The organism is Pseudomonas monteilii NBRC 103158 = DSM 14164, assembly GCF_000730605.1.
Taxonomy (GTDB): Bacteria; Pseudomonadota; Gammaproteobacteria; order Pseudomonadales; family Pseudomonadaceae; genus Aquipseudomonas; species Aquipseudomonas monteilii.
Window position 1 is genome coordinate 1 of the sequence record NZ_BBIS01000019.1, and the last position, 115343, is coordinate 115343.

Here is a 115343-nt window from a genome sequence, read left to right on the forward strand (position 1 = left end):
CGATCTCACTGGCGCCCCATTCCTTTCGCCAAGCCCATGGCAGCCCTCACACAATCCAAATGCATCACCAGCAAAACCCAGGATCAGGTCTATGCTTCAGGCAGCACAGCAGCAAGGACCGCCCATGCCTCGTCCAAGCCACCTGATCATTCTCGCCCTGGCCGCCGCCCTCTATATATATGCACTGTCCAGCGACAAGTCCCTGCTTGCCCTGCCGACCAAGCCCATCCCTGGGCCGACCCTGATCGTTTGGCTGCACAGCGCCGCGCCCTACCTGATCATCCTGACCTACTGGCTCGGTCAGTGGGCGATCGCTTCATCAGTCGGTCATCGCTCAATCGATAAAGTATTGACCCAGAGCGGTGCACGAAGCGCCGGAAGCTGCTAGAACAAGAGCCTTTCGCATTTGCAAGTAGGGAGAATCGCCAGATGAACTTTGCAAGGCGCAGAACAGCCAAATTAGAAGGCATCAGGTCAAATGATATTAATTATCATTTAGAAAATTATAATTCGTTACCACTCGCAAGAAACATAATTAACAAAACAGCACGCAATGCCCGAATCTCAAGGCTTTCAGCCAGTTACGCGCGTGTTTTGTTCTTAATCCTACGAATAAATTTGCGACAGAAATTTTACTTGCACCGGGTTTACCCATAAAATCAGCGCGATTGATTCAGCTGCGACATTTGGTCACTGCACCTGCGACACCACGTCGCCGCTTTACTTATTTCAGACTGCAGAGCTGGGTCTCTGTATAAGGATCTCTAGCATGTCCGATTCGGCAGGACTCATCGCCCACAACTGGGGCTTTGCCATCTTCCTCCTGGGTGTCGTCGGCCTGTGTGCCTTCATGCTCGGCCTGTCCAGCCTGCTCGGTAGCAAGGCCTGGGGCCGCGCCAAGAACGAACCCTTCGAATCCGGCATGCTGCCCGTCGGCAGCGCCCGCCTGCGCCTGTCCGCCAAATTCTATCTGGTCGCGATGCTGTTCGTGATCTTCGATATCGAAGCCCTCTTTCTCTTTGCATGGTCTGTGTCCGTCCGCGAAAGCGGCTGGACCGGGTTCGTCGAAGCTCTCGTTTTCATAGCAATTCTGTTGGCAGGTCTTGTCTACCTATGGCGCGTCGGTGCTCTTGATTGGGCTCCCGAAGGTCGCCGCAAGCGGCAAGCGAAGCTGAAACAATGAGGCTTTGGCAATGCAATACAATCTCACCAGAATCGATCCGGATGCGCCTAACGAGCAGTACCCGGTAGGTGAACGGGAAACCGTCACCGACCAGCTGCTAGAGGACCAGGTCCACAAGAACATCTTCATGGGCAAGCTTGAAGATGTGCTACGTGGCGCGGTCAACTGGGGTCGCAAGAACTCCCTCTGGCCGTACAACTTCGGCCTGTCCTGCTGCTACGTGGAAATGACCACGGCCTTCACGGCACCCCACGACATCGCCCGCTTCGGCGCCGAAGTCATCCGGGCATCGCCGCGTCAGGCCGACTTCATGGTCATCGCCGGTACCTGTTTCGTCAAAATGGCGCCGATCATCCAGCGCCTGTACGAGCAGATGCTCGAGCCCAAGTGGGTCATCTCCATGGGGTCGTGCGCCAACTCCGGTGGCATGTACGACATTTACTCGGTCGTTCAGGGGGTCGACAAGTTCCTCCCCGTGGACGTCTATGTGCCTGGCTGCCCGCCACGCCCTGAGGCTTTCCTGCAAGGCTTGATGCTGTTGCAGGAGTCGATCGGCCAAGAACGACGCCCGCTTTCCTGGGTTGTTGGTGATCAAGGTATTTACCGTGCCGAGATGCCAGCCCAGAAAGACCTGCGTCGTGAGCAGCGCATTGCAGTAACCAACCTGCGCAGCCCCGACGAAGTCTGATCCAGCGACCTGCCGCCCGCTCCCGAAGGAGCCGGCGGCCTGGCTTCATTCTTAACGTTGACCCAAAGCGACCGAGACCATGACAGCGGACAACGCTATTTTCATTCCGCCCTACAAGGCTGACGACCAGGATGTGGTCGTCGAACTGAACAACCGTTTTGGCGCCGAAGCATTCGTCGCCCAGGAAACCCGCACCGGCATGCCCGTGCTGTGGGTCAAGCGCGCCCAGCTCAAAGAGGTGCTCAGCTTCCTGCGTGGCGTGGCCAAGCCGTACAGCATGCTGTACGACCTGCACGGCGTCGACGAACGTCTGCGCACTCAGCGCCGTGGCCTGCCAGCTGCCGACTTCAGCGTGTTCTACCACCTGCTGTCGGTCGAGCGTAACAGCGACGTGATGATCAAGGTGTCGCTGAGCGAAGGCGACCTGAACCTGCCGACCGTGACCGGTATCTGGCCGAACGCCAACTGGTACGAGCGCGAAGTCTGGGACATGTTCGGCATCGACTTTGCCGGCCACCCGCATCTCAGCCGCATCATGATGCCGCCCACTTGGGAAGGCCACCCGCTGCGCAAGGACTACCCGGCCCGTGCCACCGAGTTCGACCCCTACAGCCTGACCCTCGCCAAGCAACAGCTTGAAGAGGAATCGGCGCGCTTCAACCCGGAAGCCTGGGGCATGAAGCGTCAGGGCGCCAACGAGGACTACATGTTCCTCAACCTCGGCCCCAACCACCCTTCGGCGCACGGTGCGTTCCGTATTGTCCTGCAGCTGGACGGTGAAGAGATCGTCGACTGCGTACCGGACATCGGCTACCACCACCGTGGTGCCGAAAAAATGGCCGAGCGCCAGTCCTGGCACAGCTTCATCCCCTACACCGACCGTATCGACTACCTCGGCGGGGTGATGAACAACCTGCCGTACGTGCTCGCGGTCGAGAAGCTGGCCGGTATCAAGGTGCCGCAGAAAGTCGACGTGATTCGCATCATGCTCGCAGAGTTCTTCCGCATCACCAGCCACCTGCTGTTCCTGGGCACCTACATCCAGGACGTCGGCGCCATGACCCCGGTGTTCTTCACCTTCACCGACCGCCAGCGCGCCTACACCGTGATCGAAGCGATCACCGGCTTCCGCCTGCACCCGGCCTGGTACCGCATCGGCGGCGTCGCCCACGACCTGCCACGCGGTTGGGACAAGCTGGTCAAGGACTTCGTCGAATGGCTGCCCAAGCGCCTCGACGAATACATCAAGGCTGCCCTGCAGAACAGCATCCTCAAGGGCCGTACCATCGGCGTTGCCGCGTACAACACCAAGGAAGCCCTGGCCTGGGGTACCACCGGTGCCGGCCTGCGTGCCACCGGTTGCGACTTCGACCTGCGTAAAGCCCGCCCTTACTCCGGCTACGAGAACTTCGAGTTCGAAGTACCGCTGGCCCACAACGGCGATGCCTACGATCGCTGCATGGTCCGTGTCGAGGAGATGCGCCAGAGTATCCGCATCATCGACCAGTGCCTGCGCAACATGCCGGAAGGCCCGTACAAGGCGGATCACCCGCTGACCACGCCGCCGCCGAAAGAGCGCACCCTGCAGCACATCGAAACCCTCATCACGCACTTCCTGCAAGTCTCGTGGGGCCCGGTCATGCCGGCCAACGAGTCGTTCCAGATGATCGAGGCGACCAAGGGCATCAACAGTTACTACCTGACGAGCGATGGCGGCACCATGAGCTACCGCACCCGGATCCGTACCCCGAGCTACCCGCACCTGCAGCAGATCCCTTCGGTGATCAAAGGCAGCATGGTCGCCGACCTCATTGCGTACCTGGGCAGTATCGACTTCGTTATGGCTGACGTGGACCGCTAAGCATGAACAGCACGCTTATCCAGACAGACCGTTTCGCCCTGAGCGAAACCGAGCGCTCGGCCATCGAGCACGAAATGCATCACTACGAGGACCCGCGCGCGGCGTCCATCGAAGCCCTGAAGATCGTCCAGAAGGAACGTGGCTGGGTGCCGGACGGCGCCATTCACGCCATCGGCGAAGTGCTGGGCATCCCGGCCAGCGACGTCGAGGGTGTCGCCACCTTCTACAGCCAGATCTTCCGTCAGCCGGTCGGCCGCCACATCATCCGCGTGTGCGACAGCATGGTCTGCTACATCGGCGGCCATGAGTCCGTGGTCAGCCAGATCCAGAGCGAGCTGGGCATTGGCCTTGGCCAGACCACCGCCGACGGCCGCTTCACCCTGCTGCCCGTATGCTGCCTGGGCAACTGCGACAAGGCCCCGGCGCTGATGATCGACGACGACACCTTTGGCGACGTACAGCCGGCTGGCGTTACCAAACTGCTGGAGGGTTACGTATGACCATTACTTCCTTCGGCCCGGCCAACCGCATTGCGCGTACCGCCGAAACCCACCCGCTGACCTGGCGCCTGCGTGACGACGGCGAACCGGTATGGCTGGCCGAGTACGAGTCCAAGAACGGCTATGCCGCAGCGCGCAAGGCGCTGGCGCAAATGTCGGCCGACGACATCGTGCAAAGCGTCAAGGACTCCGGCCTCAAAGGCCGTGGTGGTGCAGGCTTCCCCACTGGTGTGAAGTGGGGCCTGATGCCCAAAGACGAGTCCATGAACATCCGCTACCTGCTGTGCAACGCGGACGAAATGGAGCCGAACACCTGGAAGGACCGCATGCTGATGGAGCAACAGCCCCATCTGCTGGTCGAGGGCATGCTGATCAGCGCACGCGCCCTGAAGGCCTACCGCGGCTACATCTTCCTGCGTGGCGAATACACCACCGCAGCAAAAAACCTCAACCGCGCCATCGATGAAGCCAAGGCCGCAGGCCTGCTGGGCAAGAACATCCTGGGCAGCGGTTTCGATTTCGAGCTGTTCGTGCACACCGGTGCCGGCCGCTACATCTGCGGCGAAGAAACCGCCCTGATCAACTCGCTGGAAGGCCGCCGCGCCAACCCGCGCTCCAAGCCGCCCTTCCCTGCCGCCGTGGGCGTGTGGGGCAAACCGACGTGCGTGAACAACGTCGAAACCCTGTGCAACGTGCCGGCCATCGTCGCCAACGGTAACGACTGGTACAAGTCGCTGGCCCGTGAAGGCAGCGAAGACCACGGCACCAAGCTGATGGGCTTCTCCGGCAAGGTGAAAAACCCTGGCCTGTGGGAACTGCCGTTCGGCGTCACCGCCCGCGAGCTGTTCGAAGACTACGCCGGTGGCATGCGCGACGGCTTCAAGCTCAAGTGCTGGCAGCCAGGCGGCGCCGGTACCGGCTTCCTGCTGCCCGAGCACCTCGACGCGCAGATGTACGCCGGTGGCATTGCCAAGGTCGGCACCCGTATGGGTACCGGTCTGGCCATGGCGGTGGACGACAGCATCAACATGGTGTCGCTGCTGCGCAACATGGAAGAGTTCTTCGCCCGCGAGTCGTGCGGCTGGTGCACCCCCTGCCGTGACGGCCTGCCGTGGAGCGTGAAGATGCTGCGCGCACTGGAGAAAGGCCAGGGCCGCGCCGAGGACATCGAGACGCTGCTGGGCCTTGTCAACTTCCTCGGCCCTGGCCGCACCTTCTGTGCTCACGCACCCGGTGCCGTCGAGCCGCTGGGCAGTGCCATCAAATACTTCCGGTCCGAGTTCGAGGCCGGTGTCGCTCCAGCTGCGGCTGGCGATGCCCTGCGCCCCAACCTGGCCAAGCCAATCCAGGCCGGGCCGATCGTGGTCGGCGCATAACAAGATGATTGAGGCGGGTGGTCCGTGCCACTCGCCAGCTTGCCGGCAGGCCCGAGAAATCGTGGCGTGCCGCAAGCTCACCGATTTCCATTAGCCACGCCCGCTCACGCGGGCCAACGAAGAACTTTGAACAATGGCCACTATCCACGTAGACGGCAAAGCGCTCGAAGTCAACGGTGCAGACAACCTGTTACAGGCCTGTCTGTCGCTCGGCCTCGACATCCCTTATTTCTGCTGGCACCCGGCGCTTGGTAGCGTTGGCGCCTGCCGGCAGTGCGCGGTCAAGCAGTACACCGACGAGAACGACACCCGCGGTCGTATCGTCATGTCCTGCATGACCCCTGCCTCCGACGGCACCTGGATCTCCATCGACGATGAAGAGTCCAAGGCGTTTCGCGCCAGCGTCGTCGAATGGCTGATGACCAACCACCCGCACGACTGCCCGGTGTGCGAGGAAGGCGGTCACTGCCACCTGCAGGACATGACGGTAATGACCGGCCACAACGAGCGCCGCTACCGTTTCACCAAGCGTACCCACCAGAACCAGGACCTCGGCCCGTTCATCGCCCATGAGATGAACCGCTGCATCGCCTGCTACCGCTGCGTGCGCTACTACAAGGACTACGCCGGTGGTACCGACCTGGGCGTTTACGGCGCCCACGACAACGTGTACTTCGGCCGCGTCGAAGACGGCGTGCTGGAAAGCGAGTTCTCCGGCAACCTGACCGAGGTCTGCCCGACCGGCGTGTTCACCGACAAGACCCACTCCGAGCGCTACAACCGCAAGTGGGACATGCAGTTCGCCCCGAGCATCTGCCACGGCTGCTCCAGCGGCTGCAACATCAGCCCGGGTGAGCGTTACGGCGAACTGCGCCGCATCGAAAACCGCTTCAACGGTTCGGTCAACCAGTACTTCCTGTGCGACCGTGGCCGCTTCGGTTACGGCTACGTCAACCGCAAGGACCGCCCACGCCAGCCGCAACTGGCCGACGGCACCAAGCTGGGCCTTGACGCTGCCCTGGACAAAGCCGCCGACCTGCTGCGCGGCCGCACCATCGTCGGCATCGGCTCGCCACGCGCCAGCCTGGAAAGCAACTACGGCCTGCGTGAGCTGGTCGGCGCCGACTACTTCTACTCGGGTATGGAAGCCGGCGAGCTGGCCCGCGTGCGCCTGGCCCTGAACGTGCTGAACAACAGCCCGCTGCCAGTGCCGACCCTGCGCGACATCGAAGACCACGACGCGGTGTTCGTGCTCGGTGAAGACCTGACCCAGACCGCTGCCCGCGTTGCCCTGTCCGTGCGCCAGGCCACCAAAGGCAAGGCCGAGGCCATGGCCGAAGCCATGAAAGTGCAGCCGTGGCTCGACGCCGCCGTGAAGAACATTGGCCAGCACGCGCTGTACCCACTGTTCATCGCCTCCCTGGCTGAAACCAAGCTGGACGACGTTGCCGAAGAGTGCGTACACGCCGCCCCGGCCGACCTGGCCCGCATCGGCTTCGCCGTGGCCCACGCCATCGACCCGAGCGCACCTGCCGTTGCTGGCCTGGACGACGAAGCCAAGGCCCTGGCCCAGCGCATCGCCGACGCCCTGGTCGCTGCCAAGCGCCCACTGGTGGTCGCCGGTACGTCCCTGGCCGACCCGGCGCTGATCGAAGCTGCCGCCAACATCGCCAAGGCCCTGAAGCTGCGCGAGAAGAACGGCTCGCTGAGCCTGGTGGTGCCTGAAGCCAACAGCATCGGCCTGGCCATGCTCGGTGGCGAGTCCGTCGATGCTGCGCTGGACGCCGTCATCAGCGGCAAGGCCGACGCCATTGTCGTGCTGGAAAACGACCTGTACGCCCGCGTACCGGCCGCCAAGGTCGACGCAGCCCTGGCTGCGGCCAAGGTGGTGATCGTTGCCGACCACTCGAAAACCCCGACGGTCGACCGCGCCCACCTGGTGCTGCCGGCTGCCTCGTTCGCCGAAGGCGACGGCACCCTGGTCAGCCAGGAAGGCCGTGCCCAGCGCTTCTTCCAGGTGTTCGACCCGCAATACCTGGACAGCAGCATCCAGATCCACGAAGGCTGGCGCTGGATGCACGCCCTGCGTGCCACCCTGCTGAACAAGCCGGTCGACTGGACTCAGCTGGACCACGTCACCAGTGCCTGCGCCGAAGCCGCCCCGCAACTGGCCGGCATCGTCAACGCCGCCCCAAGCGCCGCGTTCCGCATCAAGGGCATGAAGCTGGCCCGTGAGCCGCTGCGCTACTCTGGCCGCACCGCCATGCGCGCCAACATCAGCGTGCACGAACCGCGCACCCCGCAAGACAAGGACACCGCGTTCGCCTTCTCCATGGAAGGCTACTCGGGCTCCGCCGAACCGCGCCAACAGGTGCCGTTCGCCTGGTCGCCGGGCTGGAACTCGCCGCAAGCCTGGAACAAGTTTCAGGATGAAGTCGGTGGCCACCTGCGTGCCGGTGACCCGGGCGTGCGCCTGATCGAGTCGCAAGGCGACCGCCTGAACTGGTTCACCGCCATTCCGGGGGCCTTCAACCCGGCCCGTGGCACCTGGACCGCTGTGCCGTTCTTCCACCTGTTCGGCAGCGAAGAAAGCTCCTCGCGCGCCGCCCCGGTGCAAGAGCGCATCCCGGCAGCCTACGTGGCCCTGGCCAAGTCCGAAGCCGACCGCCTGGGCGTCAACGACGGTGCCCTGCTGAGCCTGAACGTGGCCGGTGTGGCCCTGCGCCTGCCGCTGCGCATCAATGAAGAGCTGGGCGCAGGCCTGGTCGCGTTGCCGAAAGGCCTGGCCGGCATTCCGCCTGCCATCTTCGGTGCATCCGTCGAAGGTCTGCAGGAGGCAGCACAATGAGCTGGTTCACCCCCGAAGTAATCGACGTGATCCTCACCGTGCTGCGGGCCATCGTGGTCCTGCTGGCGGTAGTGGTCTGCGGCGCGCTGCTCAGCTTCGTCGAGCGCCGCCTGCTGGGCTGGTGGCAGGACCGTTACGGCCCGAACCGCGTAGGCCCGTTCGGTATGTTCCAGATCGCAGCCGACATGCTGAAGATGTTCTTCAAGGAAGACTGGAACCCACCTTTCGTCGACCGCGTCATCTTCACCCTGGCACCGGTCGTGGCCATGAGCGCCCTGCTCATTGCCTTCGTGGTCATCCCGATCACCCCGACCTGGGGCGTTGCCGACCTGAACATCGGCCTGCTGTTCTTCTTCGCCATGGCCGGCCTGTCGGTCTACGCGGTGCTGTTCGCCGGCTGGTCGTCGAACAACAAGTACGCCCTGCTGGGCAGCTTGCGTGCTTCGGCACAGACCGTGTCGTACGAAGTGTTCCTGGGCCTGGCGCTCATGGGCGTGGTGGTGCAGGTGGGCTCGTTCAACATGCGCGACATCGTTGAATACCAGGCCCAGAACCTGTGGTTCATCATTCCGCAGTTCTTCGGCTTCTGCACCTTCTTCATCGCTGGCGTCGCCGTGACCCACCGTCACCCGTTCGACCAGCCAGAAGCAGAACAGGAACTGGCCGACGGCTACCACATCGAGTATGCCGGCATGAAATGGGGCATGTTCTTCGTCGGTGAGTACATCGGCATCATCCTCATCTCGGCGCTGCTGGTAACCCTGTTCTTCGGCGGCTGGCACGGCCCGTTCGGCATCCTGCCGCAACTGTCGTTCCTGTGGTTCGCGCTGAAGACCGCGTTCTTCATCATGCTGTTCATCCTGCTGCGCGCCTCGATCCCGCGCCCACGCTATGACCAGGTGATGGACTTCAGCTGGAAGTTCTGCCTGCCGCTGACCCTGATCAATTTGCTGGTGACCGCTGCGATCGTGCTCTACAACACGCCAGCCGTCGCGGCCCAGTGAGGATTTGACCCATGTTCAAGTATATCGGCGACATCGTTAAGGGCACCGGCACACAGCTGCGCAGCCTGGCCATGGTGTTCTCCCACGGGTTCCGCAAGCGCGACACCCTGCAATACCCCGAAGAACCCGTGTACCTGCCGCCGCGCTACCGCGGCCGCATCGTCCTCACCCGCGACCCCGATGGCGAGGAGCGCTGCGTAGCGTGCAACCTCTGCGCGGTGGCCTGCCCGGTTGGCTGCATCTCGCTGCAGAAAGCCGAGACCGAGGACGGCCGTTGGTACCCGGAATTCTTCCGCATCAACTTCTCGCGTTGCATTTTCTGCGGCCTGTGTGAAGAAGCGTGCCCGACCACCGCGATCCAGCTGACGCCGGATTTCGAAATGGCCGAGTTCAAGCGTCAGGACCTGGTGTACGAGAAAGAAGATCTGCTGATCTCCGGCCCCGGCAAAAACCCTGACTACAACTTCTACCGTGTTGCGGGTATGGCCATCGCTGGCAAGCCGAAAGGCGCTGCGCAGAACGAAGCCGAGCCGATCAACGTGAAGAGCTTGCTCCCATAAGGACAGAAAGATGGAATTCGCTTTCTACTTCGCATCCGGGATCGCCGTGGTCTCCACCCTTCGGGTGGTGACCGGTACCAACCCCGTACACGCCTTGCTTTACCTGATCATTTCGCTGATTTCCGTGGCCATGATCTTCTTCTCCCTGGGTGCGCCGTTCGCCGGCGCCCTGGAAGTGATCGCCTACGCCGGCGCCATCATGGTGCTGTTCGTGTTCGTGGTGATGATGCTCAACCTGGGGCCGGCCTCGGTCGCCCAGGAACGGGGCTGGCTCAAGCCCGGCATCTGGGTCGGGCCAGTGATCCTCGGCGCCCTGCTGCTGGCAGAGCTGCTGTACGTGCTGTTCGTCACCCCGAGCGGCGCTGGCATCAGCGGTACCACCGTGGGCCCGAAAGCAGTGGGTATCAGCCTGTTCGGCCCTTACCTGCTGGTGGTCGAACTGGCTTCGATGCTGCTGCTGGCTGCAGCCGTCACCGCCTTCCACCTGGGCCGCAACGAGGCGAAGGAGTAAATCATGGGTGCTATCCCTCTCGAGCACGGTCTGGCAGTCGCCGGCATCCTGTTCTGCTTAGGTCTGGTTGGCCTGATGGTCCGCCGCAACATCCTCTTCGTGCTCATGAGCCTGGAAGTCATGATGAACGCCTCTGCCCTGGCGTTCGTCGTCGCCGGTGCCCGTTGGGTCCAGCCCGACGGCCAGGTGATGTTCATTCTGGTGATCAGCCTGGCAGCCGCCGAGGCCAGCATTGGCCTGGCCATCCTGCTGCAACTGTATCGCCGCTTCCACACTCTCGACATCGATGCTGCCAGTGAGATGCGCGGATGAACCTTCTCTTCCTGACTTTCGTCTTCCCCCTCGTCGGCTTCCTGCTGCTGTCGTTCTCGCGCGGTCGGTTCTCGGAGAACCTGTCCGCCCTGATCGGCGTCGGCTCGGTGGGCCTTTCGGCCGCCACCGCCGCCTATGTCATCTGGCAATTCAACGTCGCCCCGCCTGAAGGCGGCGCGTACAGCCAGCTGCTGTGGCAGTGGATGTCGGTGGACGGCTTTGCGCCGAACTTCACCCTGTACCTGGACGGCCTGTCGGTCACCATGCTGGGCGTGGTCACTGGCGTGGGCTTCCTGATCCACCTGTTCGCCTCTTGGTACATGCGTGGCGAAGCCGGCTACTCGCGCTTCTTCTCGTACACCAACCTGTTCATCGCCAGCATGCTGTTCCTGATCCTGGGCGATAACCTGCTGTTCATCTACTTCGGCTGGGAAGGCGTGGGCCTGTGCTCGTACCTGTTGATCGGTTTCTACTACAGCAACCGCAACAACGGTAACGCGGCACTCAAGGCCTTCATCGTCACCCGTATCGGCGACGTGTTCATGGCCATCGGCCTGTTCATCCTGTTCGCCCAGCTGGGTACCCTGAACGTGCAGGAACTGCTGGTGCTGGCACCGCAGAAGTTCCAGGCGGGCGACACCTGGATGGTATTGGCAACCCTGATGCTGCTAGGTGGTGCGGTCGGTAAATCGGCCCAGCTGCCACTGCAGACCTGGCTCGCCGACGCAATGGCAGGCCCGACCCCGGTTTCGGCACTGATCCACGCCGCGACCATGGTGACCGCAGGCGTCTACCTGATTGCCCGTACCAACGGCCTGTTCCTGCTGGCGCCGGACATCCTGCACCTGGTAGGCGTTGTCGGCGGTGTGACCCTGGTGCTGGCCGGCTTCGCCGCGCTGGTACAGACCGACATCAAGCGTATCCTCGCCTACTCGACCATGAGCCAGATCGGCTACATGTTCCTGGCCCTGGGCGTCGGTGCCTGGGACGCGGCGATCTTCCACCTGATGACCCACGCCTTCTTCAAGGCCCTGCTGTTCCTTGCCTCCGGCGCGGTGATCGTTGCCTGCCACCACGAGCAAAACATCTTCAAGATGGGCGGCCTGTGGAAGAAGCTGCCACTGGCTTACGCCAGCTTCGTGGTCGGTGGCGCTGCCCTGGCGGCACTGCCAATCGTGACCGTGGGCTTCTACTCCAAGGACGAGATCCTCTGGGAAGCCTTCGCCAGCGGTAACACCGGCCTGCTGTACGCCGGCCTGGTGGGTGCGTTCATGACCTCGCTGTACACCTTCCGCCTGATCTTCATCGCCTTCCACGGCGAAGCCAAGACCGAAGCCCACGCCGGCCACGGCATCAGCCACTGGCTGCCGCTGGGTGTGCTGATCGTGCTGTCGACCGCCGTCGGTGCCTGGATTCACCCGCCGCTGGCAGGCGTGCTGCCTGAAAGCGCCGGCCATGCCGGTGGCGAAGCCAAGCACGCGTTGGAGATCACCTCCGGTGCCATCGCCATCGCCGGTATCCTGCTGTCCGCCCTGCTGTTCCTGGGCAAGCGCACCTTCGTCAGCGCAGTTGCCAACAGCGGTATCGGCCGCGTCCTGTCGGCCTGGTGGTTCGCCGCCTGGGGCTTCGACTGGATCTACGACAAGCTCTTCGTCAAACCGTACCTGCTGATCAGCCACATCCTGCGCAAGGACCCGGTTGACCGCAGCATCGGCCTGATTCCTCGGATGGCACGTGGCGGCCACGTCGCCATGAGCAAGACCGAGACGGGCCAACTGCGCTGGTACACCGCCTCTATCGCCGTGGGTGCCGTGCTGGTGCTCGGCGCTGTGGTAGTGGCTGCGGTATGACTATGAATCTTGCGACTTTGCCAAAGGAAACCAACCCGTCATGATTTTGCCTTGGCTGATCCTGATCCCCTTCATCGGCGGCTTCCTGTGCTGGCTGGGTGAGCGCTTCGGCGCCACCCTGCCGCGCTGGATCGCGCTGCTGACCATGTCCCTGCTGCTCGGCATCGGCCTGTGGCTGTGGGGCACCGGCGACTACACCCTCGCCCCCGCTCCGGGCGCCGAGCCTGCCTGGGCCCTGGAATACAAAGTCCAGTGGATCCAGCGCTTCGGCATCAGCATCCACCTGGCCCTCGACGGCCTGTCGCTGCTGATGATCCTGCTCACCGGCCTGCTCGGTGTGCTGTCGGTACTGTGCTCCTGGAAAGAGATCCAGCGTCACGTCGGCTTCTTCCACCTCAACCTGATGTGGATTCTCGGCGGCGTGGTCGGTGTGTTCCTGGCCCTGGACCTGTTCCTGTTCTTCTTCTTCTGGGAAATGATGCTGGTGCCGATGTACTTCCTCATCGCGCTCTGGGGTCATAGCTCGGCAGACGGCAAGAAAACCCGGATCTACGCGGCGACCAAGTTCTTCATCTTCACCCAGGCCAGCGGCCTGATCATGCTGGTGGCGATCCTGGGCCTGGTGCTGGTCAACTACAACACCACCGGCGTGCTCACCTTCAACTACAGCGACCTGCTCAAGGCCGAGTTGCCAGCCGGTGTCGAGTACGTGCTGATGCTGGGCTTCTTCATCGCCTTCGCGGTGAAGCTGCCAGTGGTGCCGTTCCACTCCTGGCTGCCTGACGCTCACGCCCAGGCACCGACCGCAGGCTCCGTGGACCTGGCCGGTATCTTGCTGAAGACTGCGGCCTACGGCCTGCTGCGCTTTGCACTGCCGCTGTTCCCGAACGCCTCGGCAGAGTTCGCGCCCATCGCCATGACCCTGGGCCTGATCGGTATCTTCTACGGTGCCTTCCTGGCCTTTGCACAAACCGACATCAAGCGCCTGATCGCCTTCTCCAGCGTCTCGCACATGGGCTTCGTGCTGATCGGCATCTACTCCGGCAGCCAGCAGGCCCTGCAAGGCGCGGTGATCCAGATGCTGGCCCACGGCCTGTCGGCCGCCGCACTGTTCATCCTGTCCGGCCAACTGTACGAGCGCCTGCACACCCGTGACATGCGCCAGATGGGCGGCCTGTGGCATCGTATTGCCTACCTGCCGGCCATCAGCCTGTTCTTCGCGGCGGCATCGCTGGGCCTGCCAGGTACCGGCAACTTCGTCGGCGAGTTCCTGATCCTGATCGGCAGCTTCGTGCATGTACCGTGGATCACCGTCATCGCCACCACCGGCCTGGTCTTCGGTTCGGTGTACTCGCTGATCATGATCCACCGCGCCTACTTCGGCCCGGCCAAGAGCGATACCGTGCTGGCCGGCATGGACGGTCGCGAGCTGGTCATGGTGCTGGGCCTGGCGGTGTTGCTGATCCTGCTGGGCGTGTATCCGCAGCCGTTCCTCGACACCTCTGCAGCCACCATGAGTGGTGTGCAGCAGTGGCTCGGTTCCGCTTTCACTCAACTCGCTTCGGCCCGGTAAGAGCGCTATGGAATTCACCACTCAACACTTCATCGCATTGGCGCCGATGCTGATCACCACCATCACCACGGTGGTGGTGATGCTGGCGATCGCCTGGAAGCGCAACCACTCGCAGACCTTCCTGCTGTCCACCGTGGGCCTTAACCTGGCCCTGCTGTCGATCCTGCCGGCGCTGAAGGTTGCGCCACTGGCGGTCACCCCGCTGATCACCATCGACAAGTTCGCCTGCCTGTACATGGCGATCATCCTGGTGGCGACGCTGGCTTGCGTCACCCTGGCCCACGCCTACCTTGGCGAAGGGTCCAAGGGCTTCCCGGGCAACCGTGAAGAACTGTACCTGCTGCTGCTGATGTCGGCCCTGGGTGGCCTGGTGCTGGTCAGCGCCAACCACTTGGCCGGCCTGTTCATCGGCCTGGAGCTGCTGTCGGTACCGGTCTACGGCCTGGTGGCGTATGCCTTCTTCAACAAGCGGTCACTGGAAGCCGGCATCAAGTACATGGTGCTGTCGGCTGCCGGTTCCGCCTTCCTGCTGTTCGGCATGGCCCTGCTGTACGCCGATGCCGGTAGCCTGAGCTTCGACCAGATCGGCAAGGCACTGGCAACCACCAGCATGCCAAGCCTGGTGGCCCAACTGGGCCTGGGCATGATGCTGGTTGGCCTGGCCTTCAAGCTGTCGCTGGTGCCGTTCCACCTGTGGACCCCGGACGTGTACGAAGGCGCCCCGGCGCCGGTCGCCGCGTTCCTGGCCACCGCCAGCAAGGTGGCGGTATTCGCCGTGGTGGTGCGCCTGTTCATGCTCTCCCCTGCTGCCAGCAGCGGCGTGCTGAGCACCGTACTGGCAGTCATCGCCGTTGCTTCGATCCTGATCGGTAACCTGCTGGCGCTGACCCAGAGCAACCTCAAGCGCCTGCTGGGTTACTCGTCCATCGCCCACTTCGGTTACCTGGTGATTGCCCTCGTCGCCAGCAAGGGCCTGGCCCTGGAAGCCATGGGTGTGTACCTGGTCACCTACGTGATCACCAGCTTGGGCGCCTTCGGTGTCATCACCCTGATGTCCTCGCCATACGGCGGCCGTGACGCCGATGCGCTGTACGAGTACCGCGGCCTGTTCTGGCGTCGCCCGTACCTGACCGCAGTACTGACCGTGATGATGCTGTCGCTGGCGGGTATCCCGCTGACCGCTGGTTTCATCGGCAAGTTCTATATCATTGCCACCGGCGTCGAGTCGCACCTGTGGTGGTTGGTCGGTGCGCTGGTGATCGGTAGCGCCATCGGCGTGTACTACTACCTGCGCGTCATGGTCACCCTGTACCTGGTCGAGCCGAACCTGCGTCGCCACGACGCCCCGCTGAAGTGGGAGCAGCGCACCGGTGGCGTCATGCTGCTGGCCATTGCCATTCTCGCCTTCGTGCTGGGTGTGTACCCGCAGCCACTGCTGGAACTGGTTCAGCAAGCCGGCTTGCAACTGATCGGCTGATTGCCCCGGCAGTTTCGGCAAAACAAAACACCCCGCCTAGGCGGGGTGTTTTTTTATCTGCATGTTTTATTGCCTGTACCTGACGGCGCCTCACCCAAGCGGGCTTCCCTGCCCTGTACCCGGCAGGGCGGCCTTGCGCAAATCACCATTGGCTGAAGGCAGGTAGACTTCCGGGTTGGGCATACCGCTCGGGGAGAGTTCGTGGGTCATTTCGAATTCGGCCCGCACTGACCAGCCACACGCCTCGGTGGTGCATTGCAAATAAGCGATCCGCAGGAAAATATGGCGCCCTTCGCTAGTGCGTATGCGCATACGGCTGTGGCAATGCGGACAAACCAGCTTGTAAGTACTCACGGCAAGTACCTGCTAGCATTGACCGGGCAGGCCTGTGTGTAAGTATTGGCTGCAACTATGGGTGTATTCTTCAATTTGATGGTTCTCATTGCAGAAATGCTCCTTGAAACGCAGGGCTGTATTCATAACGAGTAGTTTAAGCCCATGGAATATCATTAAACCAGTCATGGATATTTGTTATGAGTACTAACGTACTTGCAGAGGTGCTCACGCGCCTCAAGCTTCTTACCTGCTCCCAGTCCGACGCCGACCTGTCCCGTGCACTTTCCATCAGCCCGCAAACACTCAGTAGCTGGAAGGTGCGCGACAGCATCCCGTACGCACTTTGCGTGGACATTGCCAGGCAGCATGCATGCTCCCTGGACTGGCTACTGCTGGGTGAAACGGCACAGCGCCCCGTGCACGAATGTGAAGCCGGCTGGGAGGGCGACGTGCTCGAACGCCTGCGCGCACTCTCAGCGGACGATCGCAACACCATCCTGTTGCTCATCAAGGACAAGCAACGTATCCAGCAGCTGGAACAACAATTGAGCGAACTGCGCAGCCAGCTACCTCAGACCACCGGCAGCTAACCCCGGCGGCGCCAGCGCTGTATGAGCTCACGTGGGTCGAGCGTATCCAGCCAGACCATGACCTTGAGGCTGATGGGAATGACCACCACGGCGGCCACGAATGCCGCCATGCCTCGGGTCAGCAAGGGTGCCAGCGATGAAACCAGCGGCTCGAACAGGTGCCCCACCCCCACGGTCACGAACACCAGCAGCAATTTCTTGCCCAGCGTCAGGCGTCTGGTTGCATTGGTGATCAACCGGTCACGCGCAGCACTCACCAACAAAGCCCCTAGCAAAGCAGCGAACAACACACTGCCATCAACGCCCAACAGTTCGATCAGCGCCGAGGCAAAGCGGTCGAGAAAGGACTCTTCAGGCATGGGCAGCACTCCGACGGGACTTCGGCAGGTACGCGCCCGAGCCAAGGCTGTACAGGACCGCAGCTTCGACAAAACGGATGTAGCACACCCGCAAAGCGCGCCCCTGGTCGTGCCCGGTCACATCTTCAAGGCGCTTGTAACCGCGCTCTCGCAGCACTGCGCGCCAACGCGCGAACTCCCGTGCCGCATCAATGGCGGCGCAACGTGCAGCCACTTCCAGCGCGGCCTCACTGACGGGCTGCTGCATGTTCAGGCGTTCGCGTAGCCTGCCCAGGTGTACGCGGGGCCAGAACGGGTCATGGCTATCGGCATAGCGTGGCAATCCAGGTTCGTTGCTCATGCCCTACCCCCTCACTGCTCGGCCAGCATGCCGTAGCGAATGGCCTTGATTACCGCAGCCACCCGGGTAGGCACGTCGAATTTGCGCAGGATGTTGGACACATGAAAGTTCACCGTCGATTCCTTGCACTCAAGGATACGGCCGATCTCCCACGAGCTCTTGCCATAGGCACACCACAACAGCACTTGCCGTTCACGTGGCGTCAGGCGAACCGGGGCGTCCACCGGGGGTTGCTGCGGGTGTCGTGCGTTGTCAGTCATGCTTGTACTCCACAGGTGATTAAGGGGGGCATCGCTGCCGATCTGCAGTCACCTTACGAAGCGCATGCCGCGCCGCTCCACTGCTGCGGCTTGTAAAGAACTTTCGTACAAAACCGTCTGACGAAGGCTGCGCAAGATTTGCTGACTTTCTTCGTGCTCCAGGCAGCATTTCGCTCGTCTCAACGCCGTTGTCCATTCGCCTTTCGCCTGGAGTCGTACAATGCGTTCCGATTTACCCCTCTCGTCCTGCCTCGGCCTGCTGGCTGCCTTGACTGCCGCCCAGCCCGCCTTGGGGGCATCCTCGGTCGAGCTGGGCCAGGTGCTGATCACCGATGAGGAGCAGAACGAACTGACGGCAGCCAGCGAACGCCTGCGCGAAGTACCCGGCGCCAGCAACCTGGTGGACATGCAGCGCGTGCGGCAAGGCCGGGTGGCCAGCAACCAGGACGTGCTCGCCTACCAGCCTGGGGTGTTCGCCCAATCTGCGGGCAACGACGGCATCAAGCTGTCGATCCGCGGTTCGGGCATCAACCGCGCACCTGGGGCCCACGGTTCGGGGGTTTACACGATGTTCGACGGCCTGCCACTGACGGGCCCGGGCGGCACGCCCTATGAGTTGTTCGAACCGCTGTGGCTCAGCCGCGCCGAAGTGCTGCGCGGCGCCAATGGCTTCGACCAAGGCGCCTTGGCGCTCGGCGGCGCCATCAACTACATCACCCACACCGGCTACGACGCCGCGCCGTTGCAAGTGCGCTATGAGGTCGGCAGCCGTGGCTATCAGCACCGGCATATCAGCTCCGGCCAGGTGCTGGGCAACCTCGACTACTACGTGGCCCTGACCGATTCCGAGTATGACGGCTACCAGGCACACAGCAGCGGCAGCGCCAAAGGCATTGCCGCCAACGTCGGCTACCGTTTCAACCCCAACCTGGAAACCCGCTTTTACCTGCGCTACCGGGAAACCGAAAACGAACTGGCCGGGCGCCTGACCAAGGATCAGGTCAAGCACCACCCACGCGCGGCCAACCCAGCCTACCTGGCCCGCGACGACAGCCGTCCGCAACCGGGCAGCACCTGGGTCGGCAACAAGACCACCTTCTACCTCGACGACGATGCGCGCCTGGAAGCCGGGCTGGTCTACCACGACTACCCGATGGACCTGCGTGAAGGCCCGATGCGCCTGAAGGTGGCCTACACCGATGTGAGCGGTACGCTGAACTACTCACGCCGCGACACTCTGTTCGGCCACGAGAGCAAGACCACTGTCGGCTGGCGTACTACCAAGCACCTGCCCAACAGTGGCGCGTCACAGTTCGCGCGCAGTGGTGATGTGTTCGGTCCACGTACCCGCGACTTCACCTATCAGGGCTCGGACACCGTGGTGCATGCCGGCAACGACCTGGAACTGATCCCCAACCTGTGGCTGACCACCGGCCTGGCACTGATCTACACCCGCCGCGAGAGTGACGTGACCTACCCTGCCGAAGGCGGCAAGGTGAGCATGCATGACTGGGACTACGCGCCACGCCTGGGGTTGCGCTACGACATCCGTCCAGACCTGCAGGTGTACGGCAACCTCAGCCGCTCGGTAGAACCGCCGCATCCCTGGGCCCTGATCTGGAGTGCACCCACAGCCAACCAACCGATCGAAATGCAAAACCAGACGGCCACCACACTGGAATTGGGCACACGCGGCGAATCGGCATTCGGGCATTGGGATTTGGCATGGTACTACTCACAGGTTCGCCATGAATTGTTGGCGGTGGAAATCGTGCAAGGCGCCCCTGCCAAGGAGTTCAATGCCAGCGCCACCGTGCACCAAGGCGTGGAGGCGGGCCTGGACAGCACCCTGTGGGAACGCAGCGGCACCGGCAGGCTCAGCCTGCGCCAGGCCTACACCTTCAGTGACTTCCACTACCGCGATGACGACACGTTCGGTGACAACCGCCTGCCGGGCATCCCCATGCACTACTACCAGGCCGAATTGCGCTATGACTGGCCGAGCGGGTTCTATGCAGGGGTGAATACCCAGATGGCGTCCAAGGTGCAGGTGGACTACGCCAACAGCTACCACGCCGATGAATATGCCTTGCTCGGCGCGCGCCTTGGCTGGGATTCACCCAAGCAGGACTGGCAGACCTGGCTGGACCTGCGCAACCTCACCAACAAACGCTATGCCGCCACGGTGACGCCGACCTACAACGATGCCGGCAAGGACAATGCCCGCTCTACGCCGGGTGAAGGGTTCGGTGTATACGCCGGGGTTTCCTACAGTTTCCGCTAAACAGTAGGGGCCGCTGTGCGGCCCCAATGAAACCACCCCCGAATGAGCAGGTATCAAACCGCCCTGTTCAACTTCACCCACGAAGCAAACTTGTCGACAAACGCCTGCAAGAACGGCCGGGTATTGTCGTTGAGCTTGCCCGAGTCCTCGAACAGGCTCGCCGCGCCGCCAATATAGGCCTCGGGCATCTGCATGCAAGGCATGTCGAGAAACACCAGTGACTGGCGCACAGCATGGTTGGCACCAAAGCCGCCAATGGCCCCCGGCGACACACTCACCACCGCCGTCGGCTTGCCGCTCCAGGCACTTTGCCCGTAGGGCCGCGAGCCCACATCGATGGCATTTTTCAGGCAACCCGGCACCGAGCGGTTGTATTCCGGCGTGACAAACAGCACGGCATCACTGTCGCGGATCTCTTTTCGAAAACGCTCCCACGCCTTGGGCACCGCTTCGGCCTCGACGTCCTCGTTGTACAACGGCAAATCACCAATCTCGATAATTTTCAGGGCTAGGCTGGACGGCGCCAGCTCCGAAAGTGCGCGGGCGACCTTGCGGTTGTAGGACTCCTTGCGCAAGCTGCCGACGACAACCGCTACCGAATACACCTGGCTCATGGCAATTTCCATCCTGTGCTGGGTAAAGGGAAGTTCTAGTTATAGATGACCGTTCCTCGGTACTTTGGTTTTTTTTCCTCATGGAGAAAACTTCCGAGGCTGTTGTACGGTCTATGCCTTCAGACATTTTCTACGCAATTCAGAGGTTTCCACCCAAATGGCAGCAGTAATGGTCGGCCAATTCCACGCCCGTGACGCCGAAGGCCGTATCTACCCCGTGCACGAGTTCCAGGAGTCCACCCTGCAACTGGACGGCAGCACGCTGGGCGCCCCCATCACCACTTACCGCCTAGCCATCGGCGACAAAGTCAACCACCTGGGTGAAAACCGTTTCGAACTGGCACGCTCCGGCGTCGAGATCATTCGCATTCCTTGATGCAGTCCACAGTGTAGCCACCACTCTCGTTCTGCAGGCCATGCACGTCGGCGATAAAACCGGGAAACCCTTGGTTGAACGCCCGGGCAAAGGCCAGGTAATCGAGTATCGAGCGGGTCGCCTCGGTGAACCGCTCCCCCGGCATGATCAACGGAATGCCGGGCGGGTACGGCACCAGCATCACTGCCGCCACACGCCCCAGCAGTACCTCGATCGGCACCGCCTCCACCTCGCCACGCACCATCTGGTCATAGGCCTGGGCCGGGCTCACGGCCACCTCCGGCAAGCGCGTGAACAGCCGTTTCAGTTGCTTGGCCGTGGCGTTGCTGCGGTAGCAGCCATGCAACTGGTCGCACAGGTCGCGCAGGCCCATCCCCCGGTAGCGTGAGGCATCGGCGGCCACCACGCTCGGCAAGCAGCTGCTCAGGGCAGTATTGCCATCGTAGTGGCGCTTGAACTCCAGCAACTCGGTCAGCAACGTGCTCCACTTGCCCTTGGTGATGCCCATGGAGAACAGCACCAGAAAGCTGTACAGGCCGGTTTTCTCCACCACCAGCCCCCGCTCCCAGAGAAACTTGCTGACCACCACCGCCGGGATACCGTGCTCGTCCAGTACACCACCCGCACTAAGGCCCGGCATCACCAGGGTTACCTTCAGCGGGTCGAGCAGCACGTACTCCTCCACCACCTCGCCAAAGCCATGCCACTCTGCGCCTGGTTGCAACAACCAGTCCTGCGCTTGCAGATGGTGAATACCTTCAGCGCTCGGCGGCTGCCAGATACTGAACCACCAATCGTCCGCAGCAATGTGTTCGCGCAGATTGGCCAGGGCCCGGCGAAAGCTCAGTGCCTCGTCGAACATTTCTTGCAGCAGCGAGCGCCCGGCCGGCCCCTCCATCATGGTCGAGGCCACGTCCAGCGAAGCGAGGATGCTGTACTGCGGCGAGGTCGAAATGTGCATCATGAACGCTTCGTTGAAGCGGTCGCGGTCCAGTTGGCGCCTGGCCCCGTCTTGCACATGAATCATGGAAGCCTGACTGAACGCCGCCAGCAGCTTGTGGGTGGAATGGGTACTGAACACCAGCGGGCTATCATCCGCGCAGGCAGTGCCCATGGCATAACGCCCGGTGAAGAATTCATGAAACGCCGCATAGGCAAACCAGGCCTCGTCGAAGTGCAGCACCTCGACACTGCTGCCCAAGGTCTGCTTGATCAGCCCTGCGTGGTAACACAAGCCGTCATAGGTGGAGTTGGTCACCACCGCCAGCTTGATGCGCGGCGCCCGACCACGGGCGAGCGGGTTGGCCTGGATCTTCGCCTGAATTGCCTCAGGGCTGAACTCGCTGAGCGGGATCGGGCCGATGATGCCCAGTTCGTTACGCTCCGGGCACAGGTACAACGGAATGGCGCCGGTCATGATGATCGCGTGGACCACCGACTTGTGGCAGTTGCGGTCCACCAGCACCAGGTCGTCACGGCCTACCATGGCGTGCCAGACGATCTTGTTGGCCGTAGAGGTGCCATTGATGACAAAGAAGGTATGGTCGGCGCCGAAGTTGCGGGCGGCCCTGGCCTCGGCTTCAGCCAAGGGGCCGGTGTGGTCGAGCAGCGACCCCAGCTCCGGCACCGAAACCGACAGATCGGAGCGCAGCGTGTTTTCCCCGAAAAACTGGTGAAAGGCCTGGCCTACCGGGCTTTTATGGTAGGCCACGCCACCACCATGGCCCGGGGTGTGCCAGGAATAGTTGGACTGCGCGGTGTGCTGCACCAACGCCTTGAAGAAAGGCGGCAACAGGCCATCGAGGTAGCTGTGTGCGGCACGCGCCACCTGGCGGGCAAGAAACGGTACGGTGTCTTCGAACAGGTACAGGATGCCGCGCAGCTGGTTGAGCTCGCTCATGGCTTCGGCAGGGGCGTTTTCCAGGGTGACCTGCTCACCCAGGGCGAAGATCGGCAGGTTGGGTGCACGCAGGCGAGCCAGGCGGATCAGCTCGGCCATGTTCTGCAACAGGTGGGTATTTTCGCCGGCGCCTTCTGCGGCAATCAGCATACAGGCCAGGCCGTGGTGGGTGGCGGCGACCAGCCGCGCTTCGGCGTGGTCGGCGGCGGCGAGGATGGCGAAGCCGTCCTGGCGCAGTTCCTCGGCAATGCCCCTCACGCGCTCGCCGGCAACACTGTCAGCCTTGATGGCGCGGTGGACGATGAGGATGGGGAACTTGAGGTCCTTGTACATCAGGTGGCTACCTCCGAAGGACAGGGCGTCCATTTCAGGGTAGTTGACGTGCCTGTCTTGAGTGTTGAGGTGGCGCGTAAATCGAGCGCCGCGCGGGCGGCGCTCGATCTCACTGGCACCACAAAACCCGCGACAAGCGCAGAAAATCAGCCAGCAGGTGTCTCGGTAAGAACCTGCCACATGGAAGGCCCACCCGCCGACTTGGCAATGGCCGCCAGGCGCTCGGCATGCGCCTCAAGCTCCTCGGCACTGGCCATGATCACCCGCCCAGGCGCACGCCCGGTAATCCGGCGGATCTCGCTGCCACCACTGCCCTGCCCATCACCCTCGGCATCTGCCCCATGCCCAGCCAGCGAAAGGCTGGTCTGGCCACCGGTCATCGCCAGATAGACATCTGCCAGCAGTTCCGAGTCGAGCAGTGCGCCGTGCAGTTCACGGCCCGAGTTGTCGATGTCGTAGCGTTTGCACAACGCATCAAGGCTGTTGCGCTGCCCCGGGTGACGCGAACGTGCCAACAGCAGGGTATCGAGGATGGTGCAATACTGCGAAACGTCCGCACGGTCGTGCTGACCGAGCAGGGCAAATTCGTTGTTGATGAAGCCAACGTCGAACGCCGCGTTATGGATAACCAGCGTGGCGCCCTGAATGAAATCGAAGAACTCTTCGGCCACATCACCAAAGCGCGGCTTGCCGACCAGGAAGGCATCGGTGATGCCGTGGACGTTGATCGCGCCCTCGTCACTCTCGCGGTCCGGCTGCAGGTAAACGTGGAAGTGCCGCCCGGTCAGGCGCCGGCCGATGACTTCGACACAGCCGATCTCGATGATCCGGTGGCCTTCGCTAACCGGCATACCCGTGGTTTCGGTATCGAGAATGACGAACCGCTTATCTTGCTGCTGCTCCACGCGGGGCGCTCCAACTTGCATCAGTTACAAAGGCGGCAATTGTACCCCAGCTCAACGCTGGGCGCGTACTTCGTCCACGCCCCGGTTGGCCAGCTGGTCGGCGCGTTCGTTGCCGGGGTGGCCGATGTGGCCGCGCACCCACTTCCAGGTCACTTTGTGGCGGTTGACCTGTTCATCCAGCTGCTGCCACAGGTCGGCATTCTTGACCGGCTCCTTGGCCGCCGTCTTCCAGCCGCGCTTCTTCCAGTTGACCATCCACTCGTTGATGCCCTTCATCACGTACTGCGAGTCTGTGGTCAATACCACTTCGCATTCACGCTTCAGCGCCATCAACCCCTGGATCGCGGCCATCAGCTCCATGCGGTTGTTGGTGGTTTCGCGTTCGCCGCCCCACAGTTCCTTCTCGACGCCCTTGTAGATCATCAGGACACCCCAGCCACCCGGGCCAGGGTTGCCCTTGCAGGCACCATCGGTAAACATCTCGACGCTTTCGCTCATGTACCACTCATGTTCAGTGCTTTTCAGTATCAGGGTTCACCGCCGTGCGGTTGACCTTGGCCAGCGGCAGCGGCAGCAACTTGCCCATTGGTTCGCGGCGCTCCGGCCGCAGCGGCCGCAGGCCGACCACCATCTTGCGCGCCACCAGCAGGTACACGCCGCCACCCGAGCTTTGCCAGCCACCTGCCAGCCGTTCCCAGCCCTCCAGGCGTTGCTGCCAGGCCGGTGAGGCAAGCGGCGGACGATAGCACCCGAAGCGGCGTTTCTCCAGCGCGAAGCCCAGCAGGTTGAGCCAGTCCCCCACCCGAGACGGCGAGATGCACCGGGCCTTGCGCAACGCCCCATGGCTGAAGAAATGGCGCATGCCCCAGCTGCTCCAGGGGTTGATCCCGACAATCAGCAGATGCCCGCCCGGGCGCACGGCGCTGGCGGCCTCGCGCAGCAGGCCATGGGGCGACAGGCTGAAATCAAGGCCATGTTGCAGCACCACCACGTCGGCAGCATGCTCGCTCAGCGGCCAGGCCTGTTCCTCGCACACAATCTCCACGCCCGGTAGCGGCGCGCCGAGGCGCACGTTGCGCTGCACCTGGGGCGCGCTCGGTGGCGGCTCGGCACAAGGCCCGTAATGCACAAGGTACCCGCCGAAGAAGCGCCCCAGCTCTTCTTCCAGCAGTTTTTCCTCCTCTTTGAGCATCAGCTGGCCGAGTGGGCCGTTGAACCACTCACGGGCCAGGCTGATCAGCTTGACCCAGTCCGGGTCGGCCTGGGCAAAGGCTTGGTCGGTCATTGCGCTCTCCCTCGAAGGTTCTCGCACCGCGCCATCGCGGCTAAGATGCCCTCATGTGCCACGCTAGGCGAATCGGATCCGCACCATGATACAGATCGATGCTCTCCCCGCTTTCTCCGACAACTACATCTGGTTGTTACAGGATACTGCCAAACGCCGCTGCGCGGTGGTCGACCCAGGTGACGCCGGTCCGGTGGAACGCTGGCTGGCGGCCAATCCCGAGTGGGTGCTCAGCGATATCCTGATTACCCACCACCACAACGACCATGTCGGCGGCGTGGAACGGCTCAAGCAACTGACCGATGCGCGTGTCTGCGGCCCGGCCCACGAACGCATTCCCTGCCGCGACCTGGCGCTGGACGAAGGCGATCAGGTGACTGTGCTGGGCGTGGCCTTCCAGGTGCTGGCCGTACCCGGCCACACCCTGGGGCATATCGCGTTCTTCAGCGACCAGCCGGCAACGCCCGTGCTGTTCAGCGGCGACACCCTGTTCGCCGCCGGATGCGGTCGCATGTTCGAGGGTACACCCGAACAGATGCAACCCGCCCTCGCCCGCCTGGCGGCGCTGCCGGCGCAAACAGAAGTGTACTGCGCCCACGAATACACCCTCAGCAATCTGCGTTTTGCCAAGGCGGTGGAACCCACCAACCCGCACGTTCTGAAGCGGTTCGAGGACGTTACCCGTTTGCGCGCCGACAATCGCATCACCTTGCCATCAACCATTGGCCTGGAACGCCTGACCAACCCCTTCCTGCGTACCTCTGAAACATTAGTTAAACAAAAAGCAGACGAATGGAAGGGACATCCAAACGACTCGCAGGTCACTGTTTTTGCTGCCTTGAGGTCTTGGAAGGACACCTTCTGATAACCGCAAGATATATCGCAAGTGATGGTCAAAGGTTGACCAGGCCCGGAGCGGTTTCTAGAATCGCCGAAATTTTTCGCCCGGATACCTGTGTCAGCCGATGTCTTCCCGTAGCCGCAGAACCTCTCATTCCGTCGCCCTGACGCGCCTGGCCCAAATCAGTGCGCTGGCCCTGGCCGCCACCTTGGTGGGTTGCCAGAGCACCCGTCAGCTCGACGAATCCGAAAGCGTTCGCGCGCACAACTACCAGGCGCGGATCAAGCACAAACCTTCACCGCTGCTGGTCAAACCGGCCGAGCAGGCACCGCAGGATGTCTGGGAGCGCATGCGCCAGGGCTTCGCCTTGCAGGATGGCATCGACGTCAACCCGCGTATCGAGCAACAGCGCCTGTGGTTCGCCAGCAACCCGAGCTTCATCGAAAGCGCCGGCGAGCGTGGCAGCCTCTACCTGCATTATATTGTCGAACGCCTTGAAGAGCGCGACATGCCGCTGGAACTGGCCCTGCTGCCGGCCATCGAAAGCGCCTACAACCCGATGGCCTACTCGCGTGCCCACGCGGCGGGGATGTGGCAGTTCATCCCGTCAACCGGCCGCCACTTCAACCTGCGCCAGACCAACTTCTACGACGGTCGTCGCGACGTCACCGCTTCGACCAACGCAGCGCTGGACTACCTGTCCCGCCTGCACGACATGTTCAACGGTGACTGGCTGCTGGCCCTGGCCGCCTACAACGCCGGTGAAGGCACCGTCAGCCGCGCCATCGAACGCAACGAACGGCTCGGCCTGCCAACCGACTACTGGAACCTGCCCCTGCCACAGGAAACCCGCGACTACGTGCCCAAGCTGCTGGCCCTGTCGCAGGTGGTGCTCACCCCTGAAGCCTACGGCGTGAACCTGAACCCGATCGCCAACGAACCCTACTTCGAGGCGGTGGCCATCAACGACCGCCTGGACCTTTCGCGGGTGGCAGCCTTTGCCAACATCGACGAAGACGAGCTGATCCAGCTAAACCCGGCGTTCAAAAAGCGCATGACCGTAGATGGCCCGCAGCAGTTGCTGGTGCCGACCGCCAAGGCACAACTGCTGAGCGACAGCCTGTCCAACCTCAAGCCCGAGCAATTGGTCAGCCTGCAGCCGAACAAAGCCGTATTCGCCCGTGCCGTGGCCGAAGCCAAGGCACCGGTTGCAGCGCGTAGCTACCGGGTCAAGCGCGGTGACAATCTGGTCGCCATCGCCAAGGCCAACCGTGTGTCGGTCAAGGACATCAAGCGCTGGAACCGCCTCTCCGGTAACAACCTGCGCGCAGGCCAGGTACTGGCCTTGCGCGGTGGCAACGCACCGAGCGCCGCTGGCAACCGGGTGGCGGCATCCGGGAAGCGCTCCACGCAATACAAGGTACGCAAGGGCGACTCGCTGTACCTGGTGGCCAAGCGCTTCAACGTGGAAATGCAGCACCTCAAGCGCTGGAACCCGCGCAGCGGCCATGCCCTCAAGCCAGGCCAGACTTTGACCGTCTACCTCTCGCACTGATTCAGGGCCAAGGGGCTGCCTTGCAGTCCCTTGCAATCCTCTGAACCGCACTCTTTTTCCAACCCTACCAAGCTGTTACTGTACCCCGATCAAAGCCCAACGCCTCTGGATCGGATGCCGACTTGATACGTCCCCTCCTGCTGTCACTCAGCCTGGCCTTGAGCTTTCCCGCAGCCGCGATGGTGAGCGAAAGCCACGGATACGCGCAGTTCGGCACGCTCAAGTACCCAGCCACCTTCACCCATTTCGACTGGGTCAACCCGCAAGCGCCCAAGGGCGGCACCTTGCGGGCCATGGCCTTTGGTACGTTCGATACCCTCAACCCCTACACCTTCAAGGGGTCGAGCCCGATTACCACGCCCAATTTCCAGCAATACGGCATCAGCGAGCTGAACGAGCCACTGATGGTCGGCACCGGCCAGTACGACCCGTCCGGCGACGAGCCGACCTCCAGCTACGGCCTGATCGCCCGCTCGGTGGAGTACAGCGAAGACCGCAGCTGGGTGGTGTTCAACCTGCGCCCGGAAGCCCGCTGGCATGACGGCCAGCCGATCACCTCGGCAGACGTGGCCTTTTCCTACCGCACCCTGCTCAAGGACGGCCACCCGATCTACCGCACCAACCTGCAGGAAGTGCAACGGGTGGACATCCTCGGCCCACTGCGTATCCGCTTCGTGTTCAAGCGCGCCGGCAACCCGCTGCTGATCCTGCGCCTGGGCGAAATGCCGGTGCTGCCCAAGCACTACTGGCAAAAGCGCGATTTCAAGGCCACCACCTTCGAGCCACCGCTGGGCAGCGGCCCCTACCGCATCACTGAAGTTCAGCCCGGCCGCCGGCTGGTGTTCGAACGGGTGAAGAACTACTGGGGCAAGGACCTGGCAGTCAACCGTGGCAAGTACAACTTCAAGCGCGTGGAGTACGAGTTCTACCGCGACGCCACCGTAGCCTTCGAAGCCTTCAAGGCCGGCGAATTCGACATCTATATCGAGCACCAGGCCAAGAACTGGGCCAACGGCTACAATTTCCCGGCCGTGCGCCGTGGCGAGGTCATCAAGGCCCAGATCCCGCACCAGATCCCCACGCAAACCCAGGGCCTGTTCATGAACAGCCGCCGCGCCACCTTCAGCGACCCGCGGGTACGCCAGGCGCTGGGGCTGATGCTCGACTTCGAGTGGACCAACCGCGCCCTGTTCAGCAGCGCCTACCGCCGCTCGACCAGCTATTACCCCAACAGCGAGTTCGCCGCCAGCGGCCTGCCCACCGGCAAGGAATGGCTGCTGCTGGCGCCGTTCCGCGACCAGTTGCCGGCAAAGCTGTTCAGCGAACCCTACAAGGTCAGCCAGACCGATGGCCGCGGCATCAGCCGCCAGACCCTGCGCCAGGCCCTGGGCCTGCTTGCCGAGGCCGGCTGGAAGCTCAATGGCCAGCGCCTGGTCGACAGCAAGGGCCAGCAGCTGCGTATGGAACTGCTGCTGGTAAACCCCAACCTTGAACGCATTCTGCAACCTTATGTCGAAAATCTGTCCAGCATCGGCATCGATGCGCGCTTGCGCACCGTGGACCGTGCCCAGTACAAACAACGCCTGGACCAGTTCGATTTCGACATGATTCTGATGACCCTGAACCAGACCCTTAGCCCCGGCCTCGAACAGTGGCTGTACTTCCATTCCAGCCAGGCCGCCACCAAGGGCAGCAAGAACTATGCTGGGGTCAGGGACCCGGTGGTCGACCACCTGCTCGACACCCTGCTGGCAGCGCGTACCCGCGACGACCAGATCGCCGCCGCCCGCGCCCTGGACCGCGTGCTTTCATGGCAGTACTACATGATCCCCAACTGGTACCTCGACAATCATCGCCTGGCCTACCGCAACCGGTTCGCCTTCGTCACCACGCCACCCTACACCCTGGGGCTGAACAGCTGGTGGATCAAGACTTCGGAGAAAGCCCAATGACGCCAACGCACCCACTGCGCCGGCTGGCAGGCAGCCTGTTGCTCGCCTGCCTGAGCCTTCCCGCCCTGGCCGCACCGCAACACGCACTCACCCTGTACGACGAGCCGCCCAAGTACCCCGCCGACTTCAAGCACTTCGACTACGTCAACCCGGATGCGCCCAAGGGCGGTACCTTCCGCCAGTCCAGCTTCGGCGGCTTCGACAGCCTCAACCCGTTCATCAACAAAGGCGTATCGGCCGAGAACATCAGCATCATCTACGACACCCTGATGCGCCAGAGCCAGGACGAGCCGTTCACCGAGTACGGCCTGGTGGCCGCCAGGATCGAGAAGGCACCTGACAACAGCTGGGTGCGCTTCTACTTGCGCCCGGAGGCGCGCTTCCACGACGGCCACCCGATGCGTGCCGAAGACGTGGTATTCACCTTCAACGCGTTGATAAAGGACGGTGCGCCGCTGTACCGCCAGTACTATGCCGACGTCGCCGAGGTGGTCGCCGAAGACCCGCTCAAGGTGCTGTTCACGTTCAAGCACAAGGGTAACCGCGAGCTGCCGCTGATTCTCGGCCAGCTGCCAGTGCTGCCCAAGCATTGGTACGAAAACCGCGACTTCAACCGCGGCAACCTGGAAATCCCGCTGGGCAGCGGCCCGTACAAGGTCGCCGAGGTGAAGGCCGGGCGCTCGGTGCGCTACGAGCGGGTCAAGGATTACTGGGGCAAGGACCTGCCGATCAACCGCGGGTTCTATAACTTCGATGCCATGACCTTCGACTCCTACCGCGACACCACCGTCGCGCTGGAAGCACTCAAGGCCGGCGCGTTCGATTACGCGCTGGAGGTCAGTGCAAAAAACTGGGCCACCGCCTACAACGTACCCGCCGTGCGCGACGGCCGCCTGATCAAGGAAGAGCTGCCCAACGGCAACCCCACCGGCATGCAAGGTTTCATTTTCAACATCCGCCGCCCGGTGTTCCAGGACATACGCGTGCGCCAGGCCCTGAGCCTGCTGCTGGACTACGAGTGGACCAACAAACAGCTGTTCAACGGCGCCTACACCCGCACCGGCAGCTACTTCGACAACTCGGAAATGGCCGCCCACGGCCTGCCCAGCGCCAGCGAGCTGAAAATCCTCGAACCGCTGCGTGGCAAAGTCCCCGAACAGGTCTTCACCGAGGCCTTCAAGAACCCGGTCAGCGATGGCAGCGGCATGATCCGCGAGCAACAGCGCCAGGCCTACAAGCTGTTGCAGGAAGCCGGCTGGAAGATTGTCGACGACAAGATGGTCGACGCTCAGGGTAAACCGGTCAGCATCGAGTTCCTGCTGGCACAAACCGAGTTCGAACGCATCCTGCTGCCGTTCAAGCGTAACCTTGCCGACCTCGGCATCGACCTGAACATCCGCCGGGTCGACGTTTCCCAGTACATCACGCGCCTGCGCTCGCGTGACTACGACATGATCGTCGGCGGCTACCCGCAGTCCAACTCGCCGGGCAACGAGCAGCGCGAGTTCTGGTCCAGCGCCGCCGCCGACAACCCCGGCAGCCGCAACTTCATCGGCCTGCGCGACCCGGCTATCGACCAACTGGTGGAAGCGCTGATCAACGCCGACTCGCGCCAGAGCCTGGTCGACCACTGCCGCGCCCTCGACCGGGTGCTGCTGTGGGGCTACTACGTGATCCCCAACTGGCACATCAAGACCTGGCGCGTGGCCTACTGGAACCACATCGGCCACCCGGATGTTTCGCCCAAGTACGACATCGGCATCGACACCTGGTGGATCAAGCCCGGGGTAACCCCGGCGGTCAGCGAAGCCCCTGCGGACGAGGCCAACTAAGATGCTGGCCTATATCCTGCGCCGCCTGCTGCTGATCATCCCGACCCTGTTCGGCATCCTGATCATCAACTTCATCATCGTCCAGGCCGCCCCCGGTGGCCCGGTCGAGCAGATGATCGCCAAGCTCGAAGGTTTCGAAGGCGCCACCAGCCGCATTGCCGGTGGCGGCGCCGAGGTCTCCGTGGCCGGCTCCAACTACCGTGGCGCCCAAGGCCTGGACCCGGCGCTGATCGCCGAAATCGAGCGCATGTACGGCTTCGACAAGTCGCCGCCCGAGCGCCTGTGGATCATGATCAAGAACTACGCCCGACTGGACTTCGGCGACAGCTTCTTCCGTGATGCCAAGGTCGTCGACCTGATTATCGAGAAAATGCCAGTGTCGATCTCGCTGGGGCTGTGGAGCACGCTGATCATGTACCTGATCTCGATCCCGCTGGGGATCGCCAAGGCGGTGCGCCACGGCAGCCACTTCGACGTGTGGACCAGCTCGGCAATCATCGTCGGCTACGCCATCCCGGCGTTCCTGTTCGCCATCCTGCTGATCGTGCTGTTCGCCGGCGGCAGCTATTTCGACTGGTTCCCGCTGCGCGGCCTCACCTCCAACAATTTCGACGAGCTGAGCACCACAGGTAAAGTGCTGGACTACTTCTGGCACCTGGTGCTGCCGATTACCGCGCTGGTCATCGGCAACTTCGCCACCATGACCCTGCTGACCAAGAACAGCTTCCTCGACGAGATCAACAAACAATACGTGGTCACCGCCAAGGCCAAAGGCCTGAGCCGGCCACGGGTGCTGTATGGCCACGTGTTCCGCAATGCCATGCTGTTGGTCATCGCCGGCTTCCCTTCGGCGTTCATCGGCATCTTCTTCACCGGCTCGTTGCTGATCGAGGTGATCTTCAGCCTCGACGGCCTGGGGCTTATGAGTTTCGAGGCGGCCATCAACCGCGACTACCCGGTGGTCTTCGGCACCCTGTTCATCTTCACCCTGCTGGGGCTGGTGGTGAAACTGATCGGCGACCTGACCTACACCCTGGTCGATCCACGCATCGACTTCGCCAGCCGGGAGCAATGACATGGCCTTGTCCCCCCTCAACCGTCGGCGCTTCGAGCGCTTCAAGGCCAACCGCCGTGGCTGGTGGTCGCTGTGGCTGTTCCTGATCCTGTTCGGCCTGAGCCTGGGCGCCGAGCTGATCGCCAACGACAAGCCAATTGCCGTGCGCTACGACGGCGAGTGGTACTTCCCGGCGTTCAAGCGCTACCCGGAAACCACGTTCGGCGGCGAGTTCCCGCTGGAAGCCAACTACAAGAGCCCGTACATCCGCGAACTGCTGGAAAAGAAAGACAGCTTCGTGCTGTGGGCGCCTATCCCGTTCAGCTACCAGAGCATCAACTACGACCTGCGCGTGCCCGCCCCTGCGCCGCCCTCGGCGGACAACTGGCTGGGCACCGACGACCAGGGCCGCGACGTACTGGCGCGGGTGATCTACGGCTTCCGCATTTCGGTGCTGTTTGCCCTCACCTTGACCGTGGCCAGCTCCATCGTCGGCGTCATTGCCGGCGCTTTGCAGGGCTTTTATGGCGGCTGGGTCGACCTGGCCGGGCAACGTTTTCTGGAGATCTGGTCCGGCCTGCCTGTGCTGTACCTGCTGATCATCCTGGCGAGCTTCGTGCAGCCCAACTTCTGGTGGTTGTTGGGCATCATGCTGCTGTTCTCGTGGATGAGCCTGGTGGACGTGGTACGCGCCGAGTTCCTGCGCGGGCGCAACCTGGAATACGTGCGCGCCGCCCGCGCGTTAGGCATGCGCAACGGCGCGATCATGTACCGGCACATCCTGCCCAACGCCATGATCTCGACCATGACCTTCATGCCGTTCATCCTCACCGGGGCCATCGGCACCCTCACCGCCCTGGACTTCCTCGGCTTCGGCCTGCCTGCCGGTTCACCATCGCTGGGCGAACTGGTGGCCCAGGGCAAGTCCAACCTGCAGGCGCCGTGGCTGGGCATCAGCGCCTTTGCCGTGCTGGCGCTGATGCTGAGCCTGCTGGTGTTCATCGGCGAATCCGCCCGCGATGCCTTCGACCCGAGGAAGTGACATGAGTGAACAGAACCTGATCGAAGTGCGCGACCTGGCCGTTGAGTTTGTGACCGGGGACCAGGTCAACCGCGTGGTCGACGGCATCAGCTTCGACATCCGCAAGGGCGAGACCTTGGCACTGGTAGGCGAAAGTGGCTCGGGCAAGTCCGTCACCGCGCACTCGATCCTGCGCCTGCTGCCCTACCCCCTGGCCCGCCACCCCAGCGGCAGCATCCGCTACGAAGGCAAAGACCTGCTGCAGCAGAACGAGAAGACCCTGCAACGCATTCGCGGCAACCGCATTGCGATGATCTTCCAGGAGCCGATGACCTCGCTCAACCCGCTGCACTGCATCGAAAAGCAGATCAACGAAATCCTGTTGCTGCACAAGGGCCTGACCGGCAAGGAAGCGACGGCACGCACGTTGGAGCTGCTGGACCTGGTCGGCATACCCGAACCGCAAAAGCGTTTGAAGGCCCTGCCCCACGAGTTGTCGGGCGGACAACGCCAGCGGGTGATGATTGCCATGGCGCTGGCCAACGAGCCGGAGTTGCTGATTGCCGACGAACCGACCACGGCGCTGGACGTGACCGTGCAGCTGAAGATCCTCGACCTGCTCAAGGAACTGCAGGCGCGCCTGGGCATGGCACTGCTGCTGATCAGCCACGACCTGAACCTGGTGCGCCGCATCGCCCACCGCGTGTGCGTGATGCAGCGCGGGCAGATTGTCGAACAAGCCGAATGCGCCACGCTGTTCAGTTCCCCGCAGCACCATTACACGCAGATGCTGATCAACGCCGAGCCCAGCGGGCTGCCGGCGGACAACCCGGTGGGCGCGCCGTTGCTTGAGGTGGATGACCTGAAGGTGTGGTTCCCGATCAAGAAGGGGCTACTGCGGCGCACCGTTGACCATGTGAAGGCGGTGGACGGCGTCAACTTCAGCCTGCCTCAAGGACAGACGCTAGGCATTGTTGGCGAGTCCGGGTCGGGCAAGTCGACGCTCGGCTTGGCGATCCTGCGGTTGATTTCCAGCCAGGGTGGCATTCACTTCCATGGGCAGAATTTGCAAGGGCTGAACCAGAAGGCCGTGCGGCCGCTGCGACGGGAAATGCAGGTGGTGTTTCAGGACCCGTTCGGCAGCCTGAGCCCGCGCATGTGCGTGGCGGACATTGTGGGCGAAGGGTTGCGCATTCACGGCATTGGTACGGCGCAGGAGCAAGAAGCGGCGATCATTGCAGCGCTGGAGGAAGTGGGGCTGGACCCGCGTACACGGCATCGCTATCCGCATGAGTTCTCGGGCGGGCAGCGCCAGCGTATTGCGATTGCACGGGCGCTGGTGTTGAAGCCTGCGTTGATCCTGCTGGATGAGCCCACCTCCGCGCTGGACCGCACCGTGCAGCGGCAGGTGGTGGAGTTGCTGCGTAATTTGCAGCAGAAGTACAACCTGACCTACCTGTTCATCAGCCATGACCTGGCGGTGGTGAAGGCGCTGAGTCACCAGTTGATGGTGATCAAGCATGGGCATGTGGTGGAGCAAGGGGATGCGCAGGCGATCTTCCATGCGCCGCAGCATCCGTATACGCGGCAGTTGCTGGAGGCGGCGTTTCTTGAGGTGGATGATGCCGAACCGGGCATGATGCGCTAAAGATCAAAGTATGGGCGGTTGCTGCAACTGCCCATACGCTGACCGCTGCAGGACCGTACAGCATTGGAGGCTTCCTCGTGACTATCTCACCGTCCCCCATCGGCCCGATGCTCAGGCACTGGCGCATGCTGAACCGGGTCAAGCAGCTGCACGCCGCGCAGATGTTCGGGGTGTGCCAGTCCCCATAGTTCAGCCATTCATCAGATTTTCTGACAACAATCGTCTTTCATCATCAGCCAGAACAGGCATAAATTCTCCACCGTCAACTCCCAGTAGCAACGGTAGAGCCTCATGTCCAGCCCACAGCACCCGTCCGCCTCCCCTGCCCTGACCACGCTGATCAGCCGTTCCGGCCTGCCCAGCCCTTCACTCAGTGAAACGCAGGCTCACGCCGTATTGCAGGCGCATTATGGTCTCGACGGTGACCTGGCGGCACTGGGCAGCCAACAGGACCTCAACTTCCGCGTGGACGCGCCGCAAGGGCGCTACGTGCTCAAGGCATGCCACGGCAGCTATGCCCAGTTGGAGCTCGAAGCACAACATGCCGCCCTGGCCTACTTGCGCGAACAGGGGTTGCCAGTACCCGCCGTGCGCCCTGCCAGCAACGGCGAAGGATTGCTGGCACTGGACATCGACGGGCAACCGCTGCGCCTGCGGCTGCTCGACTACATCGAAGGCCAACCGTTGACCCGCCTCAAACACCTGGAGCCACGCCTGATCGCTGAACTGGGCGGGCTCTGTGCGAAGCTGGACAGGGCGCTGGTCGACTTCGATCACCCCGGCCTGGTGCGCACCCTGCAATGGGACCCGCAACATGCCCAGGCGCTGATCGACCACCTGTTGCCGGTTCTGCAAGACAGCGGACAACGCACCCGCATCGAACACGCCACTCGCCAGGCCTGCGCGCGCCTGACGCCGCTGGTGGACCAACTGCCGATTCAGCCTGTGCACCTGGACATCACCGACGACAACACCGTGTGGGCGCGCAACAGTGAGCGCCAGTGGCAACTGCAAGGGGTGATCGACTTCGGCGACCTGATGCGCACCTGGCGTATCGCCGACTTGTCTGTGACATGCGCGTCGCTGCTGCACCACGCCGAGGGCGACCCGCTGCGCATCCTGCCGGCAATTGGCGCCTATCAGGTGCTCAACCCGCTGACCGAGGCCGAGCTACGCGCCCTGTGGCCACTGGTGATCAACCGCGCTGCGGTACTGGTGTTGAGCAGCGCGCAGCAACTGGCCGTGGACCCCAGCAACCAGTACACCCGCGACAACGTGGCCCATGAGTGGGAAATCTTCGACACCGCCACTGCCGTGCCTTTCGCGCTGATGGAGGCCGCCATCCTCCAGGCGGCAGGCGTGCAGATCGACGTTCCAGACTTGAACGGTTGCGCCCCCCTGCTCCCCGACCTGGCCGGGCAGGAAGTAACGCGGGTCGACCTGGGTGTGCTCAGCCGCCATTGTGAAGCGGGTAACTGGGAGCAACCCGGTTTCGACCAGCACCTGCTGAGCGCGCAAACGGCCCCGGCCTGCACCCTGCACGGGCAGTATCGCCTGTCGCAAACCCATATCGACCGGCCCGAAGAGCCTGCGACCTGCGCCCTCGGCGTTGAGTTGCATGTGCCCAACGGCAGCCAGGTGCAAGCACCCGAAGCCGGCACCTGGGTGCGCCATGGCGACGGCCGCGGTTGCCTGCAAACCGCGCACTGGGCCTTGTGGTTGCAGGGCCTGGAAGATGCACCCGCCGATGGGCAGGCGATGGAAAAAGGCCAGTCGCTGGGCCATAGCTGTGGTTTCCTCAGCGTACAGCTGTGCCTGGACCTTGCCCTACAGCCGCCCTTCTTCGCCACCCCGTCCCACGCCGACGCCTGGCTGGCCCTGTGCCCGTCGCCGGCCGCGCTGCTGGACCTGGACTGCGATGCCGAGTCGCTGCCCGACCCACAGGCCTTGCTGGCCCGCCGCGACGCCAGCTTTGCCCGCTCGCAGAAGCACTACTACGCGCAACCGCCACACATCGAACGCGGCTGGCGCAACTACCTGATCGACATGCAGGGCCGTTCGTACCTGGACATGCTCAACAACGTCGCGGTACTGGGCCACGGCCACCCGCGCATGGTCGCAGAGTCGGCGCGGCAGTGGTCGCTGCTGAACACCAACTCGCGCTTCCACTACGCGGCCATCACCGAGTTCTCCGAACGCCTGCTGGACCTGGCGCCCGAAGGCTTCGACCGGGTGTTCATGGTCAACAGCGGCACCGAGGCCAATGACCTGGCCATTCGACTGGCCTGGGCCTACAGCGGCGGGCGCGACTTGTTGAGCGTGCTGGAGGCCTACCACGGCTGGTCGGTGGCCACCGACGCCATCTCCACGTCCATTGCCGACAACCCGCAGGCCCTGGAAACCCGACCGGACTGGGTGCACCCGGTCGAGGCGCCGAACACCTTCCGTGGCCGATTCCGCGGTGCCGACAGCGCGGCTGACTACCTGCGTGACGTCGATGCCAAGCTGGCCGACCTCGATGCCCGTGGCCGCCAGCTGGCGGGCATCATCTGTGAACCGGTGTACGGCAACGCTGGCGGCATTTCGTTGCCGGCCGGTTATCTGCGCGACGCTTACGCCAAGGTCCGGGCCCGTGGCGGCGTGTGCATCGCCGACGAGGTGCAGGTGGGTTATGGCCGCTTGGGCGAATACTTCTGGGGCTTCGAGGAGCAAGGCGTGGTGCCCGACATCATCACCATGGCCAAGGGCATGGGCAACGGCCAGCCGCTGGGTGTGGTCATCACCCGCCGCGAAATCGCCGAAGCGCTGGAGGCCGAGGGTTACTTCTTCTCCTCGGCCGGTGGCAGCCCGGTCAGTTGCCGCATCGGCATGGCGGTACTGGATGTGATGCAGGAAGAAGGCCTGTGGGACAACGCCCGCGACACCGGGCGCTACTTCAAGGCCCGCCTGCAGGCGCTGGTCGACAAGCATCCGCTGGCCGGCGCAGCGCATGGGTCTGGCTTCTACCTGGGGCTTGAACTGGTGCGCAATCGCGAAACGCTGGAGCCGGCTACCGAAGAAACCATGGCCCTGTGCGACCGTCTGCGTGAGCTGGGCATCTTCATGCAACCCACCGGCGACTACCTGAACATTCTCAAGATCAAACCGCCGATGTGCACCACCCGGGCGAGCGTGGACTACTTTGTCGACAGCATTGACCGGGTGCTGGGCGAGGGGCTGTAAGGTTGGGGTGAAGGCCTAGAGGTGCCTGCCGTGGGTTTTGCGGTGGCGCACAAATCGAGCGCCGCACGGGCGGCGCTCGATCTCACAGGCGCTGAAAACACCCCGCCAAACACCCCAAAACCCCCAAGGCATGTTCAAATAAACACCCCATACTTGCCCCACCATGATCAGGTTTACTGACAATGGCCTTTTCCAGCGACTCCCTGGCAATCTTCCTCGCCGTGCTCGACGCCGGGTCGTTCTCGGCCGCCGCCCGCAAGCTGGGCCGTGTGCCTTCAGCCGTCAGCATGGCGGTCGCCCAGCTGGAAGCAGAACTGGACCTGGTGCTGTTCGATCGGGCCACGCGCAAGGCCTTGCCCACCAGCGCCGCCCTGGCGCTGGAGCCGCAAGCCAGGCAGGTGATCTGCCAGCTCAACCTGCTCGACGCCCAGGCCCTGCAACTGCACAAGGGCCTGGAAAAGCGCCTGACCATCGCCATGGCCCCCGAACTGCAAACCGGCCGCTGGAGCCAGCCACTGGAAGTTTTGGCCCAGGAGTTTCCCAGCCTGGAAATCGAAGTGCGCTCGGCCACGCAGACCGAAGCCGTTCGCTTGCTGCACGAAGGCAGCGTGCAACTGGCGCTGGTGTTCGAGCGGCCCGGTATCGACGAACGGGAGTCGTTCCTTGAAGCCGGCAGCCAGCTGCTGGTAGCGGTCGCTTCGCCCCGCCACCCTGCCGGCCAGAACAGCGGCACGCCATTGCCTGAAGAAGCCTTTGCAGAACAGCGGCAGATCATCGTGGCCTCGGGCAAGGCCACCGGGTCGGATCCGCGGATGGTGCTGTCGCGGCGCATCTGGCTGACCGACAGCTACCTGGCCACGCTGGACTTGGTGCAGTCTGGCCTCGGCTGGGCCTACCTGCCGCAGCCGCTGGTCGAACCGCTGATTGCCTCAGGCGCACTGGCAGAGGTGCGCTTTGACAACATGGCCAGCCGCTTGCGCTTGTGGGTGGATATCATCTGGGTCAAGCCGCGCCCCTTGGGCTTGGGAGCGCGGCGCTATCTGGAAATCATGCGCCAGCTGTTCGACAGGGAGCCGGCCAGAACCTGATGCCCTTTCACCCACCGGGGTAGATGCCCGGATCAAGCGACCGGCGCTACCAACCTGTACCCTACCCCCGCCTCGGTAATGATGAACCGTGGCGCCGTGGGGTCATCACCCAGCTTCTGGCGCAGATGCCCGACCACGATCCGCAAGTAATGGGTGTCTTCCACATGGGTAGGCCCCCAGATGTCCTTGAGCAACTGCTGCTGGGTAATCACCCGCCCCGGATGCCCGGCCAACAGCGCCAGCAAGGCATACTCCTTGCGCGTCAGCGCCACCTCGACGCCCTCCAGCGTCACCCGGCGGAAGGCAAAATCCACGGTCAACGGCCCGAAGCTGGCCGCCACCTCCGAACCACCGGTCTGCGGCACCTGGCGCAGCAGGGCACGCACCCGCGCCAAGAACTCCTGGATGCCGAAGGGCTTGGTCACATAGTCGTTCGCCCCGCCATCCAGCGCATCCACCTTCTGGACCTCACCGGCGCGCACCGACAACACCATTACCGGCACCGCACTCCACTCGCGCAGCTCACGCAGCACCTGCTGGCCGTCCATGTCCGGCAGGCCCAGGTCCAGCACCACCAGGTCCGGCTTGCCCAATGCTGCCTGAGTGAGCCCTTCCTCACCGGTTGCGGCTTCGATCACCTTGTAACCCTGGGAGGCCAGGCTGATGCGCAGGAACTTGCGGATCTGCGGTTCATCGTCGATGACCAACAGGGTGGCGGACTGGCTCATGGGGTTTCGCTTTCGGCTTCAGGTTGAGGAGGCAGTGGCAAGCATAGAGTGATGCCGGTGCCCTGGCCATCGATGCCTTCGCCTACCAGAATCTGCCCGCCATGGGCGCCGATCATGCCCTGGCAGATGGCCAGGCCCAGGCCGGTACCCTGCCCGCCACGGTCACCACGGGCGGCGGTATAGAACATGTCGAAGATCTTCTCGCGGTCGGCCACCGGAATGCCGGGGCCTTGGTCAAGGACGGCAAAACGCAACTGCATGTCCTGCACCGATACGTGGAGTTCAAGCCGACCATTGGCCGGCGAGAACCGTGCCGCGTTTTCCAGCACATTGACCAGCGCCTGCTCGATCAGCGCTGCATGCACGAACAGCAGCGGCAGCTCGGCCGGCACGTCAGTGTGCACACGCAACGGGGCAAGCACTACGCGCAGGCGGTTGAGCGCACTGCCAGCGATGTCGCCCGGCGCCACCCAGTCGCGTGCCAGCTTGAGGCCGCCGTGGCCCAGGCGGGTCATGTCCAACAGGTTCTGGATGTAGCGGTCGAGGCGCTCGGCCTCGTTGCGGGTGCCTTCCAACAGCTCACGGCGGTCTTCAGGCGGGATGGCCTCGCCCAACGCCAGCAGGCTGTCGATGCTGCCACGCATGGCGGTCAACGGCGTGCGCAAGTCGTGGGAAACGGACGCCAGCAAGGCACTGCGCAACTGCTCGGTTTCGCCATGCAGGCGTGCGGCCTCCAGCTGCTCGGCCAGGCGGGCGCGGGCCAACGCCTGCGCCAGCGGCTGGCCAAGGGCGGTGAGCAGGCGCCGGCGCGGGTCGCTGAGCGGCTGGCCGGAACGCGGGCGTACACCGAGCAGGGCCAGGGGTTGTTCGTCTACCGCCAGCGGCCACCACCACCAGCGGCCATTGGGTAGGGTGTCACTGCCATGGCCGGCGGCCTGGCCATGCTGCCAGGCCCATTGCGCGGCGGCGCGTTCGTTTTCGCTAAAGGCGTGGGCTTCACCACTGGCCACCTGCAGCTGGCCTTCGGCGTTGCGCTCCAGCAGGCACACCTGCATATCCTGCCAGCCATCCAGATGCTGGCCGGCGGCATTGAAGACGGCCTGGCGGTCGGTGGCCACCGTCAGCCGGCGCGACAGGTCGAGCAACTGGCTGGTCTGTGCCTGGGTCTCGCGCAGCGCCTGCAGTTGGCGACGCTGGCGGGCGGCCAGGTTGCCGGTTAGCGCGGCCATCAGCAGGAAGAACACCAGGGTCAGCACATCTTCTTCACGCTGGATGCTGAACGAGAAGTTGGGCGGAATGAACAGGAAATCGTAAGTCAGGAACGACAACGCAGCACAGGCCAGCGCAGGCCCCAGGCTGCTGCGTACCGCCACCAGCAACACCGCTGCCAGGAACACCAGCGAAATGTTTGGCAACGCCAGCACACTCGACACCGCCCAGGACAGGCCTGCTGCCATGACGGTGGCCACTAGCGCCAGCAGGTAATGCCGCCACACCCACACCCGCCGCACCGCCGAACGCGGCGCTTGCGGCTGCACATCGCGGTCCAGCACGTTGATTTCCAGGCCATGGCTCTCACGCAACAGCCGCGCAGCCACCCCGGCACCGAACAGGCGCCGACGCAGGCGGTCGCGGGACTGCCCGACCAGCACCAGGCTGGCCCGTCGCTCGGCGGCATGCTGGATCAACGTGCGCGCCACTTCGCCGGCACGCAGCAGCACCACCTCCCCGCCCAGGCGCTCGGCCAGTTGCTGCGCGGCCTGCAGGCGATGGCGAGCGGTTTCGTCACGCAGGCGGCCGTTGTCCACATGCACCATGCTCCAGGGCAGGTGGCGGCGCTGGGCCACGCGGCTGGCATGACGCACCAGGCGCTCGGCCTGGTCGTCGCCATCCACGCCCACCAGCAACCGGCCACGCAATGCCGGAGCCTCCTGGCCGCGCTGACGATAGCCATGGGCCAGGTCGGCATCGACCTGCGCGGCGGCAGTCTGCATGGCCAGTTCGCGCAGCGCGGTTAGGTTGGTTTGCGAGAAGTACGCGTCGATCGCGGCCCGCGCCTGCTCCGGTACGTACACCTTGCCTTCGCGCAAGCGTTCGAGCAGCTCGCGCGGCGGCAAGTCGATCAGCACCAGCTCGAAAGCTTCCTGCAACACCCAGTCCGGCAGGGTTTCGCGTACGAGCACGCCGGTAATGTCGCGCACCTTGTCGTTGAGGCTTTCCAGGTGCTGGACGTTGACCGTGGTGTACACGTCGATGCCGGCGGCCAGCAATTCCTGCACGTCCTGCCAGCGCTTGGCGTGCCGGCTGCCGGGGGCATTGGTGTGGGCCAGTTCGTCGACCAGGGCCAGTGTTGGCGCGACCTTGAGCAGGCCGTCGAGGTCCATTTCTTCAAGCGTGACGCCGCGGTACTGGCTGCGCAGCAGGGGTTGCTGCGGCAGGCCGGCGAGCAACGCCTCGGTTTCGGCGCGGCCGTGGGTTTCGACAACCCCCGCAAGCACCTGAACGCCCTGGCGTTGCAGGGCGTGGGCGGCCTGGAGCATGGCAAAGGTTTTGCCGACGCCGGGGGCGGCGCCGAGGAAGACCTTGAGCCGGCCCCGGCCTGTGCGAGGGAGGTTAGCCAGCAGCGCGTCTGCGCGGGCGGAGTCACTCATGTTTCATCCTTCAGAATCTGTGACGGTCGACCAAAGGGCCTACTTTGCCCGCGAAGGGCCGCAGAGCGGCCCCAACATCAGTGGTTCAAATGCTCAAGTGCCTGGTTCAGCGCCAGCACATTGACCACCGGCGGGCCGATCAATGGGTGGAGGGTGGCCTCTTCCACCAAGGCTTGCAAGCGCTCCTCCGGCAGTTGCCGCGCTGCTGCCACGCGCGGAATCTGGTAAGCCACAGCCTCTGGCGGCAGGTGCGGGTCAAGACCGCTGCCCGAGGTGGTCAGCAAAGCCTGCGGTACCGGGCCCTGCGGCGCCTGGTACAGCGTTGCGGCGTCCCCCTTGACCCGCTCGGCCAGCGCCGGGTTACTCGGCGACAGGTTGCTGGCACCGCTGGCCACGGTGGCATAGGCACCCGCCGAAGGCCGCGCATGGAACCAGCCATCACCCTTGAACGCCTGGGCGATCAGCGCCGAGCCACGCACCTGCCCCTGGTCATCGAGCACCAGGCTGCCATTGGCCTGTTCCGGGAAAGCGACCTGGGCAATGCCCGTGACCGCCAGCGGATACAGCGCGCCAGTCACCAGCGTCATCAACAGAGCCAGGCTCAACGCCGGGCGTACATAAGCATTCATGGCGGCCTCCTCAGACCAGGTTCAGGGCATTGAGCAGCAGGTCGATCAGCTTGATCCCGGCAAACGGCACCACAATGCCGCCCAGCCCGTAGATCAGCAGGTTGCGCCGCAACAGATGCGCCGCACTGGCCGCCTGCACCCGCACGCCACGCAGCGCCAGCGGGATCAGCGCGATGATGATCAGCGCGTTGAACACGATGGCCGACAGGATCGCGCTCTGCGGGCTGGCCAGGTGCATCAGGTTGAGCACGCCCAGCTGTGGATAGATGGCAGCGAACAGCGCCGGCAGGATGGCGAAGTACTTGGCCACATCGTTGGCAATGGAGAACGTGGTCAGTGCGCCACGGGTGACCAGCAGTTCCTTGCCGACCTGTACCACGTCCAGCAGCTTGGTCGGGTCGCTGTCCAGGTCGACCATGTTGGCCGCCTCGCGCGCGGCCTGGGTGCCGTCGTTCATGGCCATGCCCACATCGGCCTGCGCCAGTGCCGGGGCGTCGTTGGCACCGTCGCCGCACATGGCCACCAGGCGGCCGTCGTTCTGCTCCTGGCGGATACGCGCCAGTTTCTTCTCAGGGGTGGCCTCGGCCAGTACGTCATCCACCCCCGCTTCGGCTGCGATGGCGGCGGCGGTCAGCGGGTTGTCGCCGGTCACCATCACCGTGCGAATGCCCAGTTTGCGCAACTCGGCGAAGCGCTCGCGGATACCCGGCTTGACCACGTCCTTGAGGTGGATCACGCCAAGCAGGCGCTTGTCGATGCACACCAGCAGCGGTGTGCCGCCACTTTGGGCGATGCGCTCCACTTCGCGGGCCAGCGCCGGGGGCATTTCCAGCCGTTGCATGCCGACGAACGCCAGCACCGCATCGACGGCGCCCTTGCGGTAGCGGTGCTGCTGGAAGTCGATACCCGACAGACGTGTTTCGGCACTGAACGCCACGGCCTCGAACTGCCCGGCAGCCGGTTCGATAAAGTCGTGCAGTTGGCGCAGGTACTCGACAATCGACTTGCCTTCGGCGGTGTCATCGGCCAGCGAGGCCAGCAGCGCCCCCTCCCCCAATTCCTTGGCGGTGATGCCCGGTGCAGCATGCAGCGCGCTGCAGCGGCGGTTGCCAAAGGTGATGGTGCCGGTCTTGTCGAGCATCAGCGTATGCACATCACCGGCTGCTTCCACCGCCCGGCCGGAACGGGCGATGACGTTCAAGCGCACCAGACGGTCCATGCCGGCGATGCCGATGGCCGACAGCAGGCCGCCGATGGTGGTAGGGATCAGCGTCACCAGCAGCGCGGCCAGGAAAATCAGCGGCAGGCTGCCACCCGCGAAATGGGCGAACGGCTGCAAGGTCACCACCACGATCAGGAAGATCAGCGTCAGGCCGATCAGCAGGATGTCGAGGGCAATCTCGTTCGGCGTTTTCTGGCGCTTGGCGCCTTCGACCAAGGCAATCATGCGGTCGAGGGTCGATTCGCCCGGGTTGCTGGTGATACGGATCAACAGCCAGTCGGAGACCAGCCGGGTATTGCCGGTCACGGCCGAGCGGTCGCCGCCGGATTCACGGATCACGGGGGCAGACTCACCGGTAATGGCGGCCTCGTTGACCGCCGCGATACCTTCCAGCACCTCGCCGTCGCCGGGGATCATTTCGCCCGCGACTACGCGCACTACGTCATCTTTGCGCAATGCGCTGGCTGCAATGGTTTCGTAGCTGCCATCACGCTTGCGACGCTGTGCGGTCAAGCCTTGGCTACCGGCCTTGAGGCTGTCGGCGCGGGCCTTGCCACGGCCTTCGGCCAGCGCCTCGGCAAAGTTGGCGAACAGCACGGTAAACCACAGCCACAGGGCGATTTGCACGGCAACCCCGGTGCTCACGCCACTGCCGGGAGCGAAGCACAGCACAGTGGTCAGCACCGCGGTCAGGGCCACCACCAGCATCACCGGCGAACGTTTGAGCTGGCGCGGGTCGAGCTTGACGAACGCCTGCACCAGCGCCGGGCGCCACAACGCGGCGAAGCGAGTCTGGTCCTTGGCGGTGTGCCGCGCTTTAACTTCAGGAATGGGCATGTTCATGGTCAGTCCTCAGAAACCCAAGCTCAGGTGTTCGGCGATTGGCCCCAAGGCCAGGGTCGGCAGGAAGGTAAGGCCACCCACCAGCAGGATGGTCACCAGCAGCAGGCCGGTGAACAGCGGGCCGTGGGTGGGGAAGCTGTTCTGCCCCTGCGGTGCGCTTTTCTTCGCTGCCAGGCTGCCAGCTAAGGCCAGGATCGGCAGGATGTAGCCGAAGCGGCCGATGAGCATGGCCAGGCCGATCATCAGGTTGTGGTACACCGTGTTGGCACCGAAGCCGGCGAAGGCCGAGCCATTGTTGGCCGTGCCCGAGGTGTAGGCGTACAGCAACTGGCTGAAACCGTGCGCCCCCGGGTTGCTGACCGCACCCGCCGGGCCAGGCAGGCTGGCGGCGATAGCGCCCAGCACCAGCACGCCGACCGGCATCACCAGCAGGGTTGCCACCAGCAACTGCACCTCACGGGCTTGCAGCTTCTTGCCCAGGTATTCCGGGGTGCGGCCAATCATCAGCCCGGCCAGGAACACCGCGATCAACACGAACAACAGCATCCCGTACAGCCCGGCGCCGACGCCGCCGAAAATCACCTCGCCCACCATCATGTTGACCATCGCCACCATGCTGGTCAGCGGGTTGAGGCTATCGTGCATGGCGTTGACCGAGCCGTTGGAGGCTGCAGTGGTGGTGACCGTCCACAACACCGAACCGGTGGTGCCAAAACGGCTTTCCTTGCCTTCCATGGGGGCCGCCTGTTGCACCTGGGTGCTTTCCAGCGCCGGGTTGGGCTGGTACTCGGACCACAACGCGGTGCTGCCGCCAATCAGGAACAGGGCAAGCATGCAGGCGAGGATCGCGCGGCTCTGACGCAGGTCCTTCACGTAGTGGCCGAACGTGAACACCAGCGCCACCGGAATGAGGATAATCGACGCCACCTCGAACAGGTTGCTCCAGGCCGTGGGGTTTTCGAACGGGTGCGCCGAGTTGACACCGAAGAAGCCACCGCCGTTGGTACCCAGTTGCTTGATGGCGATCTGGCTGGCGGCCGGCCCCAGCGGTATGGTCTGATCAGCCCCTTGCAGGGTCAGCGCATGGGCGTAGTCGGCAAATGTCTGCGGCACGCCCTGCGACACCAGCAGCAGCGCCAGCAGCAGGCACAGCGGCAGCAAGACATAGAGGGTGGCGCGGGTCATGTCGACCCAGAAATTGCCCAGCGTCGTTGCACTGCGCCGGGCAATGCCGCGACACAACGCGACCAGCACGGCCAGGCCGGTGGCGGCACTGACAAAGTTCTGTACGGTCAGGCCAAGCATCTGGCTGAGGTAGCTGACCGATGCCTCACCACTGTAGGCCTGCCAGTTGGTGTTGGTGACGAAGCTGACCGCTGTGTTGAACGCCAACGACCACTCCTGGCCTGGCAAATGCTGCGGGTTGAGCGGCAGATAGCCCTGCAACAGCAACACGGCGAACAGCAGCAGGAATCCGGCCAGGTTGAAGGCCAGTAGTGCCAGGGTGTATTGCCGCCAGTTCTGCTCCTGGCTGGCGTTCACGCCCGCTAGCCGGTAGCAGGCCTGCTCGACCGGGCTCAGCAGCGGCGACAGCCAGGTGCGCTGGCCTTCCATGACCCTGTAGTAGAACCGCCCGAGCCAGGGTGCCGGTAGCAGCACGATGGCAAAGAACGCCAGCAGCAAGGCGAAATCGTAACTGTGCATGGCCGCTCCCTAGCTGCGATCGGCGCGCAGCAGCGCCACCAGCAGATAAAACGCCAAGGCCACTGCCAGCAGCAGTGACAGCCCGTCGAGCATGTTCATGAGTGGTTCTCCCCGTGGTGCGGCTTGTGCCGCTATGGGGAAATTGTCTGAGGGAGGGGCGTAAAGAGGCGAGATCGGGGGGTGTGGGTGGGTATAAAGAAAGCGTAAAAATCAGCTTTGTGGGTTGTCTTTACTGGCCTCTTCGCGGGCAAGCCCGCGAAGAGGCCGATACAGGCTTACTGCTGGGGAGGTTGCTGCGCAGCGTTTCGGCTCCAGTCCAGCAGCAGGCTGTACCCGACCGCGAGCAAGGTCGGCCCGATGAACAGGCCAATGAAGCCAAAGGCAAGCAATCCACCGAACACTCCCAACAGCACGATCACCAGTGGCAGGTTACCGCCACGGCTGATCAGGTACGGTTTGAGCACGTTGTCCACACCGCTGATGACAAAGGTGCCCCAGATGCCCAGGAACACCGCCATGCCGTACTCGCCCTTCCACACCAACCAGGCCGTGGCCGGGATCCAGGCCAGTGGTGGGCCCATGGGGATCAGGCTGAGCATGAAGGTCACCAGGCCCAGCACGATGGCACCCGGCACGCCGGCAATCAGGAAGCCGATCAGTGCGAGCACAGCCTGCGCAGCCGCTGTGCCAATCACCCCGTTCACCACCCGCTGAACGGTGGCCGCCACCAGTTCCAGGTAGTACTCGCCGCGATCACCCATCAGGCGGTGCAGCAAGCGCAATACGAACGCCGACAAGCGAGGGCCGTCACGGTAGAAAAAGAACACGAACACCAGGCTAAGGGTCAGTTCCAGCACACCGCTGCCGATCTGCGCACTGCGCGCCAGCAACCAGTTGCCCACCTGCCCGAAGTAGGGCTTGACCGACGCCAGCAATGCCGCCCCCTGCTGGTCGAGCGACTGCCACCAGCTGACCAGGCGCTCACCAACGAACGGTATGCCCCCCAACCAGGCCGGTGCATCGGGCAAACCGTCCACCTGCACGTCGCGCACGAACGCCGTGGCATCGCGAATATGATCGGCCAGGTTGAACCCCAGCCACACCAGCGGCAATGCCACAATCAGGATCCAGGCGGTGGTCAACAGGCTGGCCGCCAAGGTTTCGCGCCCGCCCAGCACACGCGTGAGCAAGCGCATCAACGGCCAGCTGGCAAAAGCCAGGATGGCCCCCCACAGCAACGCCGAGATGAACGGTGCCATCACCCACAGGCCGGCCCCCAGCAACGCCAACAGCAGAATCTGAACCAGCAGGCGATCATTGTTAACCATGCCGGCGCTCGTTCAACGGATCAGTTCAAGGTGCAGGCCGTCGGTGGGCGCGCTGCCGACTTCAAGGCGGCCATTGCGCACCCCTGCCTTGACCAGCGCCTCGCGCCAAGCTTCGGCCTGAGCGCCACTGAGGCTGGCACGCAGGGTGCTGTCCAGGTTCAGGCTGCGGGCCAGCAAATTCACCCAGGTGTCTTGCGGCGCAGCCAGGTCAGGATAGTCGAGCTTGCCGGTGTCGCGCATTTCGCGCAGCACCGTGGCGGCGGTCGGCAGCAGTTCGCCCAACGGGTTGCCGGCGACGAACTCTTCCACATGCAGGTAGGCGCGGCGGTTGCCCCGGGTAACGCTGTACAGCGCGACCAGGGTGTCGGCCTCTTCCGCCGAGCGACGCAGCAAGATGAAGGCCTGCTGTTCGTCACCACCGTTCAGGCGGGCATTGGCAAACACATCGTTGGCCCACAGGCTGGCTTCGCCGCAATCGCGGCCTTGGCACCAGAACAACGGGTAACCACCGTAGCGCTGCAGTTCTTCACGGGCAGTGGTGAAGGCTTCGCGGGCGGTGCGTTCGACCGGCAGTTCGTAGGTGACCGAGCTGACCTGACCACGGCTTTCGACCTTGTCTTCGACCCGCAGGCGGCCGCTGATCTTGCGCAGCGGGCCCATCGGGTAGACGCGTTCCTGCTCCACGGCCGGACGCTGGTCGACGACCTTGGCGTCCACCGGCACCGGCAGGCTGCCGGCCCACAACACGGGGCTGGCGAACACCAGGCAGGCGGCTACGGCATTACGGATGGCAACAGGCGCGCTCATTGGCGACCCAGGCGGCGCCCTGCGCCGAAATGAAGCTCCAGGATGTCTGGCAGTTGCATGGTTGTCTCCCTGTTCAACCCGCCAAGCCTCGACAGTTGTCCGGTGCAAGTCAAGCAAAGCCAAAGAAGCGATTGAAACAGTCTGCGACAAGGGCCGCGCCCTGCTCATCGTTCAGGTGCAGGTGATGGCCACCGGGAAGCGTCACCTGCTCAAAGGGTAGCTGCTCCAGCAACGCGGTGTGGCGCACCAGCATGCCATCGGCGGCAACCACTAGCTGCGCCGGGCAATCCACCCTGCGCACATAGGCCATGGCCTGGGCTTCGCTCAGGCGTAGTGGCGATGGCAAGGTCAGGCGGCTGTCACTGCGCCAGCTGTAACCGCCCGGCACCGGCATGAGGCCGCGCTGGGCCAGCAGTTCGGCGGCCTCGCGGCTGACCGCGACCATGCCTTTCATCCGGGCATGCACACCTTCCTCCAGCGTGGCGTACACCGACTTGCGCTTACCGTCCAGCCGCAGCTGGGCCTGCAGTGCCATCCCCAAACGTTCGCCTGCATCCTGCTCGGCACCGGTTGGCGGGATGACGCCGTCGATCAACGCCAGATGGCTGACCCGGTCGGGCAAGGCGCCAGCCAGCTGCACCGAAATGATTGCCCCAAGTGAATGCCCCAACAGTGCAAAACGCTGCCAACCGAGCTGCTCAGCCACCCGCAGCACATCATGGGCATAGTCGGCCAAGGCATAACCGGCGCCAGGCGGGCGGTGTTCGGAGTAACCGTGCCCGGCCAGGTCCAGGGCGACGATGCGCAGGCCTTTGAGTTGTGGCGCCAGGCGGGCGAAGCTGTTGGCGTTGTCCAGCCAGCCGTGTAGGGCAATCACCGGCAGCCCGTCCTCGGGGCCGAACAGGTGCGCGGCCAGCTCGATATGGCCCAGGTTCAGGCGGATTTCTTCGACGTGTGCGCTCATGCCTGACTCCAGCGGTCGAACAGGCCCTTGATCAGGCTGGCGGTGTCTGCGGGGCGCTCTAGCGGGAACATGTGCCCGCCCGGCACGCTGTGATATTCACCCTGGGGCATGCCCCGTACGGCCAGGGTGTGGTGGCGGCGAATGACATTGCTACGGTCGCCGCGCACCATGGCCAGCGGCACCTGCAACTGCCGCGCGGGCGCCGGGCTGGTATGCGGGATGCTGCGGTAGATGCTGATTTCGGTAGCCGGGTCGAAGCGTAGCTGCAGGCCCTGCTCTGCCGCCTGCAAGCCGTGTTCGACATAGGCGTCGAGGCAGTCGGGATCGAAATGGCGGAACAGTGACTTGGCGGCGAAATAGTCCCGGGCGCTGTCGCGGTCATTGAACGTTTCGCGGCGCCCCAACGTCCGCCCGGCCGGGGTGATACGGTCGATGAAGCCAAAGCGCTTGGCGGTGCGCAGCAGCCATTGATCGGCGCGGGTGAGTACTGGCGAGTCGAGCATCACCACGCCACGGTAGTACTCGGGGCAGCGCAAGGCAGCATGCAGGTGCAATACGCCACCCAGCGAGTGGCCGACACCCCAGACCGGCTGGTCCTGTTGCGCCAGGTGGTGCAACAGTTCATCGACCAGGCTCTGCCAGTTGTCATTCACCGGAAAGCGTGGATCGTGCCCATGCTGGGCCAGGTGCTGCACCTGGTAGTCCGGCGCCAGGGCAGCGAACAGCTTGCCGTACGTGGCCGAGGGGAAACCGTTGGCATGGGCGAAGAAGATCTGCTGCGGCATGGCGCCTGGTCCGGACGGAGGATGATGGCTCATTGTCGGCATCGGCGCGCCGTTCGGCAACGTCCGGAAAGGTCATCGGCGAGGGCTATCAGGTCACGCAGACCGGTCGAAACTGGCCAGTGAACGGCGCAGGCAGGCTTGCATGTAGGCCAACTGGCTTTCCAGTGCTTCGCGGGCCAGGCGCTGGTCCTTATAATCAAGCTGAAGGCGACGCAGAGCCAGGCAACTGGTTTGCAGCAAATGAGACACCCGCTGGCAGGTATCTTGAAGGATAAGAAAGTCCTGCAGACTGTTCTCTCTATCAGCAGCATTCAGCACGCTGCTGGCGTTGACTGTTTTCATCAGGCCATAGAGCTTGGCATCGGCCGAATCGCGTAGCAGGCTGTATCGGGCGAAGTCCAGAGCGACACCTTGCTCAACCATGTCCAAGGTAGGTTGCAAATCCACGGCGCTCAGCAACGCCCCCCTCTCACCCTTCATTCGCTGCTCCATGCCTTTTGCTTTCAGGCACGCTAGCAAGGGGCCACTCACTGCGGCAACTGACAAAAATGCCAGTTGCCTTACCGGTTTCAGGGTTTCAAGGCGGATAACTGATCCCTTTGAGGGTCATCAGCCCAGCCAGCGGCCAATCCCCTTCCAGTTCCGCCAGGCTGGCGGTGCTCATGGCTGCGGGATGCTGCTGATGGCCATGCTCCAGCGCCCCGACCAAGGTCCCCACCAACGGCTGGTGGCTGACCAGCAGTACATGCTCCAGACCCAGTCGCTCGATTTCACCGATCACCTGCTGCACGTCACTTTCAGGGGTCAGCCAGGGCACGGTACGCACCGGCTCGCCGAAGCCCAGTGTGTCATGCACCAGCGCCGCCGTTTGCTGGGCGCGCACGTAGGGGCTGGCAATAATTGCCTGCAACGGCTGCCCGAGCAGGCGAGCAGCGCTGTGCAGCACCTGCTCGCGGCCATGGGCAGTCAAACGGCGTTCGGCATCCGTGTTGGCCCGTGGCTCCGCTTCACCGTGGCGCAGTACCCACAGCTTCACAGCTTGGGTTCCTCGTCACGCACCGGGTGTGGGGCCGGCGCCACGGCATGCGCTGCTTCACCTTCCGGCGCACGCGGCGCAGGCCAGTCAGAGAACGGCCATGGCTTCTGGTCGCTGTGGAAGCTGCCAAAGCGGCCGATCTGCGCCAGGAACTGGCTCAGGCTGTCGCCGAAGTTCATCAGGCTGGCGCTGGGTGCGCCGTACACCAGACGGTAGATCAGCTGCACCAGCACCAGCCCACCCAACAACAGTTCGGCCAGCTGCCAGACCACCAGGAACACCAGCATCCACAGCACCCGCAGGATGATCGACTCGCGCTGGGCGCGTTCGGGCGTATCGTTCATGTGTCGCTCCTTGCTCGTGTCAGAGCCGCCAAAGGCTCAGTTGAAACCGCTGATGGAAATGAAATCGACATCGGTCTTGGGTTCGGCGCGCATCAGGTGCTCGATCACCTGGTTCAGCGTGCGGCCTTCGAACAGGATGGCATGCAGGCCCGCCACCAGTGGCATGTAGACCTGCACTTCCTGGGCTTTGGCCTTGAGCACCTTGATGGTATTGACGCCTTCGGCCACTTCGCCCAGGCGGTTGACCGCCTCTTCCAGGCTATGACCCTGGCCCAGCGCGTAACCCACCTGATAGTTGCGGCTCTTGGGCGAGGAACAGGTGACGATCAGGTCACCGACACCGGCCAGGCCGAGGAAGGTCATGGGGTTGGCCCCCTGACTGACGGCAAAGCGAGTCATTTCGGCCAAGGCACGGGTAATCAGCATGCTCTTGGTGTTCTCGCCCATGCCCAGCGCAACGGCCATGCCGGCGATGATGGCGTAGACGTTTTTCAACGCGCCACCCAGCTCGACACCAAAGCGGTCAGCGCTGGCATAGACACGGAACGTGCGCCCATGCAGCACAGCCTGCACCTGCTTGCAGAGTTTTTCGTCCTCGCTGGCGACCACCGTTGCAGTCAGCGCGTGCTCGGCGATTTCGCGGGCAAGGTTAGGGCCCGATAACACGCCGATACGCGCTTCGGGGGCAATTTCTTCAAGGATCTGGCTCATCAGCTTGAAGCTTTGCGCTTCGATGCCCTTGGTCAGGCTGACCAGGCCCTTGCCGCGCAGCAGCTCGGCATGTGGCGCCAGCACGCTGCGCAAGGCGCTCGACGGCAGGGCAACGAAGATCAGCTCGCTGGCCTGCAGGGTCGCCAGCAGGTCATTGACCGGCTCGACGCCATCATGCAGACGGATACCCTTGAGGTAGCGCGGATTCTCTCGATTGACGCGCATGGCCTCGGCTTGCGCCGGGTCGCGCATCCATTGACGCACCGGCACACCGTTTTCCGCCAGCAGGTTCGCCACGGCGGTGCCAAAGCTGCCGCCTCCCAGAACTGCAACAGGTTGCTGTTCAGTCATATCCAATCCGTTAAAGCCAAAAATTAAGTGGCGACCCCGCCATTATACGGCTCGCCTGCTACAGAACCAGTCTCTGTTCCCGCGAAAGGGACAGGCTCGCTCATGCAGGTCACTGGCAAATGCGCCACGGTCAGTTACCATGCCTGTTTCAATCCTGATACAAGGCCGCCCTGTGTTCCCTGGCACGCCCCCGTACCCGCGCCTGCTCATACTGACCGCTCTGCTCGGCAGCCCGGCTGTGGCCGACGACCTGTTCATCGACAACACCGACCTGCCCCAGGTTCTGACTGCCACACGCCTGAAACAATCCCCGGCGGCAGTCCCGGGTAGCATGACCGTGCTCGACAGCGAGCTGATCCGTGCCAGTGGCGCCCGCGACATCCCCGAATTGCTGCGCTTGGTGCCGGGCATGATGATTGGCTACGGTGCCGGTAACCAACCCACGGTCAACTACCACGGCAGCAACGTCAACGATGCACGCCGCATGCAGGTACTGATCGATGGCCGCTCGGTGTACCGCGCGGGCCTGGCCACCGTGGACTGGAGCGACATCCCTCTGGCCATGGAGGATATCGAGCGCATCGAAGTGTTCCGCGGCCCGAACACCGTCAGCTACGGCGCCAACGCGCTGATGGCGGTGGTCAACATCCTCACCCGCAACCCTGCCGACAGCCATGGCACGCGGCTGAAGATGACCCGCGGCCAGGATGGCATCAACGACTTCTATGCCAGCCACGGCTTTGGCTGGGACGGCGGCGACATGCGCCTGTCGCTGTCCGGCCAGCAGGACGATGGTTTCGATGAAAACCAGTTTGGCCAGGATTACCGCGACAGCCGCCGGCTTACCCGCTTCAACCTCAGCGCCAGCCACAGCCTGGCAGTGGACCAGACCCTGGAGTGGCAACTGGCGGCGAAGGAAGGCAGCAACCAGCGGCCTTATACCTATAAGCCGGTCTTCCCCTATGTCACCCAGCAAGGTGACAACGCTGACGTCAATGCCAAGGACTACGCGGGCTCGGTGCGCTGGAGCATCGACTTCAACCCTGAGCACAGCCTGTATGTTCAGGGCTCGGCGCAGCACTTCGACCGTCAGCAGGTCTGGCGTGCCTGCGATGCGGCGCTGTCATTCAGCCCCGAACTGACCCAGCTTTGGCAGATGAACCCAAATTTCGCCGAGCTGGTAGCGCGCGGCGCCAACAACCCACCATCCAGCAACAACCCACAAGAGCAGGCCCTGGTCGAAGCCATCAAGGATCAATGGAACAAACAGGGTGGTAGTAATGTGGTCTGCGGCGACGTCGACCAGAGCACCCGCGAAACCCGCTACGACCTGGAAATCCAGGACACCCTGAGCCTGACCGACAGCCTGCGCCTGCTCAGCGGCATGAACTACCGCTATGACCGGGCCGACTCGCAGACTTACTTCAACGGCAGCCTCGACGACCAGACCTGGCGCCTGTTCGGCCAGCTGGAATGGCGCGCCGACGAACACTGGATCCTGCAGGGAGGGGCCATGTTCGAAGACTCCCGCCTGTCTGGCAGCTCGCTGACCCCGCGCGTGGCGGTCAACTACCTGATTACCCCGCGCCATGGCCTGCGCGCCGTGTACTCCGAGGCCGTACGCTCGCCCGACATGTTCGAGAACAACGTCAACTGGAGCTACACGGTCAAGAACCTCACCCCCAATGCATTTGGCTTGCAAAACGGCGAGTATTTCGTCAAGACCCGTGGCCCCGGCGACCTCGAACAGGAACGCATGCGCTCGCGCGAGCTCGGCTACAACGGCTACTTCAGCGACATCGACCTGAGCATGGATGTAAAGCTGTTCTACGACGAGATCACGGGAATGATCAGCGAGCCCTTGAAGAACAACCAGTACATCGCCAGCAACGCCAACAAGGCCCGTTTCAGTGGCAGCGAAGCACAACTGGACTGGCGCCCCACCCTGCGCGATCGCCTGCGCCTGACCTACGCCTACGTCGATGCCTGGGCCAGCAACCCCGACGACCGCCGCCTCAGCGCCCACAACAGCGGCTCGGCCGGATGGATGCGCGAGTGGGGGGCTGGCTGGTCGAGCGCGCTGTTCTACTACGGCGACGATGCACTCAACCAGTACCGCTACGAGCGCCTGGACCTACGCCTGGCCAAGCGTTTTCGGGTGCATGGCAGCAACCTGGAGCTGGCGGCGCTGTGGCAGCAGCGCCTGGACGATGAGCCCACTACGGCAATCCAGAACCGCTACGACAGCCGCCACCGCCTGAGCGTCAGCGCGGAGCTGGAGTTCTGATGGCCGTGTTGCTGCGCCTGTTGCTGCTGTGCCTGTGGCCACTTGGGCCATTGTCAGCCAGTGAAATCCTGCTGGTGGGGGCTGAGGATCAACCCGGCATCCGCAGTTTTGTCGCGGCGCTGGAAAGCCGTCGACCGCATGACCATGTGCATTTTCTGACCACTGCCGAGCTGCCGCGCCCGAGCAAGCTCAAAGCGGACCAGCGCCTGATTCTGCTCGACAGCGCCGCGCTGGAATGGCGTCTGGGTGAAAACGCCGGCCCACCAGCCCTGGCCATGCGGGTCAGCCGGGTACAGGCTGAACAGCGCCTGGGAAAGTCGCGCCCTGCGTTCCTCACCTTGTTGTGGAGCGACGCGCCGCTGGGCCGGCAATTGCGCCTGACGCGCTACTTGTTGCCGCAGGCCCAGCGCATTGGCGTGCTGTACGGTGAACACAGCAGTTTCTTGCTCGATGAGCTGCGCCATGCTGCCCGCCCAATGGGCCTGGAGATCATTGCCCAGGACTGGTCCGACCCACGGGACAGCCGGCCGCTGCAGCACCTGCTAGGCAACAGCGATGTGCTGCTGGGCCTGGACGACCCCAACCTGTACAACTCCAAGACGGCGAAAAACCTGCTGCTGAGCAGCTATGGCCGGCAAATGGCACTGATCGGCCCGAACGCCGGGTTTGTGCGGGCCGGCGCCCTGGCCAGCACCTACAGCGATCAGGACGACTGGCTGGCGGAGCTCGACCAGTTGCTCGACCAGCCGCCAGCGCGCTGGCCACGCAGCCTGTACCCGGCGCGCTACGGCGTCAGTGGCAACCAGCAGGTGGCCCGCGCCCTGGGCCTTGAACCGATCGATCCGAACGCCGCTGCCAAAGCCCTGGCCGCAGGAGAACCCACCCCATGAGCAAGCGCCTGAGCTGGGATATCCACACCCGCACCCAGATCATCAGCCTGGGCCCTGCCTTGCTGCTGACCTTGCTGTTGATCAGCTTCTTTACCTTCGTGCGCATCCAGGACTTGCGCCAGGAGCTCAATCACACCGGGCAACTGATCGCCAATCAGCTGGCACCGGCATCAGAGTACGGGGTGATTTCGGGCAACAACGAAGTACTCGAAGGGCTGATGCGTGCCACCCTCAGCATCCCGCACGTACGCTTTCTGGAAGTGCAGGACAGCCGCAACCACATTCTGGTGTACGTCGAGCAGTCCGACGAAAGCGCCAACCGCGCGCAACAGGTTGAAGTGTTCCAGGCCCCCATCCGCCTGCAGCAAATCCGCCTGGACAACGACTTCCTGCAACAAGGCAAAGCCACCACCCCCGCCATCGGTGACGACTACCTGGGGCGGGTCATCGTTGGCATGTCCGATGACGCCTTCAGCCAGCGCCAGCAGGAAATCGTGATCAAAGCCGGCATCCTGGCGCTGTTCGCGCTGCTGTTCACCTTTTTGCTGGCGCGCCGCCTGGCCCTGAGTCTGGCCAAGCCTATCAGCGACATGGGCCATGCGGTAAAGGCTATTCAGCAAGGTCAGTACAACACCCCCTTGCCGGTGGTCGATGACAGCGAACTGGGCCACCTGGCACGCCACATCAACAACCTGGCCAGCGCCCTGGAACAGGCCAGCGATGAACAGAAGCAGGCCATTGCCGAGCTGATTCAGGCCCGTGAGGAGGCCGAGCAGGCCAACCGCGCCAAATCCGACTTCCTGGCGATGATGAGCCACGAGCTGCGCACGCCGATGAATGGCGTGCTGGGCATGCTGCAGCTGCTGGAGACCACATCGCTGAGCACCGAACAGGCCGATTACACGGCGGTCGCCAGCGAGTCCACCGGGCATTTGTTGAAGGTCATCAACGACATCCTCGATTTCTCGCGCATCGAACGCGCCGCGCTGCAACTGGAACACATCGACTTCAACCTGGGGGAGCTGATCACCAGCAGTGTCCAGTCGTTCCAGCACAGCGCCCAACAGCGCGGCCTGGGCCTGCACCTGCAACTGCCTGCCGGTATCAAGCAGCTGCAGGTGAACGGTGACCCCACACGCATCCGCCAGATCCTGCTGAACCTGGTGGGCAATGCCCTGAAGTTCACCGAACGCGGCCAGGTGCAGGTCGAAGCACGCTGGCAGGTGCTTGACCGGCAATTGATCTGGCTGACCTGTAGCGTACGCGACACGGGCATCGGCATTGACAGTGCCCGGCTGGAAATGATGTTCGTCGCCTTCCAGCAGGCCGACAGCTCGATTTCCCGCCGTTATGGCGGCACCGGGTTGGGGCTGTCGATCGCCCGCACCCTGGCCGAGCGCATGGGCGGCAAGCTGCGCGGTGAAAGCCGCGAAGGCCTGGGTTCGACCTTTACCCTGGAGATGCCGCTGGCACTTGCCAACCCTGCCCCCGTCCCGCTCGCGCCACCATTAGCTGCGCCAACGCCGGTCACCGACAATGACCAGGTACTGCTGGTTGAGGACAATCCGGTCAACCAGAGTGTCATCGAGGCCATGTTGCGCAGCCTGGGGATGGCCGTCTGCACCGCCGAGGATGGCCTGAAGGCGGTCGACCTGGTCGGCCGACAACGCTTTGCCGCCGTGCTGATGGATTGCCGCCTGCCGCACCTGGACGGCTATGAAGCCACCCGGCGCATCCGGCAGTTGCCCAACGGCGCCGGGCTACCGATCATCGCCTTGACCGCCAACGCCTTGCAGGGCGATCGGGAGCGTTGCATGGCTGCCGGCATGGACGACTACCTGAGCAAACCCTTGCGCCGCACCGAGCTGCAACGGGTGCTGCAACGCTGGTTACCCGGTCGGACAACCGCGACTGGCGATAAATGCTAAAGTGCGGCAGTCTTAAACACTGGACAGGACCTTCATCGGACCTGAAAATAGACGTTTCAGTGCACACCTGTACTTCTTTCACCAGGTGCGCTGTGACTTTCACCACAACGCAATAGTCTACCTGTAGGCTGCCGCCCCGAACGCGTTGCGTATCGGGCCGGCCGGGAAGGTTCATCCCCTGCCACAGGGGGTTATTGAGGAGCTCGCATGACCAAACAACACGCCTTTACTCGGGAAGACCTGCTGCGCTGCAGTCGCGGTGAGCTGTTCGGCCCAGGTAATGCGCAACTGCCCGCGCCGAACATGCTGATGGTCGATCGCATCACCCATATCAGCGAAGAAGGCGGCAAGTACGGCAAAGGTGAATTGGTCGCCGAGCTGGATATCAACCCGGACCTGTGGTTCTTCGCCTGCCATTTCGAAGGCGACCCGGTCATGCCGGGCTGCCTGGGCCTCGACGCCATGTGGCAGCTGGTGGGCTTCTTCCTCGGCTGGCAGGGCCTGCCGGGCCGAGGCCGCGCCCTGGGTTCGGGCGAGGTGAAGTTCTTTGGTCAGGTACTGCCTGAAGCCAAGAAAGTCACGTACAACATTCACATCAAGCGCGTCCTGAAGGGCAAGCTGAACATGGCCATCGCCGATGGCTCGGTCAGCGTCGACGGCCGCGAGATCTACACTGCCGAAGGCCTGCGGGTCGGCGTGTTCACCTCCACTGACAATTTCTAAGGGTTATTCGCATGCGCCGCGTCGTTATCACTGGTCTGGGCATCGTGTCGTGCCTGGGCAATGACAAAGCTACCGTCACCGAAAACCTGCGCAACAGCCGTCCGGGTATCCGTTACAACCCGGAATACAAGGAAATGGGGCTGCGTAGCCAGGTTTCCGGGTCCATCGACCTCAACCTCGAAGAACTGATCGACCGCAAGGTCTACCGTTTCGTCGGCCACGCTGCCGCCTACGCCTACCTGGCCATGCAGGACGCGATCAAGGACGCCGGCCTGACCGAAGAGCAGGTTTCCAACCCGCGTACCGGCCTGGTAGCCGGCTCTGGCGGCGCCTCGACCCTGAACCAGATGGAAGCGCTGGACACCCTGCGCGAGAAAGGCGTCAAGCGCGTCGGCCCATACCGCGTTACCCGCACCATGGGCAGCACCGTTTCGGCATGCCTGGCCACCCCGTTCAAGATCAAGGGCATCAACTACTCGATCTCGTCGGCCTGCGCCACTTCGGCTCACTGCATCGGTACCGCTCTGGAGCAGATCCAGTGGGGCAAGCAAGACATCGTCTTCGCCGGTGGCGGTGAAGAAGAGCACTGGAGCCAGTCGTTCCTGTTCGATGCCATGGGCGCTCTGTCGACCAAGCGCAACGAAACCCCCAAACTGGCCTCGCGAGCCTACGACGCCGACCGTGATGGCTTTGTCATCGCTGGCGGTGGCGGCATGGTCGTGGTCGAGGAGCTGGAACACGCCCTGGCCCGTGGCGCCAAGATCTACGCCGAAATCGTTGGCTACGGCGCCACGTCCGACGGCTACGACATGGTTGCCCCGAGCGGCGAAGGTGCCATCCGCTGCATGCAGCAGGCACTGTCCACCGTCGACACCCCGATCGACTACCTGAACACCCACGGCACCTCGACCCCGGTCGGTGACGTTGCCGAGATCAAGGGCGTTCGCGCCGTGTTCGGCGACAAGGCACCGAAGATCAGCTCGACCAAGAGCCTGTCGGGCCACTCGCTGGGCGCCGCTGGCGTGCACGAGGCGATCTACTGCCTGCTGATGATGGAAAACAACTTCATCGCCGGCTCTGCCAACATCGACGAGCTGGACCCGGAGGTCGCCGACCTGCCGATCCTGCGCAAAACCGAAGAAAACGCCAAGATCGACACGGTCATGAGCAACAGCTTCGGCTTCGGCGGCACCAACGCCACCCTGGTGCTCAAGCGCTGGGAAGGCAAGTAAGACGCTGATGCGGTAATCGAAAACGCCCCGACTGGTTCGGGGCGTTTTTATTTGTGCTGCCTGGGTAAAACCGCGAGAAAATTATCCCGCGCCACTTTGTTGGCCACCTCCTCCGACAAGGCATCCAGAAACGGCCTGAACCCGTGCATCTGCTCTCCCAGGCTGCCAAACCGCCCCACCACGTCCGACCCCAGCATGAAACGCTCCGGGTACTTTTCGACCAACGCCACCCATTCCTTGCGCGGCACGCCTTTGTCGTCCAGCAGATACGGCTCCAGCACACTCCACGACAGGTCCACATACAGGTTCGGGTAGTCCTCCAGCAGCCGCGTCAGCACCGGCAGCAGAAAGTCCATCTGCGTCTGGTGCCGGTGTATCTCCATGCTGCTGCCGGCATGCGCCCAGATGAACCGCGTGTGCGGGTGATTACGCAGCGGCTCTTCGATTTCCGCCAGGTACAACGGGTTGCGCTCGCGCTTGGAGGTGATATTGGAATGCAGCAACACCGGCAGGTCACGCTCGGCCGCCAGGTGGTAGATACGTGTCATGGCTTCGTTGTTGGCACGCGGCGTGTCGCCACTGGTCAGCGCTGTCAGGTCGTCGTGCCGGGTGAACACCTCGCCAATGCCCTGCCACAACCCCGGGTACAGGTCGAGCATACGCTCGATGTGGCTGACTGCGTTCTTGTCTACCGGGTTGAAGCCCGTCAGAAACGGATGAAAGCGCTTACGCTGCTCTTCCGGCAATTGCTGCAGGGCTGCGGCCACATAGGTATCGGTCGCGCTGTACCAATAAGCATCGGCATCGTCACCGGCGTAATAGCGTGGGCGTTTGGGCTCGTCCTCGTGCCACTTCTTGGCCACCGGTATGCCGGAAATCATCGACTGCTCGATACCGGCAGCATCCATGGCCTTGATCAATGCCGGCATGCCTTCGCTTTCTTGGAAGAAGTCGACGTAGTGCAAGTGGGCATCGCTGTAGCGATAGTCGCGCGCCTGTGCCGTCTGGCACAGCCAGCCCGTCAACAACACGCAGGCCAGCGCTTTGGCAATCATGGGCAGCTTCCTTCCAAGGGGGCGAAAACAGTAGACCGGCCGTTAAGCGAGACGGTTCAGCCGAAGCGGGCAAACCGCTATGCTGGAGGCATTTCCACTTCGCCTGGAGCACACCCAATGAGCAGCCCCCTGATCATCCGCCCTCGCGCCGAATCGGTCGAGGGCCAGCCGATCCTGCGCCCGCTGCCAGCGGCCCAGTGCCGCAGCGTCGGACCGTTCGTGTTTTTTGACCACATGCTGGAAACCGACTATGCCCCAGGGCATGGCATGAATATCCGCCAGCACCCGCATATCGGCTTGTCGACCCTTACCTACCTGTTCGAGGGGGCGATCCTGCACAAGGACAGCCTCGGCTCAGCACAGCGGGTACTGCCCGGTGATGTCAGCTGGATGACGGCTGGCAGCGGCGTGGCCCATGTGGAGCGCACGCCCGAAGACGCCTTGGCTCATGGCTCGCGCCTGCATGGCTTGCAGGTATGGCTGGCATCGCCGCGTGAACATGAACAAGGCGCGGCAAGCTATAGCCATCACCCGGCGGCGAGCCTGCCAGTCAGTGAAAACCTGGGGGTGCGCATTTGCATGATTGCCGGTAGCGGGTTCTGCCTGGAATCACCGGTGCCGGTGCTGTCCCCTACCCTTTATGCGCATGTGCGGATGCAGCCGGCAACCACCTTGCAGGTACCGAACGAGCATGCGCAACGAGCGCTGTATCTGCTGGATGGTGAGCTGCTGTTGAACGATGAAGACGTGGAGCCGTGCAGCCTGGTGGTGCTGCCGGAAGGCGAAGAGGCGGTGCTCTATGCAGAGGAAGAGTGCCAGCTGGTGCTGATTGGCGGCGAGCCTTTGGATGGACCGCGGCGAATGAACTGGAATTTCGTGGCCAGTGACCCGGAGCTGATCGAGCGGGCCAGGGCAAGGTGGGCGGCGGGGGATTGGCCCATGGTGCCAGGGGAAACCTCCAGGATCGAGTTGCCGAGGTAATTGGGGCCGCTTTGCGACCCCAAATCACAGTCAGCGCTGGAACACTTCTGTCAGCAGGTTATGCATCGAGCGGAACGCCCGCTCCGAGGTGCGCCGGTCATACTGCATCTTGCCCGGCACATTGGCACTCGGGTCGGTAAACGAGTGCACCGCCCCGCCATAGCTCAACAACTGCCAATCCACCTTGGCCGCGTTCATCTCGTCTTCAAATGCTGGCAACTGTTCCTTTGGCACCAGCGGGTCGCAAGCCCCATGCAACACCAGCACCGAGCCCTTGATGCGCTTGGCATCCTCCGGGTTTGGCGTATCCAGCGTGCCATGGAACGACACCGCCGCACGCAGATCGGCACCGGCACGGGCCAGCTCCAGTGCACAGCAGCCACCAAAGCAGAAGCCAAACGTGCCGACCTTGCCTGGCTCCAGCAGCGCCTTCGACTGCCCCAACAGCTGCGCCAGGGCTTCCTGCATGCGCCTGCGCAGTTCGCCCCGGTCGTTCTTCAATGGCATCATCGCCGCGCCAGCCTCGTCGGCGTTAGACGGGCGCACCGACTGCCCGTACAGGTCGGCAATCAGCACCACATAGCCCTTCTCAGCCACTTCCTTGGCAATGCGCTCAGCCCCTTCGCCAATGCCCATCCAGTTCGGCGCCATCACCAGGCCTGGACGGCCCAGCGCCCCTGGTTCATAGACCAAGCGGCTTTCGTAGGTTTTGCCGGACAGGTGATAAACCAGCGATTCGACGATTACCTTGCTCATCAAGCACTCCTTAGGCACTTATTCTAAAAAGCCCGCCATGAAAAAAGCCCGCCGAAGCGGGCTTTCCTAAGCATCAACTCAAGCAGACAGCTCGACCAGCAGCTTGTTCAGGCGACGAACGTAGGCCGCCGGGTCCTTCAGGCTATCACCGGCCGCCAGGGCCGCTTGATCGAACAGGATGTGCGACAGCTCGGCGAAGCGGTCTTCGCTCTGCTCGTTGTCCAGCTTTTCAATCAGCGGGTGGGTCGGGTTGAACTCGAAGATCGGCTTGGATTCCGGCACCTTCTGCCCGCTGGCCTCCAGAATCTGACGCATCTGCAGGCCCAGGTCCTGCTCGCCAATGGCCAGAATCGCCGGGGAGTCGGTCAGGCGGTGCGACACGCGCACTTCGGCCACGCTGTCACCCAGCGCGCCTTTCAGGCGCTCGACCAGGCCTTCCTTGTCCTTGGCCACTTCTTCCTGGGCTTTCTTGTCTTCTTCCGAATCCAGCTTGCCCAGGTCCAGGTCGCCACGGGCGACGTCGACAAACGCCTTGCCGTCGAACTCGTTGAGGTAGCTCATCAGCCACTCGTCAATGCGGTCGGTCAGCAGCAGCACTTCGATGCCTTTCTTGCGGAAGACTTCCAGGTGCGGGCTGTTCTTGACCTGCGCATACGACTCGCCGGTGAGGTAGTAGATCTTGTCCTGACCTTCCTTGGCGCGGGCCACGTAGTCGGCCAGGGCGACGCTCTGCTCGCCACTGTCGTCCTGGGTGGAGGCAAAGCGCAACAGGCCGGCGATTTTCTCCTTGTTGGCGAAGTCTTCGGCCGGGCCTTCCTTCAGCACCTGGCCGAAGTTCTTCCAGAAGCCCTTGTACTGCTCGGGCTCGTTCTTCGCCAGTTTTTCCAGCATGTCGAGCACGCGCTTGGTCAGCGCGGTCTTCATCGAGTCGATGATCGGGTCTTTCTGCAGGATTTCACGCGACACGTTCAGCGACAGGTCGTTGGAGTCGACCACGCCCTTGATGAAGCGCAGGTACAGCGGCAGGAACGACTCGGCCTGGTCCATGATGAACACGCGCTGCACGTACAGCTTCAGGCCGCGCGGTGCTTCGCGCTGGTACAGGTCGAATGGCGCGCGGGCCGGCACATACAGCAGCGAGTTGTATTCGAGCTTGCCTTCAACCTTGTTGTGGCTCCAGGCCAGCGGGTTTTCGAAGTCATGGCCGATGTGCTTGTAGAACTCCTGGTATTCCTCGTCCTTCACCTCGGTGCGCGAACGGGTCCACAGGGCGCTGGCACGGTTGACGGTTTCCCACTCTTCGGCCGGCTGTTCTTCGCCTTCGGCGGCTGCTTGTTCTTTCGGCAGCTGGATAGGCAGGGCGATGTGGTCGGAGTACTTCTTGACCACGTTGCGCAGGCGCCAGCCATCGGCAAACTCTTTTTCTTCCTGCTTCAGGTGCAGGACGATGCGGGTACCGCGCTGAGGCTTGTCGATAGTGGCGACTTCGAACTCACCCTCACCTTTCGACGACCAGTGCACGCCTTCGGCGGCTGGCTGGCCGGCACGGCGGCTGTAAACGTCGACCTTGTCGGCCACGATGAACGCGGAGTAGAAGCCCACGCCGAACTGACCGATCAGGTGCGAGTCCTTCTTCTGGTCACCGGTGAGGTTCTTCATGAAGTCGGCAGTGCCGGACTTGGCAATGGTACCCAGGTGGGCGATGACGTCTTCACGGCTCATGCCGATGCCGTTGTCTTCGAGGGTGACGGTACCGGCGTCCTTGTCGAAGCTCAGGCGAATCTTCAGGTCGGCGTCGCCTTCAAGCAGTTCTGGCTTGGCCAGGGCCTCGAAGCGCAGCTTGTCGGCCGCGTCGGAGGCGTTGGAAATCAGCTCCCGCAGGAAGATTTCCTTGTTCGAATACAGCGAATGAATCATGAGGTGCAGCAGTTGCTTTACCTCGGTCTGGAAGCCCAACGTTTCCTTTTGTGTTTCCACAGTCATGGTCTTCGAAACTCCGATCTGATGGCAGTGGGCGCCTGGCGGCCAGTTCGGCCTGCCTTAGCGGCGGATGTCATTCAGATGGGGGCTGCCCGGATGATTTCAAGGGCTTTTCCGGTTCGATCTTGAAATGCGCGCGGGCCGTGGCAATAGGTGATTGCCTGTCGCCCTGCCAGGCGGTAATGGCGACATTCGTCACCCGTCGCCCCTGGCGCCACAGCTGGCACTGGGCGTAGGTATCGCGAAAATGCCCGGCGCGCAGGTAGTCAATCGAGAAATCGATGATCTTCGGGATGCTCGCACTTTCGCTGTAGATCAACAGGTACAAGGCCGCGGACAGCTCCATGAACCCCGCAATCACACCACCGTGGATGGCGGGCAGCAACGGGTTGCCGATGTTGTCCGAGCTGGCCGGCAGGCGGAACAGCAGGTCGTCGCCCTGACGTTCGCATTCGATACCAATCAGCCCGGCATAAGGGATCAGCGCCAGCAATGGCCCGTAGTCGCCCACCGCGTGGGCGGCGTTGAGCTGTTGACGAACCGCGTGTGGAATCATGCCCCGCCCTCCTTCAGGCTATTGCCGAAACGGATACCGCCCCTGATCTCCTGCCCCAGGCGCATGAACGTGCCCACCACCTGGCAAATCGGCTGTTCGGGATCGTCCTGGTAGGCGGTACCACGGGTAAAGATCACGTCGCGGGTCACCCGGTAGCACTGGGCATGGCCGTAGATGTCCTTGCCGGCTTCGGCCGGGTGCATGTAGTCGATGCGCAGGTCCAGTGTCGGGCACACCTCGAAGCGCGGCAGCACGCACAGCGTGGCCATGCCGCAGGTGGTGTCCATCAGCGTGGTCAGGGCGCCACCATGCACAGCCCCGGTCTGCGGGTTGCCGACAATGGCTGCCGACCAGGGCATGACCAGGGTCATGCCATCGGCATCGGCTTTCGCCACACGCATCTGCAGTAACTGACAATGTTTAAGCGCCGAGAGAAAACGCTCGGCCATGGCCATCAAGGTTGAATCGCTCATTCGCTGTTTCCACCCGTACTGCCTCAGCGGCATAAAATCGATAAAAAGTCTATCTAGAACGGGGCGTTATATATCTGTAATCTTCGCGGAACTTATTCCGCGTAGTTGCACTCGAAGGAACAAGTCACTTATTCCACCAAGGAGAAACACCCCCATGCGTAAACCTTTTGCTTTTGCTCTGATGCTGGCCGCTGCCATGGGCCTGGCCGCTTGCGATAAAGCGAGCGAAGACAAAGCCCAGGACGCACAGCAACACGCCGAGCAAGCCCAGGAAAAAATGGGTGAAGCTCAGGATAAAATGAACGAGGCCGCCAAGGAAAACGCCGAAGCCGCCAAAGATCAGGCTGAAGCCGAGCAGAAGGCTGCCGAAGAAGCCGCTCCGGCTACTCCGGCTCCAGAAGCCGCCCCAGCCGCTCCGGCGACAGAAGCTGCTCCTGCTGCTCCGGCAGAACCAGCCAAGCAGTAATTGGCTAAAACAAAAAAACCCGACGCTGTCGGGTTTTTTTGTGCCTTCAATTTAAAGATTAAACGTTTCAGTTACCTGCTACGGTACTTTCCCTGCCCGGTTCGTTAGGCACACTTTCCGTGGGTGTGAACACCATCACATCCAGCACATCCGAATGGAACTCGCGGCGATACAAAATCAAGACGACACCGACACTCATGACCATGAACAACCACGGGCTGATGAACCAGCTCAACATGGCCATGCCGAAGTAGTAAGAGCGCAACCCCAGGTTGAACTGGTTGGCCGCCAGCGACAGCACACGCGCGGCCCGCAAGGCGAAGGCCTTGCGCTCCAGCTCATTGACCAACCGTTCACCGATCATCGGTGCAGAACCCACCAGCACGGCGGCAAAGTTGTACTGGCGCATGCACCAGCTAAAAGTGAAGAAGGCATAGACGAAGACCGTGGCCAGGCACAGCAGCTTGATCTCCGACATGCCCTGGGAGGTCTGTTGCACCAACGGCAGGTCGGCCAGCAGCGACAGCGCCCGGTCAGAGGCACCCAGCACGGTAAGGATGCCGGCAAGAATGATCAGCGTGCTGGACGCAAAGAACGATGCGTTGCGCTCAAGGTTGCCGATTACGCTGGCATCGGCGATTCGGTTGTCGCGCAACAGCATGCGGCGCATCCAGTCTTCACGGTACAAGTGCAGCACGCTGGCCAGGCACGCGGTGTCACGCCCCTTCCAGATGGCATAACGGGTATAACCGCCCCAGCACAGGGCAAACCAGGCGATGGCCAGCAGGTTGTTGAAGTTGCTTTGGATGAAGTTCATGCAGGGTTCCCGAATGGGCCAGATGCTTAGAGGATAGGGGCCGGGTTTCGACGCTGGCAAGCGGCAAAAGGCACAAGTCCACCCTGAAAAACGCACCGATCATGCCGCCAATAAAAAACCCCGCATCCTTGCGGATACGGGGCTTTCGAGTCTGGGCCGTTGGCGAGCACCCTTTTGGCTTGTGGCCGGTGCCGCCCTCAGGCTTCGACTATCAGGCCAGCGCTTCGCGCGGCTTGCCGAGCATGCGGTCGCAGGCCACGGCACCCACCAGGGTCACCACCGAAGGCACCAGCCAGGCCAGGCCTTGGTCGCTCAGCGGCAGGTGCGCCATGAAGTCCGGCAGCACATGGGCAATGCTGCTGCCCTTGATCGCATCAACCATGCCGAACACCAGCGACACCAGCATCACCGGCGCCAGAATGCGGGTCGGCGAGTTCCACAGGTCCTTCACGAAGCTCAGGCCAACCACCACGATGCAAGGCGGGTAGATGGCGGTAAGCACCGGGATCGAGAACATGATCAGCTTGGTCAGGCCCAGGTTGGAGATCAACAGCGAGAAGCCCGCCAGGATCACCACCAGTGCCCGGTACGACAGCGGCAGAATCTGGCTGAAGTACTCGGCGCAGGCGCAGGTCAGGCCGACAGCGGTCACCAGGCAGGCCAGCGCAATCAGCACGGCCAGGAAGCCGCTACCCAACGAACCGAAGGTGTGCTGCACGTAGGCATGCAGAACCGCTGCACCGTTGGTGGCGTCAGCCGCGATATCATGGCTGGTGGCGCCCAGGCGGAACAGGCTGATGTACACCAAAGCCAGGCCGACACCGGCGATCAGGCCGGCGATGATGGCGTAGCGGGTGATCAGCTTCGGCGACTCGACACCGCGCGAACGGATGGCGTTGACGATGACAATACCGAACACCAGGGCACCCAGGGTATCCATGGTCAGATAGCCATCGGAGAAGCCCTTGGAGAACGCAGCGGCAGCATAGGCAGGCTGTGCTTCGCCAATGGTGCCAGCTGGCAGCGCGAAGGCAGCAATGCCCAGCACGGCCAAGGCGATGATCTTCAACGGTGCCAGGAAGCGACCCACGGTATCGAGCAGTTTGCCCGGGTACATGGACACTGCCAGCACCACGATGAAGTAGACCAGGCTGTAGATAAACAGCGCCAACGGGCTTTCACCGGTCAGCGGCGCCACACCCACTTCGAACGACACGGTCGCCGTACGCGGCGTCGCGAACAGCGGGCCGACCGAGAGGTAGCACACAGCCGCCAGCAGGCCGCCGAAGAACTTGCCGATCGGGCTGCTCAACGCATCCATACCGCCGCCGACCTTGGCCAGGGCGACCACGGTGATGACCGGCAGGCCCACGGCGGTCACCAGGAAGCCCAGTGCAGCCATCCATACGTGCGGGCCAGACTGCAGACCGACGATAGGCGGGAAGATGATATTGCCTGCACCTACGAAAAGCGCAAACGTCATAAAGCCAAGCGCCAGGATGTCCTGGCCTTTGAGAACTTTCATTTAAGGTAGTACCACACTGCTGAAATCGGGATTCGATAGGGGATTTCCCTATGGGTGAGGGAAATGCTGCCCGGCCTTATAGGCCAGACCCGTTTAGCGTGTCGTTCCCTTTTGGGGAGCGGGCACAAAGTGAACGCGTAGACTAACCGTTTTACCCGACAAACGCACTGTTACAGTGCTGCTTGTCCGATGTGCGTACATGTTTGTCGTCTGGTTATCTGTGTCGGGCGATAATTTATTGCCAATTAGTGCGAATGTCTGGTGGAAAAACCTGATGAGGGCCATCGAATTTTCCACCTTTACAAAAATACCCAACGCTAAAACGACAAAGGCCACCCGAAGGTGGCCTCTGTGCGCGTGGGGGGTGTAGCAGTATTACTTCTTGGCTTCCCAGCCAGTCAGCTCGGCCAGGGCCTTGCCGATGTCTGCCAGGGAACGCACGGTCTTCACACCCGCGTCCTGCAGAGCAGCGAACTTCTCGTCCGCAGTGCCCTTGCCGCCGGAGATGATGGCGCCAGCGTGGCCCATGCGCTTGCCCGCAGGTGCGGTAACACCGGCGATGTAGGAAACGACTGGCTTGGTCACGTGGGCCTTGATGTAGGCCGCAGCTTCTTCTTCAGCCGAACCGCCGATCTCACCGATCATGACGATCGCTTCGGTCTTCGGGTCTTCCTGGAACAGCTTCAGGATGTCGATGAAGTTGGAGCCCGGGATCGGGTCACCGCCGATGCCGACGCAGGTCGACTGGCCGAAGCCGGCGTCGGTGGTCTGCTTCACAGCTTCGTAAGTCAGGGTGCCGGAACGCGAAACGATACCGACCTTGCCTGGCAGGTGGATGTGGCCTGGCATGATGCCGATCTTGCACTCGCCCGGGGTGATGACACCTGGGCAGTTAGGGCCGATCAGGGTAACGCCCAGCTCGTCGCACTTGACCTTGGCATCCAGCATGTCCAGGGTAGGAATGCCTTCGGTGATGCAGACGATCAGCTTGATGCCGCCGAAAGCAGCTTCCAGGATCGAGTCTTTGCAGAACGGAGCCGGTACGTAGATGACCGAAGCGTCAGCGCCGGTAGCTTCCACGGCTTCCTTGACGGTGTTGAACACCGGCAGGCCCAGGTGGGTGGTGCCACCCTTGCCTGGGGTTACGCCGCCGACCATCTTGGTGCCGTAGGCGATGGCTTGTTCGGAGTGGAAAGTACCCTGCGAGCCGGTGAAGCCCTGGCAGATGACTTTGGTGTCTTTATTGATCAGGACGCTCATTACTTGCCCTCCGCAGCTTTGACAACTTGTTGAGCAGCGTCGGTCAGGCTTGTTGCCGCAATGATGTTCAAACCGCTTTCTGCCAGTACTTTAGCGCCCAGTTCGGCGTTGTTACCTTCAAGGCGAACAACAACCGGAACTTTAACGCCGACTTCTTTCACTGCACCGATGATGCCTTCGGCAATCATGTCGCAGCGAACGATGCCGCCGAAGATGTTGACCAGAACGGCCGCGACGTTGCTGTCGGACAGAATGATCTTGAACGCTTCGGTAACGCGCTCTTTGGTAGCACCGCCGCCAACGTCGAGGAAGTTGGCCGGCTTGCCGCCGTGCAGGTTGACGATGTCCATGGTACCCATGGCCAGGCCGGCACCGTTGACCATGCAGCCGATGTTGCCTTCGAGGGCAACGTAGTTCAGTTCGAACTTGGCAGCGTGGGCTTCACGGGCGTCGTCCTGCGACGGGTCGTGGAAGGTTTTCAGCTTAGGCTGACGGTACATGGCGTTGGCGTCGATGTTGATCTTGGCATCGAGGCAGTGCAGGTCGCCGTCGGCCTTGATCACCAGCGGGTTCACTTCCAGCAGCGCCAGGTCGTGATCCTTGAACAGCTTGGCCAGGCCCACGAAGATCTTGGCGAACTGTTGAACTTGCTTGCCTTCCAGACCCAGCTGGAATGCCAGCTCGCGACCCTGGAACGGCTGAGCGCCGACCAGTGGGTCGATGGTGGCCTTGAGGATTTTCTCAGGCGTTTCGTGAGCGACTTTCTCGATGTCCACGCCACCTTCGGTGGAGGCCATGAACACGATACGGCGGCTCGAACGATCGACTACAGCGCCCAGGTACAGCTCTTTGGCGATGTCAGTGCAGGATTCGACCAGAATCTTGGAGACGGGTTGACCGTTGGCATCAGTCTGGTAGGTAACCAGATTTTTGCCCAACCACTGTGCAGCGAACGCCTTGGCGTCTTCCTTGCTGCGAACCAGCTTGACGCCGCCCGCTTTACCGCGACCACCCGCGTGAACCTGGGCTTTTACCACCCACTCGTTCCCGCCGATCTTGTCGCAGGCTTCTGCAGCTTGCTCAGGGGTATCGACTGCGAAACCCTTGGAAACTGGCAGGCCGTATTCAGCGAACAGCTGCTTACCCTGATACTCGTGAAGATTCATGCTTTTTACCGTCTTCGTTAGGTACTGCGCTTCGGCGCTGCGCCATTACTGGCGCCGCACCACCTATGACCGTTGACCCCGGGTTTTCCCATGTGATCCGGTCCGGCGGACGTTCCGCGGTGAGTCATGCACGCAAGACTCACGACGGGCTGCCCGCCGTGGTTTCTTATAATTAACGCTTCTTACGGTTGGCCACGTGAATGGCGCCGCCATTCACTGCCAGCGCTGCTTCATGCAACGCTTCGGACAGGGTTGGATGGCTGAAGACCATCATGCCCAGGTCCTCGGCACTGGTGCCGAATTCCATTGCGATTGCGCCCTGCTGCACCAGTTCGGCAGCCGATGGGCCAATCACGTGTACACCCAGGACGCGGTCGGTCTTGGCATCGGCGATGACCTTGACGAAACCACCGGTGTCGTTGGCTGCCATCGCACGGCCGCTGGCCGCGAACGGGAAGGTGCCCACGTTAACCTCAACGCCTTCGGCCTTCAAGGCCTGTTCGGTCTTGCCGACCCACGCGATTTCCGGGTGGGTGTAGATAACCGAAGGGATCAGGTCGTAGTTCATCTGGGCCTTGTGGCCTTTGATGCGCTCGACAACCATGATGCCCTCTTCCGAGGCCTTGTGGGCCAGCATCATGCCGCGTACCACGTCACCGATGGCGTATACGCCCGGCACGCTGGTAGCGCAGTAGTCGTCGACGAAGATGTAGCCACGCTCGTCGATGGTCACGCCGCTGTCGGCTGCCAGCAGGTCGGTGGTTACAGGGCGACGGCCGACCGCAACGATCAGCTTGTCGAAGGTGATCTTCTGCTCGCCTTCGGCGTTGGTGTAGGTCACTTCAACTTCGTTGCCGTTGACTTTCGAGCCGGTGACGCGAGCGCCCAGCTTGATGTCCAGGCCTTGCTTGGTCAGGGTCTTCTGGGCTTCTTTCGACACGGCAGTGTCGGCAGCCATCAGGAAGGTGTCCAGGGCTTCCAGGACGGTGACTTCAGCACCCAGGCGAGCCCAGACCGAGCCCAGCTCCAGGCCGATCACGCCGGCACCGATAACGCCCAGGCGCTTCGGTACGGCCTGGAATTCCAGGGCGCCGGTGGAGTCGACGATGACGTTCTGGTCGACCGGAGCCGGCGGAATGTCGATCGGGCGCGAGCCGGAAGCCAGGATCACGTTCTCGGCTTCGATGACTTCGGTGGTGCCGTCAGCCTTGGTGACTTCGACTTTCTTGCCTGCCAGCAGCTTGCCGTGGCCCTGGATCGAAGTAACGCCGTTGGCCTTGAACAGGGTGGCAACGCCACCGGTCAGGTTCTTGACGATGCCAGCCTTGCGGCCAACCATCGCGGCGACGTCCATCTTCACTTCACCCGTGGAGATACCGTGGACGTTGAAGCTCTCTTTCGCTTCCTTGTATTTCCAGGAGCTGTCCAGCAGCGCTTTGGAAGGAATGCAACCTACGTTCAGGCAGGTACCGCCCAGGGCCAGCTTGCCCTCGGCGTCGGTGTACTTCTCGATACAGGCAGTCTTCAGACCAAGTTGGGCAGCCTTGATGGCAGCCACATAGCCGCCAGGACCTGCACCAATCACCACTACGTCGAATTTCTGGGTCATAAAAGATTCCTTATCAGCTACAAGCTACAAGCCGCGAACCGCGCGGCAGGGCTTCTCGCGAAGCCAGGGCCGGCACGGTACGCAGCCAGAGGGTTAGATGTCCAGCAGCAGGCGAGACGGATCTTCCAGCAGGTTCTTGATGGTGACCAGGAAGGTTACCGCTTCCTTGCCGTCGATCAGGCGGTGATCGTACGACAGCGCCAGGTACATCATCGGGCGAATCACGACCTGGCCATTGATGGCCATCGGACGCTGGATGATGTTGTGCATGCCGAGGATGGCGGCCTGCGGCGGGTTGACGATCGGGGTCGACATCATCGAACCGAAGGTACCACCGTTGGTGATGGTGAAGGTGCCACCGGTCATCTCTTCGATGGCCAGCTTGCCGTCACGGGCCTTCTTGCCGAAGGTGGCGATGCCGTTCTCGATTTCAGCCAGGCTCATCGACTCGGCGTTGCGCAGTACCGGTACCACCAGGCCACGGTCGCTGGACACGGCAACACCAACGTCGGCGTAGCCGTGGTAGACGATGTCGTTGCCGTCGATCGAGGCGTTGACAGCCGGGAAGCGCTTCAGGGCTTCGGTGGCCGCCTTGACGAAGAACGACATGAAGCCCAGGCGTACGCCGTTGTGGGTCTTCTCGAACAGGTCCTTGTACTTCGAACGCAGAGCCATGACTTCGGTCATGTCCACTTCGTTGAAGGTGGTCAGCATGGCCATGCTCGACTGGGCTTCGACCAGACGCTCAGCGATCTTGGCACGCAGGCGGGTCATCGGCACACGCTTCTCGGTGCGGTCGCCAGCAGCGACGACAACCGGGGCAGCCGCAGCGGCAGCAGGCTTGGCAGCCGGGGCTGCGGCAGGCGCCGACTTCTTGTTGGCGACGGCAGCTACGACGTCTTCCTTGGTGATGCGGCCACCTTTGCCAGTGCCGGCAACGGCAGCCAGGTCGATGCCGTTTTCTTCAGCCAGCTTGCGCGCGGCCGGGGCAGCGATCGGGTCGTCTTCGCCAGCGTCGGCAGCAGCGGCAGCCGGAGCAGCAGCGGCCGGGGCAGCAGCAGGTGCAGCGGCGGCAGCGCCGCCTTCAACGATCGAACCCAGCACTTCGTCGGACAGGACAGTGTCGCCCTCGCCCTTGACGATGGCGCCCAGCACGCCGTCGGCGGTGGCCAGCACTTCCAGGACGACCTTGTCGGTCTCGATGTCGACGATCAGCTCGTCACGCTTGACGGCTTCGCCCGGCTTCTTGTGCCAGGTGGCAACGGTGCCATCGGCAACCGATTCCGGGAAGGTTGGGGCTTTGATCTCGATAGCCATTATCAGTGTTTCCTTAAATTCGGTTTCAGGTGCGCGAAGGCGTTAGACAGTGAAGGCGTCTTGCAGCAGTTTTTCCTGCTGTTCGGCGTGCTTCGAAGCGTAACCACAGGCTGGCGCGGCAGAAGCGTCGCGGCCGGCGTATTCCAGGACCAGCGCCTTGTTGTGGCGGCCCAGGATACGGCGCATGTGGTGCTGGCTGCTGTACCAGGCGCCCTGGTTCATCGGCTCTTCCTGACACCAGACCGCATGCTTGAGGTTGGTGTACGGCGCCAGGATTTCGACCAGGTCGTCTTCCGGGAACGGATACAGCTGCTCGATACGCACGATGGCGATGTCTTCGCGGCCTTCGGCACGGCGTTTTTCCAGCAGGTCGTAGTAAACCTTGCCACCGCACAAGACCAGGCGTTCGACCTTGGCCGGATCGAGGGTGTCGATTTCCGGGATCACGGTCTGGAACGAGCCTTCGGCCAGGTCTTCCAGGGTCGAGATGGCCAGCTTGTGGCGCAGCAGCGACTTTGGCGTCAGCACGATCAGCGGCTTGCGCAGCGGACGGATGACCTGACGACGCAGCAGGTGGTAGATCTGAGCCGGGGTGGTCGGTACGCACACCTGGATGTTGTGCTCGGCGCACAGCTGCAGGTAACGCTCCAGACGCGCGGAGGAGTGCTCCGGGCCCTGCCCTTCATAACCGTGTGGCAGCAGCATGGTCAGGCCACACAGACGGCCCCACTTGTGCTCGCCGCTGGTGATGAACTGGTCGATCACCACTTGCGCACCGTTGGCGAAGTCGCCGAACTGGGCTTCCCAGATCACCAGCGCGTTCGGCGTGGTGGTCGAGTAGCCGTATTCGAAGGCCAGTACCGCTTCTTCCGACAGGAAGGAGTCGTACAGCTCGAACATCGGCTGGCCCGGGAACAGGTTCTTCAGCGGTACGTAGGTGCTGGCGTCCTTCTGGTTGTGCAGCACCGCGTGACGGTGCGAGAAGGTGCCACGGCCGATGTCCTGGCCGGTCATGCGGATCGGGTGACCTTCGAACTGCAGGGTGGCGTAAGCCATGGTCTCTGCATAGCCCCAGTTGATCGGCAAGCCACCGGCCTGCATCTTCTGGCGGTCTTCGTAGATCTTCGCGACCTGACGCTGAACGACGAAGCCTTCCGGGATTTCCAGCAGCTTGGCCGACAGGTCTTGCAGGGTCTTGAGGTCGAAACGGGTGTCGTGACGTGCGGTCCAGGCATGGCCCAGGTACGGGCGCCAGTCGACGAACAGCTCGCGGTTCGGCTCCTTGACCAGGCTCTTCACAACGTGCAGGCCGTTGTCCAGCGCGTTGCGGTACTCGTCGATCTTGGCCTGGGCGCGCTCGGCATCGATGCGGCCAGCCTGGATCAGTGCCTCGGCGTACAGCTCACGGGTAGTGCGCTGCTTGCTGATTTGCTGATACATCAGCGGCTGAGTACCGTTTGGCTCGTCGGCCTCGTTGTGGCCGCGACGACGGTAGCAGACCAGGTCGATCACCACGTCACGCTTGAACTGCATGCGGTAGTCGATCGCCAGCTGGGTGACGAACAGCACCGCTTCCGGGTCATCGCCGTTCACGTGCAGGATCGGCGCCTGGATCATCTTGGCAACGTCGGTGGCGTACTCGGTAGAGCGCGCGTCCAGCGGGTTGCTGATGGTGAAACCCACCTGGTTGTTGATCACGATGTGCACGGTGCCGCCGGTCTTGAAACCGCGGGTCTGCGACATCTGGAAGGTTTCCATGACCACGCCCTGGCCGGCGAACGCTGCGTCGCCGTGGATCGAGATCGGCAGTACCTTGTCGCCAACGGTGTCGTTGCGGCGGTCCTGACGGGCGCGCACCGAACCTTCGACCACTGGCGATACGATTTCCAGGTGGGACGGGTTGAACGCCATGGCCAGGTGCACTTCGCCACCGGCGGTCATCACGTTCGAGGAGAAGCCCTGGTGATACTTCACGTCACCGGAGCCCAGCTCGTTCATCTTCTTGCCTTCGAACTCGTCGAACAGCTCGCGCGGGTTCTTGCCGAAGGTGTTCACCAGGACGTTCAGACGGCCACGGTGGGCCATGCCGATCACGACTTCCTTGGTGCCGTAGGAGCCGGAACGCTGAATCATCTCGTCCAGCATCGGGATCAGGCTTTCGCCGCCCTCAAGGCCGAAACGCTTGGTGCCTGGGTACTTGGTGCCCAGGTATTTCTCAAGGCCTTCACCGGCCGTCACGCGCTCGAGCAGGTGAGCCTGCACGTCAGCGGAAAACTCCGGACGGCCGCGCACGCTTTCCAGGCGCTGCTGGAACCAGCTGCGCTGCTCGGAATCGACGATGTGGGTGAACTCGGCGCCAATGGTGCGACAATATGTCTTCTGGAGCGCCTCGAAGATCTCGCGTAGGCTCGCCTCCTCTTTGCCGATGAACAGGTCGCCGGCACGGAAGGTCGTATCAAGATCGGCATTGGTCAAGCCGTAGTGATTGATCGACAGGTCTACGGGCGCAGGACGCTGCCACAACCCCAACGGGTCGAGCTTGGCAGCCTGATGGCCGCGCATACGATAGGCCTGGATCAGTCGCAGAACTTCAACCTGCTTCTTCTCGTGTTCACTGCTCACGCTCCCGGCGGATACCGGTTGGGCGCGGCGCTGGTTCTTTGCCAGCAGTACGAAATGGTCGCGGATTGTCGAGTGCGATACATCGGTAGCGGTGCTGCCGTCGGCGGGCAACTTCTGGAAGTAGGTGCGCCACTCTTCTGGCACAGCGTTAGGGTCGTGCAGGTAGAGCTCGTAGAGCTCTTCCACATATGCAGCGTTACCACCTGAAAGGTGGGCGCTTTCCCACATGCGCTGCATCACGCTTTCTTGCATGCTTGGTCACCCTCGATTAGGGGACTGATCGGCGAGAGCCACAGCAAACCTGGAAAAGTCCGAATACAGCGACTGAACCACGCCACTTGGATCCTGCTGATTTTCCGGGTACCAGCCCGGAAAGCCCCTGCTGGTCTCATATCTTCATAGGTAATGAACGCAGGCTTTGTGGGCCCTTGTTCGGGTTTTACCTCAGTGCGGGCTCACCACCCGCACCTCGGCTTACTGCAGGTACAACACTTTGTATCAGGTGCCGCTTTGCAGCAGCATGTTACGTACGTGACCGATTGCCTTGGTCGGGTTCAGACCTTTCGGGCAAACGTTTACGCAGTTCATGATCCCGCGGCAGCGGAATACGCTGAACGGGTCATCCAGGGACGCCAGGCGCTCCTGAGTCTTGGTATCGCGGCTGTCAGCCAGGAAGCGGTAGGCTTGCAGCAGTGCAGCCGGGCCCAGGAACTTGTCCGGGTTCCACCAGAACGACGGGCAGGACGTCGAGCAGCACGCGCACAGGATGCACTCGTACAGGCCGTCCAGCTTGTCACGGTCTTCCGGCGACTGCAGGCGCTCGATGGCCGGTGCTGGGGTATCGTTCTGCAGGAACGGCTTCACCTTCTCGTACTGCTTGTAGAAGATGCTCATGTCGACCACCAGGTCACGAATGACCGGCAGGCCTGGCAGCGGACGCAGCACCAGCTTGTTGCCCTTCACCACCGCCGACAGCGGGGTGATGCAGGCCAGGCCGTTCTTGCCGTTCATGTTCATGCCGTCGGAACCGCACACGCCTTCACGGCAGGAGCGACGGTACGAGAAACCTTCGTCCTTTTCCTTGATCAGCGCCAATACATCGAGAACCATCAGGTCCTTGCCGCCGGTATCGACGTCGAACGACTCCATTTTGGGCGCCGAGTCGGTGTCCGGGTTGTAACGATAAACTTCGACTTTCAACATAGCAGCCACCCTTAGTAAGTCCGGACTTTTGGTTCGAAGGCTGGAACAGTCTTCGGCGCAAAGTTGACGCCACGCTTGGCAACGCGCTTCTCACCCGGGTAGTACAGGGTGTGGCACAGCCAGTTTTCGTCGTCACGGTCTTCGAAGTCTTCACGGGCGTGAGCGCCGCGGGACTCTTTACGGGCTTCGGCCGCGATGGCGGTAGCTTCGGCGACTTCCAGCAGGTTCTGCAGCTCCAGCGCTTCGATACGCGCGGTGTTGAAGGCCTGGGACTTGTCGTTGATCTTGACGTTGGCGATGCGGTCACGCAGGCCGGCCAGCTGCTCGATACCCTTCTGCATGTATTCGCCGGTACGGAATACACCGAAGTAGTTCTGCATGCAGCTCTGCAGCTCGCGCTTCAGGCTGGCAACGTCTTCGCCAGAAGTACGCTCGTTGAGCTTGTTCAGGCGGTTCAGGGCCACATCGATATCGGTGTCGCTGGCGTCGCGGTATTCCACGCCGTCGGACAGCGATTTTTCCAGGTGCAGGCCAGCGGCGCGACCGAATACCACCAGGTCGAGCAGCGAGTTGCCGCCCAGGCGGTTGGCACCGTGTACCGATACGCACGCCACTTCACCCACGGCGAACAGACCCGGGATGATCTGGTCCTTGCCTTCGGCGTCCATGGTGATGGCCTGGCCATGAATGTTGGTGGCAACGCCGCCCATCATGTAGTGGCAGGTCGGTACGACCGGAACTGGCGCGACCACAGGGTCGACGTGAGCGAAGGTCTTGGACAGTTCGCAGATACCTGGCAGGCGGCTGTGCAGCACTTCCTCGCCCAGGTGGTCCAGCTTCAGCAGTACGTGGTCCTTGTTCGGGCCCACGCCGTTGCCGGCGATGATTTCCTTGACCATGGAACGGGCAACCACGTCGCGGCCGGCCAGGTCTTTCGCGTTCGGCGCGTAACGCTCCATGAAGCGCTCGCCGTGGGCGTTGATCAGGTAGCCACCTTCACCACGGCAACCTTCGGTTACCAGTACACCGGCGCCGGCGATACCGGTCGGGTGGAACTGCCACATCTCGATGTCCTGCACCGGTACGCCTGCACGCAGGGCCATGCCGATACCGTCACCGGTGTTGATCAGGGCATTGGTGGTGGAGGCGTAGATACGACCGGCACCGCCAGTGGCCAGAACGGTGGCCTTGGACTTGATGTACATGGTTTCGCCGGTTTCGATGCAGATTGCGATCACACCGACGAACGCGCCGTCCTGGTTTTTCACCAGGTCAACCGCGTAGTACTCGTTGAGGAAGGTAGTGCCTGCTTTCAGGTTGCCCTGGTACAGGGTGTGCAGCAGCGCGTGACCGGTACGGTCGGAAGCGGCACAGGTACGGGCAGCCTGGCCACCTTTCCCGAAGTCCTTGGACTGGCCACCGAACGGACGCTGGTAGATACGACCGGTTTCGGTACGCGAGAACGGCAGGCCCATGTGGTCCAGCTCGAAGACCGCAGCCGGGCCTTCCTGACACATGTATTCGATAGCGTCCTGGTCACCGATGTAGTCGGAACCCTTGACGGTATCGTACATGTGCCAGCGCCAGTCGTCGTTCGGGTCGGCCGAAGCGATGGCACAGGTGATGCCGCCCTGGGCGGATACAGTGTGCGAACGGGTCGGGAAGACCTTGGTAACTACGGCAGTCTTGTGGCCGCCTTGAGCCAGTTGCAGCGCGGCGCGCATGCCGGCGCCGCCGCCACCGATGATGATGGCGTCGAAGGAAATGGTTGGAATGCTAGCCATGGATCAGATACCCCAGAGAATCTGCACACCCCAGACGAAGTAAGCGAACATCGCAACGCCGCATACCGCCTGGAACAGGAAACGAATCGCAGTTGCCGACTTGCCGAACGACATAGGCGTCAGGTAGTCGGTTGCAATGGTCCACATGCCGACCCAGGCGTGAGCGCCCAGGGCAACGAGGGCCAGCAGACTGAAGATCCGCATCGCGTTGTTGGAGAACAGACCATGCCACTGGGTGTAGTCGATGCCTGGGTGGGCGACCACGTAGCCGATCAGGAAGAGGAAGTAAGCCGCGAGAACGACCGCAGAAACGCGCTGCGCCATCCAGTCATAGAGGCCCGAACGCGACAGGTTCGTGACATTGGTTACCATACCCAAACTCCCACCAGAACGATCAGCACCACGGAGATGACGATCACGATTTTCGAGCCCAGCTTGCCGCCTTCCAGCGTCTCACCGATACCCATGTCCATGATCAGGTGACGAACACCTGCCACGAGGTGATAAAGCAGGGCAGACAGCAGGCCCCAGGTCACAAATTTGGCCAGCGGGCTGGTCAGACACGCCTTCACCTCACCGAAGCCTTCCTCGGAACCCAGCGACTTGCCCAGTGCATAAAGCATGATGGCAAGGCCGAGGAACAAGATGACGCCGGAGATACGGTGCAGGATGGACGTGTACGCAGTGACGGGGAGCTTGATGGTCCTTAGGTCTAGGTTTACAGGTCGTTGGCTTTTCACGGCTTTTTTCACACTGAAGAGCCCCTAGCGAATCAGGGCAAAGTTGTTGGTAAGTGTACTGGTCAGGTACCCACCACCCAGGGAACGGCGACCCCCAGCAGTTCGGGCTTGCAAGCCCCTGGCGGTCGGGTGCCGAGTATAGACAGTTAGGCTGCTTATGACAACGTGACGGGGTAGCCCAAATAGCGCATTGCCTTTAGCGAACAAAAGGCGTAAATGGGCGAGAATTTCGGGAAAAATCAGGCTTGAATGCTTGATTCAACAAGCCTTTAGGCAAATTGACATCTGAATTTATCCCTCTATAGTGGTGCGGGCCCTGCGTGGGGGGTCTGTCTGATGATTTCTAGCATTAATAGGAGGCCACATGGCTGACAAAAAAGCGCAGTTGGTCATCGAGGGCGCTGCCCCCGTCGAGCTGCCCATTTTAACCGGCACCGTTGGTCCTGATGTAATCGACGTCCGCGGGTTGGGGGCCACTGGTCACTTCACCTTCGACCCTGGTTTCATGGCGACTGCCTCGTGCGAGTCGAAGATCACCTACATTGACGGCGACAAAGGGATCCTGCTGCACCGCGGCTACCCGATCGAACAACTCGCCGAACAATCCGACTACCTCGAAACCTGCTACCTGCTGCTCAACGGCGAACTGCCGAATGCCGAGCAGAAGGCCCAGTTCGTCAGCACCGTCAAGAACCACACCATGGTTCACGAGCAGCTGAAGTCCTTCTTCAACGGTTTCCGTCGCGACGCTCACCCGATGGCGGTGATGTGTGGCGTGGTCGGCGCCCTGTCGGCGTTCTATCACGACTCCCTGGACATCAATAACCCGCAACACCGCGAAATTTCCGCGGTGCGCCTGGTCGCCAAGATGCCGACCCTGGCCGCGATGGTTTACAAGTACTCCATGGGCCAGCCGATGATGTACCCGCGCAACGACCTGTCGTACGCGGAAAACTTCCTGCACATGATGTTCAACACCCCGTGCGAGATCAAACCGATCAGCCCGGTACTGGCCAAGGCAATGGACCGGATCTTCATCCTCCATGCCGACCACGAACAGAATGCCTCCACCTCCACCGTTCGCCTGGCCGGCTCGTCGGGTGCCAACCCGTTCGCCTGTATCGCCGCCGGTATCGCCGCACTGTGGGGCCCAGCCCACGGCGGTGCGAACGAAGCCGTACTGACCATGCTCGATGAAATCGGCGATGTTTCGAACATCGACAAGTTCATCGCCAAGGCCAAGGACAAGAACGACCCGTTCAAGCTGATGGGCTTCGGTCACCGCGTGTACAAGAACCGCGACCCGCGCGCCACCGTGATGAAGCAGACCTGCGACGAAGTCCTGCGCGAGCTGGGCATCAAGAACGACCCGCAGCTGGAACTGGCCATGCGCCTGGAAGAGATCGCCCTCACCGATCCTTACTTCATCGAGCGCTCGCTGTACCCGAACGTCGACTTCTACTCGGGGATCATCCTCAAGGCGATCGGCATTCCGACCAGCATGTTCACCGTGATCTTCGCCCTGGCACGTACCGTGGGCTGGATCTCGCACTGGAAAGAAATGCTCTCCAGCCCGTACAAGATTGGCCGCCCGCGCCAGCTGTACACCGGCGAGCAGAAGCGCGACATCGTTGCGCTACAGGACCGCAAGTAAGCTTTACTGGCCGAACGCAAAAAGGCTGCCCTTGGGCAGCCTTTTTTTATTGGCTTTTTCCTGTGCCAGCGAAGAGGCCGGCACAGGCAACACCAAACCTCAGTTCTTCTCAGCCCGCTCCCGCAGCCCTTTCAGGGTATTGAACGGCGCATCCACCACGAACTTGTTGGCCACCATCGCCGGCACGCTACCACCCGGCTCGGTGTGCACCTGGTAGGTCACTTCGGTGCTGTCACCCTTGGGCACCAGTTTCCAGAAGCCTTCCACTTTCGCCACCCGCACAAAGCCCTTCTCTTCCGGGACATAGGTCGGCTCTTCGACCAGATTACGGGTCAAGCTGCCATCAGCCCCCTTGACCGTGGTGATATGCAACACCGAATCACGCGGCGTCACTGGCCACGGCGTGTTGAACTGGGTGTAGGTCCAGCTCTGGTCGCCTTCATGCTTGAGCAGCTTTTGCGACTTGCACTCGTGAATCCATGCACAGGCGCCGACCACGTCTTCCTGCAACGCCTGCACCTTGGCCAGCGGCGCCTTGATCACGGTAACGCCTTGATAGGCCTTGTACTTGGAACCGGCTACTTCACTGAGAGATACCTTGATCCCCTCCTCGTCCTTGGCCACTTGCCAGTTTTCGGCCCAGGCCACCGGCGACAGCAAAACACCCATGCCACACAGCAGTGCAATACGCTTGAACGATCTCATCATGTTTATCCTTGTTGTCGAAGATCCAGCCTCTCACGCCGCCGTCATCTGCTCCCACCAACCCAGAATCCTGATTGCCTCGTCACGGTCGCTGCCGCACACCTCGACATCCGCCTTGAAGCCACCGCACACCGCCGGCCGCTCGGGCTTGCCAAACAGGTCGCAGAGGTTGGCAGCCGTCAGGTGCAGGCAGCGCTCGCCCGCCGGCTTGCCATTGGGCATGCGCGGCATCGCAGAAGTGATGGACGGGGCGATGCAGCAGGCACCGCAGCCCTCACGGCAATTCATGGCTATTCACCAAAATCAGGACTCCCTGGAACAAAACGGGACGAACGTCCCTGGATAGTAACCGCTCAAACAGGCGTTTGAAATTACTGGCACGATGAAATGTGCAGTGACCCGGCAGTCAGTTTGACTGCTACTGCCGGTACTCGAAATCGATGGCCGCCCCTTCAACGTCATGACGGCTGTCGTTGCGCAATTGCAACTGCATTTCGTTGTTGATCAGCCGGCCATTGAGCTGGAACGGGCTGTCGTTGGTTTCTGGTTTCTCGGTGAACATGGGCGGCAGCAAGGGTTTGCGTCGCTGAATCGGCGACGGGGTGCCAACGTTCGGCTCAAGTGAGTTGACCATATCGACCGGCAGGCTGAGGTCAAGCTTTGCCTTTGGCAGCGGCTTGGCCACCGCCTTGCTGACCGGCTTGCGCGCCTTGGCCTTGCTGTTGGCGGCTTTTTTTACCGCCTGCTTCTGGACAGGCTTGGCTGCCGCCTTCTTCTGCACTGGCTTGCCCTGGGTGACCGGAGCCTGACTGGCCGGCTGCGCAGCCATGGCTGGCGCACAGCAGAACGGTGCAAGGCACAAGATCAGGGCAAAACGGCGTAAAGCATTCATGGCAAATGGACAGACTGGCAGGAAAAGTGCGTATGCTCCCTGTTCCACAGGCAGCTGGCAAGCCTTACAAAAGGGTGAGCGCAGGCTCCCGGCACAACTGCTGAGCCAGCAAGCCGAGGGTAATCACGGCACGCTCGGCCTCCTTGTTCCACGGAATACCGCAATTAAGGCGGATGCAGTGGTTGAACTGCTCTGTATTACTGAATATTAACCCCGGCGCAATGCTGATGCCCTGCTCCAGCGCCCGCACATGCAGCTCTTGGGTGTTGACCCGCCCGGGCAGGCTCACCCACAGAATGAAACCGCCCGTAGGCCGGGTCATCTGGGTGCCTTCGGGGAAGTGCTGCTGCACTGCCAACTGGTAGGCGCTGAGGTTCTTGCGATACTCCTGACGGATGTAGCGCAGGTGCCGGTCGTAGCCGCCATTCTCCAGGTAGGCTGCCACACCCATTTGCGTGACACTGCACGCCGAGTGGGTAGTGAAGGTTTGCAGCCGCTGGATTTCGTCCTGGTAGCGCCCGGCAATCATCCAGCCAACACGTACGCCGGGGGACAGCGTCTTGGAGAAGCTTGAGCAATAGATTACCCGGTCCAGCCGGTCGAACGCCTTCAGCGCCTTGGTCTTGCCCTGCTCGAACATCAGCTCGCCATAGATATCGTCCTCGATGATCTGGATATCGAAGTCCGATGCCAGGCGCAGCAGTTGTTTCTGCCGCTCTTCCGGGACGGTGCCACCCAACGGGTTGCTCAGCCGCGCGGTGAGCACCAGGGCCTTGATCGACCACTGGTTGGCCGCCAGCTGCAAAGCTTCAAGGCTGATGCCCGTGGACGGGTCGCTGGGGATTTCGATCACCTTCAGGCCCAGCAGGTCCGCCAGCTGCAGCAAGCCGTAATACGTCGGCGACTCGGCGGCGATCAAGTCCCCCGGACGCGTCAGCACACGCAATGACATTTGCAGCGCATCGACGCAACCGTGGGTCACGATCACTTCACGCGGGTCGACCAGTACACCGGCATCGCGCATGCGAATGGCAATCTGCCGGCGCAACGGCTCGAAACCCGGGCTGAACATGTAACTGAACGCGCGCGGGCTGTGAAAGCGGGTGACCTTGGCAATTTGCTGGTGCAGGGCACGCACCGGCAGGTAGTCGACATGCGGCACCGCAGCGCCGAACGGAAATACACCATCGCGGCGCGCTTCGGTGAGCACTTGCTGGATGATGCTGGCACGGGTCACAAGACCAGGGCGCTCCACCCGGGCGATGTCGGGGGTTTGCGCAGTCAGGGCCGGCGTCTGGTGCACATAGTAGCCAGACTGCGGCCGCGCACGGATCAGCCCTTGATCTTCGAGATTGGCATAGGCCTGCAGCACCGTGGCATGGCTGACATTGAGCTGGGCGCTCATCTTGCGCACGGAGGGTACCCGCTCGCCTGGCTGGTAGACACCACGGCGGATGTCATCGGCCAGTTGCTGGGCGATACGCTGGTACAGCAGCAGGTTGGTCATGGCGGCAGGCTCGTTGTTCTTGTGCGGCTCGATGACGGTAAAGGATACCGTAACAGTTGCAAAGTGTACTGGGACAGAATGCAACATAGTCGACAATACAACAGCGTGATAACTATCGAAACGATTAAACCGACAAAAAGAAGGGCCGCATGGCGGCCCTTCTTTGAGTCGAACTCAGCGCGCAGGCGCGAGCCTGCCCTTGTCGTCGGAAAACACGATTTCTACCCGACGGTTCTGCGCCCTGCCCCGCTCAGAGGCGTTGGCCTCGATCGGGTACTGGTCGCCATAGCCCTCGACCTGCAAACGCTTTTCGTCGATGCCCAGGTCCACCAGCATGTCAGCCACGGCCTGCGCCCGATCGCGAGACAGTTTCAGGTTGTCCTCGGCCGCACCGGTGCTGTCGGTATAGCCTTCGATACGTACCACCCGACGCGGGTTAAGCTGAAGGAACTGCACCAGCTTGAGTACGGTGCGGCTGGCCGAGTTCTTCAGGTCGGCACGGCCGGTATCGAACAGCACGTCGCCCAAGGTCATCACCAAGCCACGGTCGGTCTGCTCGGAGGCCAGTGCCGCAATTTGCGACTCGACCCACTTGCCCTGCTGCTGCACGCTGGCCAGCTTGGCCTCGCGCAAGGCCAGCTGCAGGCGCTGGCGCTCCAGATCGAGCTTGGTCTGGCGCTCCTGGTTCAGCGCCAGCTTGGCATGCTCACGGGCAATCTCGCTGTAGCGCTGGCTGAGGTAAGCGTAATGGCGCACATCGGAACCGGTGCCGATGTAGCTGGACAAACGCTCGGCACGGGCCAGCGACTCGCCCGCGCGGATCACATCGCGCGGCGCACTGCGCAGCACATCGGAATCATCCTTGACCTTGGCGAAGGCGGCACTGGCTTCATCCAGCGCTGCAGAACTGCGCTGGCTGGCACAGCCTTGCAAGCCTGCGGCCAGCGCCAGCACTACCAGCGCAGCCAACGGTGTGCGGCGGCTCATGGCTGTACCTCCAGTTGCTTGCGCAGACGCTTGACCCGCGACTGCAACAGCTGGAGCTGCTCTTCGCTCTTCTGGTTCAGCACCTGCGCCTCAGCCAGGCGCGCATCCAGCTCGGCCTGCTCGGCACGCATGCGCGCATCGCGGTAGTCTTCGGTCAGCATGTTGGCCTTGGCCCGGGCCAGCTTGTCTTCAGCCAGCTTCAGCGTTTCGACCTGCTCGGTGGCACCTACGGCCCTGGCCTGCTCCAGGGCCTGTTCGGAAATGCGCATCTGCTCGTCAGGGGCCGGATCATTGGCGCAGCCAGCCAGGCCAAGCATGGCCAAGGCAAGGATTAGTGGTTGGGTTCTCACGCAATCTTCCTAGTGTTTGGGGGCGTCCGCCGGCACCTGCAACTGCGCTTTCCAGCGCTCGACATTTCGTTGCAGGACCGCCTCGGACGCACCGGAGATCGGCAATTCTGTCAGTTTTTTCGCCAATTGCCCACGCAACCAGCTGTCATTGCAGGCCGAGTTGTGTGAAAGGGCCAGGTACAGGCCTGGCCGGTCCACCGGCAGGCCACGGGCGATCAGGTCATTGCTCATACCCAGGCTCTGGGCCATGGCCATGCCTGAATAGCGGCCAGCCAGCACATAGTCCACTTGGCCGAGCACCAGTTTCTGGAAGGCCTGGGTAAGGTTCTGCGCCGACACCAGCTTGAGCTGGGCCTTGGCAAAGGCGGTGAAGGCCGGTGTCAGCCGTGCGCGCTCGGACAAGCTGCCCTGATACCTGGCCAGGTCCGCCGGGCCATCGAAGGTCAGCTGGGCATCATGACGCGTCCACACCAGGTACTCGTTGAGCTGCAACGGCGGGTGGATGTAGTCCAGCGCGGTCAATTGCTCCACCTGCATGGGGGTGTCGAGTAGCAGATCCATGCGGCCACTGCGCACTTCCTCCAGTGCCTGGTCGCGACGACCTGCGCTCAGTACTTCAACTTTTACACCCAACTCGCCAGCCACCTGACGCAACAGGTCGACGTTGGCGCCAATCAGGTGTTCAGGGTCTTGTGGGTCTTGCCACGAATAGGGCGGCGCATCAGGGCTGCCGGTTGCCACCAGGCGTTCGCACTTGCCTGCCGCCATGACCAGCGGCGAGAACAGCGCCGCCATGCATGCCAGCGCCCTGCCCGTTTCACGCAACGTCATCCCTCACTCCTCACCCCATAAAAAAACCCGACCCTCGAAACGAGGGCCGGGTTCTTTATAAGTGAAGCAGGCGGATCAGACCAGCTTTTCCAGCTCCGGAACCGCTTCGAACAGGTCTGCGACCAGGCCGTAGTCGGCTACCTGGAAGATCGGCGCTTCTTCGTCCTTGTTGATCGCAACGATCACTTTGGAGTCTTTCATGCCGGCCAGGTGCTGGATCGCGCCGGAGATACCGACGGCGATGTACAGCTGTGGCGCAACGATCTTGCCGGTCTGGCCGACCTGCATGTCGTTCGGCACGAAGCCGGCGTCGACTGCGGCGCGCGAGGCACCGACGGCAGCGCCGAGCTTGTCGGCCAGGCTGTACAGGTGCTTGAAGTTGTCACCGTTGCCCATGCCACGGCCGCCGGATACGACGATCTTGGCAGCGGTCAGCTCTGGGCGGTCGGACTTGGCCAGCTCTTCGCCAACGAAGGCCGAAATGCCAGCGTTGTGCGCAGCACCAACAGCCTCAACAGCGGCCGAGCCACCTTCGGCGGCGACAGGGTCGAAGCCGGTGGTACGCACGGTGATGACCTTGACCGAAGCGCTCGACTGCACGGTGGCAATGGCGTTACCGGCGTAGATCGGGCGCTTGAAGGTGTCAGCGGACTCGACCGAGATGATCTCGGAAATCTGGTCCACGTCCAGCAGCGCGGCAACGCGCGGCAGGATATTCTTGCCGTTGGTGGTGGCCGGAGCCAGCACGTGGCTGTAACCCTTGGCCAGCTCGACGATCAGTGGCGCGACGTTCTCTGGCAGCACATGGGCGTAGGCAGCGTTATCGGCAACCAGCACCTTGGCCACGCCAGCGATCTTGGCAGCAGATTCGGCAATGCTGCCGACGTTCTGGCCAGCGACCAGTACGTGCACATCCCCACCGATCTTGGCGGCAGCGGCAACAGTGTTCAGGGTGGCCGGAGCTACGGCACCGGCTTCGTATTCAGCGACAACCAGGATAGTCATTTAGATTACCTTCGCTTCGTTCTTCAGCTTCTCGACCAGTTCGGCCACCGATTTGACCTTGATGCCAGCGCTGCGGGCAGCCGGGGCTTCAACCTTCAGGGTCTTGTTGGTGGAGGCGAGGGAAACGCCCAGCGCGTCCGGAGTAACGGTCTCCAGCGGCTTCTTCTTGGCCTTCATGATGTTCGGCAGCGACGCGTAGCGCGGCTCGTTCAGGCGCAGGTCGGTGGTGACGATGGCTGGCAGGTTCAGCGATACGGTCTGCAGACCGCCATCGATTTCACGGGTGACGTTCAGCTTGTCGCCAGCCACTTCGACCTTGGAGGCGAAGGTGCCTTGCGCGTAACCGGTCAGCGCAGCCAGCATCTGGCCGGTCTGGTTGTTGTCGCTGTCGATGGCCTGCTTGCCGAGGATGACCAGCTGTGGCTGCTCCTTGTCGACAACGGCTTTCAGCGCCTTGGCCACAGCCAGGGAGTTCAGTTCGTCAGCGGCTTCTACCAGGATGGCGCGGTCGGCACCCAGGGCCAGGGCGGTACGCAGTTGCTCCTGGGCAGTGGTCGGGCCGACGGAAACGACGACGATCTCGGTCGCAACGCCCTTTTCCTTCAAGCGGACAGCCTCTTCCACAGCGATTTCGCAGAAGGGGTTCATGGACATCTTGACGTTAGCAAGGTCGACGCCGGAGTTGTCCGCCTTGACGCGAACCTTGACGTTGTAGTCGACCACTCGTTTGACAGCTACAAGAACCTTCATGGATTCCTCGTTACTCTCCGGTGAATAGATAGTCGCCTGGGACTGAGCCCTGCGATGCGCGTGGGTACAAGGGCACCTCTAAAAACGTATCGGGAGGCAACAACTTCACAGTGACCGAACAGTCTTGTTCGGACCATTGCGACAAATACTCACGGGTCATTTTCTGTCGTGGCGTGTAAACTCCACTACAAACCGGCCAAAGGCCGCAAAACCCTGCTCCACACCTGGTCTTTAGAGGTGTACCTGCGCCCGGCTGCAAGCCTACGGCGAACGTAAAACCGCTCGTATCTTGACCGTAACACCCCATCCGGTCAATACGGCAAATCGGTCACCCTCCAGCCGCGCTCCTGTGATTTTACTGGCCTGCGGCAAATTCAAACAAACGTTTGTATTGGACCCACCAAGTGGTGTAGATATAATGCGCGGCCAAGACAAAACGGTGTAGTCCGTCATTTGCGCAGCTACAGTTCCGCTCCCGTGATGAGCCACTGCGCGCAAGCACCCATAAGACAAAGCAACAGCACGAGCCTTGATGAGTAGGAGAGAACCAGTGGAACGCGAATACATGGAATTCGACGTGGTCATCGTCGGCGCCGGCCCGGCGGGCCTGTCCGCCGCCTGCCGCCTGAAGCAGAAGGCCGCCGAAGCCGGTAGCGAAATCAGCGTCTGCGTGGTGGAAAAAGGCTCTGAAGTGGGCGCCCACATCCTCTCCGGCGCAGTGTTCGAGCCCCGCGCCCTGAACGAGCTGTTCCCCGACTGGAAGGAACTCGGCGCGCCCCTGAACACCGAAGTGAAGCGTGACGACATCTACGTGCTCAAGGATGCCGGCAGCGCCACCAAGGTGCCTGACCTGTTCGTGCCCAAAACCATGCACAACGAAGGCAACTACATCATCTCGCTGGGCAACCTGTGCCGCTGGCTGGCCCAGCAGGCCGAGAACCTGGGCGTGGAAGTCTACCCGGGCTTCGCTGCCCAGGAAGCGCTGTTCGATGAAAACGGCGTGGTGCGCGGCATCGTCACCGGCGACATGGGTGTGGACCGTGAAGGCAACCCGAAGGACGGCATGTACACCCCAGGCATGGAGCTGCGTGGCAAATACACCCTGTTCGCCGAAGGTTGCCGTGGCCACATCGGCAAGCAGCTGATCAAGCGCTTCAACCTGGACAGCGAGTCCGATGTGCAGCACTACGGCATCGGCCTGAAGGAAATCTGGGAAATCGACCCTGCCAAGCACGAGCAGGGCCTGGTGGTGCACACCGCCGGCTGGCCGCTGGACGTGATGGCCAAGGACAACACCGGGGGTTCGTTCCTTTATCACCTGGAAAACAACCAGGTGGTGGTCGGCCTGATCGTCGACCTGTCCTACGCCAACCCGTACCTGTCGCCATTCGACGAGTTCCAGCGCCTGAAGCACCATCCGGTGATCAGCCAGTATCTCGAAGGCGGCAAACGCATCAGCTACGGCGCCCGCGCCCTGGCCAAGGGCGGCATCAACTCGCTGCCAAAAATGGTGTTCAACGGCGGCGCACTTATCGGCTGTGACCTGGGCACCATGAACGTGGCCAAGATCAAAGGCAGCCACACGGCGATGAAGTCCGGCATGCTCGCCGCCGAGGCGGTGGCCGACGCGCTGCTCGCCGGCAGCGAGGGCGGTGACCAGCTGAACGGCTACGTCAGTGCCTTCAAAGCCAGCTGGTTGTATGAAGAACTGTTCGCCAGCCGTAACTTCGGCCCGGCCATGCACAAGTTCGGCCCACTGCTGGGCGCTGCGTTCAACTATGTGGACCAGAACTGGTTCGGCGGCAAGCTGCCGTTCACCCTGCACGACACCAAGCCGGACTACGCCTGCCTCAAGCTCGCGGCCGACTCGAAGAAGATCGACTACCCGAAACCGGACGGCAAGCTCAGCTTCGACAAGCTCAGCTCGGTATTCCTCTCCAGCACCAACCACGAAGAGGAACAACCCTGCCACCTGAAGTTGACCGACCCGAACGTGCCGATCGCCAGCAACCTGCCGCTGTACGACGAGCCGGCACAACGCTACTGCCCGGCCGGCGTGTACGAAGTGGTCACCCAGGAAGACGGCAACAAGCGCTTCCAGATCAACGCGCAGAACTGCGTGCACTGCAAGACCTGCGACATCAAGGACCCGGCCCAGAACATCACCTGGGTTACCCCTGAGGGCGCAGGCGGGCCGAACTACCCGAACATGTAAGGCCCCGGCCCTGCCGTAACAAAAAGCCCCCGGCTCTCACGAGCCGGGGGCTTTTTGTTGTGAATTGCGTCTGGGCTGCGAGGTGTTCGCCGTGAGAGGCTCAGCGCTTATCAGATCGAGCGCCGCGCGGGCGGCGCTCGGTTTATGCCCTGCTGCACAACCAAGACATGCACCGGCTCATTTGTCACCGCACATGATCGGCATCGGCTCCGCCGCGAACGCCAATGGCTCACGACGCCCAAAATACCAGGCCGTCAGCAGCCCCACCGTGCCCATGACCAGACAAAACCCGACACACACCCACGGGCTCCACGGCATCAGCGCAATCAGCGCCAGCGGCGTGGTACTGGCCCACAGCGCGTAGGCCACGTTGTAGGTGAAGGAAATCCCCGACACACGGATCTCGGCCGGGAACAATCCAACCATCACCGACGGCACCACACCGACCACGCCGCAGGACAGCCCCGCCAGCGCATAAGCCAGCCAGGTCATCTCCCACTGCCCCACCAGGCTGGCGTAAAGCGCACCGATCCCCAGCGGCAGCAACACGCTGTAGAGCATCAGCGCACGCCAAGCCCCTACGCGGTCGACCAGCAACCCGGCCAGCACGCAGCCGATGTTGAGGAAAACAATGCCCACGCTGCTCAGGGCGAAGGTGTGCCCGGCGCTCATGCCAAAGCGTTGCTGCATTACCGTGGGGGTGATCACCACCAGCACCACCACGGCCGAGGTCAGCACACAGGTCAGCAACGCCGCCGGAATCAACGCCCGACGGTGCTCGCCCAGCACCCGCCGCAGCGGGAATTTCACCGGCTGTTCCTGGCGCGCACGCAGGGCAAGGAACACTGGTGTTTCGCTGAGCCAGCGGCGCAGCCACACGCCAATCACACCAAACACTCCACCCAGCAGGAACGGGTAGCGCCAGGCGTAATCAAGGATTTCCTGCGGCGTGAACACCTGCGCCAGCAACGTCGCGGTCAGTGCCCCCAGCAGGTAGCCGAAGGTCAGCCCCGCCTGCAAGAAGCCCAAGGCATACCCGCGCCGCCCGGCAGGCGCGTGCTCAGCGACGAAGGTCCAGGCACTTGGCACCTCGCCCCCCACGGCCGCGCCCTGGAGGATGCGCAGCGCCAGCAGGATCAACGGTGCGGCATAGCCGATGTCGGCATAGGTCGGCATTACCCCGATCAGCAGGCATGGCAGGGCCATCATCAGGATGCTCAGGCTGAACACCCGCTTGCGCCCCAGGTGGTCGGCGAAGTGCGCCATCAGAATGCCGCCCAGCGGCCGCGCCAGGTAGCCGGTGACGAAGATCCCGAAGCTTTGCAGCAGGCGCAGCCACTCTGGCATCTCGGGCGGGAAGAACAGCTGGCTGAGGGTCAGCGCAAAAAATACGAAAATGATGAAGTCGTAGATTTCCAGCGCGCCGCCCAGTGCCGCCAGGCCCAGGGTCCGATGGTCGCCGCGGCTGAACCGGGGCGGGCGAGCGGTATCGATGGCAGTCATGGCAGGGTCCGCAAATCGGCAAAGGGCAAGAGGATAGCAAATAGCTGCCCCGTTGCCCCGCCTGCTGCGCGGCTAGCGGTTGAACACCGTATGCGCGAAGTTGGCGCGCGGCCGTGGCCTGGCCGTAGCCGCCGGCATGGCGCCCGGCAGCGGCAATTTGCCGACCAGCACCGGTCCGTCGATGATCGCCATGAATGACTCCAGCGCCTCGTTATCGGGCACCTGCGGCAGGCTCAGGCTGACCGCCTGGCGCTCGGCCTGCGGCACCGCAGGCACTTTCAACTGGCTGGAATGGTAAAGCAGGGCGTGCTGGATCTGGGTACTGACGCGACAAAAACGCTCCAGGTCAACCCCGGCATGGCTGGCCAGTTCGATATTGCCCAGCAGCAAGTGAAAAGGCTGCAAGGCGCACTGCACCAAACGCTGCAGCTCCTCGAAACTGTCAACGGGGGCGATCCGATAGTAGCCCAGGCCATTGAGCAGCCGCTCCAACTGCAGCCGCTGGCAGGGGTGGGTGTCGGCAATGAGAATGCGCAGGGTCTTGTTTGCCATGGTCGGGCCTGGGCAGCTGGGTAATGGGTACATTCCATGACCTTACTGCGCCCGTTATGGCGACTGCCAAGGCCATGCCTGGCAGCGGTCTACTTTGATAGAAGTCGGGAAAGCCGCATAAATCAAGTGATTGACTGACGGAATTTGCATTTGCCTTTAGCCCGGTACTCCGGTTTGCCACTTGCGCTCACCCCGTCAAGCCGTTCAGGTAACCGCGCGCCTAAACCCAGACGCTCGCACTTCGTTTAAAGGAGGCTCATGCCCCAAGGCATTGCCTCTTACATTCGCGGAGAACCCAGATGTTTCGCCCGGCCCTAGCCTTTTTCGCCCTGACCCTGTCCAGCCTCGCATGGTCCGCCGAGCCCTGTTCGGTAGACATTCACAGTACTGACCAGATGACCTACGACCTGAAAACGATCACCGTACCGCAGACCTGCCAACGCTTTACCGTTAACTTGCTGCACACCGGCACACTGCCCAGGTACATCATGGGCCACAACTGGGTGCTGGCCAAAAAGGACGACATCAAAGGCGTGACCACCGATGGCGCTGCGGCAGGTGAGGCCGATAACTACCTCCAGCCGGGCGACAAGCGCGTGCTCGCCCATACCCGACTGATCGGGGGTGGCGAAAAAGATTCGGTCACTTTCGACACCGGCATGCTGCAGGCAGGCCAGGCGTACGCGTTTTTCTGCTCCTACCCTTTCCACTCCACCATGATGAAGGGCACCCTCACATTCGGTACCTCGTCAGGCAGCTGACGCTATCGGAAAGTGGGCCGCACAGCCGAACGTGCGCTCAGGCCTCGGCCCACTCGCGCATACGCAGCCGGCAATGCTTCATGGCGTTGACGATGTGCTTCTCCACCATGGCCTTGGACAGGCCCAGACGCGCGGCAATCTCCCCATGTGACAGGCCTTCGAGCTTGCGCAGCAAGAAGCACGCCCGGCAGGTTTCGCTCAGCTCCGCCACTGCACGCTGCAGCAACTCCAGGCGCTCTTCCTGGCGACAGGCGCCGTGCACGGGGGCGACGAAGAATCGCTCATCGGTTTCCAGAACCTCCAGAGGCTCGGCGCGACGAAGCTGGTTGCGCCGATGACCATCGGTGACCAGGTTCAGGGCGGTGCGATAAAGGAAAGCGCGCGGATGGGAGATCTGCGTGTCATCACACCGCTCGAGTACCCGCAGATACGCCTCCTGCGCGATATCTTCGGCAGCATGGCGGCTACCCAGACGCGAACGAAGGAACCCGACCAGTTCACGGTAGTAATGCTCGAGCAGTACACCCGAAGACGGCATCGAAGCGCTTTCCCTGTTGTCCGATGATGGTAGAAGACCGCTGCAGGCCAACTAATGGCACCGCGAGCGCATAAAATATAATAATTCTCATCAAGCTTAAAGACGTTGTTACATTTCCACGCCCGCAACGCGCGCTCCCCGCTAAATCCGCCCTGATCGCTTTCGTTTAATCGGCAGCCTCCCTAGCTGATCCTTGGTGACAGCGGCCCTCTCATGGTCGGAAATCCTGCATGATCCCTCAACGCCTTACCCGTCGTGCCGTAACGCTCGCGCTGTGCCTGATCCCCGTGGCCGCATTCGCCACCTGGCAACTGTTGCCCGGCGAGGCCGAGCAGCGGCCGTTCGTCAGCGTCAGCCGTGGCAACATCGAATCCAGTGTCACCGCGCTGGGCACCCTGCAGCCCCGTCAGTACGTCGACGTGGGCGCACAGGCCTCCGGGCAGATCCGCACGTTGCACGTAGAAGTCGGTGACACCGTCGAGCAGGGGCAGTTGCTGGTGGAAATCGACCCTGCCACGCAACAGGCCCAGCTGGATGCCGAGCGCTATGCCATCCAGACCCTGAAAGCGCAGGTCAAGGAGCAGCGTGCCGAGCATGTCCTGGCCGAACAACAGTTGCGTCGCCAGCAGCGGATGGCCAGCGACGGCGCCACGCGTGAAGAGGATGTGCAGACCGCCCAGGCCAAGGTGCTGACTACCCAGGCGCGCATCGACATGTATGAGGCGCAGATTCTCCAGGCGCAGGCTACGCTGCGCAGCGCGCAGGCTCAGTTGGGCTACACCCGCATCTACGCCCCGATCGGCGGTACCGTGGTGGCTGTCGATGCACGAGAAGGGCAAACCCTGAACGCGCAGCAGCGCACCCCGCTGATTCTGCGGATCGCCAAGCTGTCGCCGATGACGGTATGGGCCGAGGTCTCGGAAGCCGACATCGGCCAGGTCAAGACCGGCATGCAAGCCTACTTCACCACCCTGGGCAGCGGCGGCAGGCGCTGGACCAGCACTGTCAGGCAGATTCTGCCGATCCCGCCCAAACCGCTGGATCAGCTCAGCCAGGGCGGCGGCAGCCCGGTTGCCGCCGGTACGGCAAGCGGCAGCGGGACCGGCCGCGTGGTGCTCTACACCGTGCTGCTGGATGTCGACAACGATGACAACGCGCTGATGGCCGACATGACTGCCCAAGTGTTCTTCGTCGCCGGGTCTGCCAAGGATGTGTTGACCGTGCCCATCGCGGCGCTTCAGGGACGGGGCCAGGGCGAGGGGCTGCAGACTGCCCATGTGCTGACCGGCAAAGGCGACGTACAGACGCGCCAGGTACGTACCGGGCTCAGTGACCGCCTGCGCGTGCAGATACTCGACGGGCTTGCGGAAGGTGACAAACTGCTGATCGGCCCTGTTGGCGGTGAGGGTTGACATGAGCACTCCGCTGATAGAGCTGGTCGGCATCCGCAAATCCTACGGGGGCGGCGACAGCCCCCAGGTCGATGTGTTGCGCGGCATCGACCTGAAAGTCCATGCCGGAGAGTTCATCGCCATCGTCGGCACCTCGGGCTCTGGCAAGTCGACCCTGATGAACATCCTGGGTTGCCTCGACCGCCCAAGCGCCGGGCAGTATCGCTTCGCCGGCCAGGATGTTGCCGGCCTGAGCAATGACGAACTGGCCTGGTTGCGCCGCGAAGCGTTCGGGTTCGTGTTTCAGGGCTATCACCTGATCCCCTCCGCCTCGGCGCAGGAAAACGTGGAGATGCCGGCGATATACGCCGGAACCACGGCGGCCCCGCGCGCCGAACGGGCCAAGGCCCTGCTGCAACGCCTGGGCCTGGGCGAGCGCACCGGCAATCGCCCGCGCCAGCTTTCAGGCGGCCAGCAACAACGGGTGTCCATCGCCCGGGCATTGATGAACGGCGGCCACATCATCCTGGCGGATGAGCCCACCGGTGCGCTGGACAGCCACAGTGGCACCGAGGTCATGCGCCTGCTGGATGAACTGGCCGAGCAAGGCCATGTGGTGATCCTGATCACCCACGACCGCGATGTGGCCGCCCGGGCCCAGCGCATCATCGAGATCCGCGACGGCGAAGTGATCAGTGACAGCGGCGCCGACCAGGCGCCGCCACCGCGTCGCCCTGGTGCGCTGCAAGCCGTCGATCTGGCCGGGCGCCTGGTGCGTGCCGACAGCCAGGGCAGCCCCTGGCTGGGCGAAACCCGGGACGCCCTGCAGGCCGCCTGGCGGGTCATGTGGAGCAACCGCACACGCACCGCGCTGACCCTGCTGGGGATCATCATCGGCGTCGCGTCGGTGGTCGTCATGCTGGCAGTGGGTGAAGGCAGCAAGCGCCAGGTCATGGCCCAGATGGGCGCGTTCGGCTCGAACATCATCTTCATGAACGGTGCCCCTCCAACACCGCGCGCTCCGCCCGGCAACGTTCGCCTCAGCGACGTGCAGGCGCTGGCCGAGCTACCGCAAGTGAAGTCCATCATGCCGGCCATGACAGTGGAAGCGCAGGTGCGCTTCGGCAATCGCGACCTGGAATCGACCATCGGCGGCTATTCGCCTGTGTTCCCGACGCTGATGAGCTGGCCCGTCAGCGAAGGCAGCTTCTTTACCGACAACGACCTGGCCACGGCTGCGACCGTGGCGGTGATCGGCTCGGAGGTGCGCAAGAAGCTGTTCGTCGACGGCCAGGACCCGATCGGCCAGTACATCCTCATCGAGAACGTGCCCTTCCAGGTGATCGGCGTGCTCGCCAGCAAAGGTTCAAGTGGCGCCAACCAGCGAAACGACCTGCGCATCGCCGTGCCGTACTCAGCGATATCCATACGTCTTTCCGGCACGCAACACCCGGAATACGTGATCATCGGCGCCGCGGACAGTACCCAGGTGCATGACACCGAACGCGCGATACGCCAACTGATGCTGAGCCTGCACGGTGGCATCGAAGACTTCGAGATCGACAACAGCGCGGCGATGATCCAGGCCGAGGCGGCGACACGCAACGGGTTGTCCCTGATGCTTGGCGCCATTGCCGCCATTTCGCTGCTGGTCGGCGGGATCGGTGTGATGAACGTGATGCTCATGACCGTCCGCGAACGCACCCGCGAAATCGGCATCCGCATTGCCATTGGCGCCCGACAGCGCGACATCCTGCGCCAGTTCCTGACTGAAGCCGTGGTGCTTTCGCTGACCGGCGGCCTGATCGGCGTCTGCCTGGCGTTGCTGATCGGCGTGGTACTCAGCCTGGCCAAGGTGGCCGTGGCGTTTTCTGCCCTGGCGATAGTGGGCGCCTTCGCCTGCTCGGTAGCCACGGGCGTCATCTTCGGTTTCATGCCCGCGCGCAAAGCCGCCGCCCTCGACCCTGTCGCCGCCCTGACCAGTGAATGACCATGACCAGAACCCCGTTTTTACTGCTACCGCTGCTGACCATCCTGGGTGCTTGCAGCCACACCCCTGCGCCATTGGACAGCGGTATCGCTGCACCTGCCAGCTGGCAAAGTCCGGCTGGCGGCACGGCGGCCTCCGCGCAATGGTGGACAACGTTCAATAGCGCTCAACTGAGCCAACTGATCGAGCAGGCGCGCCAGGGCAGCCATGACCTGCGCGCCGCCATGGCCAGGGTCAGGCAGGCACAGGCCGACCTGCGTATTGCCGGCGGCCCCCTGCTACCGCGCCTCGACGCCAGCGCCAACGCCTATCACCAGCGCTTGCTACGAGGCCAAGGGTACAGCGAGCAGGACACGTCGAACCGCGAGCGGACCTACCGCTACTTCAACACGGCCCTGACGACCAGCTACGAGCTGGACTTCTGGGGTAAAAATGCCGCTGCGCGTGACAGTGCCCGCCTTGGCCTGCAAGCCACTGCACGTGACCGTGACACGCTCGAACTGAGCCTGACGAGCAGCGTTGCCGATACCTACCTGAGCGCCCTCGCCGCTCGCGAGCAGGCACGCATCGCCGCGCTTAACCTGGAAAACGCCGACAAGGTCCTGAGCCTTGTGCGAACGCGATTCCAGGCCGGGTCGTCGACTGCCCTGGAACTGGCCCAGCAAGAGAGCCTTGTGGCCAACCAGCGACAACAGTTGCCGCTCTACCAACAAGAGGCCCGCGATGCGCAGATCACCCTGGCAACCCTGCTTGGCGTGCCGGTCCAGGCGCTGGAACTGGCCGATCAGCCTTTCGATCAACTGAGCGGCCCGAGCATTGCCGCCGGCATTCCCAGCCAACTGCTGACGCGCCGCCCGGATATCGCTGGCGCAGAGGCGCGCCTGGCTGCGGCTCAGGCGGATGTCAGCGTTGCGCGGGCAGCACTGTTCCCCACGGTGAGCTTGACGGCCAGCCTGGCCACTGGCGACAGAAAAGCCATCGACCTGCTGCGCAATCCGGCGCTCAACCTCGGTGCCGGTCTGACGGCGCCCATTTTCAATAATGGCGCCTTGCGCGCCGAGCGTGATCGCGCCATCGCTCGCCAGGACGAGCTGCTCGAGGCCTATCGCAACGTGCTGATCACCAGTTTCGGCGAAGTCGAGAAGGCCTTGAACAGCGTCGACGGCCTGGACCGCCAGACACAGTGGCAGCATGAAGCGCTCACCCAAGCGCAACGCGCGTTCGATCTGGCCGAGAACCGCTACCGGGCCGGGGCCGAAGACCTGCTCAGCGTGCTGGAAGCGCAACGCAGCCTGTTTACAGCACAGGCCGAACGGGTACGGCTGCGCAAGGCACGTTTGCAGGCCAGTGTTGCGCTTTACAAGGCATTGGGCGGTGGCTGGACGGCATCGGACACACTGATGACAGCGAGGTAGGCAAGCCCCCCGACGGGAGCCCTACCTGCTGCAACACCGGCCAAAAATCGTCAACGCTACAAACCGTCACGTCGCGGGCCGGGTGCCAGATGGCGGGCATACCAAGGCCGCTGAGGCACCCTGTCGGCCAGGCGATCGCCGTCTTCTTCAGGGCTGAAAATGACCTGCAAGGCCAGCTTCATGGTCTCGATGTCCAGTTTCCCGGTGCCGCCGCCATTGCCCAGCCCCCAGGCACCGCAACCTTCACGCGAAGGCCCCAGCCAAGGCTCGGCCACACGCACCCAGCGCCCTGGCGCAAACCACGGAATGCCATCGATCATCTTCGGCTTCACTTCCCCCGGGTGCGCCTGCTGGTGGGCCAGGTACCAATCGTTCAGGCGGTCGTCGATCCAGCCATGAAAGGCCCAGAACACCGGGTTGACGTGGGAGGAAAACGGATCGCCGAGGAAGTCGTTCTCGGCGCGGAACCAGCGTTCGGAAAAATCGTAGTTGCGACGCCCGTAAGGCATCGGGTAATCCGAGTTCGGGTCACGCCCCAGGGATGCCCAACGCATGTGCAGCCAATCGTGGATCCCCAATTCGATGCGTGAACCCAACTCTCCCAGACACAGGGTGCTGAGGTATTGCGGATCATGCAGCTGGGCCTCCCACAGTTGGAAGTTGGCGTGCAGCCCTTGGCTGCTCTTGACGTAGTACAGCCACTGGCTGAAGGCTTCATCGCCGGCCGCCTGCCAGTTGGGCGGGACGCTGTAGCCGTCGCGATTGTCGAGGTAATCGAAAAACGCCTGAACACCCTGCCCGATCGATGGACGAGCCGCAGGCAGGCTTGCCCAGGAACGCAGGTCCTGGACCTCGCGCACGCCATGCAGCATGTGCCGATGCATGAACAGAAAATCCTCGCCGGAGCCGTTGCGATGGCGATCATGCCCGCGTGCGTTGCGCTCCTTGCCCAATGGGCCGACCTGCCAACCCAGCGCACGCACCATCTGCCGCCGGGATTCATCGATGCGGTGCCAGCGATCGCGGCTGGCGTGCCAGAGCTGGTGATAGTAGCGACGCTGCGGTGAAATCAGGTCCTCGTGCAGGGCCGCCACGTATGGCAGCCGCTCACGCGCCAGAACGAACGGTCGGCGGACGGCGACAAAGCTCGCTTGCGCCCCGGAATGCCCCGCCTGCGTCCCTGCCAGGCGTAGGTGCCCACTCAGGGTTGCGCTGCCTCCACCCTCGCTCCAGTCGCCCCATATTTCATCCAGCACGGCATCGCAATCATAGGCCTCGCCAGAACCCGCCATCATCTTCAGTTGCACCTTCGGCAGCCGGTCGGCAGCCAGCGGGCCGTATACCTGCAAACCCTGACCGCCATAGGGCGCAGTACCCAGGTAGCCGCGCACGGCACGGGCACCCTGCCCTACGTCGAGCAGCAGCTGCTGCGGCCGGGCCAGCTCGGCCAGTGCCGGGTGATCGCTCGTCATGCGCCAGTCCCAGATCCCGACCAGGCGTTCACCTAACAGCGCATTGGGCAGGTCATCGACCGGCACCGCAGGCTCGTCACTGCTCAGCTCCGCTTCCTCGGCCCGCTGCCACGCCTGCCGTGCGTAATAGCCGGCAGGCAGTGCTACACCGGCGGCCACCAGGCCCGCCAGGATCTTACGACGTGACACTTTCATCCACTGTACTCATGACGTGACTCCTGCTGCGAAAACGAATGGTTGAGGGAGCGATTTAGAGGGTTGCTAAATTCTCTTGGGCTCGGCTCGTTTCACCCAGCAAGTTCGAACGGCATGGGGCCGTCGTGCAGGCGGTCGAGTACGCAATGAAGAAACAGGCTTTTTTTTCACGCAGATGGCCATGGGCTTTGGCAGTTCTGCTCTTGCTCCTGGTGGCCGCAGGCGCCTGGTGGTATTGGGTCTACCTTGCCAAACACTCCTACGGCCGGGAAATCGAACAGCGGGCCAACGCCCTGCAGGCGCGCATCCCGGCCCTGGATGCGCACCTTGACGTGCCGCTGAGCTATGGCACCGATGGCGAGGAAGCAAACCGTGACGGCCCGACCCAGTTCGACCTGGTGAAAGCCGCCAAAGGCCGCCTGAGCGGCGCCTCGATCGCAATCTGGTCATGGCCGGAGTTCTGGAGTGGGCCCAATTGGCCGCACCGCCCCACACCCGGGTTCGAGGCGGCGATGGCCAACGAACTGGAAGTTCGCTATCGGATCATCACCAGCATCGCCAAAGACTACCCTGCGCAGGCCGGCATCGCCTACACCCCTGCCGACTTCCGCCGGCTGGTCAGTGAAGGCAAGTTCGCCATCATCATCAGCCTGCTCAACGCCGCCCCCCTTGGCGACGACATCGACAAGCTGGACCACTGGGCCGCACGCGGCATGCGGGTATTCGGGCCAGGCTACGTCGGCAACAACAGCTGGGTCGACTCGGCGCGCCCACTGCCCTTCCTGGGCGATTCGGTCGACCCGCTGGGCGGTCTTTCCGACATCGGTCGTCGCGCCATCACCCGGCTCAACGACCTTGGCGTGGTCATCGACGTCTCGCAGATGTCCAGCCAGGCCCTGACCCAGGTCACCCAGCTGAGCCGCGCACCGGTCATGGCCTCGCACACGGGGGTGCAAGGCATGATGGACATTCGCCGCAACCTCAGCGACGCGGACCTGGCACACATCAAGGCCACCGACGGGCTGGTCAACATCGTGGCCTACTCCCACTACCTCAAGCCGTTCTCGCGCCCGACCATCGAAAAGATGAACGCGTTACGCGCCAAACACGGCCTGCCAGACGTACAGAACCAAACCCAGATGGGCACCACCACCGACCCGGTGTTCTCGATCTGGTCGGAGAAAAAGTTCGGTGAATACCTCACGCCGTTCTACGACATCCTCGGCGCCGAGCCCGAAGCGACCCTCGCCGACTACGTCGACTCGATCGACTACGCGGTGAAGAAGATCGGTATCGACCATGTCGGCATCAGTTCCGACTTCAACGACGGCGGCGGTGTGGTTGGCTGGGAAAATGTCAGCCAGAGCCGCAACGTCACTGCCGAACTGATGCAGCGCGGCTACTCCGACGAAGACATCGCCAAGCTCTGGGGCGCCAACTTCCTGCGTGTGTGGGAAGCCGCCCAGAAGGCCGCCAGGCCGACCCCTCCTCCCGTTGCCCACTACCCGTAAGGAAACCCATGAAACGGCTGACCTCACTGATTGCCCTCGGTTGTCTCTCACTGTCGCTCGAAGCCCTCGCTGCCGACCCTGCTGCACCGGGCAAGGTTTTCAAAGACTGCAAGGATTGCCCGGAAATGGTCGTGCTGCCTGCCGGCAGCTACGTGATGGGTACCCCCGATGACGAACTGGGCAAACAGGACGATGAAGGGCCGTTGCACACTGTGACATTCGCCAAGGCGTTCGCCATGAGTCGCTTCCATGTGACTGCCGGGCAATGGCAGGCCTATGCCAAGGAAACCCACACGGTGCTGCCCGACGGCGACGACCGCCCGGGGCGGCTGTGCAAGAACGGCAAGCCCAGCTACCCGCAAGGCCCGACGCAGCCTGCGGTCTGCATGACCTGGGATGAGGCGCGCGGCTACATCGCCTGGCTCGCCAAGAAGACCGGCAAGCCCTACCGCATGGTCAGCGAGGCCGAACGCGAGTACGCCGGCCGCGCCGGCTCCACCGACCCCTTCCCGTTCCCCTTCGACCAGGAAGGGGAATATCAGATCAGCAAGCATGCCAACACCTACGGGCCGCGCGATGGCTTCACCTACACGGCACCGGTCGGCAGCTTCCCTGCCAATGCATTCGGCATGTACGACATGCATGGCAACGTCTACGAGTGGGTCGAGGACTGCTGGCATACCGATTATGTCGGCGCGCCCACCGACGGCAGCGCCTGGACCACCGGTGCTACCTGCACACACCGGCAGATTCGCGGCAACGACTACCTGGAACCGCCCATCTTCTCCCGCTCGGGCAACCGCAACGAGCGCGAACCCGACGTGCGCGGCGACTGGCTGGGCTTTCGGGTAGCCCGCGCCCTTCAGGACGGTGAACCCAACTGACAATCCACAGGGAGAGTGACCATGCCCACCTTGAGCAGACGCCGTTTCGTCGCCGCCGCTACCTTGACCGGCCTCGCCCCCGCCATGCCCGCCTGGGCGGCAGGCGCCGCGAGCGACCCACCGGCGGACGATGCCATCATCCGCCTGGATTACAACGAGAGCCCGTATGGCCCCTGCCCTTCGGCACTCGAAGCAATGCACCAGGGTGCTCGCCAGAGCGGCCACTACTTTCCGGAACACGAATACCGCCTGGCTGAGCTGTTCGCCCGGCAAAACCAGGTACCCGAAGACCATGTGGCCGTCTTCTGCGGCTCCCGCTCGCCGTTGCAGTACGCCTTGGCTCGCCACGCCGACAAGCGCAGCGTGGTCATCGCCGCGCCGACCTATGACTCGGTGGCCAATGGCGCCAGGGCTGTCGGCGCAACCGTGCATGAGGTGCCGCTCGATGCCCGTCACGCCCATGACGTACGCGGCATGCTTGCCGCCACCCGGCAACCCGGGGTGCTGTACCTGTGCAACCCCAACAATCCCACGGGCACGCTGACCCCACGCGCCGACATCGAGCACCTGGTCACCCACAAGCCGGCAGGCAGCCTGGCGATCATCGATGAAGCCTATATCCACTTTACCGACGCGCCCTCCTGCCTGGACCTGGCGGTCAGCCATGACAACGTCATGGTCCTGAGAACGTTCTCCAAGCTCTATGGCATGGCCGGTGCCCGCCTGGGGCTAGTGGTCGGCAAACCGGCATTGCTCGCCGACCTGCAACGCCTGAACGGCTACAACTTCGTGCCACTTGCCGCCGCCATGGGCGGCATCGCCAGCCTGCAACAAGAAGGCCTGGTCAGTGAACGAAAACACATCAATCGAAGCATTCTGCGGAACACTATCGAGGCCCTGCAAAAGGCCGGCTACCGCTGCACCGACGCCCAGGCCAACTGCTTCATGGTGGCCCTCGGCCGCCCCGCCAAACCTGTGATCGAGGCACTCGCGCAACGCAACATCCGGGTCGGGCGGGTATTCGAGGCGTGGCCGCAGTGGATGCGTGTCAGTGTGGGTACGCCGGCGCAGATGCAGGCCTTCCTGAAGGCGTTTCTTGAAGTCATGCACGGCTGAGGTCAGCCGCCTAAATCCACCCTCCCTGGCTTCGTTTAACACCTACCCAACAGCAGCGCACACAAGGCGCTGCTCCCCCCGCCAGTGTCGGCTGATCTACTCAGGAGCACATCATGTCCCAGCCCACCCGCGGCGCCGTGCAGGACCTCTTCGCCCTGCTCAAGCCGTTTAAATACACCGTCGCGCTTTCCGTCATCCTGGGCATGGTCGGCGGCCTCAGCATCACCTTTCTGCTGGCCACCATCAACCGGGCCCTGCACGACGATTCCGGCCTGACCCAAGGCGTGGTCTGGGGCTTCGCCGGGCTTTGCCTGGTGGCCCTCGCCAGCTCGGTGTTTTCCGACATCGGTAGCAACCGAGTGGGCCAGCACATCATTGCCGCCTTGCGCAAAACGCTGGGCGAGAAGGTGCTGTCGGCCCCCATCGAACAAATCGAGCGCTATCGCAGCCATCGGCTGATCCCGGTGTTGACGCACGACGTAGACACCATCAGCGATTTCGCCTTCGCCTTCGCGCCCCTGGCGATCGCCCTGACCGTCACCCTGGGCTGCCTGAGCTACCTGGCCATGCTGTCCTTGCCCATGTTCCTGCTGATCCTGACCGCTATCGCCCTCGGCACCGTCGTCCAGTACATCGCACGGGCCCGTGGCATGCAGGGGTTCGTCGCGGCGCGTGATGCCGAGGATGAGCTGCAAAGACACTACAATGCGATCGCCGGTGGCGCCAAGGAGCTGCGCATCCACCGCGCTCGCCGCCAACGCATGTTCAGCCGCAACATCCAGGGCACGGCCGACCTGATTCGTGATACCCAGATCCGCTCCATCAATACCTTCGTCATCGCCAAGACCTTCGGCTCGATGCTGTTCTTCGTGGTCATCGGCCTGGCGCTCGCCTTGCAATCGTTATGGCCCAACAGCGACAAAGCGGTAATGAGCGGTTTCGTCCTGGTGCTGCTGTACATGAAAGGCCCACTGGAATACCTGATAGGCACACTGCCAATCATCAGCCGCGCCCAGATCGCCTTGCGCCGGGTTGCCGAGCTCTCCGAACGGTTCTCCTCGCCAGAGCCGCACCTGCTGCTCGAAGACAAGGCCAGCCAGCTGCCCGCCTTGCGCACCCTCGAGCTGCGTGATGTGCGCTTTGCCTTCCCCCCGGTCGACGGCAACGCACCGTTTACCCTGGGACCGGTAAACCTGCAGATCCGCCAGGGCGATATCGTTTTCATCGTCGGCGAGAACGGCTGTGGCAAGACCACCCTGATCAAGCTGCTGCTCGGCCTGTACCCGCCGCAACAGGGCGAGATTCGTATCAACGACCAGCCCATCACCGCGCAGGATCGCGACGATTATCGCCAGCTCTTCACCACCATCTTTTCCGATTACTACCTGTTCGACGACCCCTTCCTGGGCGCCAAGCAGGTGCCAGACAGCGCCGAGGTCTATCTCAAGAGGCTTGAAATCGCACACAAGGTCAGCATCCGCGACGGCAGCTTCACCACCACCGACCTCTCGACCGGGCAACGCAAGCGGCTGGCGCTGATCAATGCCTGGCTCGAAGAACGCCCGGTGCTGGTGTTCGATGAGTGGGCTGCAGACCAGGACCCGACCTTCCGGCGCATCTTCTACACCGAACTGCTGCCCGAACTGAAACGCCTGGGCAAGACAATCATCGTCATCAGCCACGATGACCGCTATTTCGATGTCGCCGACCAATTGGTGCGCATGGCGGCCGGCAAGGTGGTCGTCGAGGCGTGCGTCGCCTGATGCAATAAAAGCGAAACATTTGCATTCCGGTTTGTCATCAGCCGTGCGTCATACCCCTAGTCACCCTAAAAAAAGATCTGCCCAGCCTATCCACTCAACATCTACAACGAGCACCGAAATGCCCACCCACCTTCGATTGAATCACCTGACCCGGGCGCTTGGCCTTCGACGCGCATTCAACGCCCAACTGCCAGCACTGGCCCTGAGCCTGGCCCTGCCCTTGGCTGCCCAGGCGCAAGATCAGCAACTGACCTTGAATATCCCGGCACAGCCCTTGAGCTCGGCGCTGAAGGCATTTGCGGAGCAGACCGACGTGCAGGTGTTGTATGAGCCCGATGCCGTACAGAACCTGCGCTCAGGTGCGTTGAGCGGCCGCTACAGTCTGGATGAGTCGGTACGCGTGCTGCTTAGGGAAAGTGGCTTGCGCTATCAGCTGCGCGACAACACCTTGACCTTGCAGGCGGCCTACGAAGGTGGCAGCGCGATGCTACTCGACGCCACGAGTATCCAGTCCAGAACCCTGGGTGCCACGACCGAGGGAACAGGGTCTTACATCACCGGTTCCACCAATACCGCAACGAAGCTGGCGCTGTCGCCTCGCGAAACCCCACAGTCGGTCAGTGTGGTGACGCGTCGCCAAATGGACGACCAGAACATGCAGTCACTCGACGATGTCGCGCGCGCTGCCACCGGTATCAATACCGTGAAAGACTTCGGTACCGAGCGTTCGCGTTACTTCTCACGGGGTTTCCAGGTCAACGACCTGCAGTACGACGGTGTGCCAAGCAGCATCTCGGAAAGTTTCTCCATGGACGTCACTTCGGTGAACAACATGGCGATCTATGATCGGGTCGAGATCGTTCGCGGCGCGAACGGCCTGATGCAAGGCGCCGGCTCGCCCTCGGCAGCGATCAATCTGGTGCGCAAGCGCCCGGGCGATACCTACCAGATGAAGGCCGAGATCGGCGCAGGGTCCTGGGACAACTACCGCGGCCAGATCGACGTTGGTGGCCCGCTCAATGCCGAAGGAACCCTTCGCGGGCGCACGGTCATGCTCTACAGTGCCGGCAACAGTTTCGTGGACAGGGCCAACAAGGACAACCAGCTGTTCTATGCGATCGGCGAAGCCGACCTGAGCGACTGGACAACGGTCAGCCTGGGTACTGTGTTGCAGAAGGACAACAATGGCGGATATGACTGGGGCGGCTTGCCAACTCAGAAAAGCGGCAGCTTTTACCCCTTCTCCCGATCGACTTCCTTCGCGCCGGGCTGGGCACACCTGAACAAGATCAACCGCACCGTGTTCGGCGACGTTCGCCACGAATTCAACGAGGACTGGAAGCTGACCGTGAACGGCAGCATGACCTGGTCCAATGCTGACTTCCTGGCCTTGTACGGCACCAACGTGGGCAACGACCAGCTCCAACTGCGTACCAACGATACCAAGTACGACGACGAGCAGATCAGCCTCGATGCGGCGCTCAATGGTGCGTTCGACCTGTTCGGTCGCAAGCACGAGCTGGTCTTCGGTGCTACGGCACGCAAGGATCGCTTCATTAACGAATCGCGTTACAACAACAACCCCACGACCGTCGACATTCTCGATTTCGACCCTCACCTGGTCGCCACCCCTACCTACAGTGGCGAGCGCGAGCAGTACCGGGCGGTGCGCAAGGACAAGGGGGTTTATGCCGCGACGCGCCTGAACGCTACCGACGATCTGCACGTGATCCTGGGCAGCCGCCTGAGCTCGGTGAAGTACGAGTCACCGGATGAGATGGAACCGTTCGAGGAAAAGAACAAGATCATCCCGTATGGCGGCATCGTCTACGATGTCACCGACAACACCTCGGTCTATGCCAGCTACACCGAAATCTACCAACTGCAGGCCAACTATGGCCTGGATAACAAGTTGCTCAGCCCGATCACCGGCACCAACTACGAAGTCGGGATCAAGAACGAGTTTCTGGGTGGCCGCGTCAACACCGCCATCGCGCTCTTCCAGGTAGACCAGAGCCACATGCCTCAGGTGATCAGCGGGGCACAGCGCGTCTGCGGGCCAACCCGTGCCTCCAGTTGCTATGAGGAAGGCGGCAAGGTACGCAACCGTGGTTTCGACATCGAGGTCGGGGGTGAGGTCCTGCCGCAGTGGAACGTGATGGCGGGGTACACCTACAGCCATCCCGAGTATGTCGCCGGCGCCAGGAAGGGTACTGACTACTCGACCGAAACGGCCCCGCAACGACTGTTCAAGGTCGCGACCAACTATCAGTTGCCTGGCCGCTTCCAGGACTGGAGAGTCGGTGGCAACGTCTACCACCAGAGCAAGATCTACCTGGGCGATGTGAAGCAGAGCGCCTACAACCTTGTCGATCTCAACACGCAGTACAAGATCAACAACAACTTGAGCGTGCAACTCAACCTGAACAACGTGTTCGACAAGAAGTACTATTCGTCTGTCTTTAACAGCAACCTGGGCAACTACTTCGGCGCACCGCGTAACTTTGGCCTTACCCTGCGCTACGAAAACTGAAGCCGCTGGGCTGACCTTAGCCCGGAATGCAAAAATCCGATGCCCGGAAACGAGCATCGGATTTTTTGCGTCCCGGCCAACGTTATCGGCTGCCGATACCTTCGGCCTGCAACCAACGGCGCACGCCGTCGGCCAGCTGGTCGTAGACCTCCGTGACTTCCGGCACGATGGACAGTGTTCGCAGCAGATCGTGAGTCAGGCCCTCTGCCACGATACATTCAACGTCCACCCCGGCCTGCTCAAGCCGCGCCGCGTAGGCCTTGCCTTCATCCAGCAGCGGGTCCAGGCCTGCCAACAGAATGATCGCAGGTGCAAGCCCCGCAAGCTCATCCGCCAGCAACGGTGAGAAACGCCAATCCCGGCGGTCTTCGTCGGACTGCGCGTACTGCGCGTAGAACCAGTCGAGTGTCTCGTCTTCCAACAAATACCCTTCACCGAACACCGTGTGCGACGAACGCTTGCAGCTTGCATCCGTTATCGGGTAGCACAGCAGCTGGCCAACAGGCGTTATCGCCGCCTGCGGGCCCTGCCTTGCAGCTTCGATCGCCAGCGCAGTGGCCAAGGTGGCACCTGCGCTGTCGCCGGCGAACACGACCCGGGCCGGGTCGAGCCCCAGGCGGCGACCCTGGGTCGCCAGCCACTGCACGGCATCTGCGCAGTCCTCGTGGGCCGTCGGAAACCGGTGTTCCGGGGCAAGCCGGTAACCGACCGAAAGCACCGCGCAACGGGTACGCCCGGCAAGCTCTCGGCATACGCCGTCGTGCGAATCCAGGCTGCCCACCACGTAGCCCCCACCGTGGAAATACAGCACCACTGGCAAGTTCGCGCCCGCGTCAACCGAGGGTCGGTAAAGCCGTAACGCAAGCGAACTGCCATCGCGCACGACAGCCGACAGGTCTTCGACCCGCAGATCCCAAGGCACGGGCCAGCGCAGTCGTTGCGAAGACGACTCGAAGGTTGCCCGTGCCTGGGCCGGAGAAAGCGTGTGCAGCGGTTTGATATCCAGGTTCAAGCCAGCCAGGTCGAGGAAGGCTTCCAACGCGTTATTCAACATGAAACTCCCTAAATGTTCGGCGCTGCTGTTCCCGGCCGTCAGGCCGGGACAGTCACGTCCACACAATGTTCGATCAGTGCCACCAGCTCGCGCTGGAACTGTTCCATCAGCCGCTCTATCGTCTCGGCTCTGTAGCGGCGTTTGCTGTAGATGCAGCGGAACGAGAGCACCCCGTCGTAGACCTGCCCTACCATCTGCAGCTGGTTCACCAGGTTGGCATCGGCGTGGTAGCAATCGCCCGGATCGTCGGCGGCTGGCTCCAGCAACGCATGCTCGTCGAAGTGCTGATCGAACTGCCCGAAGTAGTTGAAGGTGACCTCGGCCTGGGCACCTTCAAGCAGTTGCCGACGCATCTCACCCGAACCGAACTGGCGCAAGACCGCGTAGCCGATACCCTTTTCGGGGATGGCTGCCAGCTGCCGCTGCGTGCTGCGAATGGCTTGCGCTGCCGTGTCGTCCAGGCGTGATGTGAGGCGGACCGGGAACAGGCTGTTGAACCAGCCGAGGGTACGCGAGACATCGACGCCCTCGAACAGGTCCTCGCGGCCATGGCCTTCCAGTTGCACCATCACCGCCTCTTGGCCGGTCCAGCGGCCCAGTGCACGCCCGAGCGCCGTCAACAAGATGTCATTGACCTGCGTGCCATAGGCAGCCGGCGCCTGCTTCAGGAGCTGCGTCGTTTGTTGCGGCGTCAGCCGGAAATGGCTCACCGCCTGTTGGCTGGAGTGATTGCGACCGCGCGGGTTGTCGCAGGGCAGCTTCCCGGCGCAAGGACGAACCTGATCAAGCCACCAGGCGCCCTGCTGCGCTTCAATGGATGTTGCCTCGGCCTGCAGGCGCTCGACCCATGATCGGTAGCTGCTGGTCCGTGCAGGCAGCACAGGGTCTGTTCCAAGGCAGCACGCCGCATAGGCAGTCTGCAGGTCCTCGAGGAGAATGCGCCATGACACACCGTCCATGACCAAGTGGTGAAGGATCAACAGCAACCGCGCCTGCCCATCCGGCAGCTGGATATGCAGGGTGCGCCAGAGTGGGCCTTGCGCCAGATCGAGGCTGCGTTGCGCCTGGTTGGCCAGTGCCGTCATCGCCTCCATGCTCTCGACACGGTGCAGGTTCAGCCTGGGCGTCGTGCTACCGGAAGGCTCGCCATAGCACTGCATCCACTGCCCGTGCGGCTGGGAGAAACGCAGCCGCAGCGCGTCGTGATGCAGTTCGATATGCTGCAGCGCCTGCTCAAGGGCGACGAGGTCCAGGGCCGCCCGGGGCCTGAGCATCAATGCCTGGTTGAAATGGGCCGGATCGGGCAGCTGCTGCTCGAACATCCACTGCTGGATAGGCAGCAGGTTGAAAAGGCGCTGGTCGACCTCTGTCGACAGCTGCGCCTCAACCACCGCAGGCGCGGCCTCCCAATGGGCAACGATCGCCTCGATCGTCTGATAACGCATCAAGTCGCGCAGCTTGAGGTCCAGGTCAAGCTGCGGATGGTTTCTGACACGAGAGACGACTTGCAGGCTGAGGATGGAGTCCCCTCCCCGCTCGAAGAAATTATCGGTGATGCTCAAATCGTCGACCTGCAGAACCTGCTCCCAGATATCCACCAGGATCGATTCCCGCTGGTTTCTCGCTGGCTGGAACTGCGTCGAAACGAACTCGGGTTCGGGCAATCGCAGGCGGTCGATCTTTCCATTGGGCGTGACAGGGAATTGCGCCAACTCGATCAGGTAGGCAGGCACCATGTAATCGGGCAAGTGGTCGGCCAGGCGCGCCTTCAGTTCGCCAGCGATACCCGCCTGCTCACTGACAACGTAGCCTACAAGCTGTTTGCCTACCGGGCTTTCTCTAACCACCACCAGGGCATTGCGGATGCCTGGCTGCGCCCGCAGGCATGCTTCGATTTCACCAAGCTCGACCCGGAAGCCACGCAGCTTGACCTGATGGTCGGCACGCCCCACGTAATCGACCAGCCCATCCAGGCGCTGTCGGACTACGTCGCCACTGCGGTACATGCGCCCGCCCTCGCCAGCCGGATCAGGCACGAAACGTTCCGCCGTCAGGCCCGCACGGCCATGGTAACCACGGGCGATGCCATCACCGCCGATCATCAGTTCACCGGCAAATCCAATACCAGACGGATTGAGGTCATTGTCGAGGATGTGCAGCGTACGGCAGCCGACCGCATGGCCGATGGGGGCATAGGCAGCCTCGCAACGTGCGCCGCCGCCCGCCTTCCATAGCAACGGCGTGACCACAGTCTCGGTCGGGCCATAGCCATTGGTGAACAGCCGTGGCCTGAGTGCAGCCTTGACCTGCTCGAAGGTCTGCTCGGGCACAGCATCGCCGCCAAAGCAGTAGATATCCACTGGCGGTGGCTCGTGCCCCGCGTCATGCACTGCTTCTGCCAGCTGTTTCAGGTAGGCGGGAGGGAAGCAGGCGATCGTGATTTCATGCTGCCAAAGTGCCTGAAGTGTCTGTTCGGCGGTCCACAACTCGCCATCGCGAATAACCAGAGCGCCCCCGCTCGCAAGTACGCTGAGCCAGCGCTCCTGGGCCCCATCGAAGGCGAAGGACATGAAGTGCAGTTCTCGCGTCGCAGGCCCCATTTCATAGAGCCGCATGATCGCCTGGCAATGCCGGCTCAGAGGGCCTTGAGACACCGCCACGGCCTTGGGCCTGCCGGTCGATCCCGATGTATAGATCAGATAGGCCAGGCAACGCTCATCCACGGCAATGTCGACGAACGCCGGGCCTGCATCGGCAGGCTGCGCATCAGGCGCGAGAACGGGCAGGTGGCCATGCTCCGGCAGAGCGTCGCGGCACGCTGGCCGGGTGATCATCAACGACATGCCTGAATCCTGGATCATCCAGGCCAGGCGCTCCATCGGATACTCCAGGTCCAATGGCACATAGGCAGCGCCTGTGCGCATTACGGCGAGCAGCGCGACCACCAGCTCCGCCGAGCGTTGCAATGCCACCCCAACCACCGTTTCAGGTCCGGCACCGCTTGCCTGCAAGGCAAGCGCCAGGCGCCCCGAACGGCGGTCCAGCTCGGCATAGCTGATGCGCTCATCCCCGCAGACCAGGGCGATGGCATCGGGGCGATCGTGGGCGTGCTCGATGATCAGCTCTGCCATCCGTTCCGGGCGGTAGCTTGCCAGCGCTTGCGTGGCAGTGTCGGCGACAGGGGCGCGCTGCGCAGCGGGCACAATGTCCAGGTTGCCAAGGCGTGCCTGCGCATCCTGCAGCAGGGTTTCAAGCACCGACTCCATGGTCTGGCGAATACCGTCGACCGCCTGTTCGCTGAACGCATTGCGCAGGTAAAGGTACTCGATCATCAGCGTATCGTTGAGGTGAACCGCAAGGTCCATGGGGAAGTTGGTGACCCCCACGTCATTGGAATCACCAAACTCCAGACCTGCCTCGGGCGCCTCACGCAAACCTTCGTCGATGGGGTAGTTCTCGAAGACGATGATGCTGTCGAAGAGTTTCTGCCCCGGCACGGCCGACCAGCGTTGAACCTCGTTCAACGGCGTATGCGACCAGTTGCGCAGCTCGACGTTGTAGGCCTGCAAGGCCTGCAGCCAGTCCGCCAGGCGCATCCGAGGGTCCAGCGTCTGCGACACAGGCAAGGTATTGATGAACAGGCCCAAGGTGGTATCGGCATCCTGCAGCGACTCTGGGCGCCCGGCCACGGTCGCGCCGAACGTGACGTTGCGCTTGCCCGTGTAGCGCTGCAGCAGCAGAAGCCAGGCGCCCTGGATCAAGGTGTTAGGGGTAATACGCAACGTTCGGCAGTACTGCTGAAGACGTTTGGTCCATGCGGCGTCACGCCGGGTATACAGCGCGTGGTGGCCCGGTTCATCCGAAGTGTGCCGTGGGTACACGGCCTGACTGAGCGAGGTCACCTCGCTGTGCGCCAGGCTGTCGCGCCAGAACGCTTCCTGACGAGATTTGTCCTGCGCCTGCAACCAGGCGATGAAATCGCCGTAGCGGCCGCTGGTGCCAGTGACCGGTTGGCCGGCGTAATGCTGCATCAGTTCGGCAAACAGCCTGGACTTGCTCCAGCCATCCATCAACAGGTGATGGCTCGTCCATATCATCTGGTAACTCGAAGACGTCAGTCGAACCAGAACCATGCGGTGTAACGGCGCCTGCGTCAGGTCAAAACCTGCCACCAGCTCCTCACGCGCGACCTCACCGGCCAACCTGTCCGGCGCTGCATCCGCCCGGGCGTCGATTTCGCGCATCGGCATGTTTGCCTGGGCGTGTACGATCTGTACCGGCTCATCCAGCCCGACCCAGTGGAAACTGGTGCGCAATACCTCGTGCCGTGCGATGACCGCTGCCCATGCGCCGACGAACGCCTCAATATCGAGCCCGCTGATTGGCAGGCTGACCTGGTTGATGTACAGATCATTGCCGCTGTCTTCGATCGAATGGAACAGCATGCCCTTCTGCGCAGGCGACAGTGGGTACATGTCTGCGATCTCGGCGATCGGAACCGGCAGCTCGTCCAGTTGCGTCTGGCTGAGCGAACACAGCGGGAAGTCGGACGGGGTGGCGCCTGCGACACCTGGCAGGGTGCAGTGCTCGATCAGCGCCAGAAGCTCCAGATGGAACGCTTCAGCCAGGCCTTGAATGGTGGACTCGCTGAAACGCCGTGAGCTGAAGCGCCAGTCGATGCGCAACCCCTCCGGCCATACCCGAGCATCGACCGACAGACCGTTGCCGCACGACGATTCACGCCCTTCCCCGCTCTTC

The 115343-nt window shown here is 62.7% G+C and carries 97 protein-coding genes and 1 pseudogene (1 of these 98 running past the window's edge); 44 read left to right on the plus strand and 54 right to left on the minus strand.

Going from position 1 to position 115343, the window contains the following annotated elements:
* The first annotated feature begins 124 nt into the window (after window positions 1–124).
* The 14 genes from PM2_RS11430 to nuoN all read left to right on the plus strand — a co-directional run bounded on the left by PM2_RS11430 (window position 125) and on the right by nuoN (window position 15743).
* Window positions 125–388 (plus strand): hypothetical protein, encoded by a 264-nt coding sequence (locus PM2_RS11430; RefSeq protein WP_016711594.1) that lies wholly within the window; start codon window positions 125–127, stop codon window positions 386–388.
* A 381-nt stretch (window positions 389–769) separates the two neighbouring features.
* A complete protein-coding gene (locus PM2_RS11435) occupies window positions 770–1183 on the plus strand; it encodes an NADH-quinone oxidoreductase subunit A (RefSeq protein ID WP_003251427.1) in 414 nt (137 codons plus the stop codon).
* A gap of 10 nt (window positions 1184–1193) precedes the next feature.
* Window positions 1194–1871, plus strand: coding sequence for a NuoB/complex I 20 kDa subunit family protein (locus PM2_RS11440; RefSeq protein WP_003251429.1), 678 nt, complete (start codon window positions 1194–1196; stop codon window positions 1869–1871).
* A gap of 79 nt (window positions 1872–1950) precedes the next feature.
* Window positions 1951–3732: an NADH-quinone oxidoreductase subunit C/D gene (gene nuoC, locus PM2_RS11445; RefSeq protein ID WP_028699012.1), complete on the plus strand. Its 1782-nt coding sequence runs from the start codon at window positions 1951–1953 to the stop codon at window positions 3730–3732.
* Window positions 3733–3734: 2 nt separating this feature from the next.
* On the plus strand, window positions 3735–4232 hold the full coding sequence (gene nuoE, locus PM2_RS11450) for an NADH-quinone oxidoreductase subunit NuoE (protein WP_012273294.1): 498 nt from the start codon (window positions 3735–3737) through the stop codon (window positions 4230–4232).
* The gene (gene nuoF, locus PM2_RS11455; protein WP_016711596.1) at window positions 4229–5608 is read left to right on the plus strand and encodes an NADH-quinone oxidoreductase subunit NuoF; all 1380 of its coding nucleotides are present in this window, start codon (window positions 4229–4231) and stop codon (window positions 5606–5608) included. Before nuoE ends, nuoF begins: the two co-directional genes overlap by 4 nt.
* A 133-nt stretch (window positions 5609–5741) precedes the next feature.
* A complete protein-coding gene (gene nuoG, locus PM2_RS11460) occupies window positions 5742–8456 on the plus strand; it encodes an NADH-quinone oxidoreductase subunit NuoG (RefSeq protein WP_016711597.1) in 2715 nt (904 codons plus the stop codon).
* Window positions 8453–9460 (plus strand): NADH-quinone oxidoreductase subunit NuoH, encoded by a 1008-nt coding sequence (gene nuoH, locus PM2_RS11465; RefSeq protein WP_003251440.1) that lies wholly within the window; start codon window positions 8453–8455, stop codon window positions 9458–9460. The genes nuoG and nuoH overlap by 4 nt, the downstream gene beginning before the upstream one ends.
* A gap of 11 nt (window positions 9461–9471) precedes the next feature.
* Window positions 9472–10020, plus strand: coding sequence for an NADH-quinone oxidoreductase subunit NuoI (gene nuoI / locus PM2_RS11470; RefSeq protein WP_016488223.1), 549 nt, complete (start codon window positions 9472–9474; stop codon window positions 10018–10020).
* 10 nt (window positions 10021–10030) lie between these two features.
* Window positions 10031–10531 (plus strand): NADH-quinone oxidoreductase subunit J, encoded by a 501-nt coding sequence (gene nuoJ, locus PM2_RS11475; protein WP_016711598.1) that lies wholly within the window; start codon window positions 10031–10033, stop codon window positions 10529–10531.
* 3 nt (window positions 10532–10534) lie between these two features.
* Window positions 10535–10843 carry an NADH-quinone oxidoreductase subunit NuoK gene (gene nuoK, locus PM2_RS11480; RefSeq protein ID WP_003251446.1) on the plus strand — a complete coding sequence of 103 codons (309 nt, stop codon included), beginning with the start codon at window positions 10535–10537 and terminating at the stop codon, window positions 10841–10843.
* Window positions 10840–12693 (plus strand): NADH-quinone oxidoreductase subunit L, encoded by a 1854-nt coding sequence (gene nuoL, locus PM2_RS11485; protein ID WP_016711599.1) that lies wholly within the window; start codon window positions 10840–10842, stop codon window positions 12691–12693. Before nuoK ends, nuoL begins: the two co-directional genes overlap by 4 nt.
* A gap of 40 nt (window positions 12694–12733) precedes the next feature.
* Entirely contained in the window at window positions 12734–14266 is a 1533-nt protein-coding gene (gene nuoM / locus PM2_RS11490; RefSeq protein WP_016711600.1) for an NADH-quinone oxidoreductase subunit M, read from the plus strand.
* Between the two features lie 7 nt (window positions 14267–14273).
* On the plus strand, window positions 14274–15743 hold the full coding sequence (gene nuoN / locus PM2_RS11495; RefSeq protein WP_012273301.1) for an NADH-quinone oxidoreductase subunit NuoN: 1470 nt from the start codon (window positions 14274–14276) through the stop codon (window positions 15741–15743).
* A gap of 90 nt (window positions 15744–15833) precedes the next feature.
* Here nuoN and PM2_RS29975 read toward each other — a convergent pair whose 3' ends face one another.
* A complete protein-coding gene (locus PM2_RS29975; RefSeq protein ID WP_028699011.1) occupies window positions 15834–16097 on the minus strand; it encodes an Ogr/Delta-like zinc finger protein in 264 nt (87 codons plus the stop codon).
* 179 nt (window positions 16098–16276) lie between these two features.
* On the opposite strand from PM2_RS29975, the gene PM2_RS11500 reads away from it, so the two are divergent.
* Window positions 16277–16669, plus strand: coding sequence for a helix-turn-helix domain-containing protein (locus tag PM2_RS11500; RefSeq protein WP_016711601.1), 393 nt, complete (start codon window positions 16277–16279; stop codon window positions 16667–16669).
* On the opposite strand, the gene PM2_RS11505 is transcribed toward PM2_RS11500, so the two are convergent.
* The 3 genes from PM2_RS11505 to PM2_RS11515 are packed head-to-tail and all read right to left on the minus strand — an operon-like array spanning window position 16666 to window position 17628.
* The gene (locus PM2_RS11505; RefSeq protein ID WP_019099392.1) at window positions 16666–17028 is read right to left on the minus strand and encodes a hypothetical protein; all 363 of its coding nucleotides are present in this window, start codon (window positions 17026–17028) and stop codon (window positions 16666–16668) included. The two genes, PM2_RS11500 and PM2_RS11505, sit on opposite strands and share 4 nt — an antisense overlap.
* Window positions 17021–17368: a head completion/stabilization protein gene (locus PM2_RS11510; protein ID WP_028699010.1), complete on the minus strand. Its 348-nt coding sequence runs from the start codon at window positions 17366–17368 to the stop codon at window positions 17021–17023. The genes PM2_RS11505 and PM2_RS11510 overlap by 8 nt, the downstream gene beginning before the upstream one ends.
* Before the next feature lie 11 nt (window positions 17369–17379).
* On the minus strand, window positions 17380–17628 hold the full coding sequence (locus tag PM2_RS11515) for a helix-turn-helix domain-containing protein (RefSeq protein WP_016711604.1): 249 nt from the start codon (window positions 17626–17628) through the stop codon (window positions 17380–17382).
* 220 nt (window positions 17629–17848) lie between these two features.
* Here PM2_RS11515 and PM2_RS11520 point away from each other — a divergent pair, with 220 nt between their 5' ends.
* Window positions 17849–19912: a TonB-dependent receptor family protein gene (locus PM2_RS11520; protein ID WP_028699009.1), complete on the plus strand. Its 2064-nt coding sequence runs from the start codon at window positions 17849–17851 to the stop codon at window positions 19910–19912.
* Between the two features lie 53 nt (window positions 19913–19965).
* On the opposite strand, the gene chrR is transcribed toward PM2_RS11520, so the two are convergent.
* Window positions 19966–20526: a class I chromate reductase ChrR gene (gene chrR / locus PM2_RS11525; protein ID WP_016711606.1), complete on the minus strand. Its 561-nt coding sequence runs from the start codon at window positions 20524–20526 to the stop codon at window positions 19966–19968.
* 157 nt (window positions 20527–20683) lie between these two features.
* Between chrR and PM2_RS11530 the strand changes: the two genes are divergently transcribed.
* The gene (locus PM2_RS11530) at window positions 20684–20902 is read left to right on the plus strand and encodes a hypothetical protein (RefSeq protein ID WP_016488235.1); all 219 of its coding nucleotides are present in this window, start codon (window positions 20684–20686) and stop codon (window positions 20900–20902) included.
* On the opposite strand, the gene PM2_RS11535 is transcribed toward PM2_RS11530, so the two are convergent.
* From PM2_RS11535 to PM2_RS11550, 4 genes are all read right to left on the minus strand, one after another.
* Window positions 20886–23135 (minus strand): Orn/Lys/Arg family decarboxylase, encoded by a 2250-nt coding sequence (locus PM2_RS11535; protein WP_028699008.1) that lies wholly within the window; start codon window positions 23133–23135, stop codon window positions 20886–20888. The genes PM2_RS11530 and PM2_RS11535 overlap by 17 nt on opposite strands.
* 146 nt (window positions 23136–23281) lie before the next feature.
* Window positions 23282–24040, minus strand: coding sequence for a DNA polymerase III subunit epsilon (gene dnaQ / locus PM2_RS11540; RefSeq protein ID WP_016711608.1), 759 nt, complete (start codon window positions 24038–24040; stop codon window positions 23282–23284).
* Between the two features lie 51 nt (window positions 24041–24091).
* Window positions 24092–24538, minus strand: coding sequence for a ribonuclease HI (gene rnhA, locus PM2_RS11545; protein WP_016711609.1), 447 nt, complete (start codon window positions 24536–24538; stop codon window positions 24092–24094).
* Between the two features lie 13 nt (window positions 24539–24551).
* Window positions 24552–25325, minus strand: a complete 774-nt coding sequence (locus PM2_RS11550; RefSeq protein ID WP_028699007.1) for a class I SAM-dependent methyltransferase — start codon at window positions 25323–25325, stop codon at window positions 24552–24554.
* A gap of 85 nt (window positions 25326–25410) precedes the next feature.
* On the opposite strand from PM2_RS11550, the gene gloB reads away from it, so the two are divergent.
* The 9 genes from gloB to PM2_RS11595 all read left to right on the plus strand — a co-directional run bounded on the left by gloB (window position 25411) and on the right by PM2_RS11595 (window position 39538).
* Window positions 25411–26190, plus strand: coding sequence for a hydroxyacylglutathione hydrolase (gloB, locus tag PM2_RS11555; RefSeq protein ID WP_019099386.1), 780 nt, complete (start codon window positions 25411–25413; stop codon window positions 26188–26190).
* A 100-nt stretch (window positions 26191–26290) separates the two neighbouring features.
* Window positions 26291–27721: a lytic transglycosylase domain-containing protein gene (locus tag PM2_RS11560; RefSeq protein ID WP_016711612.1), complete on the plus strand. Its 1431-nt coding sequence runs from the start codon at window positions 26291–26293 to the stop codon at window positions 27719–27721.
* A 122-nt stretch (window positions 27722–27843) separates the two neighbouring features.
* Window positions 27844–29673 carry an extracellular solute-binding protein gene (locus PM2_RS11565; RefSeq protein WP_201296070.1) on the plus strand — a complete coding sequence of 610 codons (1830 nt, stop codon included), beginning with the start codon at window positions 27844–27846 and terminating at the stop codon, window positions 29671–29673.
* Window positions 29670–31505: an extracellular solute-binding protein gene (locus PM2_RS11570; RefSeq protein ID WP_016711614.1), complete on the plus strand. Its 1836-nt coding sequence runs from the start codon at window positions 29670–29672 to the stop codon at window positions 31503–31505. The genes PM2_RS11565 and PM2_RS11570 overlap by 4 nt, the downstream gene beginning before the upstream one ends.
* A gap of 1 nt (window position 31506) precedes the next feature.
* Complete coding sequence (locus tag PM2_RS11575; RefSeq protein WP_019096481.1) at window positions 31507–32580, plus strand: microcin C ABC transporter permease YejB; 1074 nt, start codon at window positions 31507–31509, stop codon at window positions 32578–32580.
* Between the two features lies 1 nt (window position 32581).
* Window positions 32582–33601, plus strand: coding sequence for an ABC transporter permease (locus PM2_RS11580; protein WP_016711616.1), 1020 nt, complete (start codon window positions 32582–32584; stop codon window positions 33599–33601).
* A gap of 1 nt (window position 33602) precedes the next feature.
* Complete coding sequence (locus PM2_RS11585) at window positions 33603–35228, plus strand: ABC transporter ATP-binding protein (RefSeq protein WP_016711617.1); 1626 nt, start codon at window positions 33603–33605, stop codon at window positions 35226–35228.
* Window positions 35229–35519: 291 nt separating this feature from the next.
* Window positions 35520–38450 (plus strand): aminotransferase, encoded by a 2931-nt coding sequence (locus tag PM2_RS11590; protein WP_028699006.1) that lies wholly within the window; start codon window positions 35520–35522, stop codon window positions 38448–38450.
* Window positions 38451–38632: 182 nt separating this feature from the next.
* On the plus strand, window positions 38633–39538 hold the full coding sequence (locus tag PM2_RS11595) for a LysR family transcriptional regulator (protein WP_016711619.1): 906 nt from the start codon (window positions 38633–38635) through the stop codon (window positions 39536–39538).
* A gap of 32 nt (window positions 39539–39570) precedes the next feature.
* Here PM2_RS11595 and PM2_RS11600 read toward each other — a convergent pair whose 3' ends face one another.
* The 14 genes from PM2_RS11600 to PM2_RS11665 form a co-directional block, all read right to left on the minus strand.
* Window positions 39571–40266, minus strand: a complete 696-nt coding sequence (locus PM2_RS11600; protein ID WP_028699005.1) for a response regulator — start codon at window positions 40264–40266, stop codon at window positions 39571–39573.
* On the minus strand, window positions 40263–42917 hold the full coding sequence (locus tag PM2_RS11605) for a DUF4118 domain-containing protein (RefSeq protein WP_016711621.1): 2655 nt from the start codon (window positions 42915–42917) through the stop codon (window positions 40263–40265). Before PM2_RS11605 ends, PM2_RS11600 begins: the two co-directional genes overlap by 4 nt.
* 77 nt (window positions 42918–42994) lie before the next feature.
* Complete coding sequence (gene kdpC, locus PM2_RS11610) at window positions 42995–43546, minus strand: potassium-transporting ATPase subunit KdpC (RefSeq protein ID WP_028699004.1); 552 nt, start codon at window positions 43544–43546, stop codon at window positions 42995–42997.
* Window positions 43547–43556: 10 nt separating this feature from the next.
* Window positions 43557–45611, minus strand: a complete 2055-nt coding sequence (gene kdpB / locus PM2_RS11615) for a potassium-transporting ATPase subunit KdpB (protein ID WP_016711623.1) — start codon at window positions 45609–45611, stop codon at window positions 43557–43559.
* A gap of 9 nt (window positions 45612–45620) precedes the next feature.
* Window positions 45621–47315 (minus strand): potassium-transporting ATPase subunit KdpA, encoded by a 1695-nt coding sequence (gene kdpA / locus PM2_RS11620; protein ID WP_016711624.1) that lies wholly within the window; start codon window positions 47313–47315, stop codon window positions 45621–45623.
* A 9-nt stretch (window positions 47316–47324) separates the two neighbouring features.
* Window positions 47325–47414 (minus strand): K(+)-transporting ATPase subunit F, encoded by a 90-nt coding sequence (gene kdpF, locus PM2_RS11625; RefSeq protein ID WP_003251485.1) that lies wholly within the window; start codon window positions 47412–47414, stop codon window positions 47325–47327.
* 176 nt (window positions 47415–47590) lie between these two features.
* Entirely contained in the window at window positions 47591–48643 is a 1053-nt protein-coding gene (locus tag PM2_RS11630; protein ID WP_019099708.1) for an AI-2E family transporter, read from the minus strand.
* 12 nt (window positions 48644–48655) lie between these two features.
* Window positions 48656–49450: a DUF4892 domain-containing protein gene (locus PM2_RS11635; protein WP_016711626.1), complete on the minus strand. Its 795-nt coding sequence runs from the start codon at window positions 49448–49450 to the stop codon at window positions 48656–48658.
* A gap of 109 nt (window positions 49451–49559) precedes the next feature.
* Window positions 49560–50414 (minus strand): alpha/beta hydrolase, encoded by an 855-nt coding sequence (locus PM2_RS11640; protein ID WP_016711627.1) that lies wholly within the window; start codon window positions 50412–50414, stop codon window positions 49560–49562.
* Window positions 50411–51199 (minus strand): alpha/beta fold hydrolase, encoded by a 789-nt coding sequence (locus PM2_RS11645; RefSeq protein WP_016711628.1) that lies wholly within the window; start codon window positions 51197–51199, stop codon window positions 50411–50413. Before PM2_RS11645 ends, PM2_RS11640 begins: the two co-directional genes overlap by 4 nt.
* Window positions 51200–51292: 93 nt before the next feature.
* Window positions 51293–51679, minus strand: a complete 387-nt coding sequence (locus PM2_RS11650) for a hypothetical protein (protein ID WP_016711629.1) — start codon at window positions 51677–51679, stop codon at window positions 51293–51295.
* A gap of 97 nt (window positions 51680–51776) precedes the next feature.
* The gene (sixA, locus tag PM2_RS11655) at window positions 51777–52235 is read right to left on the minus strand and encodes a phosphohistidine phosphatase SixA (protein ID WP_016711630.1); all 459 of its coding nucleotides are present in this window, start codon (window positions 52233–52235) and stop codon (window positions 51777–51779) included.
* Window positions 52232–52579: a DUF4389 domain-containing protein gene (locus PM2_RS11660; protein WP_016711631.1), complete on the minus strand. Its 348-nt coding sequence runs from the start codon at window positions 52577–52579 to the stop codon at window positions 52232–52234. Before PM2_RS11660 ends, sixA begins: the two co-directional genes overlap by 4 nt.
* A 36-nt stretch (window positions 52580–52615) precedes the next feature.
* Window positions 52616–53641 (minus strand): NAD(P)H-dependent glycerol-3-phosphate dehydrogenase, encoded by a 1026-nt coding sequence (locus PM2_RS11665; RefSeq protein WP_019099703.1) that lies wholly within the window; start codon window positions 53639–53641, stop codon window positions 52616–52618.
* 139 nt (window positions 53642–53780) lie between these two features.
* On the opposite strand from PM2_RS11665, the gene PM2_RS11670 reads away from it, so the two are divergent.
* From PM2_RS11670 to fabB, 5 genes are all read left to right on the plus strand, one after another.
* Entirely contained in the window at window positions 53781–55928 is a 2148-nt protein-coding gene (locus PM2_RS11670) for a TonB-dependent receptor plug domain-containing protein (protein ID WP_016711633.1), read from the plus strand.
* Window positions 55928–56818: an ABC transporter substrate-binding protein gene (locus tag PM2_RS11675; protein ID WP_019099701.1), complete on the plus strand. Its 891-nt coding sequence runs from the start codon at window positions 55928–55930 to the stop codon at window positions 56816–56818. Before PM2_RS11670 ends, PM2_RS11675 begins: the two co-directional genes overlap by 1 nt.
* Window positions 56815–58746 carry an ATP-binding protein gene (locus tag PM2_RS11680; protein ID WP_028699002.1) on the plus strand — a complete coding sequence of 644 codons (1932 nt, stop codon included), beginning with the start codon at window positions 56815–56817 and terminating at the stop codon, window positions 58744–58746. Before PM2_RS11675 ends, PM2_RS11680 begins: the two co-directional genes overlap by 4 nt.
* 207 nt (window positions 58747–58953) lie before the next feature.
* Window positions 58954–59469 carry a 3-hydroxyacyl-[acyl-carrier-protein] dehydratase FabA gene (fabA, locus tag PM2_RS11685; protein ID WP_003251509.1) on the plus strand — a complete coding sequence of 172 codons (516 nt, stop codon included), beginning with the start codon at window positions 58954–58956 and terminating at the stop codon, window positions 59467–59469.
* A gap of 11 nt (window positions 59470–59480) precedes the next feature.
* Window positions 59481–60701: a beta-ketoacyl-ACP synthase I gene (fabB, locus tag PM2_RS11690; protein WP_028699001.1), complete on the plus strand. Its 1221-nt coding sequence runs from the start codon at window positions 59481–59483 to the stop codon at window positions 60699–60701.
* Between the two features lie 47 nt (window positions 60702–60748).
* On the opposite strand, the gene PM2_RS11695 is transcribed toward fabB, so the two are convergent.
* A complete protein-coding gene (locus PM2_RS11695; protein ID WP_016711637.1) occupies window positions 60749–61756 on the minus strand; it encodes an amidohydrolase family protein in 1008 nt (335 codons plus the stop codon).
* Window positions 61757–61873: 117 nt separating this feature from the next.
* Between PM2_RS11695 and PM2_RS11700 the strand changes: the two genes are divergently transcribed.
* Window positions 61874–62737: a pirin family protein gene (locus PM2_RS11700; protein ID WP_028699000.1), complete on the plus strand. Its 864-nt coding sequence runs from the start codon at window positions 61874–61876 to the stop codon at window positions 62735–62737.
* Between the two features lie 30 nt (window positions 62738–62767).
* Here the strand turns inward: PM2_RS11700 and PM2_RS11705 are convergent, their stop codons facing one another.
* The 4 genes from PM2_RS11705 to PM2_RS11720 form a co-directional block, all read right to left on the minus strand.
* The gene (locus tag PM2_RS11705) at window positions 62768–63493 is read right to left on the minus strand and encodes a dienelactone hydrolase family protein (RefSeq protein ID WP_028698999.1); all 726 of its coding nucleotides are present in this window, start codon (window positions 63491–63493) and stop codon (window positions 62768–62770) included.
* 78 nt (window positions 63494–63571) lie between these two features.
* Complete coding sequence (htpG, locus tag PM2_RS11710) at window positions 63572–65476, minus strand: molecular chaperone HtpG (RefSeq protein ID WP_016711640.1); 1905 nt, start codon at window positions 65474–65476, stop codon at window positions 63572–63574.
* Between the two features lie 70 nt (window positions 65477–65546).
* On the minus strand, window positions 65547–66029 hold the full coding sequence (locus PM2_RS11715; protein ID WP_028698998.1) for a PaaI family thioesterase: 483 nt from the start codon (window positions 66027–66029) through the stop codon (window positions 65547–65549).
* Window positions 66026–66502 (minus strand): PaaI family thioesterase, encoded by a 477-nt coding sequence (locus tag PM2_RS11720; protein ID WP_016711642.1) that lies wholly within the window; start codon window positions 66500–66502, stop codon window positions 66026–66028. The genes PM2_RS11715 and PM2_RS11720 overlap by 4 nt, the downstream gene beginning before the upstream one ends.
* A gap of 154 nt (window positions 66503–66656) precedes the next feature.
* Between PM2_RS11720 and PM2_RS11725 the strand changes: the two genes are divergently transcribed.
* Entirely contained in the window at window positions 66657–66968 is a 312-nt protein-coding gene (locus PM2_RS11725; RefSeq protein ID WP_016711643.1) for a hypothetical protein, read from the plus strand.
* Window positions 66969–67035: 67 nt separating this feature from the next.
* Here the strand turns inward: PM2_RS11725 and PM2_RS11730 are convergent, their stop codons facing one another.
* From PM2_RS11730 to sdhC, 11 genes are all read right to left on the minus strand, one after another.
* A complete protein-coding gene (locus tag PM2_RS11730) occupies window positions 67036–67785 on the minus strand; it encodes a DUF599 domain-containing protein (protein ID WP_025753308.1) in 750 nt (249 codons plus the stop codon).
* A gap of 211 nt (window positions 67786–67996) precedes the next feature.
* On the minus strand, window positions 67997–69310 hold the full coding sequence (gene brnQ / locus PM2_RS11735) for a branched-chain amino acid transport system II carrier protein (protein ID WP_016711645.1): 1314 nt from the start codon (window positions 69308–69310) through the stop codon (window positions 67997–67999).
* A gap of 375 nt (window positions 69311–69685) precedes the next feature.
* Entirely contained in the window at window positions 69686–70570 is an 885-nt protein-coding gene (sucD, locus tag PM2_RS11740; protein WP_003254203.1) for a succinate--CoA ligase subunit alpha, read from the minus strand.
* Window positions 70570–71736 carry an ADP-forming succinate--CoA ligase subunit beta gene (gene sucC, locus PM2_RS11745; RefSeq protein ID WP_003254205.1) on the minus strand — a complete coding sequence of 389 codons (1167 nt, stop codon included), beginning with the start codon at window positions 71734–71736 and terminating at the stop codon, window positions 70570–70572. Before sucC ends, sucD begins: the two co-directional genes overlap by 1 nt.
* Window positions 71737–71908: 172 nt before the next feature.
* On the minus strand, window positions 71909–73345 hold the full coding sequence (lpdA, locus tag PM2_RS11750; RefSeq protein ID WP_003254207.1) for a dihydrolipoyl dehydrogenase: 1437 nt from the start codon (window positions 73343–73345) through the stop codon (window positions 71909–71911).
* 93 nt (window positions 73346–73438) lie between these two features.
* The gene (odhB, locus tag PM2_RS11755) at window positions 73439–74662 is read right to left on the minus strand and encodes a 2-oxoglutarate dehydrogenase complex dihydrolipoyllysine-residue succinyltransferase (RefSeq protein ID WP_028698997.1); all 1224 of its coding nucleotides are present in this window, start codon (window positions 74660–74662) and stop codon (window positions 73439–73441) included.
* A 42-nt stretch (window positions 74663–74704) separates the two neighbouring features.
* The gene (locus PM2_RS11760; protein ID WP_016711648.1) at window positions 74705–77536 is read right to left on the minus strand and encodes a 2-oxoglutarate dehydrogenase E1 component; all 2832 of its coding nucleotides are present in this window, start codon (window positions 77534–77536) and stop codon (window positions 74705–74707) included.
* A 246-nt stretch (window positions 77537–77782) separates the two neighbouring features.
* Complete coding sequence (locus tag PM2_RS11765) at window positions 77783–78487, minus strand: succinate dehydrogenase iron-sulfur subunit (RefSeq protein ID WP_016711649.1); 705 nt, start codon at window positions 78485–78487, stop codon at window positions 77783–77785.
* Between the two features lie 11 nt (window positions 78488–78498).
* Window positions 78499–80271, minus strand: coding sequence for a succinate dehydrogenase flavoprotein subunit (gene sdhA / locus PM2_RS11770; RefSeq protein WP_016711650.1), 1773 nt, complete (start codon window positions 80269–80271; stop codon window positions 78499–78501).
* 3 nt (window positions 80272–80274) lie between these two features.
* A complete protein-coding gene (gene sdhD, locus PM2_RS11775; protein WP_003254214.1) occupies window positions 80275–80643 on the minus strand; it encodes a succinate dehydrogenase, hydrophobic membrane anchor protein in 369 nt (122 codons plus the stop codon).
* Window positions 80637–81023: a succinate dehydrogenase, cytochrome b556 subunit gene (sdhC, locus tag PM2_RS11780; RefSeq protein WP_012315350.1), complete on the minus strand. Its 387-nt coding sequence runs from the start codon at window positions 81021–81023 to the stop codon at window positions 80637–80639. The genes sdhD and sdhC overlap by 7 nt, the downstream gene beginning before the upstream one ends.
* 352 nt (window positions 81024–81375) lie before the next feature.
* Here sdhC and gltA point away from each other — a divergent pair, with 352 nt between their 5' ends.
* Window positions 81376–82665 (plus strand): citrate synthase, encoded by a 1290-nt coding sequence (gene gltA / locus PM2_RS11785; RefSeq protein ID WP_016711651.1) that lies wholly within the window; start codon window positions 81376–81378, stop codon window positions 82663–82665.
* Between the two features lie 99 nt (window positions 82666–82764).
* On the opposite strand, the gene PM2_RS11790 is transcribed toward gltA, so the two are convergent.
* From PM2_RS11790 to PM2_RS11830, 9 genes are all read right to left on the minus strand, one after another.
* Complete coding sequence (locus PM2_RS11790; protein ID WP_025753288.1) at window positions 82765–83370, minus strand: START domain-containing protein; 606 nt, start codon at window positions 83368–83370, stop codon at window positions 82765–82767.
* A gap of 33 nt (window positions 83371–83403) precedes the next feature.
* Entirely contained in the window at window positions 83404–83658 is a 255-nt protein-coding gene (locus tag PM2_RS11795; protein ID WP_009684718.1) for a YkgJ family cysteine cluster protein, read from the minus strand.
* Window positions 83659–83788: 130 nt separating this feature from the next.
* A complete protein-coding gene (locus PM2_RS11800) occupies window positions 83789–84262 on the minus strand; it encodes a hypothetical protein (protein ID WP_028698996.1) in 474 nt (157 codons plus the stop codon).
* A 64-nt stretch (window positions 84263–84326) separates the two neighbouring features.
* A complete protein-coding gene (locus tag PM2_RS11805) occupies window positions 84327–85769 on the minus strand; it encodes an aminotransferase-like domain-containing protein (RefSeq protein WP_012273358.1) in 1443 nt (480 codons plus the stop codon).
* 174 nt (window positions 85770–85943) lie between these two features.
* Complete coding sequence (locus tag PM2_RS11810; RefSeq protein WP_016711654.1) at window positions 85944–86756, minus strand: OmpA family protein; 813 nt, start codon at window positions 86754–86756, stop codon at window positions 85944–85946.
* Window positions 86753–87106 (minus strand): DUF4398 domain-containing protein, encoded by a 354-nt coding sequence (locus PM2_RS11815; protein ID WP_016711655.1) that lies wholly within the window; start codon window positions 87104–87106, stop codon window positions 86753–86755. The genes PM2_RS11810 and PM2_RS11815 overlap by 4 nt, the downstream gene beginning before the upstream one ends.
* A gap of 9 nt (window positions 87107–87115) precedes the next feature.
* Complete coding sequence (locus PM2_RS11820; RefSeq protein WP_016711656.1) at window positions 87116–87937, minus strand: substrate-binding periplasmic protein; 822 nt, start codon at window positions 87935–87937, stop codon at window positions 87116–87118.
* A 75-nt stretch (window positions 87938–88012) separates the two neighbouring features.
* The gene (locus PM2_RS11825; protein ID WP_016711657.1) at window positions 88013–88942 is read right to left on the minus strand and encodes an electron transfer flavoprotein subunit alpha/FixB family protein; all 930 of its coding nucleotides are present in this window, start codon (window positions 88940–88942) and stop codon (window positions 88013–88015) included.
* Window positions 88943–89692, minus strand: coding sequence for an electron transfer flavoprotein subunit beta/FixA family protein (locus tag PM2_RS11830; RefSeq protein WP_016498683.1), 750 nt, complete (start codon window positions 89690–89692; stop codon window positions 88943–88945). It abuts the gene before it with no gap.
* A 532-nt stretch (window positions 89693–90224) separates the two neighbouring features.
* On the opposite strand from PM2_RS11830, the gene PM2_RS11835 reads away from it, so the two are divergent.
* Complete coding sequence (locus tag PM2_RS11835; RefSeq protein ID WP_080578077.1) at window positions 90225–91907, plus strand: electron transfer flavoprotein-ubiquinone oxidoreductase; 1683 nt, start codon at window positions 90225–90227, stop codon at window positions 91905–91907.
* Window positions 91908–92084: 177 nt separating this feature from the next.
* Here PM2_RS11835 and PM2_RS11840 read toward each other — a convergent pair whose 3' ends face one another.
* Together PM2_RS11840 and PM2_RS11845 are read right to left on the minus strand one after the other, a co-directional pair.
* Window positions 92085–93410 carry an MFS transporter gene (locus tag PM2_RS11840; protein WP_028698995.1) on the minus strand — a complete coding sequence of 442 codons (1326 nt, stop codon included), beginning with the start codon at window positions 93408–93410 and terminating at the stop codon, window positions 92085–92087.
* Between the two features lie 72 nt (window positions 93411–93482).
* Entirely contained in the window at window positions 93483–93962 is a 480-nt protein-coding gene (locus PM2_RS11845; RefSeq protein ID WP_019096323.1) for a hypothetical protein, read from the minus strand.
* A 299-nt stretch (window positions 93963–94261) separates the two neighbouring features.
* Between PM2_RS11845 and azu the strand changes: the two genes are divergently transcribed.
* A complete protein-coding gene (gene azu, locus PM2_RS11850) occupies window positions 94262–94723 on the plus strand; it encodes an azurin (protein ID WP_028698994.1) in 462 nt (153 codons plus the stop codon).
* 37 nt (window positions 94724–94760) lie between these two features.
* Here azu and PM2_RS11855 read toward each other — a convergent pair whose 3' ends face one another.
* Window positions 94761–95261 (minus strand): sigma-70 family RNA polymerase sigma factor, encoded by a 501-nt coding sequence (locus tag PM2_RS11855; protein ID WP_016711662.1) that lies wholly within the window; start codon window positions 95259–95261, stop codon window positions 94761–94763.
* A 230-nt stretch (window positions 95262–95491) separates the two neighbouring features.
* Between PM2_RS11855 and PM2_RS11860 the strand changes: the two genes are divergently transcribed.
* From PM2_RS11860 to PM2_RS11870, 3 genes are read left to right on the plus strand one after another with little or no spacing between them, the layout of a single operon-like run.
* Window positions 95492–96673, plus strand: coding sequence for an efflux RND transporter periplasmic adaptor subunit (locus tag PM2_RS11860; RefSeq protein ID WP_028698993.1), 1182 nt, complete (start codon window positions 95492–95494; stop codon window positions 96671–96673).
* A gap of 1 nt (window position 96674) precedes the next feature.
* Window positions 96675–98642, plus strand: coding sequence for a MacB family efflux pump subunit (locus PM2_RS11865; protein ID WP_028698992.1), 1968 nt, complete (start codon window positions 96675–96677; stop codon window positions 98640–98642).
* Window positions 98639–100057, plus strand: coding sequence for an efflux transporter outer membrane subunit (locus tag PM2_RS11870; protein ID WP_028698991.1), 1419 nt, complete (start codon window positions 98639–98641; stop codon window positions 100055–100057). Before PM2_RS11865 ends, PM2_RS11870 begins: the two co-directional genes overlap by 4 nt.
* Window positions 100058–100113: 56 nt before the next feature.
* Here the strand turns inward: PM2_RS11870 and pvdP are convergent, their stop codons facing one another.
* Entirely contained in the window at window positions 100114–101724 is a 1611-nt protein-coding gene (pvdP, locus tag PM2_RS11875; protein WP_016711666.1) for a pyoverdine maturation tyrosinase PvdP, read from the minus strand.
* A 146-nt stretch (window positions 101725–101870) separates the two neighbouring features.
* Here pvdP and PM2_RS11880 point away from each other — a divergent pair, with 146 nt between their 5' ends.
* The 5 genes from PM2_RS11880 to PM2_RS11900 all read left to right on the plus strand — a co-directional run bounded on the left by PM2_RS11880 (window position 101871) and on the right by PM2_RS11900 (window position 109531).
* Window positions 101871–103235 carry a dipeptidase gene (locus tag PM2_RS11880; RefSeq protein WP_051564693.1) on the plus strand — a complete coding sequence of 455 codons (1365 nt, stop codon included), beginning with the start codon at window positions 101871–101873 and terminating at the stop codon, window positions 103233–103235.
* An 8-nt stretch (window positions 103236–103243) separates the two neighbouring features.
* Window positions 103244–104119 carry a dihydropyoverdine dehydrogenase gene (pvdO, locus tag PM2_RS11885; protein ID WP_028698989.1) on the plus strand — a complete coding sequence of 292 codons (876 nt, stop codon included), beginning with the start codon at window positions 103244–103246 and terminating at the stop codon, window positions 104117–104119.
* Between the two features lie 21 nt (window positions 104120–104140).
* A complete protein-coding gene (gene ptaA, locus PM2_RS11890) occupies window positions 104141–105235 on the plus strand; it encodes a pyoverdine biosynthesis transaminase PtaA (protein WP_028698988.1) in 1095 nt (364 codons plus the stop codon).
* Between the two features lie 113 nt (window positions 105236–105348).
* A complete protein-coding gene (locus PM2_RS11895) occupies window positions 105349–106998 on the plus strand; it encodes a cyclic peptide export ABC transporter (RefSeq protein ID WP_028698987.1) in 1650 nt (549 codons plus the stop codon).
* 118 nt (window positions 106999–107116) lie between these two features.
* Window positions 107117–109531, plus strand: a complete 2415-nt coding sequence (locus PM2_RS11900) for a TonB-dependent siderophore receptor (protein ID WP_028698986.1) — start codon at window positions 107117–107119, stop codon at window positions 109529–109531.
* An 82-nt stretch (window positions 109532–109613) separates the two neighbouring features.
* On the opposite strand, the gene PM2_RS11905 is transcribed toward PM2_RS11900, so the two are convergent.
* Together PM2_RS11905 and PM2_RS11910 are read right to left on the minus strand one after the other, a co-directional pair.
* Window positions 109614–110585 (minus strand): alpha/beta hydrolase, encoded by a 972-nt coding sequence (locus PM2_RS11905; protein WP_028698985.1) that lies wholly within the window; start codon window positions 110583–110585, stop codon window positions 109614–109616.
* Between the two features lie 38 nt (window positions 110586–110623).
* Window positions 110624–115343, minus strand: a pseudogene (locus PM2_RS11910) (non-ribosomal peptide synthetase) (its annotated part continues 3575 nt past the right edge of the window); the annotation flags it as partial.

Excerpts from the sequence above, each read along its gene's own strand:
- PM2_RS11810 (WP_016711654.1), bottom strand. The coding sequence starts at position 86,756 with ATGAGCCGCCGCACACCGTTGGCTGCGCTGGTAGTGCTGGCGCTGGCC.
- nuoN (WP_012273301.1), top strand. The coding sequence starts at position 14,274 with ATGGAATTCACCACTCAACACTTCATCGCATTGGCGCCGATGCTGATC.
- PM2_RS11695 (WP_016711637.1), bottom strand. The coding sequence starts at position 61,756 with ATGATTGCCAAAGCGCTGGCCTGCGTGTTGTTGACGGGCTGGCTGTGC.
- PM2_RS11730 (WP_025753308.1), bottom strand. The coding sequence starts at position 67,785 with ATGAACTTCATCCAAAGCAACTTCAACAACCTGCTGGCCATCGCCTGG.
- PM2_RS11865 (WP_028698992.1), top strand. The coding sequence starts at position 96,675 with ATGAGCACTCCGCTGATAGAGCTGGTCGGCATCCGCAAATCCTACGGG.
- nuoJ (WP_016711598.1), top strand. The coding sequence starts at position 10,031 with ATGGAATTCGCTTTCTACTTCGCATCCGGGATCGCCGTGGTCTCCACC.
- PM2_RS11830 (WP_016498683.1), bottom strand. The coding sequence starts at position 89,692 with ATGAAGGTTCTTGTAGCTGTCAAACGAGTGGTCGACTACAACGTCAAG.
- PM2_RS11595 (WP_016711619.1), top strand. The coding sequence starts at position 38,633 with ATGGCCTTTTCCAGCGACTCCCTGGCAATCTTCCTCGCCGTGCTCGAC.
- nuoC (WP_028699012.1), top strand. The coding sequence starts at position 1,951 with ATGACAGCGGACAACGCTATTTTCATTCCGCCCTACAAGGCTGACGAC.
- PM2_RS11550 (WP_028699007.1), bottom strand. The coding sequence starts at position 25,325 with ATGACCGACCAAGCCTTTGCCCAGGCCGACCCGGACTGGGTCAAGCTG.
- kdpA (WP_016711624.1), bottom strand. The coding sequence starts at position 47,315 with ATGCACAGTTACGATTTCGCCTTGCTGCTGGCGTTCTTTGCCATCGTG.
- PM2_RS11855 (WP_016711662.1), bottom strand. The coding sequence starts at position 95,261 with ATGCCGTCTTCGGGTGTACTGCTCGAGCATTACTACCGTGAACTGGTC.
- PM2_RS11580 (WP_016711616.1), top strand. The coding sequence starts at position 32,582 with ATGGCCTTGTCCCCCCTCAACCGTCGGCGCTTCGAGCGCTTCAAGGCC.
- PM2_RS11530 (WP_016488235.1), top strand. The coding sequence starts at position 20,684 with ATGGCAGCAGTAATGGTCGGCCAATTCCACGCCCGTGACGCCGAAGGC.
- PM2_RS11675 (WP_019099701.1), top strand. The coding sequence starts at position 55,928 with ATGGCCGTGTTGCTGCGCCTGTTGCTGCTGTGCCTGTGGCCACTTGGG.
- PM2_RS11795 (WP_009684718.1), bottom strand. The coding sequence starts at position 83,658 with ATGAATTGCCGTGAGGGCTGCGGTGCCTGCTGCATCGCCCCGTCCATC.
- lpdA (WP_003254207.1), bottom strand. The coding sequence starts at position 73,345 with ATGACCCAGAAATTCGACGTAGTGGTGATTGGTGCAGGTCCTGGCGGC.
- PM2_RS11715 (WP_028698998.1), bottom strand. The coding sequence starts at position 66,029 with ATGATTCCACACGCGGTTCGTCAACAGCTCAACGCCGCCCACGCGGTG.
- fabA (WP_003251509.1), top strand. The coding sequence starts at position 58,954 with ATGACCAAACAACACGCCTTTACTCGGGAAGACCTGCTGCGCTGCAGT.
- kdpC (WP_028699004.1), bottom strand. The coding sequence starts at position 43,546 with ATGAATGCTTATGTACGCCCGGCGTTGAGCCTGGCTCTGTTGATGACG.
- odhB (WP_028698997.1), bottom strand. The coding sequence starts at position 74,662 with ATGGCTATCGAGATCAAAGCCCCAACCTTCCCGGAATCGGTTGCCGAT.
- nuoG (WP_016711597.1), top strand. The coding sequence starts at position 5,742 with ATGGCCACTATCCACGTAGACGGCAAAGCGCTCGAAGTCAACGGTGCA.
- sucC (WP_003254205.1), bottom strand. The coding sequence starts at position 71,736 with ATGAATCTTCACGAGTATCAGGGTAAGCAGCTGTTCGCTGAATACGGC.
- PM2_RS11790 (WP_025753288.1), bottom strand. The coding sequence starts at position 83,370 with ATGAGATCGTTCAAGCGTATTGCACTGCTGTGTGGCATGGGTGTTTTG.
- gloB (WP_019099386.1), top strand. The coding sequence starts at position 25,411 with ATGATACAGATCGATGCTCTCCCCGCTTTCTCCGACAACTACATCTGG.
- PM2_RS11720 (WP_016711642.1), bottom strand. The coding sequence starts at position 66,502 with ATGAGCGATTCAACCTTGATGGCCATGGCCGAGCGTTTTCTCTCGGCG.
- PM2_RS11705 (WP_028698999.1), bottom strand. The coding sequence starts at position 63,493 with ATGAGCAAGGTAATCGTCGAATCGCTGGTTTATCACCTGTCCGGCAAA.
- nuoI (WP_016488223.1), top strand. The coding sequence starts at position 9,472 with ATGTTCAAGTATATCGGCGACATCGTTAAGGGCACCGGCACACAGCTG.
- chrR (WP_016711606.1), bottom strand. The coding sequence starts at position 20,526 with ATGAGCCAGGTGTATTCGGTAGCGGTTGTCGTCGGCAGCTTGCGCAAG.
- fabB (WP_028699001.1), top strand. The coding sequence starts at position 59,481 with ATGCGCCGCGTCGTTATCACTGGTCTGGGCATCGTGTCGTGCCTGGGC.
- PM2_RS11870 (WP_028698991.1), top strand. The coding sequence starts at position 98,639 with ATGACCATGACCAGAACCCCGTTTTTACTGCTACCGCTGCTGACCATC.
- PM2_RS11440 (WP_003251429.1), top strand. The coding sequence starts at position 1,194 with ATGCAATACAATCTCACCAGAATCGATCCGGATGCGCCTAACGAGCAG.
- PM2_RS11585 (WP_016711617.1), top strand. The coding sequence starts at position 33,603 with ATGAGTGAACAGAACCTGATCGAAGTGCGCGACCTGGCCGTTGAGTTT.
- nuoL (WP_016711599.1), top strand. The coding sequence starts at position 10,840 with ATGAACCTTCTCTTCCTGACTTTCGTCTTCCCCCTCGTCGGCTTCCTG.
- PM2_RS11835 (WP_080578077.1), top strand. The coding sequence starts at position 90,225 with ATGAGTAGGAGAGAACCAGTGGAACGCGAATACATGGAATTCGACGTG.
- ptaA (WP_028698988.1), top strand. The coding sequence starts at position 104,141 with ATGCCCACCTTGAGCAGACGCCGTTTCGTCGCCGCCGCTACCTTGACC.
- PM2_RS11505 (WP_019099392.1), bottom strand. The coding sequence starts at position 17,028 with ATGCCTGAAGAGTCCTTTCTCGACCGCTTTGCCTCGGCGCTGATCGAA.
- PM2_RS11860 (WP_028698993.1), top strand. The coding sequence starts at position 95,492 with ATGATCCCTCAACGCCTTACCCGTCGTGCCGTAACGCTCGCGCTGTGC.
- PM2_RS11510 (WP_028699010.1), bottom strand. The coding sequence starts at position 17,368 with ATGAGCAACGAACCTGGATTGCCACGCTATGCCGATAGCCATGACCCG.
- nuoF (WP_016711596.1), top strand. The coding sequence starts at position 4,229 with ATGACCATTACTTCCTTCGGCCCGGCCAACCGCATTGCGCGTACCGCC.
- PM2_RS11700 (WP_028699000.1), top strand. The coding sequence starts at position 61,874 with ATGAGCAGCCCCCTGATCATCCGCCCTCGCGCCGAATCGGTCGAGGGC.
- rnhA (WP_016711609.1), bottom strand. The coding sequence starts at position 24,538 with ATGAGCGAAAGCGTCGAGATGTTTACCGATGGTGCCTGCAAGGGCAAC.
- pvdO (WP_028698989.1), top strand. The coding sequence starts at position 103,244 with ATGAAACGGCTGACCTCACTGATTGCCCTCGGTTGTCTCTCACTGTCG.
- PM2_RS11765 (WP_016711649.1), bottom strand. The coding sequence starts at position 78,487 with ATGTTGAAAGTCGAAGTTTATCGTTACAACCCGGACACCGACTCGGCG.
- PM2_RS11670 (WP_016711633.1), top strand. The coding sequence starts at position 53,781 with ATGCCTGTTTCAATCCTGATACAAGGCCGCCCTGTGTTCCCTGGCACG.
- PM2_RS11600 (WP_028699005.1), bottom strand. The coding sequence starts at position 40,266 with ATGAGCCAGTCCGCCACCCTGTTGGTCATCGACGATGAACCGCAGATC.
- pvdP (WP_016711666.1), bottom strand. The coding sequence starts at position 101,724 with ATGAAAGTGTCACGTCGTAAGATCCTGGCGGGCCTGGTGGCCGCCGGT.
- PM2_RS11630 (WP_019099708.1), bottom strand. The coding sequence starts at position 48,643 with ATGGTTAACAATGATCGCCTGCTGGTTCAGATTCTGCTGTTGGCGTTG.
- PM2_RS11760 (WP_016711648.1), bottom strand. The coding sequence starts at position 77,536 with ATGCAAGAAAGCGTGATGCAGCGCATGTGGGAAAGCGCCCACCTTTCA.
- kdpF (WP_003251485.1), bottom strand. The coding sequence starts at position 47,414 with ATGAACATGCTCGACGGGCTGTCACTGCTGCTGGCAGTGGCCTTGGCG.
- PM2_RS11895 (WP_028698987.1), top strand. The coding sequence starts at position 105,349 with ATGTCCCAGCCCACCCGCGGCGCCGTGCAGGACCTCTTCGCCCTGCTC.
- PM2_RS11590 (WP_028699006.1), top strand. The coding sequence starts at position 35,520 with ATGTCCAGCCCACAGCACCCGTCCGCCTCCCCTGCCCTGACCACGCTG.
- PM2_RS11435 (WP_003251427.1), top strand. The coding sequence starts at position 770 with ATGTCCGATTCGGCAGGACTCATCGCCCACAACTGGGGCTTTGCCATC.
- PM2_RS11520 (WP_028699009.1), top strand. The coding sequence starts at position 17,849 with ATGCGTTCCGATTTACCCCTCTCGTCCTGCCTCGGCCTGCTGGCTGCC.
- PM2_RS11800 (WP_028698996.1), bottom strand. The coding sequence starts at position 84,262 with ATGAATGCTTTACGCCGTTTTGCCCTGATCTTGTGCCTTGCACCGTTC.
- PM2_RS11825 (WP_016711657.1), bottom strand. The coding sequence starts at position 88,942 with ATGACTATCCTGGTTGTCGCTGAATACGAAGCCGGTGCCGTAGCTCCG.
- PM2_RS11725 (WP_016711643.1), top strand. The coding sequence starts at position 66,657 with ATGCGTAAACCTTTTGCTTTTGCTCTGATGCTGGCCGCTGCCATGGGC.
- PM2_RS11660 (WP_016711631.1), bottom strand. The coding sequence starts at position 52,579 with ATGAACGATACGCCCGAACGCGCCCAGCGCGAGTCGATCATCCTGCGG.
- PM2_RS11840 (WP_028698995.1), bottom strand. The coding sequence starts at position 93,410 with ATGACTGCCATCGATACCGCTCGCCCGCCCCGGTTCAGCCGCGGCGAC.
- PM2_RS11645 (WP_016711628.1), bottom strand. The coding sequence starts at position 51,199 with ATGCCGCAGCAGATCTTCTTCGCCCATGCCAACGGTTTCCCCTCGGCC.
- PM2_RS11900 (WP_028698986.1), top strand. The coding sequence starts at position 107,117 with ATGCCCACCCACCTTCGATTGAATCACCTGACCCGGGCGCTTGGCCTT.
- PM2_RS11500 (WP_016711601.1), top strand. The coding sequence starts at position 16,277 with ATGAGTACTAACGTACTTGCAGAGGTGCTCACGCGCCTCAAGCTTCTT.
- sdhD (WP_003254214.1), bottom strand. The coding sequence starts at position 80,643 with ATGGTAACCAATGTCACGAACCTGTCGCGTTCGGGCCTCTATGACTGG.
- PM2_RS11535 (WP_028699008.1), bottom strand. The coding sequence starts at position 23,135 with ATGTACAAGGACCTCAAGTTCCCCATCCTCATCGTCCACCGCGCCATC.
- PM2_RS11570 (WP_016711614.1), top strand. The coding sequence starts at position 29,670 with ATGACGCCAACGCACCCACTGCGCCGGCTGGCAGGCAGCCTGTTGCTC.
- brnQ (WP_016711645.1), bottom strand. The coding sequence starts at position 69,310 with ATGAAAGTTCTCAAAGGCCAGGACATCCTGGCGCTTGGCTTTATGACG.
- nuoK (WP_003251446.1), top strand. The coding sequence starts at position 10,535 with ATGGGTGCTATCCCTCTCGAGCACGGTCTGGCAGTCGCCGGCATCCTG.
- PM2_RS11680 (WP_028699002.1), top strand. The coding sequence starts at position 56,815 with ATGAGCAAGCGCCTGAGCTGGGATATCCACACCCGCACCCAGATCATC.
- PM2_RS11635 (WP_016711626.1), bottom strand. The coding sequence starts at position 49,450 with ATGAGCGCGCCTGTTGCCATCCGTAATGCCGTAGCCGCCTGCCTGGTG.
- PM2_RS11905 (WP_028698985.1), bottom strand. The coding sequence starts at position 110,585 with ATGTTGAATAACGCGTTGGAAGCCTTCCTCGACCTGGCTGGCTTGAAC.
- PM2_RS11650 (WP_016711629.1), bottom strand. The coding sequence starts at position 51,679 with ATGAAGGGTGAGAGGGGGGCGTTGCTGAGCGCCGTGGATTTGCAACCT.
- PM2_RS11820 (WP_016711656.1), bottom strand. The coding sequence starts at position 87,937 with ATGACGTTGCGTGAAACGGGCAGGGCGCTGGCATGCATGGCGGCGCTG.
- PM2_RS11880 (WP_051564693.1), top strand. The coding sequence starts at position 101,871 with ATGAAGAAACAGGCTTTTTTTTCACGCAGATGGCCATGGGCTTTGGCA.
- gltA (WP_016711651.1), top strand. The coding sequence starts at position 81,376 with ATGGCTGACAAAAAAGCGCAGTTGGTCATCGAGGGCGCTGCCCCCGTC.
- PM2_RS11430 (WP_016711594.1), top strand. The coding sequence starts at position 125 with ATGCCTCGTCCAAGCCACCTGATCATTCTCGCCCTGGCCGCCGCCCTC.
- azu (WP_028698994.1), top strand. The coding sequence starts at position 94,262 with ATGTTTCGCCCGGCCCTAGCCTTTTTCGCCCTGACCCTGTCCAGCCTC.
- sucD (WP_003254203.1), bottom strand. The coding sequence starts at position 70,570 with ATGAGCGTCCTGATCAATAAAGACACCAAAGTCATCTGCCAGGGCTTC.
- nuoH (WP_003251440.1), top strand. The coding sequence starts at position 8,453 with ATGAGCTGGTTCACCCCCGAAGTAATCGACGTGATCCTCACCGTGCTG.
- PM2_RS11805 (WP_012273358.1), bottom strand. The coding sequence starts at position 85,769 with ATGACCAACCTGCTGCTGTACCAGCGTATCGCCCAGCAACTGGCCGAT.
- PM2_RS11575 (WP_019096481.1), top strand. The coding sequence starts at position 31,507 with ATGCTGGCCTATATCCTGCGCCGCCTGCTGCTGATCATCCCGACCCTG.
- nuoM (WP_016711600.1), top strand. The coding sequence starts at position 12,734 with ATGATTTTGCCTTGGCTGATCCTGATCCCCTTCATCGGCGGCTTCCTG.
- nuoE (WP_012273294.1), top strand. The coding sequence starts at position 3,735 with ATGAACAGCACGCTTATCCAGACAGACCGTTTCGCCCTGAGCGAAACC.
- sdhA (WP_016711650.1), bottom strand. The coding sequence starts at position 80,271 with ATGGCTAGCATTCCAACCATTTCCTTCGACGCCATCATCATCGGTGGC.
- PM2_RS11845 (WP_019096323.1), bottom strand. The coding sequence starts at position 93,962 with ATGGCAAACAAGACCCTGCGCATTCTCATTGCCGACACCCACCCCTGC.
- PM2_RS11640 (WP_016711627.1), bottom strand. The coding sequence starts at position 50,414 with ATGAGCGCACACGTCGAAGAAATCCGCCTGAACCTGGGCCATATCGAG.
- kdpB (WP_016711623.1), bottom strand. The coding sequence starts at position 45,611 with ATGAACATGCCCATTCCTGAAGTTAAAGCGCGGCACACCGCCAAGGAC.
- PM2_RS11515 (WP_016711604.1), bottom strand. The coding sequence starts at position 17,628 with ATGACTGACAACGCACGACACCCGCAGCAACCCCCGGTGGACGCCCCG.
- PM2_RS11560 (WP_016711612.1), top strand. The coding sequence starts at position 26,291 with ATGTCTTCCCGTAGCCGCAGAACCTCTCATTCCGTCGCCCTGACGCGC.
- PM2_RS11665 (WP_019099703.1), bottom strand. The coding sequence starts at position 53,641 with ATGACTGAACAGCAACCTGTTGCAGTTCTGGGAGGCGGCAGCTTTGGC.
- htpG (WP_016711640.1), bottom strand. The coding sequence starts at position 65,476 with ATGACTGTGGAAACACAAAAGGAAACGTTGGGCTTCCAGACCGAGGTA.
- PM2_RS11605 (WP_016711621.1), bottom strand. The coding sequence starts at position 42,917 with ATGAGTGACTCCGCCCGCGCAGACGCGCTGCTGGCTAACCTCCCTCGC.